The 113,804-nt window shown below is 71.9% G+C and carries 106 protein-coding genes (1 of these 106 running past the window's edge); 80 read left to right on the top strand and 26 right to left on the bottom strand.

Going from position 1 to position 113,804, the window contains the following annotated elements; translation table 11 throughout:
- The 3 genes from AB4Y83_RS13170 to AB4Y83_RS13160 form a co-directional block, all read left to right on the top strand.
- Positions 1–791, top strand: the 3' portion of a protein-coding gene (locus AB4Y83_RS13170) for an ammonium transporter (protein ID WP_442297146.1). It extends 670 nt beyond the left edge of the window; only the last 791 of its 1,461 coding nucleotides appear in the window; the start codon falls outside the window, past its left edge; it ends in the stop codon at positions 789–791.
- Positions 788–1,126 carry a P-II family nitrogen regulator gene (locus AB4Y83_RS13165; protein WP_020142775.1) on the top strand — a complete coding sequence of 113 codons (339 nt, stop codon included), beginning with the start codon at positions 788–790 and terminating at the stop codon, positions 1,124–1,126. The genes AB4Y83_RS13170 and AB4Y83_RS13165 overlap by 4 nt, the downstream gene beginning before the upstream one ends.
- A 68-nt stretch (positions 1,127–1,194) precedes the next feature.
- Entirely contained in the window at positions 1,195–3,558 is a 2,364-nt protein-coding gene (locus AB4Y83_RS13160) for a [protein-PII] uridylyltransferase (RefSeq protein WP_056770079.1), read from the top strand.
- An 85-nt stretch (positions 3,559–3,643) separates the two neighbouring features.
- Here AB4Y83_RS13160 and AB4Y83_RS13155 read toward each other — a convergent pair whose 3' ends face one another.
- A complete protein-coding gene (locus tag AB4Y83_RS13155; RefSeq protein ID WP_442274848.1) occupies positions 3,644–4,075 on the bottom strand; it encodes an NUDIX hydrolase in 432 nt (143 codons plus the stop codon).
- Positions 4,076–4,163: 88 nt separating this feature from the next.
- On the opposite strand from AB4Y83_RS13155, the gene ffh reads away from it, so the two are divergent.
- From ffh to trmD, 8 genes are all read left to right on the top strand, one after another.
- Positions 4,164–5,795: a signal recognition particle protein gene (ffh, locus tag AB4Y83_RS13150; RefSeq protein ID WP_442274847.1), complete on the top strand. Its 1,632-nt coding sequence runs from the start codon at positions 4,164–4,166 to the stop codon at positions 5,793–5,795.
- Positions 5,796–6,110: 315 nt separating this feature from the next.
- Positions 6,111–6,962, top strand: a complete 852-nt coding sequence (locus tag AB4Y83_RS13145) for an alpha/beta fold hydrolase (RefSeq protein ID WP_442297145.1) — start codon at positions 6,111–6,113, stop codon at positions 6,960–6,962.
- 10 nt (positions 6,963–6,972) lie between these two features.
- Positions 6,973–8,061 (top strand): amidohydrolase family protein, encoded by a 1,089-nt coding sequence (locus AB4Y83_RS13140; RefSeq protein WP_442297144.1) that lies wholly within the window; start codon positions 6,973–6,975, stop codon positions 8,059–8,061.
- Complete coding sequence (locus AB4Y83_RS13135; RefSeq protein ID WP_442297143.1) at positions 8,051–8,998, top strand: GNAT family N-acetyltransferase; 948 nt, start codon at positions 8,051–8,053, stop codon at positions 8,996–8,998. The genes AB4Y83_RS13140 and AB4Y83_RS13135 overlap by 11 nt, the downstream gene beginning before the upstream one ends.
- A 214-nt stretch (positions 8,999–9,212) precedes the next feature.
- A complete protein-coding gene (gene rpsP / locus AB4Y83_RS13130; protein ID WP_442274843.1) occupies positions 9,213–9,698 on the top strand; it encodes a 30S ribosomal protein S16 in 486 nt (161 codons plus the stop codon).
- Positions 9,699–9,700: 2 nt separating this feature from the next.
- A complete protein-coding gene (locus tag AB4Y83_RS13125; protein WP_020142764.1) occupies positions 9,701–9,943 on the top strand; it encodes an RNA-binding protein in 243 nt (80 codons plus the stop codon).
- A 125-nt stretch (positions 9,944–10,068) separates the two neighbouring features.
- Complete coding sequence (gene rimM / locus AB4Y83_RS13120; protein ID WP_056770063.1) at positions 10,069–10,596, top strand: ribosome maturation factor RimM; 528 nt, start codon at positions 10,069–10,071, stop codon at positions 10,594–10,596.
- A gap of 35 nt (positions 10,597–10,631) precedes the next feature.
- The gene (gene trmD, locus AB4Y83_RS13115) at positions 10,632–11,822 is read left to right on the top strand and encodes a tRNA (guanosine(37)-N1)-methyltransferase TrmD (protein ID WP_442274842.1); all 1,191 of its coding nucleotides are present in this window, start codon (positions 10,632–10,634) and stop codon (positions 11,820–11,822) included.
- Positions 11,823–11,873: 51 nt separating this feature from the next.
- Here trmD and AB4Y83_RS13110 read toward each other — a convergent pair whose 3' ends face one another.
- On the bottom strand, positions 11,874–12,632 hold the full coding sequence (locus AB4Y83_RS13110) for an ABC transporter permease (RefSeq protein ID WP_442274841.1): 759 nt from the start codon (positions 12,630–12,632) through the stop codon (positions 11,874–11,876).
- A 229-nt stretch (positions 12,633–12,861) separates the two neighbouring features.
- Between AB4Y83_RS13110 and rplS the strand changes: the two genes are divergently transcribed.
- From rplS to AB4Y83_RS13060, 10 genes are all read left to right on the top strand, one after another.
- Positions 12,862–13,236 (top strand): 50S ribosomal protein L19, encoded by a 375-nt coding sequence (gene rplS / locus AB4Y83_RS13105; RefSeq protein ID WP_442274840.1) that lies wholly within the window; start codon positions 12,862–12,864, stop codon positions 13,234–13,236.
- Positions 13,237–13,278: 42 nt separating this feature from the next.
- Positions 13,279–14,061 (top strand): signal peptidase I, encoded by a 783-nt coding sequence (lepB, locus tag AB4Y83_RS13100; RefSeq protein WP_442274839.1) that lies wholly within the window; start codon positions 13,279–13,281, stop codon positions 14,059–14,061.
- Positions 14,061–14,957: a signal peptidase I gene (gene lepB, locus AB4Y83_RS13095; RefSeq protein ID WP_442274838.1), complete on the top strand. Its 897-nt coding sequence runs from the start codon at positions 14,061–14,063 to the stop codon at positions 14,955–14,957. The genes lepB (AB4Y83_RS13100) and lepB (AB4Y83_RS13095) overlap by 1 nt, the downstream gene beginning before the upstream one ends.
- Before the next feature lie 17 nt (positions 14,958–14,974).
- The gene (locus tag AB4Y83_RS13090; protein ID WP_442274837.1) at positions 14,975–15,745 is read left to right on the top strand and encodes a ribonuclease HII; all 771 of its coding nucleotides are present in this window, start codon (positions 14,975–14,977) and stop codon (positions 15,743–15,745) included.
- Positions 15,742–16,062, top strand: a complete 321-nt coding sequence (locus AB4Y83_RS13085; RefSeq protein ID WP_028785386.1) for a DUF2469 domain-containing protein — start codon at positions 15,742–15,744, stop codon at positions 16,060–16,062. Before AB4Y83_RS13090 ends, AB4Y83_RS13085 begins: the two co-directional genes overlap by 4 nt.
- A gap of 102 nt (positions 16,063–16,164) precedes the next feature.
- The gene (locus AB4Y83_RS13080) at positions 16,165–16,530 is read left to right on the top strand and encodes a YraN family protein (protein WP_442274836.1); all 366 of its coding nucleotides are present in this window, start codon (positions 16,165–16,167) and stop codon (positions 16,528–16,530) included.
- Complete coding sequence (locus tag AB4Y83_RS13075; RefSeq protein ID WP_442297142.1) at positions 16,530–18,092, top strand: YifB family Mg chelatase-like AAA ATPase; 1,563 nt, start codon at positions 16,530–16,532, stop codon at positions 18,090–18,092. The genes AB4Y83_RS13080 and AB4Y83_RS13075 overlap by 1 nt, the downstream gene beginning before the upstream one ends.
- A gap of 63 nt (positions 18,093–18,155) precedes the next feature.
- A complete protein-coding gene (gene dprA / locus AB4Y83_RS13070; protein ID WP_442297141.1) occupies positions 18,156–18,920 on the top strand; it encodes a DNA-processing protein DprA in 765 nt (254 codons plus the stop codon).
- Positions 18,917–19,261, top strand: a complete 345-nt coding sequence (locus tag AB4Y83_RS13065; protein WP_442297140.1) for a hypothetical protein — start codon at positions 18,917–18,919, stop codon at positions 19,259–19,261. Before dprA ends, AB4Y83_RS13065 begins: the two co-directional genes overlap by 4 nt.
- 440 nt (positions 19,262–19,701) lie before the next feature.
- A complete protein-coding gene (locus AB4Y83_RS13060; protein WP_442297164.1) occupies positions 19,702–20,631 on the top strand; it encodes a tyrosine recombinase XerC in 930 nt (309 codons plus the stop codon).
- Positions 20,632–20,648: 17 nt separating this feature from the next.
- Here the strand turns inward: AB4Y83_RS13060 and AB4Y83_RS13055 are convergent, their stop codons facing one another.
- The 3 genes from AB4Y83_RS13055 to AB4Y83_RS13045 all read right to left on the bottom strand — a co-directional run bounded on the left by AB4Y83_RS13055 (position 20,649) and on the right by AB4Y83_RS13045 (position 24,777).
- The gene (locus AB4Y83_RS13055; RefSeq protein ID WP_442297139.1) at positions 20,649–21,194 is read right to left on the bottom strand and encodes a murein hydrolase activator EnvC family protein; all 546 of its coding nucleotides are present in this window, start codon (positions 21,192–21,194) and stop codon (positions 20,649–20,651) included.
- Between the two features lie 253 nt (positions 21,195–21,447).
- Positions 21,448–22,617, bottom strand: a complete 1,170-nt coding sequence (locus AB4Y83_RS13050) for a pyridoxal phosphate-dependent aminotransferase (RefSeq protein ID WP_442297138.1) — start codon at positions 22,615–22,617, stop codon at positions 21,448–21,450.
- Positions 22,618–22,860: 243 nt separating this feature from the next.
- Positions 22,861–24,777 (bottom strand): DUF6541 family protein, encoded by a 1,917-nt coding sequence (locus tag AB4Y83_RS13045; protein ID WP_442297137.1) that lies wholly within the window; start codon positions 24,775–24,777, stop codon positions 22,861–22,863.
- Positions 24,778–25,062: 285 nt separating this feature from the next.
- Here AB4Y83_RS13045 and rpsB point away from each other — a divergent pair, with 285 nt between their 5' ends.
- From rpsB to AB4Y83_RS12970, 15 genes are all read left to right on the top strand, one after another.
- The gene (gene rpsB / locus AB4Y83_RS13040) at positions 25,063–26,010 is read left to right on the top strand and encodes a 30S ribosomal protein S2 (protein WP_442274830.1); all 948 of its coding nucleotides are present in this window, start codon (positions 25,063–25,065) and stop codon (positions 26,008–26,010) included.
- A gap of 64 nt (positions 26,011–26,074) precedes the next feature.
- The gene (tsf, locus tag AB4Y83_RS13035; protein ID WP_442274829.1) at positions 26,075–26,905 is read left to right on the top strand and encodes a translation elongation factor Ts; all 831 of its coding nucleotides are present in this window, start codon (positions 26,075–26,077) and stop codon (positions 26,903–26,905) included.
- Positions 26,906–27,056: 151 nt separating this feature from the next.
- Positions 27,057–27,656: an antibiotic biosynthesis monooxygenase gene (locus AB4Y83_RS13030; protein WP_442274828.1), complete on the top strand. Its 600-nt coding sequence runs from the start codon at positions 27,057–27,059 to the stop codon at positions 27,654–27,656.
- Positions 27,657–27,784: 128 nt separating this feature from the next.
- Positions 27,785–29,032, top strand: coding sequence for a type III sulfide quinone reductase, selenoprotein subtype (gene sqr / locus AB4Y83_RS13025; protein ID WP_442297136.1), 1,248 nt, complete (start codon positions 27,785–27,787; stop codon positions 29,030–29,032).
- Positions 29,033–29,063: 31 nt separating this feature from the next.
- Positions 29,064–29,378: a TusE/DsrC/DsvC family sulfur relay protein gene (locus tag AB4Y83_RS13020; RefSeq protein WP_442274826.1), complete on the top strand. Its 315-nt coding sequence runs from the start codon at positions 29,064–29,066 to the stop codon at positions 29,376–29,378.
- Complete coding sequence (locus AB4Y83_RS13015) at positions 29,378–29,896, top strand: DsrE/DsrF/DrsH-like family protein (protein WP_442297135.1); 519 nt, start codon at positions 29,378–29,380, stop codon at positions 29,894–29,896. Before AB4Y83_RS13020 ends, AB4Y83_RS13015 begins: the two co-directional genes overlap by 1 nt.
- A gap of 115 nt (positions 29,897–30,011) precedes the next feature.
- Entirely contained in the window at positions 30,012–30,788 is a 777-nt protein-coding gene (locus tag AB4Y83_RS13010; RefSeq protein WP_442297134.1) for a response regulator, read from the top strand.
- Positions 30,785–33,508, top strand: coding sequence for a DUF4153 domain-containing protein (locus tag AB4Y83_RS13005; protein WP_442297133.1), 2,724 nt, complete (start codon positions 30,785–30,787; stop codon positions 33,506–33,508). The genes AB4Y83_RS13010 and AB4Y83_RS13005 overlap by 4 nt, the downstream gene beginning before the upstream one ends.
- 14 nt (positions 33,509–33,522) lie before the next feature.
- Entirely contained in the window at positions 33,523–34,662 is a 1,140-nt protein-coding gene (locus tag AB4Y83_RS13000) for an aminotransferase class V-fold PLP-dependent enzyme (RefSeq protein ID WP_442297132.1), read from the top strand.
- A gap of 79 nt (positions 34,663–34,741) precedes the next feature.
- The gene (gene pyrH / locus AB4Y83_RS12995) at positions 34,742–35,470 is read left to right on the top strand and encodes a UMP kinase (RefSeq protein ID WP_056770006.1); all 729 of its coding nucleotides are present in this window, start codon (positions 34,742–34,744) and stop codon (positions 35,468–35,470) included.
- 114 nt (positions 35,471–35,584) lie between these two features.
- Positions 35,585–36,142 (top strand): ribosome recycling factor, encoded by a 558-nt coding sequence (gene frr / locus AB4Y83_RS12990; RefSeq protein WP_442297131.1) that lies wholly within the window; start codon positions 35,585–35,587, stop codon positions 36,140–36,142.
- Between the two features lie 16 nt (positions 36,143–36,158).
- The gene (locus AB4Y83_RS12985) at positions 36,159–37,127 is read left to right on the top strand and encodes a phosphatidate cytidylyltransferase (RefSeq protein WP_442297130.1); all 969 of its coding nucleotides are present in this window, start codon (positions 36,159–36,161) and stop codon (positions 37,125–37,127) included.
- A gap of 4 nt (positions 37,128–37,131) precedes the next feature.
- Positions 37,132–37,962 carry an SDR family NAD(P)-dependent oxidoreductase gene (locus tag AB4Y83_RS12980; RefSeq protein ID WP_442297129.1) on the top strand — a complete coding sequence of 277 codons (831 nt, stop codon included), beginning with the start codon at positions 37,132–37,134 and terminating at the stop codon, positions 37,960–37,962.
- Positions 37,963–38,111: 149 nt separating this feature from the next.
- On the top strand, positions 38,112–39,347 hold the full coding sequence (gene rlmN, locus AB4Y83_RS12975; protein WP_442274820.1) for a 23S rRNA (adenine(2503)-C(2))-methyltransferase RlmN: 1,236 nt from the start codon (positions 38,112–38,114) through the stop codon (positions 39,345–39,347).
- Between the two features lie 140 nt (positions 39,348–39,487).
- Positions 39,488–40,636: a N(5)-(carboxyethyl)ornithine synthase gene (locus tag AB4Y83_RS12970; RefSeq protein WP_442274819.1), complete on the top strand. Its 1,149-nt coding sequence runs from the start codon at positions 39,488–39,490 to the stop codon at positions 40,634–40,636.
- 61 nt (positions 40,637–40,697) lie between these two features.
- Here AB4Y83_RS12970 and AB4Y83_RS12965 read toward each other — a convergent pair whose 3' ends face one another.
- Positions 40,698–41,705 (bottom strand): GlxA family transcriptional regulator, encoded by a 1,008-nt coding sequence (locus tag AB4Y83_RS12965; RefSeq protein ID WP_442297128.1) that lies wholly within the window; start codon positions 41,703–41,705, stop codon positions 40,698–40,700.
- A 71-nt stretch (positions 41,706–41,776) separates the two neighbouring features.
- Here AB4Y83_RS12965 and AB4Y83_RS12960 point away from each other — a divergent pair, with 71 nt between their 5' ends.
- Together AB4Y83_RS12960 and AB4Y83_RS12955 are read left to right on the top strand one after the other, a co-directional pair.
- Complete coding sequence (locus AB4Y83_RS12960) at positions 41,777–43,150, top strand: MFS transporter (protein ID WP_442297127.1); 1,374 nt, start codon at positions 41,777–41,779, stop codon at positions 43,148–43,150.
- 4 nt (positions 43,151–43,154) lie between these two features.
- Positions 43,155–45,062 (top strand): propionyl-CoA synthetase, encoded by a 1,908-nt coding sequence (locus AB4Y83_RS12955; protein ID WP_442297126.1) that lies wholly within the window; start codon positions 43,155–43,157, stop codon positions 45,060–45,062.
- A 167-nt stretch (positions 45,063–45,229) separates the two neighbouring features.
- On the opposite strand, the gene AB4Y83_RS12950 is transcribed toward AB4Y83_RS12955, so the two are convergent.
- Positions 45,230–46,345, bottom strand: a complete 1,116-nt coding sequence (locus tag AB4Y83_RS12950; RefSeq protein WP_442297125.1) for an LOG family protein — start codon at positions 46,343–46,345, stop codon at positions 45,230–45,232.
- 82 nt (positions 46,346–46,427) lie between these two features.
- On the opposite strand from AB4Y83_RS12950, the gene AB4Y83_RS12945 reads away from it, so the two are divergent.
- Complete coding sequence (locus AB4Y83_RS12945) at positions 46,428–47,366, top strand: AEC family transporter (protein WP_442297124.1); 939 nt, start codon at positions 46,428–46,430, stop codon at positions 47,364–47,366.
- Positions 47,367–47,533: 167 nt separating this feature from the next.
- On the opposite strand, the gene AB4Y83_RS12940 is transcribed toward AB4Y83_RS12945, so the two are convergent.
- The 4 genes from AB4Y83_RS12940 to AB4Y83_RS12925 form a co-directional block, all read right to left on the bottom strand.
- Positions 47,534–47,905, bottom strand: a complete 372-nt coding sequence (locus AB4Y83_RS12940) for a VOC family protein (RefSeq protein WP_056769984.1) — start codon at positions 47,903–47,905, stop codon at positions 47,534–47,536.
- Between the two features lie 185 nt (positions 47,906–48,090).
- Complete coding sequence (locus AB4Y83_RS12935; protein ID WP_442297123.1) at positions 48,091–48,798, bottom strand: hypothetical protein; 708 nt, start codon at positions 48,796–48,798, stop codon at positions 48,091–48,093.
- Between the two features lie 179 nt (positions 48,799–48,977).
- On the bottom strand, positions 48,978–50,417 hold the full coding sequence (locus AB4Y83_RS12930; RefSeq protein WP_442274813.1) for an aspartate aminotransferase family protein: 1,440 nt from the start codon (positions 50,415–50,417) through the stop codon (positions 48,978–48,980).
- Positions 50,414–50,917, bottom strand: a complete 504-nt coding sequence (locus AB4Y83_RS12925; protein ID WP_020142725.1) for an Lrp/AsnC family transcriptional regulator — start codon at positions 50,915–50,917, stop codon at positions 50,414–50,416. The genes AB4Y83_RS12930 and AB4Y83_RS12925 overlap by 4 nt, the downstream gene beginning before the upstream one ends.
- A 113-nt stretch (positions 50,918–51,030) precedes the next feature.
- Between AB4Y83_RS12925 and AB4Y83_RS12920 the strand changes: the two genes are divergently transcribed.
- From AB4Y83_RS12920 to AB4Y83_RS12885, 8 genes are all read left to right on the top strand, one after another.
- Positions 51,031–52,479, top strand: coding sequence for a gamma-aminobutyraldehyde dehydrogenase (locus AB4Y83_RS12920; protein WP_442297122.1), 1,449 nt, complete (start codon positions 51,031–51,033; stop codon positions 52,477–52,479).
- Between the two features lie 111 nt (positions 52,480–52,590).
- Positions 52,591–53,829 carry a polyamine ABC transporter substrate-binding protein gene (locus tag AB4Y83_RS12915; RefSeq protein WP_442297121.1) on the top strand — a complete coding sequence of 413 codons (1,239 nt, stop codon included), beginning with the start codon at positions 52,591–52,593 and terminating at the stop codon, positions 53,827–53,829.
- Positions 53,829–54,965, top strand: a complete 1,137-nt coding sequence (locus AB4Y83_RS12910; RefSeq protein WP_442274810.1) for an ABC transporter ATP-binding protein — start codon at positions 53,829–53,831, stop codon at positions 54,963–54,965. The genes AB4Y83_RS12915 and AB4Y83_RS12910 overlap by 1 nt, the downstream gene beginning before the upstream one ends.
- Positions 54,962–55,882: an ABC transporter permease gene (locus AB4Y83_RS12905; RefSeq protein ID WP_442297120.1), complete on the top strand. Its 921-nt coding sequence runs from the start codon at positions 54,962–54,964 to the stop codon at positions 55,880–55,882. The genes AB4Y83_RS12910 and AB4Y83_RS12905 overlap by 4 nt, the downstream gene beginning before the upstream one ends.
- Positions 55,883–55,917: 35 nt before the next feature.
- Positions 55,918–56,691, top strand: a complete 774-nt coding sequence (locus AB4Y83_RS12900; protein WP_442274881.1) for an ABC transporter permease — start codon at positions 55,918–55,920, stop codon at positions 56,689–56,691.
- Between the two features lie 19 nt (positions 56,692–56,710).
- Positions 56,711–57,958, top strand: a complete 1,248-nt coding sequence (locus AB4Y83_RS12895) for a saccharopine dehydrogenase family protein (protein ID WP_442297119.1) — start codon at positions 56,711–56,713, stop codon at positions 57,956–57,958.
- A 61-nt stretch (positions 57,959–58,019) separates the two neighbouring features.
- A complete protein-coding gene (locus tag AB4Y83_RS12890; RefSeq protein ID WP_442297118.1) occupies positions 58,020–59,489 on the top strand; it encodes an NAD-dependent succinate-semialdehyde dehydrogenase in 1,470 nt (489 codons plus the stop codon).
- Between the two features lie 85 nt (positions 59,490–59,574).
- Entirely contained in the window at positions 59,575–60,591 is a 1,017-nt protein-coding gene (locus AB4Y83_RS12885; RefSeq protein ID WP_442274806.1) for a DnaB-like helicase C-terminal domain-containing protein, read from the top strand.
- A gap of 102 nt (positions 60,592–60,693) precedes the next feature.
- Here the strand turns inward: AB4Y83_RS12885 and AB4Y83_RS12880 are convergent, their stop codons facing one another.
- Both AB4Y83_RS12880 and AB4Y83_RS12875 read right to left on the bottom strand, forming a co-directional pair.
- Positions 60,694–61,041: a barstar family protein gene (locus tag AB4Y83_RS12880; RefSeq protein WP_442297117.1), complete on the bottom strand. Its 348-nt coding sequence runs from the start codon at positions 61,039–61,041 to the stop codon at positions 60,694–60,696.
- Complete coding sequence (locus AB4Y83_RS12875; protein WP_442297116.1) at positions 61,038–61,514, bottom strand: ribonuclease domain-containing protein; 477 nt, start codon at positions 61,512–61,514, stop codon at positions 61,038–61,040. The genes AB4Y83_RS12880 and AB4Y83_RS12875 overlap by 4 nt, the downstream gene beginning before the upstream one ends.
- Positions 61,515–61,588: 74 nt before the next feature.
- On the opposite strand from AB4Y83_RS12875, the gene AB4Y83_RS12870 reads away from it, so the two are divergent.
- From AB4Y83_RS12870 to AB4Y83_RS12835, 8 genes are all read left to right on the top strand, one after another.
- Positions 61,589–62,899 (top strand): hypothetical protein, encoded by a 1,311-nt coding sequence (locus tag AB4Y83_RS12870; RefSeq protein WP_442297115.1) that lies wholly within the window; start codon positions 61,589–61,591, stop codon positions 62,897–62,899.
- A 66-nt stretch (positions 62,900–62,965) separates the two neighbouring features.
- A complete protein-coding gene (locus tag AB4Y83_RS12865) occupies positions 62,966–63,487 on the top strand; it encodes a pyridoxamine 5'-phosphate oxidase family protein (protein ID WP_442297114.1) in 522 nt (173 codons plus the stop codon).
- A 33-nt stretch (positions 63,488–63,520) separates the two neighbouring features.
- The gene (dxr, locus tag AB4Y83_RS12860; protein WP_442297113.1) at positions 63,521–64,723 is read left to right on the top strand and encodes a 1-deoxy-D-xylulose-5-phosphate reductoisomerase; all 1,203 of its coding nucleotides are present in this window, start codon (positions 63,521–63,523) and stop codon (positions 64,721–64,723) included.
- An 87-nt stretch (positions 64,724–64,810) separates the two neighbouring features.
- On the top strand, positions 64,811–66,157 hold the full coding sequence (locus AB4Y83_RS12855; RefSeq protein WP_442297112.1) for a M50 family metallopeptidase: 1,347 nt from the start codon (positions 64,811–64,813) through the stop codon (positions 66,155–66,157).
- Between the two features lie 56 nt (positions 66,158–66,213).
- On the top strand, positions 66,214–67,374 hold the full coding sequence (gene ispG, locus AB4Y83_RS12850; RefSeq protein ID WP_056769951.1) for a flavodoxin-dependent (E)-4-hydroxy-3-methylbut-2-enyl-diphosphate synthase: 1,161 nt from the start codon (positions 66,214–66,216) through the stop codon (positions 67,372–67,374).
- Position 67,375: 1 nt separating this feature from the next.
- Positions 67,376–68,053 carry a uridine kinase gene (locus tag AB4Y83_RS12845; RefSeq protein WP_442297111.1) on the top strand — a complete coding sequence of 226 codons (678 nt, stop codon included), beginning with the start codon at positions 67,376–67,378 and terminating at the stop codon, positions 68,051–68,053.
- A gap of 116 nt (positions 68,054–68,169) precedes the next feature.
- Entirely contained in the window at positions 68,170–69,015 is an 846-nt protein-coding gene (locus tag AB4Y83_RS12840) for a GNAT family N-acetyltransferase (protein WP_235508605.1), read from the top strand.
- A 31-nt stretch (positions 69,016–69,046) separates the two neighbouring features.
- Positions 69,047–69,457 (top strand): DoxX family protein, encoded by a 411-nt coding sequence (locus AB4Y83_RS12835; RefSeq protein ID WP_442274798.1) that lies wholly within the window; start codon positions 69,047–69,049, stop codon positions 69,455–69,457.
- A 4-nt stretch (positions 69,458–69,461) separates the two neighbouring features.
- Here AB4Y83_RS12835 and AB4Y83_RS12830 read toward each other — a convergent pair whose 3' ends face one another.
- From AB4Y83_RS12830 to mmsA, 5 genes are all read right to left on the bottom strand, one after another.
- Positions 69,462–70,316, bottom strand: a complete 855-nt coding sequence (locus tag AB4Y83_RS12830) for a GNAT family N-acetyltransferase (protein ID WP_442297110.1) — start codon at positions 70,314–70,316, stop codon at positions 69,462–69,464.
- Between the two features lie 267 nt (positions 70,317–70,583).
- On the bottom strand, positions 70,584–71,387 hold the full coding sequence (locus AB4Y83_RS12825; RefSeq protein ID WP_442297109.1) for a methyltransferase domain-containing protein: 804 nt from the start codon (positions 71,385–71,387) through the stop codon (positions 70,584–70,586).
- Between the two features lie 113 nt (positions 71,388–71,500).
- Complete coding sequence (locus tag AB4Y83_RS12820) at positions 71,501–72,604, bottom strand: substrate-binding domain-containing protein (RefSeq protein WP_442274795.1); 1,104 nt, start codon at positions 72,602–72,604, stop codon at positions 71,501–71,503.
- Between the two features lie 127 nt (positions 72,605–72,731).
- On the bottom strand, positions 72,732–74,030 hold the full coding sequence (mmsB, locus tag AB4Y83_RS12815; protein ID WP_056769927.1) for a multiple monosaccharide ABC transporter permease: 1,299 nt from the start codon (positions 74,028–74,030) through the stop codon (positions 72,732–72,734).
- A 65-nt stretch (positions 74,031–74,095) separates the two neighbouring features.
- Positions 74,096–75,637: a multiple monosaccharide ABC transporter ATP-binding protein gene (mmsA, locus tag AB4Y83_RS12810; protein ID WP_442274880.1), complete on the bottom strand. Its 1,542-nt coding sequence runs from the start codon at positions 75,635–75,637 to the stop codon at positions 74,096–74,098.
- 441 nt (positions 75,638–76,078) lie between these two features.
- Between mmsA and AB4Y83_RS12805 the strand changes: the two genes are divergently transcribed.
- The 12 genes from AB4Y83_RS12805 to AB4Y83_RS12750 all read left to right on the top strand — a co-directional run bounded on the left by AB4Y83_RS12805 (position 76,079) and on the right by AB4Y83_RS12750 (position 89,055).
- A complete protein-coding gene (locus AB4Y83_RS12805; protein ID WP_442297108.1) occupies positions 76,079–77,857 on the top strand; it encodes a proline--tRNA ligase in 1,779 nt (592 codons plus the stop codon).
- The gene (locus AB4Y83_RS12800; RefSeq protein ID WP_442297107.1) at positions 77,854–78,603 is read left to right on the top strand and encodes an HAD family hydrolase; all 750 of its coding nucleotides are present in this window, start codon (positions 77,854–77,856) and stop codon (positions 78,601–78,603) included. Before AB4Y83_RS12805 ends, AB4Y83_RS12800 begins: the two co-directional genes overlap by 4 nt.
- Positions 78,600–79,382, top strand: a complete 783-nt coding sequence (locus AB4Y83_RS12795; RefSeq protein WP_442274792.1) for a TSUP family transporter — start codon at positions 78,600–78,602, stop codon at positions 79,380–79,382. The genes AB4Y83_RS12800 and AB4Y83_RS12795 overlap by 4 nt, the downstream gene beginning before the upstream one ends.
- 224 nt (positions 79,383–79,606) lie before the next feature.
- Complete coding sequence (locus AB4Y83_RS12790) at positions 79,607–80,629, top strand: 3-oxoacyl-ACP synthase III family protein (RefSeq protein ID WP_442297106.1); 1,023 nt, start codon at positions 79,607–79,609, stop codon at positions 80,627–80,629.
- Entirely contained in the window at positions 80,626–81,417 is a 792-nt protein-coding gene (locus tag AB4Y83_RS12785; protein WP_442297105.1) for a glycosyltransferase family 2 protein, read from the top strand. Before AB4Y83_RS12790 ends, AB4Y83_RS12785 begins: the two co-directional genes overlap by 4 nt.
- Complete coding sequence (locus tag AB4Y83_RS12780; RefSeq protein ID WP_442297104.1) at positions 81,414–82,667, top strand: cytochrome P450; 1,254 nt, start codon at positions 81,414–81,416, stop codon at positions 82,665–82,667. The genes AB4Y83_RS12785 and AB4Y83_RS12780 overlap by 4 nt, the downstream gene beginning before the upstream one ends.
- Positions 82,664–84,238, top strand: coding sequence for a class I adenylate-forming enzyme family protein (locus AB4Y83_RS12775; RefSeq protein WP_442297103.1), 1,575 nt, complete (start codon positions 82,664–82,666; stop codon positions 84,236–84,238). Before AB4Y83_RS12780 ends, AB4Y83_RS12775 begins: the two co-directional genes overlap by 4 nt.
- Positions 84,235–85,197: an NAD-dependent epimerase/dehydratase family protein gene (locus tag AB4Y83_RS12770; RefSeq protein WP_442297102.1), complete on the top strand. Its 963-nt coding sequence runs from the start codon at positions 84,235–84,237 to the stop codon at positions 85,195–85,197. Before AB4Y83_RS12775 ends, AB4Y83_RS12770 begins: the two co-directional genes overlap by 4 nt.
- A gap of 50 nt (positions 85,198–85,247) precedes the next feature.
- Complete coding sequence (locus AB4Y83_RS12765; RefSeq protein ID WP_442297101.1) at positions 85,248–86,669, top strand: ferredoxin reductase family protein; 1,422 nt, start codon at positions 85,248–85,250, stop codon at positions 86,667–86,669.
- A 66-nt stretch (positions 86,670–86,735) separates the two neighbouring features.
- Positions 86,736–87,323 (top strand): FMN-binding protein, encoded by a 588-nt coding sequence (locus AB4Y83_RS12760; protein WP_442297100.1) that lies wholly within the window; start codon positions 86,736–86,738, stop codon positions 87,321–87,323.
- A gap of 34 nt (positions 87,324–87,357) precedes the next feature.
- Positions 87,358–88,158: an FAD:protein FMN transferase gene (locus AB4Y83_RS12755; protein ID WP_442297099.1), complete on the top strand. Its 801-nt coding sequence runs from the start codon at positions 87,358–87,360 to the stop codon at positions 88,156–88,158.
- 486 nt (positions 88,159–88,644) lie between these two features.
- Positions 88,645–89,055 carry a hypothetical protein gene (locus tag AB4Y83_RS12750; protein WP_442297098.1) on the top strand — a complete coding sequence of 137 codons (411 nt, stop codon included), beginning with the start codon at positions 88,645–88,647 and terminating at the stop codon, positions 89,053–89,055.
- A gap of 64 nt (positions 89,056–89,119) precedes the next feature.
- Here the strand turns inward: AB4Y83_RS12750 and AB4Y83_RS12745 are convergent, their stop codons facing one another.
- Together AB4Y83_RS12745 and AB4Y83_RS12740 are read right to left on the bottom strand one after the other, a co-directional pair.
- Complete coding sequence (locus AB4Y83_RS12745) at positions 89,120–89,917, bottom strand: response regulator transcription factor (RefSeq protein WP_442297097.1); 798 nt, start codon at positions 89,915–89,917, stop codon at positions 89,120–89,122.
- Between the two features lie 65 nt (positions 89,918–89,982).
- Positions 89,983–91,989, bottom strand: coding sequence for a thioredoxin domain-containing protein (locus tag AB4Y83_RS12740; protein WP_442297096.1), 2,007 nt, complete (start codon positions 91,987–91,989; stop codon positions 89,983–89,985).
- Positions 91,990–92,199: 210 nt separating this feature from the next.
- Between AB4Y83_RS12740 and AB4Y83_RS12735 the strand changes: the two genes are divergently transcribed.
- Positions 92,200–92,694, top strand: coding sequence for a sulfocyanin-like copper-binding protein (locus AB4Y83_RS12735; RefSeq protein ID WP_442297095.1), 495 nt, complete (start codon positions 92,200–92,202; stop codon positions 92,692–92,694).
- A gap of 23 nt (positions 92,695–92,717) precedes the next feature.
- Here the strand turns inward: AB4Y83_RS12735 and AB4Y83_RS12730 are convergent, their stop codons facing one another.
- The 3 genes from AB4Y83_RS12730 to AB4Y83_RS12720 form a co-directional block, all read right to left on the bottom strand.
- Complete coding sequence (locus tag AB4Y83_RS12730; protein ID WP_442297094.1) at positions 92,718–94,118, bottom strand: MATE family efflux transporter; 1,401 nt, start codon at positions 94,116–94,118, stop codon at positions 92,718–92,720.
- Positions 94,119–94,275: 157 nt separating this feature from the next.
- A complete protein-coding gene (locus AB4Y83_RS12725; RefSeq protein ID WP_442297093.1) occupies positions 94,276–95,244 on the bottom strand; it encodes an aminoglycoside phosphotransferase family protein in 969 nt (322 codons plus the stop codon).
- Positions 95,241–96,245 (bottom strand): hypothetical protein, encoded by a 1,005-nt coding sequence (locus AB4Y83_RS12720; protein WP_442297092.1) that lies wholly within the window; start codon positions 96,243–96,245, stop codon positions 95,241–95,243. Before AB4Y83_RS12720 ends, AB4Y83_RS12725 begins: the two co-directional genes overlap by 4 nt.
- Before the next feature lie 133 nt (positions 96,246–96,378).
- Between AB4Y83_RS12720 and rimP the strand changes: the two genes are divergently transcribed.
- Together rimP and nusA are read left to right on the top strand one after the other, a co-directional pair.
- A complete protein-coding gene (gene rimP, locus AB4Y83_RS12715; protein ID WP_442297091.1) occupies positions 96,379–96,993 on the top strand; it encodes a ribosome maturation factor RimP in 615 nt (204 codons plus the stop codon).
- The gene (nusA, locus tag AB4Y83_RS12710; protein WP_442274775.1) at positions 96,993–98,036 is read left to right on the top strand and encodes a transcription termination factor NusA; all 1,044 of its coding nucleotides are present in this window, start codon (positions 96,993–96,995) and stop codon (positions 98,034–98,036) included. The genes rimP and nusA overlap by 1 nt, the downstream gene beginning before the upstream one ends.
- Positions 98,037–98,057: 21 nt before the next feature.
- Here the strand turns inward: nusA and AB4Y83_RS12705 are convergent, their stop codons facing one another.
- Complete coding sequence (locus AB4Y83_RS12705; protein ID WP_442297090.1) at positions 98,058–98,750, bottom strand: hypothetical protein; 693 nt, start codon at positions 98,748–98,750, stop codon at positions 98,058–98,060.
- 80 nt (positions 98,751–98,830) lie between these two features.
- Between AB4Y83_RS12705 and AB4Y83_RS12700 the strand changes: the two genes are divergently transcribed.
- From AB4Y83_RS12700 to AB4Y83_RS12660, 9 genes are all read left to right on the top strand, one after another.
- Complete coding sequence (locus tag AB4Y83_RS12700; protein WP_442274773.1) at positions 98,831–99,520, top strand: response regulator transcription factor; 690 nt, start codon at positions 98,831–98,833, stop codon at positions 99,518–99,520.
- Entirely contained in the window at positions 99,520–100,821 is a 1,302-nt protein-coding gene (locus AB4Y83_RS12695) for an ATP-binding protein (protein ID WP_442297089.1), read from the top strand. Before AB4Y83_RS12700 ends, AB4Y83_RS12695 begins: the two co-directional genes overlap by 1 nt.
- Before the next feature lie 162 nt (positions 100,822–100,983).
- A complete protein-coding gene (locus AB4Y83_RS12690) occupies positions 100,984–101,370 on the top strand; it encodes a YlxR family protein (protein ID WP_442297088.1) in 387 nt (128 codons plus the stop codon).
- 92 nt (positions 101,371–101,462) lie between these two features.
- Positions 101,463–104,387 (top strand): translation initiation factor IF-2, encoded by a 2,925-nt coding sequence (gene infB, locus AB4Y83_RS12685; RefSeq protein WP_442274770.1) that lies wholly within the window; start codon positions 101,463–101,465, stop codon positions 104,385–104,387.
- A gap of 183 nt (positions 104,388–104,570) precedes the next feature.
- The gene (gene rbfA, locus AB4Y83_RS12680; RefSeq protein WP_442274769.1) at positions 104,571–105,059 is read left to right on the top strand and encodes a 30S ribosome-binding factor RbfA; all 489 of its coding nucleotides are present in this window, start codon (positions 104,571–104,573) and stop codon (positions 105,057–105,059) included.
- A complete protein-coding gene (gene truB / locus AB4Y83_RS12675; RefSeq protein WP_442274768.1) occupies positions 105,056–106,006 on the top strand; it encodes a tRNA pseudouridine(55) synthase TruB in 951 nt (316 codons plus the stop codon). The genes rbfA and truB overlap by 4 nt, the downstream gene beginning before the upstream one ends.
- 56 nt (positions 106,007–106,062) lie before the next feature.
- Entirely contained in the window at positions 106,063–107,034 is a 972-nt protein-coding gene (locus AB4Y83_RS12670; protein ID WP_442297087.1) for a bifunctional riboflavin kinase/FAD synthetase, read from the top strand.
- Positions 106,998–108,230, top strand: a complete 1,233-nt coding sequence (gene rodA, locus AB4Y83_RS12665; RefSeq protein ID WP_442297086.1) for a rod shape-determining protein RodA — start codon at positions 106,998–107,000, stop codon at positions 108,228–108,230. The genes AB4Y83_RS12670 and rodA overlap by 37 nt, the downstream gene beginning before the upstream one ends.
- Before the next feature lie 145 nt (positions 108,231–108,375).
- Complete coding sequence (locus AB4Y83_RS12660) at positions 108,376–110,238, top strand: AMP-dependent synthetase/ligase (RefSeq protein ID WP_442297085.1); 1,863 nt, start codon at positions 108,376–108,378, stop codon at positions 110,236–110,238.
- Between the two features lie 9 nt (positions 110,239–110,247).
- On the opposite strand, the gene AB4Y83_RS12655 is transcribed toward AB4Y83_RS12660, so the two are convergent.
- Entirely contained in the window at positions 110,248–111,387 is a 1,140-nt protein-coding gene (locus AB4Y83_RS12655; protein WP_442297084.1) for an MBL fold metallo-hydrolase, read from the bottom strand.
- A gap of 117 nt (positions 111,388–111,504) precedes the next feature.
- Here AB4Y83_RS12655 and AB4Y83_RS12650 point away from each other — a divergent pair, with 117 nt between their 5' ends.
- Positions 111,505–113,496 (top strand): TIGR03960 family B12-binding radical SAM protein, encoded by a 1,992-nt coding sequence (locus tag AB4Y83_RS12650; RefSeq protein WP_442297083.1) that lies wholly within the window; start codon positions 111,505–111,507, stop codon positions 113,494–113,496.
- 196 nt (positions 113,497–113,692) lie between these two features.
- On the opposite strand, the gene AB4Y83_RS12645 is transcribed toward AB4Y83_RS12650, so the two are convergent.
- A partial coding sequence (locus AB4Y83_RS12645) for a DUF4916 domain-containing protein (RefSeq protein WP_442297163.1) occupies positions 113,693–113,804 on the bottom strand: 112 nt, incomplete at its 5' end.

The following is a 113,804-nucleotide window of genomic DNA, read 5'->3' as shown; positions in this document are numbered from 1 at the left end:
GCAAGCGCATCGGTTTCAAGCGTGACCCGATGCGTCCCCACAACCTGACGCTCGTCATGATCGGCGCGGGCATCCTCTGGTTCGGCTGGTTCGGCTTCAACGCCGGCTCGGCGCTCGGCGCCGGTGTCCAGGCTGCCGGCGTCTGGGTCAACACCCTCGCCGCGACCGCGACCGCCATGCTCGGCTGGCTCCTCACGGAGAAGCTCCGCGACGGTCACGCGACCTCGCTCGGCGCGGCCTCCGGTGTCGTCGCCGGCCTCGTCGCCATCACCCCGGCCTGCGCCACGGTCTCGCCCATCGGTGCCCTCATCGTGGGTCTCGTCGCCGGTGTCGGCTGTGCGCTGGCGGTCGGCCTGAAGTTCAAGCTCGGCTTCGACGACAGCCTCGACGTCGTCGGCGTCCACCTCGTCGGTGGTCTCATCGGCACCCTGCTCATCGGCTTCCTCGCCACCACGGGCAGCCCCACCGGTGCTGCCGGGCTCGACGTCAACGAGGGACTCTTGTACGGCGGTGGCGGCTCGCAGCTCGTCGCCCAGCTCGAGGGTGCGCTGGCCGTCCTGGTGTTCTCCTTCGTGGTCACCTACCTCATCGGTCTCGCCCTCCACAAGACGATCGGCTTCCGCGTGACGCCGGAGGAGGAGACCAGCGGTATCGACCTCGCCCAGCACGCCGAGACCGGGTACGACTTCGGTTCCTTCGGTGGATCCCGGACCGGTGTCGTCGCCGGCCACACCGCCACCGCACCCGCCCCGTCCGCCGAGAAGGCGCCCAAGGAAGAGGCCTCCGCATGAAGCTCATCACCGCCATCATCAAGCCCCACCAGCTCGACGAGGTGAAGGAGGCACTGGAGGCCTTCGGGGTGGCCGGCATGACCATCAGCGAGGCCAGCGGCTACGGCCGCCAGCGCGGCCACAGCGAGGTCTACCGCGGCGCCGAGTACACCGTCGACTTCGTGCCGAAGGTGCGCCTCGAGGTCCTCGTCGACGACGTCGACTCCGCGGACGTCCTCGAGGTCATCCTCAAGGCGGCCCAGACCGGTCGCATCGGTGACGGCAAGATCTGGTCCGTCCCGGTCGAGGAGGTCGTGCGGGTCCGCACCGGCGAGCGGGGCGTCGACGCTCTCTGAGCGTCGACGGTCCACCCGCAGCACCGAAGAAACACCACACGCGACTCAAGGGGACGGCGAGACCTGACATGACGGATGTGACCTCACGACGTCTGGACCTCGCCGGCACCCGAACCTTCGCGACGCCCGGCGCGGGCCAGACCCGCCGCCGGGCGCTCGCGGAGTTCGGGTTCGGGTGGCTCCAGGAGCTCTGGCGCGAGGCGTGCGCGGGGCGTCGGCACGAAGGTGTCGCCCTCGCAGCGGTCGGCTCGCTCGCCCGCGGCGACGGCGGACCGCTCAGCGACTACGACCTGGTCCTCGTCCACCACCCACGAGGCTTGTCGGGCAAGGAGGTCGGCGCCTTCGCCGACAAGCTCTGGTACCCGATCTGGGACGCCGGGGTGCGGCTCGACCACAGTGTCCGCACCGTGGCCGACTGCCGGGCCGTCGCGTCCGACGACCTCTCCGCGGCGGTCGGGCTGCTCGACCTCACCCACGTGGCCGGGGACGCCGACGTCGTCAACGCGGCCCGGTCCACGGTGGCGCACGACTGGCGGGCCAACGCCCGCACCCGGCTCGGTGAGATGCAGGAGTCGGTGATCCAGCGCCACGCCCGCCAGGGCGACCTCGCCCACCTCATCGAGCCGGACCTCAAGGAGGCCCACGGCGGCCTCCGCGACATGTCGGTGCTGCGGGCCCTCACGGCCGCCTGGCTGACCGATCGACCGCACGGCGAGGTCGACGAGGCCTACGAGCGCATCCTCGACGTGCGTGACGCCATCCACGTCGTCACGGGGCGCGGGAGGGACCGGCTGACCCGCGACGACCAGGACGCGTGCGCCGCGCTGCTCGGCTACACCGACGCCGACGACCTCCTCACCGACCTCTCGACGTCCGCACGCACCATCGCGTATGCCGTCGACGGCACCCTGCGCCGCGCCATGCAGTCCCAGCGCGCCCGCACCCTGCGGGTCGGCCCCCGCCGTCCGCAGCTGGCGCCCCTCGGCTACGGCCTCTACCGGCACGACGGCGAGGCCGTCCTCGGGCCGTCCGCCGACCTGTCGTCCGACCCGATCACCCCGCTGCGCGCCGCCGTCGTGGCTGCACGCGGCGGCATACCCCTCTCGCCGACGACGCTGAAGAACCTCGCCGCCACCGCTCCGGTCCTGCCGGAGCCCTGGCCCGAGGTCGCCCGCAACCTCTTCGCCGACCTGCTCGCGTCGGGCCCCGGGCTCGTCACCGTGTGGGAGGGCCTCGACCTCGCGGGCGTCGTCGAGCGGTGGATCCCGGAGTGGAAGGCCGTGCGCAGCCGCCCGCAGCGCAACGCCGTGCACCGGCACACGGTCGACCGCCACCTCATCGAGACCGTCGTGGCGGCGAGCGGCATGGTCCGCGACGTCGCCCGGCCCGACCTGCTCATGCTCGCCGCGGTGCTCCACGACATCGGCAAGGTGCCGGGGTCGCAGGACCACAGCGTCACCGGCGCCGAGCTCGCCGACACGGTGCTGCAGCGGATGGGCGTCACCGACGCCGATCGCCGGACCATCGTGCGGCTCGTGCGCGAGCACCTCACCCTCGTCGACCTCGCCACCCGCCGCGACCCCGAGGACCCGGCCACCATCGCCGCCCTCTCGGAGGCCGTCGACGGGTCGGCCATGACCCTCGACCTCCTGCGCGCCCTCACCGAGGCGGACGCGTCGGCCGCCGGCCCCAAGGCCTGGAGCGACTGGCGCGCCGGACTCGTCCAGCGCCTCTACCAGGCCTGCCGCACCGCCCTGACCACCCAGACCCAAGGAGAGGGGCCTCTCGTCGTGGAACCGATCGAGACCCTGCCGCTCGGGGGCGACGCGCTCGACCGCATCGCGTCCGGAGAGCCCTACGTCACCGTGTCGTCCCTCGGTGGCGCCCACCGCATCGACATCATCGACCGCGACCGTGCCGGCCTCTTCGCCGACACGGCCGGGCTGCTCGCCGCGCACGGCTTCGTCGTGCGCTCGGCCATCGTCCGCACGATCGACGGCCTCGCCGTCAACGAGTGGTGGGTCGACTCACCGGGCAGCGAGACCCCGCTGCCCGAGGTCATCTCGCGCGACCTCGTCCGCGTCGCGAAGGGGGACCGATCACCGCTCGGCAAGCTCCAGCGGCGCAAGTCGAGCGGGGTGCGCAGCCCCGGCTCGGGCTCCGTCGACTCGACGCGCGCCATGGTCATCAGCAGCGCGTCCGACAGCGCGACCGTGGTCGAGGTCCGCGCGACCGACCGTCCCGGACTGCTCCAGGACATCGGGATCACGCTCGCCCGGGCGTCGCTGTCGGTGCGCTCCGCACACATCGCGACGTATGCCGGCCAGACGCTCGACACGTTCTACGTGACCGAGTTCGGCGGGGGCCAGCTCGCGCCCGCCCGGGCCGCCCAGGCCGTCGCGATGATCATCGACACCTGCGACGCCGACTGACCCCTCGGGTCAACCAACCGGAACGCCGGCGTCTCCGGCGGCCGACGGAGCGTGGCCGCGGGCGAGCGTCCTGTTGGTTGACCCGTCAGTCGAGCAGGCCGGCGTCGTGGAGGTGGACGAGGACGAGCCGGTCGACAGCCGACACCCGGTCGCCGTCGCCGGCCGTCAGCCAGGCGATCTCGTCGATCTCCCGAGACGGCACGAGCGCGCCGGTGTGCGTCGCCGTGTAGCAGGTGAGGCGCACGACGAGCCCGTCCGTGCGGGCGTCGGCGAGCGCCTCGAACGTGCCGACGTGGGCCGCGGTCGCCGGGTCGACGGACACCGCGAGCTCCTCGTCGAGCTCGCGGACCAGCGTCTCGAGGTCGCTCTCGCCCGGCTCTCGCTTGCCACCCGGCAGGTAGAAGCGGTCCCGGCCGGCGTTGCGGGCCGTGAGGAGCCGGCGCTCCTCGAGGTGGATCCATGCGATCTTGTCGATGAACGGCGGGGTCGTGGACGGCAGGGCACTGGGGTCACTCACCTGCGCGACCCTACGCGGCGGCCTACGCCGTCGCCCCCAGGGAGGCCACCGAGTCGGAAGTGGTCGGCGGAGCGGATAACCTTGCCGGGTGTTTGCATCCCTGTCTGACCGCCTGACCGCGACGTTCAAGAACCTCCGCGGCAAGGGCCGACTCACGGAGTCCGACGTCAACGCGACGATCCGCGACATCCGCCTCGCCCTGCTCGACGCCGACGTCGCCCTGCCCGTCGTCAAGCGGTTCACCGGGTCGGTGCGCGAGCGCGCCCTCGGTGCCGAGGTCAGCCAGGCGCTCAACCCGGCCCAGCAGGTCGTCAAGATCGTGCAGGAGGAGCTTGTCGCCATCCTCGGCGGGCAGACGCGCACGATCCGCTTCGCCAAGCAGCCGCCGACGGTCATCATGCTCGCCGGCCTCCAGGGCTCGGGCAAGACGACCTTCGCCGGCAAGCTCGGCAAGTGGCTCAAGGACCAGGGCCACACGCCCCTCCTCGTCGCCGCCGACCTCCAGCGGCCCAACGCCGTGACCCAGCTCGAGGTCGTCGGCGAGCGCGCCGGTGTCCCCGTCTTCGCGCCCGAGCGCGGCAACATGGGCGGACACGACGCCGTCCTCGACTCCGGCGAGGGCACCCAGTCGTTCGGCGACCCGGTCACCGTGTCGCGGATGGGCATCGAGCAGGCCCGCGCCAAGCAGTACGACGTCGTCATCGTCGACACCGCCGGCCGTCTCGCGGTCGACGCCAACCTCATGCAGCAGGCGTCCGACATCCGCGCGGCGATCTCGCCCGACGAGGTCCTCTTCGTCATCGACGCGATGATCGGCCAGGCCGCCGTCGAGACGGCCCAGGCCTTCCACGAGGGCGTCGCCTTCACCGGTGTCGTCCTGTCCAAGCTCGACGGCGACGCCCGTGGTGGCGCCGCCCTGTCGGTCGCCGAGATCACCGGCGAGCCGATCATGTTCGCCTCGACCGGTGAGAAGGTCACCGACGTCGAGGTCTTCCACCCCGACCGCATGGCGAGCCGCATCCTCGACATGGGTGACGTGCTGACGCTCATCGAGCAGGCCGAGCGCGCGTTCGACAAGCGCGAGGCCGACGAGATGGCCCGCAAGTTCCTCGCCGAGGAGGACTTCACCTTCGAGGACTTCCTCTCGCAGATGAACGCCATCAAGAAGATGGGCTCGCTCAAGTCGATGCTCAAGATGATGCCGGGCATGCAGGGGATGCGTGACCAGCTCGACGCCTTCGACGACCGCGAGTTCGACCGCGTCGAGGCGATGGTCCGCTCGATGACGCCCTTCGAGCGCACCCACCCCAAGCAGATCAACGGGTCGCGCCGCGCCCGCATCGCCAAGGGCTCCGGCGTCACCGTCACCGAGGTCAACCAGCTCCTCGAGCGCTTCGGCCAGGCTCAGAAGATGATGAAGTCGATGGCCCGCGGCGGCGGGGGCGGCCTGCCGGGCATGCCCGGCATCCCCGGCACGGGCAAGCGCGGCAAGCAGCAGCAGCCGCAGCGCAAGAAGAGCAAGAGCGGCAACCCCGCCAAGCGCGCCGCCGAGGAGCGGGCCGCCGCGGAGAAGGCCGCCTCCGGGCGCGCCGCGTCGGCGGCCGGCGCCTTCGGAGCCCCCGCCGCCAACGGTGCGGACGGCGCCGACGAGGACCCGCTGGCCGGCTTCGACCCGTCGAACCTGCCCAAGGGCTTCGAGAAGTTCCTCGGCGGTCGCTGACCGGTCACGAACGGCCCGACGAGGCCGCGGGTGACCGCGGGCGTCGGCCGGCTGGCCGACCCCGCAAGATTCTGGACTGGCCGAGGGATCCGACGACGCCCGCGCGGCGTCGGAGGCGCGTCCTGACGAGTCGTCACGACGACCCCATGGCCGAGCTCGTGACGCAGCGTGACTTCCACCCGGCCTCGATCGTGGCCGCGGCCGTGCAGCTCGCCGTGTCGCTCGTCGTCGTCGCCTCGATCGCCTGAGCGGTCCCCGGCCGGAGCGCGACCCGACGCCCGTGACGGTGCCAGCCGGGCGGCATACGCTCGATGCGTGGTCACCACCGACGGACGCTCGCGGGTGCGGCTGCCCGACGGGCGGCGTCTCGACGTGTGGCTCGGAGGTGACCCGCAGGGCACCCCGCTCGTCTTCTTCCACGGCACCCCGGGCGGCCGGCTGCAGGCCGCGCTCGGCGACGGCGCGGCCTCCCGCGCCGGCGTCCGGCTGGTGGCGTTCTCCCGTCCGGGCTACGGCGGTTCCACGGATGGACCCACGTCGCTGACCTCCGTCGGGACGGACGCCGGCTCGGTCGCGGACGCGCTCGGGATCGACGCCTTCGCCGTGCTCGGCGTCTCCGGGGGAGGGCCGTATGCCGTCGCGGCCGCAGCCGTCCTGCCCGAGCGCGTGCGCGTGGTCGGCATCGTCGCCGGGGTCGGGCCGCTGCTCGAGCTCGACCCGTCCGCGGCGGCCGACCCCGCGGTCCGCGCGGCGCTCGCCGGGAACCTCGACGAGGCGGTGGCGCTCCAGGACGGCGCGATGACCGACGGCGGGCGGGGGAGCGGACCGGGTGCTCGGGCGAAGGTCCGGGTGGGCGGCTTCGTCTCGCCCGAGATCCTCGAGCCGTGGACCGGCAGCGGTCGCCCCGGCGTGCCGTCCTACCGCGGGGTGTCGCGGGACGCGCTCGCCTTCACGGTCGGCTGGGACGTCGACCTCGGAGACGTCCGCGCCCCGGTCCACCTCTGGTACGGCGACCGTGACCGGACGGTCGGGCTCGAGCACGGGCAGTGGCTGCACGCCCACCTGCCGACGTCGCGGCTCGTCGTCCGGGAGGGCGCCGGACACCTCGCGACGCTCCTGGCGCACTGGGCGGACGTCCTCACGGATCTGGCGCGCGACGGAGGTTAGGGTCGGTGCCATGAGTGCACCGGTGCTCCACGTCCGCGGTCGGGTGCTCGTCGGTCCCGACGACGTCGTCGACGAGCTGTGGGTCATCGGAGGGCGTGTCTCGTTCACGCCGCCGAGCGACGGAAGCGACGTGCAGACGCTCGAGGGCTGGGTGCTGCCGGGTCTCGTCGACGCCCACTGCCACGTCGGTCTGGGACCGCACGGTGGCGTGCCGCGCGAGGAGGCCGAGCAGCAGGCGATCACCGACCGTGACCGCGGCACGCTGCTCATCCGCGACGCGGGGCAGCCCGGCGACACGCACTGGGTCGACGAGCGCGACGACCTGCCCAAGATCATCCGCGCCGGCCGCCACATCGCCCGGACCCGGCGCTACATCCGCAACTACGCCCACGAGGTCGAGGAGGACGAGCTCGTCCGGCACGTCCGGCTCGAGGCGCACCGTGGCGACGGGTGGGTCAAGCTCGTCGGCGACTGGATCGACCGCGACGTCGGCGACCTCGCGCCGAGCTGGTCGCGGCAGGCCGTCGCCGACGCCATCGCGGCTGCGCACGAGGAGGGGGTCCGGGTCACGGCGCACTGCTTCGGCGAGGAGTCCCTGCGCGACCTCGCCGCCGCCGGCATCGACTGCATCGAGCACGCGACCGGCCTGCGCGAGGACTCCATCGACACCTTCGCCGCCCAGGGCATCGCCATCGTGCCGACCCTCGTCAACATCGCGCAGTTCCCCGACCTCGCCGAGCCGGCGAAGGAGAAGTTCCCCGACTACCACCGCCACATGCTCGACCTGCACGAGCGGCGCTTCGCCACGGTCGGCGCGGCGCACGAGGCCGGCGTGCCGATCTACGTCGGCACCGACGCCGGCGGCAGCCTCCCGCACGGTCTCGTCGCGCAGGAGATGGTCGAGCTGACCAAGGCCGGCCTGACGAACGCCGAGGTCGTCGCGGCCGCGACGTGGGGCGCGCGCGAGTGGCTCGGACGCCCCGGCATCGTCGAGGGAGAGGACGCCGACCTCGTCGTCTACGCCGCCGACCCGATCGCCGACGTCACCGTCGTCGGCGACCCGCGAGGTGTCGTGCTGCGAGGTCGCGTTGTCGCCTGAGCACCTGCCCGGGCCCGCCGCCGACGAGGCGCCGCTCACCGCCGTGGGCGAGCGGGTCGAGGTGCGTCCCCCGTCGACGGCCGACATCGAGTCGTATGCCGCAGCCGTGACCCTCTCGGAGCGGCGCCTCGCGGACTTCGCCATGCCCAACCCGCACAACCTGCCGGTCGTCCTCGACAACCAGTCGCCGACCTACCGCACCTTCATGGTGCACGCGCTCGACCCGGAGGGCTCGCACGGCCTCGTCGGGCGCATCAACGTCGCGAACGTCGTCGAGGGAGCCTTCCGCAGCGCGACCGTCGGCTACGACTCCTACGACCCGTATGCCGGCCGCGGACTCTTCGTCGAAGGGCTGCGCCTCACGCTCGACCTCGTCTTCGCCGACCAGCCGCACGGGATGGGCCTGCACCGCGTCGAGGCGAACATCCAGCCGGCCAACCACCGCTCCGCCGGGCTCGTGCGCTCGCTCGGCTTCGTCCACGAGGGCTTCTCGCGCGACTTCCTGCACCTGCCCGGCATCGACGGCCGCCGGGACTGGCGCGACCACGACCGTTTCACCCTGCTGTCCACCGACTGGCCGGCCGTGCCCTACCGGTCGCACGGCCACCGCCGCATCGCCTGCGTCGTGAACGGTTCGGGGTCCACGGCCTTCGGCGCCTACGGCGGCACGAGCCTGGCCTCGGCCCTGGCAGCCGAGCTCGGCATCCCGCTCTACACCGCGTCCATCGTCGAGCGCCCGGCCACGCTCTTCGAGCTGCTCCGCGTCTCACCCGTCGGCGGTGTCGTCGAGTGCCGGCTCGGCGGGCCGGAGCTGCGGATGGGCCTGGCCCGCGCGGGCTTCGAGCCCTCCGGGGTGCCGGTCCTCGAGGGCGCCACCGACGTGTCCCGGCGTGAGGTCGTGCGCCACGCCCTCGCGGTCCGCGCCGCCCACGCCTGAGGGCGCGGACGGCATACGCCATCGGGGTGGACGGGTCGCGCGCTGCTCTCTGCGGGGTGCGTGTCCGGAGCACCCCTTCGGGTCTGGCAGAATGGAGGGCTGTACCCGTCCGGCCGCTTCCGGCTGGACCGGACGCCTACACACCGAGCGTCGGCACCCCGGCTGAACCCAGCCGGTCTCGCCGCGCTCACTACTGGTTGAGGAGACCGCCACCATGGCAGTCAAGATCCGTCTGAAGCGCATGGGCAAGATCCGTGCACCGTTCTACCGCGTCGTCGTCATGGACTCGCGCACCAAGCGCGACGGCCGTGCCATCGAGGAGATCGGCAAGTACCACCCCACCGAGCAGCCGTCGCTCATCGACATCGACATCGAGCGCGCGCACTACTGGCTCGGCCAGGGCGCGCAGCCGACCGAGGCCGTCGCGGCGCTCATCAAGATCGTCGACGAGGGCAAGCTCCAGACCAAGGAGCCGAAGACCCCGAAGAAGGACCTCTACGAGGCTGCGATCGCCGCTGCCGGCGGCAAGACCGACGCCGGCACCGACGGCCCGACGCCGCGCAAGAAGGCCGCCAAGAAGGCCGAGCCCAAGGCTGAGGCCAAGGCCGACGAGGCCAAGGCCGACGAGCCCAAGGCCGACGAGGCGACCGAGGCTCCGGCCGAGGCTGCCGGCGACGACGCCGCGAAGGCCGAGGCCTGAGCATGCTCGAGGAGGCGCTCGAGCACCTCGTCAAGGGCATCGTCGACCACGACGAGGACGTCGTCGTGGTCCGCAAGGAGCTGCGCCGCGGTGAGCTGCTCGAGGTCCGGGTCCACCCCGACGACCTCGGCCGCGTCATCGGCCGCTCCGGCCGCACGGCGAGCGCGCTGCGCACCGTCGTCGGCGCCCTCGCGGGCAACAACAACGTGCGCGTCGACATCGTCGACACCGACCGCGTGCGCTGAGCGCCGACTCCGACAGAGTCACCGAGAGGGGCGTCCCGGACCACCGGGGCGCCCCTCTCGCGTCCCCGCGCCCGACCTTCGCGCACCGGTCTCCGACCGCCCCCAAACCTGAGAGGATTCGGCCCATGAACGTCGTCCTCGCCCGCATCGGCAAGCCCCACGGTCTGCGTGGAGAGGTGACCGTCCAGCTGCACACGGACGACCCCGAGACCCGCTTCGCGGTCGGCACCGTCATCGAGACCGAGGCCGAACCGGGGTCCGGAGTGCCCACCACGCTGACCATCGCGTCGACGCGCGTGCACCGCGGCATCTGGCTCATCACCTTCGAGGAGATCCCCGACCGTGTCGGCGCCGAGAGCCTGCGCGGGACCCGCCTCGTCCTGCCGGAGTCCAACCCTCAGGTCGAGGACGACGCCTTCTACGAGGAGGACCTCGTCGGGCTCGAGGCCCGCGACCCGAGCGGCGAGAAGGTCGGCACCGTGAGCGGCCTCGAGATCGGTCCCGCCCAGGATCGGCTCGTCCTCACCCTGACCGACGGCGTCACGGCCTACGTCCCGTTCGTCAAGCGCATCGTGCCCGTCGTCGCCGAGGACCACGTCGTCGTCGACCCGCCGCCCGGCCTCTTCGACCTCTATCGCGAGGGCACCGAGTGACCGTGCTCGACCCGCGTCCGCCCAGGCGTCCGGCCATGCGCGTCGACGTCGTCTCGATCTTCCCCGACTACCTCGCCCCGCTCGACCTGTCGCTCATCGGCAAGGCGCGCGAGGACGGCCTCCTCGACGTCCGCGTCCACGACCTGCGCGACTTCACGCACGACCGGCACCGCACCGTCGACGACACCCCGTACGGCGGGGGAGCCGGCATGGTCATGAAGGCCCAGCCGTGGTCCGAGGCGCTCGACCACGTTCTCGCACAGGACAACCCGTCGCAGGCGAAGCCCCGGCTGATCGTCCCCGGGCCCGGCGGCCAGCCGTTCACGCAGGCGCTCGCGCGCGAGCTCGCCGACGAGCCGTGGCTCGCGTTCGCGTGCGGACGCTACGAGGGTATCGACGAGCGCGTCTACGACCACGCCCGCGAGGACCTCGGGCTCGAGGTGTCGGTCGTGAGCCTGGGGGACTACGTCCTCAACGGCGGCGAGGTGGCCGTCCTCGCCATGGTCGAGGCCGTCGGCCGGCTCGTGCCCGGCGTCATCGGCAACGCCGAGTCGCTCGTCGAGGAGTCGCACGAGGACGGCCTGCTCGAGTACCCCATCTACACCAAGCCCGCCTCGTGGAGCGGCCGCGACGTCCCGCCGGTCCTCCTCTCGGGCAACCACGGCGCCATCGCGGCCTGGCGGCACGAGCAGCGGCTCGCACGCACCGCGGAGCGGCGGCCCGACCTGCTCCACGCCTCGCACGCCGCCCCCGACGGCGGTGACGTCGTCATCAGTGCTGCGGCGCCGGGCGACGTGCCCGAGCTCGCCGTGCTCATGCGCGCGTGCTGGGTCCAGGAGGCCGTCGCCAACGACACGCTCGACATCCCGGCCCTGCACGAGAGCCTCGACGACGTCCGGGCGAGCCTCGACACGACGCAGACGTGGGTGGCACGCAGCGGCGGCCGCCTCGTCGGAGCCGTCCGCACGAGCGCGGGCGCGTCCGACGACGACTGGTTCGTCGGGCGCCTCTGCGTCGCCCCGGACCTCCAGGGTCGTGGGCTCGGCCGACGCCTCCTCGAGCACGCCGAGTCGACGGCGCCGGACGGCATACGCACGTTGACGCTGCACACGGGCGCGCGGAGCACCGACAACCTGCGGATGTACAAGAAGGCCGGCTACCGCCTCGTCGACGCGGTCGCGCCGATCCCGGGCGCGGTCACCCTCGTCAAGCGCCGCCGTCGCTGACGGTGGGGGCGTGCCTCAGGACTGGGCCTGCCTCAGGACGGGGGGCCTGCCTCAGGAGACGAGGGCCATGCCGAGGTCGGCGGGCAGCAGGAGGCGCCGGCGGATCAGCGCCGCCTGCACGCCGGCCGTGATCGACTGCGTTGCCATGATGGCGAAGAGGACGAGCACCTGTGCCGTGGCCGCCTGCACGGCGCTGCCGCCACCGAGCATGACGCCGATGAAGGCGCCGGGCAGCGTGACGATGCCGGAGGTGCGCACCTGGTCCAGGCTCGGCAGGATGCCCTCGGGCACCCGTCGGGCGATGATCTCGTCGATGGCCTGGCTCGACGTGAGTCCCAGGGACAACGACGCCTCGTACTGCCCGTGCTCCTCGCGCAGCGCCGCGAAGGTGCGCCTCCCGACGAGCGTGTGCACCGTCATCGTGTTGCCGATGACGATGCCGGCGACCGGGATCACGGCGATCCCCGTCAGCGGGACCGCGCCGGTGGCGAGCACGATGGCGACGACGGGGACGACGCCACAGGCCATCGCGGCCGCGGCCCACGGCCACGTGCGTGGCGCACCGACCCGTTTGGACGTCGTCGCCACCGCCGTCGCGAACATGGCGCCCACGGCGAGGAACGACAGCCCCAGCGACCCGACCACCGCCGTGATGACGAGCGCCACGAGGGAGAGCTGGACGACAGCCCGGGCTCCGGCGATCGCCGACTGGCGTCCCAGACCCACGCCGCTCAGCCGGTTGGCGAGCAGCGTCACGACGAGCAGGACGGCGAGACAGAGGTACACGGGCCAGCCGGGGGAGACGTCCACGGGCCCACGCTAGGGCACCGAGGGCCGGCGTCCACCGCCGCCGATTTCTGGTATGCCGTGTGCTCTGGCAGACTTGCTCCTTGTGTCCGGCACACGACGGCCCCTGCCACAGGGGGAGTCGGGTCACCACCAGCTCGACCAGATCCACCGGTGACTCGACGCGGCCCGACGGACGCGACCCACACCTTTGTGACGAGGTGGCCTGTGGCACCCAGGAAAGCGAAGCATCATGCACACGTTTGACGACATCAACGCGGCATCGCTGCGCTCGGACGTTCCCGACTTCCGCGCCGGCGACACCCTCAAGGTCCACGTCAAGGTCATCGAGGGCACGCGCTCGCGTGTCCAGGTGTTCCAGGGCATCGTCATCCGTCGCCACGGCGGCGGCATCGGCGAGACCTTCACGGTCCGCAAGATCTCCTTCGGTGTCGGCGTCGAGCGCACCTTCCCGGTGCACACCCCGGTCATCGACAAGATCGAGGTCATGACCCGCGGTGACGTCCGTCGCGCGAAGCTGTACTACCTGCGCGGTCTGCGCGGCAAGGCTGCCAAGATCCGCGAGAAGCGCGACAGCATCCCGGCCAAGGCCGGCGCCAAGAGCTGACGACCTGCTGACGCAGACGTCCGTCCAGTAACGCGAGGCGCGGTGGACCCCGAGCGGGCCGTTCCGGAACGATCCGGTACGTCCCAGCAGGCGGGGTCCGCCGCGCCTTCGTCGCGTCCGGGGGACGTCGCGACGTCGACGTCAGGGCGCGGCGGTGGCCGGGCCACCCACGCGGCGTATGCCGCCGCGCGACGTCACCGGTGGCTGCTCGGACCCGCTCTGCTCCTCCTCGCGATCGTCGTCGTCCGGGCCCTCCTCGTGACGCCCTTCGGCATCCCGAGCGAGTCGATGCAGGACACGCTCCTCATCGGCGACCGGATCCTCGTCAGCCGCACCACCGCGCCGGCCGACCTCCAGCGCGGCGACATCATCGTCTTCGACGCCTCCCAGGCGTTCAACCTGCGGGTGCCCGAGCGCGGTATCGTGCAGACCCTCGTCGAGGCCGTCGAGAGCCTGGCCGGCAAGGGCCAGCCCACCGACTACGTCAAACGGATCATCGGTCTGCCGGGCGACCGCGTCAGGTGCTGTTCGGCCGACGGACGGCTCGAGGTCAACGGCGTCGCCGTCAGCGAGCCCTACGTCGCTCCGGGCCAGAAACCGAGCGCCCTGACCTTCGACGTGACGGTGCCCGCCGACCGGTTCTGGGTCATGGGCGACAACCGCGGCTCGTCCGCGGACTCCCGTGCGCACCTCGGAGATCCGGGGGGCGGCATGGTGCCGGGGGACGACATCATCGGCAAGGTTTGGGTGCGATACTGGCCGCTCGGTCGGCTCGGATCGGTCGACCAAGGACAAATTGCCTCCGTCCCACGAAATGGTGAGTGATGTCGCAGTACACCGGACGCCCCGAAGACCCGACGCGCGGGCGCAGTGCTGACGACATCGACGGTGACCTCGACGACGACGACCTCGACGACGACTACGACGACGAGCCCCGCGGTTTCGGCGCGACCCTTTTCGCCGGCGTCAAGGAGCTCGTCATCGTCGTCGTCCTCGCGATGGCGCTCTCCTTCGTCGTCAAGACGTGGCTCTTCCAGGCCTTCTACATCCCGTCCGGGTCGATGGAGAACACCCTCGTCAAGGACGACCGCGTCATCGTCAGCAAGCTGACACCCGGACCGCTCGACCTCAAGCGCGGCGACGTCGTCGTCTTCGAGGACCCAGGCGTGCCCACCCCGTGGCTCGGCGACCTCGGTGAGCAGCACAGCACCGTCGGTGGCCCCTTCCACGACGCCCTCGTCTTCGTCGGCCTGCTGCCCGAGGACTCCGAGAACCACCTCATCAAGCGCGTCATCGGCCTGCCGGGCGACCACGTCCAGGCCGACGGCGACACGGGCAAGCTCAAGGTCAACGGCGTCGAGATCACCGAGCCCTACGTCAAGCCCGGCGACTACCCGAGTGAGGGCAAGAAGTTCGACATCACGGTCCCCGCCGGGCGCGTCTGGGTCATGGGCGACCACCGGAGCGACTCCTCCGACAGCCGCTGGCACGACGACGGCACCGGGGCCACCGGCTCCGTGCCGATGGACAAGATCGTCGGTCGCGCCCTCTTCGTCGTCTGGCCGATCGACCACGTGACGTGGCTCGGCGTCCCCGAGCGCACCTTCTCGCAGGTCCCGACGCCCACGACGCCGTCGACGACCCCGACGAAGAAGGCCACGGTCAACCCCAGCCAGAGCGGCAAGCCGAGCGCCACGACGACGAAGGCCGCGGCGGGCTGATCCGCTCGAGCTACGCCATGGCACGCCCCGCTCCCTCCAAGAAACCGTCGCTGCGCGTCGAGCGCGCCCTGCAGCGATCCGGTCACCGACTCCTCGCCGGCATGGACGAGGTGGGCCGCGGCGCGCTCGCCGGGCCGGTCAGCGTCGGCATCGTCGTCATCGACGAGACGGTGCGCTCGGCGCCCATCGGCGTCAAGGACTCCAAGCTCCTGACCGAGCGTGCTCGAACGGTGCTCGTGCCGCGCATCCAGCGCTGGGCCGTGGCCCACGCCGTCGGGCACGCGAGCCCTGACGAGATCGACGAGATCGGCATCATGGGTGCTTTGCGCCTGGCCGGGATGCGGGCCCTGGCGGGCCTCGGCGTCGTGCCGGACCTCGTCATCCTCGACGGCAACCACGACTGGCTGACGGCGCCGACCGAGGTGGGGCTCTTCGCCTTCGCCGACGACTCCGCACCGACCACGCCGCCGGTGACGACGATGATCAAGGCCGACATGAAGTGTTCCTCGGTCGCGGCCGCGAGCGTGCTGGCCAAGGTCGAGCGCGACGACATGATGGTGGCCCTCTCGGCCGACCACCCGGCATACGGCTGGTCGCTCAACAAGGGCTACTCCGCGCCCGAGCACATGGACGCGCTGGCGCGTCTGGGGCCCTGCGAGCTGCACCGGCGCTCGTGGCGCCTGCCCGGCGTGTACGTGGGCGGGCCGGTCGAGGTGTTGAATGAGGGGACGGAGTCGTTCGCTCCGGCGCCCATCACGGCAGAGCAGACAGGGACGGCGATCAGGTGAGTTCGGAAGATCTCGAGAAGTACGAGACCGAGATGGAGCTCCAGCTCTACAAGGAGTACCGCGACGTCGTCGGCCTCTTCACCCACGTCGTCGAGACCGAGCGCCGCTTCTACCTCGCCAACTCGGTCGACGTGAAGGTGCGCTCCGACGGTGGAGAGGTCTTCTTCGACGTCACGATGGCCGACGCGTGGGTCTGGGACATCTACCGGCCGGCGCGGTTCGTCAAGAACGTGCGCGTCGTGACGTTCAAGGACGTCAACGTCGAGGAGCTGCCCAAGCCCGACATCAAGCTCCCGGAGAACGGCGACTTCAGCTGAGCCGTCGGGCTTCGTCCACACCCCCTCGCCGATCGTGTATGCCGTCCACAGCCTGGCGCTGACGGGTGTCCTCGCCGGGTGGGCGCCGGGAGGGTGGTCGTCATGGACCTCTCCACCCGTGCCCTCGGCGACTACGGCGAACGACTCGCGTGCCGCTACCTGCTCGCTGAGGGCCTGACGGTCATCGACCGCAACTGGCGCTGCGCGCGCGGCGAGATCGACGTCGTCGCCGTCGACGGCCGCGAGCTCGTCGTCTGCGAGGTCAAGACCCGCACGAGCGAGGCTTTCGGCGCGCCGTTCGAGGCCGTGACGTGGCGCAAGCAGCGTCGGCTGCGGCGGCTGGCCGGGCTCTGGCGCGACGACCACGACGAGCTCGCGCGGGGACTTGCCCTGCGCATCGACGTCATCTCGATCCTGCGGCCGCGCTCGGGACGGGCCAGCCTCCAGCACCTGCGCGGGGTGTGCTGATGGGCACCGGCCTCGGCCGCACGCGGTCGGTCGGGCTGCGTGGGGTGCACGGGTTCGTCGTCGACGTCGAGGCGCACGTGACGCCCGGCCTGCCCGGCTTCGCGATCAGCGGGCTCGGGGACTCGGCGGTCAAGCAGTCGTCCGACCGGATCAGGGCCGCCGCCGCCCGCATCGACGACATGCCGGTCAGCCAACGTCGCGTCACCGTCAACCTCTCGCCCGCGGGGGAGCGCAAGATCGGCACCGGCTTCGACCTGGCCATCTTCGTCGCGGTCGCCGCCGCGATGCGGCTGGTGCCACCCACGGTGGTGCGCGACCTCGTGCACATCGGAGAGGTGGGTCTCGACGGCACGGTGCGACCCGTCCCCGGCGTGCTGCCCCTGGTCCGGGCGGCCGCGATGACCGGGGTGCGTCATGTCGTCGTCCCCGTCGGCAACGCCGGCGAGGCCCGTCTCGTCTCGGGCGTCCGCGTCCACCCCGTGGCCGACGTGACCGAGCTCGTCCGGCGCTATGACGCGCTGGGCAAGGGCCGTGGCGTCGACGAGGTCCCGGTGCCGCTCGTCGTGCCGCCGCCTCCCGAGGCGGTGCGCGACCTCAGCGACGTCGTCGGGCAGGCCGACGCCAAGCTGGCGCTCGAGATCGCGGCGGCCGGCGGTCACCACCTGCTGCTCGCCGGTCCACCCGGTGCGGGCAAGACGATGCTCGCCGAACGGCTGCCGGGACTGCTGCCGGCCCTCGACGAGGCCGAGGCGATGGAGGTCACGGCGATCCACTCCGTCCTGGGTGCCCTCGGCGCCGGTGAGGACGTGCGACTCATCTCGAGACCCCCGTTCGTCGCGCCGCACCACGGCGCGTCACAGGCCGCGGTCATCGGTGGCGGCAGCGGACACATCCGGCCCGGCGCCATCACCCAGGCCCACCGAGGAGTCCTCTTCCTCGACGAGACCCCCGAGTTCGACAAGGGGGTCCTGCAGTCGCTGCGCACGCCGCTCGAGCGCGGGTCCGTCTCCATCGCCCGCGCGCACGAGACCGTGACGTTCCCGTCGCGCTTCCAGCTCGTCCTCGCCGCCAACCCGTGTCCGTGCGGCAACGGGTGGGGCAAGGGTCTCGACTGCACGTGCACGCCGCTCATGCGCCGCTCCTACTTCGGCAAGCTGAGCGGGCCGCTCCTCGACCGGGTCGACCTGCAGGTCCATGTCCAGCCTCCGGGCCTGTCGATGGCGGGGGCACCCGCGGGTGAGTCGACGACGTCGGTGGCCGCACGGGTGGCCGGGGCGCGTGAGGCACAGAGTGAGCGCTGGCGCGAGGTGCTCGAGCGTCGTCGCGGGGTCAACGCCGACGTCCCGGGCTCGGTCCTGCGCGGTCGGCCGTGGCGGCTCCCGACCTCGGCCACGACGACCCTCGACTGCGCCCTCGAGAGCGGCTCGCTCAGCCTCCGCGGCTACGACCGCACCTTGCGCTGCGCCTGGACCATCGCCGACGTCATGGGTCTCCAACGCCCCGGGCGCGAGGAGGTCGACCTCGCACTGTCACTGCGCCACCGGGCCGGGGTGGCCGCATGAACGTGCAAGGCCGGCGCCGTTGGGCGCCTCACGGTCGCGTGGTCTCGACGGCGGGGGTGCGCCGTGGACGCTGAGCGGTTCGCCCGAGCGGCGCTGTCGCGTCTCGCGGAGCCGTGCGACCAGGAGGTGCCCGGTCTCGTCGAAGAGCTCGGGGCCGTCGGGACGTTCGAGCGCATCCGCGCCGGCCGGGGCACCTTGACCCGGTTCCGCGCCCGGCTGGCCACCCTCGACACCGAGCGCGACCTCGACATCGCGGCGAAGGTCGGCGCGCGGGTCGTCGTGCCCGGCGACGACGAGTGGCCGGAGCGGCTCGCGCAGATCCCCGTACCGCCCTACTGCCTCTGGGTCCGCGGACCACTCGACCTTGCCGAGACGGTGGAGCGCTCCGTCGCGATCGTCGGCTCCCGGACCGCCACCGGCTACGGCGAGCAGGTCGCTGCTGACCTCGCGGCCGGCGTCGCGCGGAGGGGATGGAGCGTCGTGTCCGGCGCCGCGTTCGGCATCGACGGCAGTGCCCACCGCGGTGCCCTGGCCGTCGACGGAGCGACCATCGCCGTCCTTGCCGGAGGGGTCGAGCGGCCCTACCCCTCGGCGCATGCCACCCTCATCTCACGGATCGCCCGCGACGGACTCGTCGTGTCGGAGGTGGCCCCCGGCTCGGCCCCGATGAAGTCACGGTTCCTCGCCCGCAACCGGCTCATCGCCGGGATGACGCGCGGCACGATCGTCGTCGAGGCCGACCTGCGCTCCGGCTCGCGGAACACCGTCAAGCACGCGATCGAGGCCGGCCGCCACGTCGGCGCCGTGCCGGTCCGACGACGTCGATGACGTCGGCCGGTTGTCACCAGGAGATCCGCGACGGCCGGGCGGTCCTCGTCACGAGTGCCGACGAGGTCATCGACCTCGTGGGCGACCTCGGCGACGACGCGTGCGAGCCGGTCCGCGGGCCGGTCCGCCCGGAGGACGACCTGCCACCTCTCGATGCCTCGGTCCTCGAGGTCGTGCCCTTCCGTTCCGGCCTGACCCTCGACGCCGTCGTCCGCCAGGTCGCCCTCGCGCCGCTCACGGTCCGCGCGGCGCTCGGACGCCTCGAGCGGCAGGGCCTCGTGACCGAGTCGGCCGGCACCTGGCGCAAACGCCCCCAGCCCCGCCCAGCCAAGCCCGACTGAGCGCCAAGTCCCACTCGAGTGAGCGCGCAGTCCCACTCGAGTGGCCGCTCCGCCAGGCGGTCCCGAGGCGGTCAGTGGCGGGTGGGGTCACGCGGCCACTCGAGTGAGCGCTCCGTCCCACTCGAGTGAGCGCGCAATCCCACTCGAGTGAACGCTCCGCCACACGGGTCCCGAGGCGGTCAGTGACGGGTGGGGTCAGGCGGCCACTCGAGTGAGCGCTCCGTCCCACTCGAGTGAGCGCCCGGTCCCACTCGAGTGGCCGCTCCGCCACACGGGTCCCGAGGCGGTCAGTGACGGGTCGGGTCACGCGGCCACTCGAGTGAACGCCCGGTCTCACTCGAGGAGGGCGCGCCTCGGACTCGAGCCCGGGACGTCGCTCCCGACGCGGTGCGGTACTTGCCTAACCACCGGCGCTTTGCGATGGTGCGGGAGTGACGGATGTGGTCAAGGCGGTGCCGGACGTGCTCGAGCAGCACGCCGAGCTGCTCCACGCATACGCCCGTCACCTCGGCGCCGAGCGGGGTCGCTCGGTCCACACGCGGCGTGCCTACCTCGGCGACGTCCGGCACCTGATGACGTTCGCGGCGACGCGCGGGATCGACGAGATCGGTGACCTGCGCATCGGGGACCTGCGAGCGTGGCTGGGGGTCCAGGCCGACGCCGGCGCTGCCCGAGCGACGATCGCGCGCCGCGCTGCGTCCGCGCGCACCTTCCTCCGGTGGGCCGAACACACCGGTCGCATCCCCACCGACCCGTCCCTGCGCCTCGTCGCACCCAAGCGGCACGCCACGCTCCCCGCCGTCCTTCGTCAGGGCGAGGCCAGCGAGATGCTCGACCTCGCCGCCACCCGAGCCGACGACGAGGATCCGATCCACGTGCGCGACCGCGCGGTGCTCGAGCTGTTGTACGCCAGCGGCATCCGCGTGGGGGAGCTCGCAGCGCTCGACATCGACGACCTCGACCTGGCACAGGGCGTCGTGCGGGTCATGGGCAAGGGCGCCAAGGAGCGGATCGTGCCGTTCGGTGCCCCGGCAGCGCGTGCCATAGAGGCGTGGCTGGCGGTCAGGTCCAGGCTCGTCGGTGAGCACTCCGGACCTGCGCTCTTCCTCGGACGCCGGGGCCGGCGCGTCGACGCACGGCAGGTCCGATCCGCCGTGCACGAACTGCTCTCGCACCTGCCCGATGCGCCGAACCTCGGTCCGCACGGCCTGCGTCACAGCGCCGCCACCCACCTGCTGGAGGGCGGCGCGGACCTCCGGATGGTCCAGGAGATCCTCGGCCACGCGAGCCTCGCGACGACGCAGATCTACACACACGTCTCCGTCGACCGGCTCCGCCGCAGCTACGAGCAGGCCCATCCTCGAGCGTGACCGGGGGCCGGTGGCTCCTAGGTGAGCGGGAGCAGGACGACCGGCGCCCGGCCCACGAACGACAGCGGGTCGAGGTAGGTCTCGCCCCGGAGGACGCCCCAGTGCAGACAGGTGCCAGGGGCGCAGTGACCCGGGGTTCCCGTCAGGACGCCGACGGTGTCACCGCGGCCCACCGCGGTGCCGACGGGTGCGACCGCGGCGACCGGCTCGAAGGTGCTCCTCAGGCCGCTGTCGTGCGCGACGACGACGACGGCACGTCCGGCGATGACGCCGCTCCAGGAGACGCGCCCCGCGGCCGGAGCCCGGACGGGCTGACCCACCGTGGCGGCGAGGTCGACGCCGCGGTGGCCGGGCAGCCACGGCTGGTCGGGCGGGTCGAAGCGCCGCACCACCTCGGGCTCGGGGTCGAACGGCCACCCCCACCGAGCAGCCGAGGGGCTCGACGCGACCTGAGTGGCCGGCCGGGCACCCGCCATGCCCACGGGGGCGAACGGCGCCGCACTCGCCCCGGCCACAGACGCAACGGCAAGCACGGCGCTGAGCAGTGCTGACCCGATGGACATCCCGTCATGCTCGTCCCGCAACCGCAGTCGTGCGACGTGTCCTCGTCTGCCTGTGGATGACCAGCCCATTCGCCCGGTGGCTGTGGAAAGGCCGTCACGTGAGGGTCAGGTGTGACGGCGGGGCCACTCGAGTGGAGTAGGACCGGCCGCTGACTCCACTGGGTCAGGTGTGACGGCGGGGCCACTCGAGTGTGATTGCGCGCTCACTCGTGTGGGACGGGGCGCTCACTCGACTGGGCGGGCGTTGGGGCGGTCAGGCGGTTCGGGTGCCGGCGGCGGCGAGGCGGCGGCTGGCCTCGAGCAGCACCTCGTCCTTCTTGCAGAAGGCGAACCGCACCAACGTGCGCGCCGCCTCCTGGTCGTCGTGGAAGACGGACACCGGCACCCCGACGACCCCGGCGAGGTCCGGCAGTCGGCGGGCGAACTCCAGCCCGTCGACGGCACCGAGCGGAGCGGCGTCGGCGATGACGAAGTACGTGCCCGACGGGCGGGCGACCTGCAGGCCCGACGCCTCGAGCGCCGAGCACAGCAGGTCGCGCTTGGCCTGGAGCGAGTCCCGCAGGCCGGCATACACCTCGTCGCCGAGCCCGAGGGCGAGGGCGACGGCCGGCTGGAACGGTCCGGACGCGACGTAGGTGAGGAACTGCTTGACGGTGCGCGCCGCCGCGACCGCCTCGGCGGGACCCGAGAGCCAGCCGACCTTCCAGCCGGTGGCCGAGAACGTCTTGCCGCCCGAGCTGATCGTGATGGTGCGGTCGGCCATGCCCGGCAGGGTCGCCATCGGCACGTGCTCGGCGTCGTCGAAGACGAGGTGCTCGTAGACCTCGTCGGTGACGACCCAGGCGTCGTGCTCGCGCGCGAGCGACGCGATGAGATCGAGCTCGGCCCGCGTGAAGACCTTGCCGGTCGGGTTGTGCGGCGTGTTGAGCAGCACGAGACGGGTCCGGGGGGAGAAGGCTGCCCGCAGCGACACCTCATCGACCGCGAAGTCGGGGAAGCGGAGCACCGACGTGCGACGGGTCGCTCCCGCGAGAGCGATCGTGGCGGCATACGAGTCGTAGTAGGGCTCGAAGGTGACGACCTCGTCGCCCGGCTCGCAGAGGGCGAGGACGACCGACGCGATCGCCTCGGTCGCACCGGCGGTGACGAGCACCTGCGACGCGGGGTCGAGCGAGATCCCGTAGAAGCGCTGCTGGTGCGCGGCGACGGCCTCGAGGAGCTCCGGGACCCCCGGCCCCGGCGGGTACTGGTTGCGGCCGCCGTCGATCGCAGCCTTCGCCGCCTCGAGCATCTCGCGGGGCCCGTCCGTGTCGGGGAAGCCCTGCCCGAGGTTGATGGCGCCGGTCCGGGTCGCGAGCGCCGACATCTCGGCGAAGATCGTCGTCCCGAAGGGCTGCATGCGCGAGATCAGCGGCGAGCTCATGGCTCCGAGCGTAGCCACGACCGACCCGAGGACGGGGGAGAGCCCCCGCCGGGGCACCGGGCGGGGGCTCTGCGCCCTGCGGCGGCTGTGGAGGGGTCCTTTGCCGCGGACGTGAGTGGAGATCCCACCCGGTCAGGGGGTCCGTGTGGGATCTCCACCCCCACCATCGCGGGCGGGCCGAGAGTGTTACGCGCCGTCCACGAGTCGGCGAGGCAGACCCGAGGCGTATGCCGTCCGGCCGGCTCAGGAGGCCGCCGCGGCGCCCAGCCCGCACCCGGTGACGCGGTAGAGCGTGTAGTCGCCGTCGGTCCGCACGGGCTCGACGCCGTCCACGTGTGCGAGGTCCTTGAGCCCGGACGAGCGCTCCGGGCGGTCGAGCCAGTAGACGTGCGTCGAGTCGATGGCCCAGCGGATGTCGTGGCGCGCCATGGCGGCGCAGACGTCCGGCCGGTTCGCCATGTCGTCGAAGCCGGTGCCGATGACGATCTCGTCGCCGGTCGTGGGGATCGGGATCGAGCGGTAGAGGGTGTTGGTCCCGAAGAGCGGCCACATGAGCGGCGAGCCGTTCTCGGGGCGCCCGACGACGCCCTCGCCGGGAGGGATGAGGGCGTTGAGCCGGCGCAGCGAGTCCTGCGCCTCGAACGACAGGATGACCTTCTTCGGTTCGTCCGGCTGGAAGAAGCCGGTGAGCATCCGTTCGCGGGTGGCGCCGTTGAGCCCGAGCGTGAGGACCGGGATGACGAGCACCGCGACGAGCCCGACGACGACGGGCCGCGACCCGAGGCCGGGCACCTTGCGCAGCAGCTCGCGCAGGGCCGGGGCGGCCGCGGCGACGAGGACGACGCCGGGGACGGCGGCGAGCGAGGCGAGCCGGACCTTGTCGTTGTACCAGTAGCCCGTGATGAGGGAGGTCCACGACATCGTCGACGATGCGGCCATGACGTAGAGGACGACGACGGCGCTCCACATGGCCACGACCGGCAGGGCGGCCCTGGCGCGCAGTGCGATCCAGCCGATCCCGAGGGCGATGAGCAGGACGAGACCCCAGAGCACGTCGGGGATCTGCAGCCGGCCGCCGACGACCTCGACGAGGGCGGTCCAGACCGAGACCCGGTCCTTCCACTCGTAGGACTGGGTCGAGGCCAGCTGGGCCGACACGACGGGAGCCGCCACGAGCCCGGCCACACCGACGACGGCGACGATCGCGAGGTCGCGCGCGACGACCCACCACGAGACGTGGTGCAGCAGTCCGGCCCGCACCCTCGCGGTGACGAACCAGACGAGCGCGAAGAGCACGAGGGCCACGAGCGCGTTGGGCTGGATCAGGGCGAGGCCCGGCAGGGCGGCGCCGAAGGCGAGCCACTGCCCGATGCGCCCGGACCGCGCGGCCTGGAGCATCAGGGCGAGCGCGCCGGGGGTCAGCGCCGTCGCCATGAGGTTGGGCCAGAGGACGCCCCAGCCGAGGAGGATCGTCGGGAAGGCGATGAAGGCTGCGGAGGCGAACCCGGCGGCATACGTCACGAGGCGGGAGGTGCCGAGCGCGTGGCGCACGAGGGCCACGCAGCCGACCGGCCACACGAGGGCCGCCAGCACGATCGTCGCGACGTTGGTGCCGGGCAGCACGTCGGCGACCCCGGGCAGGAGGCTGGTCGCGATCCAGGAGTGGAAGCCGTTGGGGTAGAAGGTCGGGTTGGCGATCGAGAAGTTGCCGGTCTCGAGGAAGGTCTTGATGCGCCCGAGGTGGTAGACGGCGTCGGGGGAGTCGACGAGCTCGTCGGGTCGCCCGATCGCCGGGAGGATCGTGGCGAGCGCGAGGACGGCCCCGATGGCGATGGCGACGACCGCGTCGGGCCGCGGCCGGCCGAGGAGACGGCGGGCCGCGCCGAGCTCCGGGTCGTGGCGGCCGAAGAGCCGCATCCCGAGCCAGGCGACGGCCACGGCGATCGCCGTGACGACGACGAGCGGCAGCAGCCCCCAGCGCACCCCGACCCGCTGCGCGAGCGTCGCGCAGACGGCGATGATGCCGACGGAGACCGCCGGGGAGACGGCGAGAGCCTCGAGACCCCGCGCGCCCAGGGCGCGCACGACGAGCCAGCCGGGCAGGAAGAGCACCACCGAGAGGACGACGAAGGCCGGGATCGTCTCCACCCAGTGCGCCATGCGGGCCATTCTGTCGGGTCGCCACGATTTCTCCACAACCCGGGTCAGGACGTACGATGGTCGGCGGTCCCGTGTGCTCGTCGCACGGACCGTAATTCGCGCGTCTTCTGCCGGTCCGCCGGACCGGGTCACACCACGGCAGTCCCCACCGTTCGCGGCGGGGCGGGGTGCGTCAGGCGCCAGGAGTGAGGTCGTATGCCGCCTGCCGGGCCACGTCTGTGACGTGACCGCCGGGCGTCGGCGCCCACGCACAACTGACAACATCGAACCAAGGGAGAACACGGCATGGCCGTCGTCACCATGCGCCAGCTCCTCGAGAGCGGCGTCCACTTCGGGCACCAGACCCGTCGCTGGAACCCCAAGATGAAGCGCTTCATCATGACCGAGCGCAACGGCATCTACATCATCGACCTGCAGCAGTCGCTGACGTACATCAACAACGCGTACGACTTCGTCAAGGAGACGGTCGCCCACGGTGGCACCATCCTCTTCGTCGGCACGAAGAAGCAGGCCCAGGAGCCCATCGCCGAGCAGGCGACGCGCGTCGGCATGCCGTACGTCAACCACCGCTGGCTCGGTGGCATGCTCACCAACTTCCAGACGATCTCCAAGCGCCTCACGCGCCTCAAGGAGCTCGAGGAGCTGAACTTCGACGACGTGGCCGGCTCGGGCTACACGAAGAAGGAGCTGCTCATCCTCAAGCGCGAGATGATCAAGCTCGAGCGCACCCTGGGCGGCATCCGCACCATGGCCAAGGTCCCCTCGGCCGTGTGGATCGTCGACACCAAGAAGGAGCACCTCGCCGTTGACGAGGCGCGCAAGCTCGGCCTCCCGGTCATCGCGATCCTCGACACGAACTGCGACCCCGACGAGGTCGACTACAAGATCCCCGGCAACGACGACGCGATCCGCTCCGTCACGCTGCTGACGCGGGTCATCGCCGACGCCGTCGCCGACGGTCTCGTCCAGCGCTCGTCCGGCAAGTCCGGTGGCGACGCGCAGGCCGAGGAGCCGCTGGCCGAGTGGGAGCGCGAGCTCTACGCCGACGCCGCCGCCGGCACGGAGACCACCGAGGCCCCCGCCGCCGAGGCGACCGAGGCGACCGAGGCGACCGAGGCTCCGGCCGCTGACGCCACGGAGGCTCCGGCCGCTGAGGCTCCGGCTGCTGAGGCTCCGGCCGCTGAGGCCACCGAGGCCCCCGCCGAGGCGACGGCCGGTGCCGAGAAGGCCTGACGGTCTTCCGCACCAGCCGCACCACACGAGTCAATCTCCACTGACGAAAAGAGCGATACAGAGCATGGCGAACTACACCGCCGCTGACATCAAGGCGCTGCGCGAGCAGACGGGCGCCGGCATGATGGACGTCAAGAAGGCCCTCGACGAGGCCGAGGGCGACCGCGCCAAGGCCATCGAGATCCTTCGCGTCAAGGGCCTCAAGGGCGTCACGAAGCGTGAGGGCCGCTCGGCCTCCAACGGTCTCGTGGCGGCCTCGGCCACCGACGGCGTCGGCACCCTGGTCGAGGTCAACTGCGAGACCGACTTCGTCGCGAAGGGCGAGAAGTTCATCGCCCTGGCCGACCAGGTCCTCACGCAGGCCGTCGCCGCCGGCGCCACCGACGCCGACTCGCTCCTCGCCAGCACGCTCGAGGACGGCAAGACCGTCCAGGAGCTGCTCGACGAGGCCAACGCCACCATCGGCGAGAAGATCGAGGTCCGCCGCGTGGCGCGCCTCGAGGGCGACAAGGTCGTGTCCTACCTCCACAAGACGAGCCCCGACCTGCCCGCGCAGATCGGTGTCCTCGTCGCGCTCGAGGGTGGCGACGAGACGGTCGGTCGCGACGTCGCGATGCACATCGCCGCGTTCAGCCCCACGGTGCTGACGCGCGAGGAGGTCCCGGCCGAGACGGTCGAGAACGAGCGTCGCGTCGCCGAGGCCACGGCCAAGGAGGAGGGCAAGCCCGAGGCTGCCCTTCCCCGCATCATCGAGGGTCGCGTCAACGGCTTCTTCAAGGAGAACGTCCTGCTCGAGCAGGCCTTCGCCAAGGACGCCAAGAAGACCGTCGGCAAGGTGCTCGAGGAGGGCGGCGCCACGGCGACGTCCTTCGCGCGCTTCCGCGTCGGCCAGTGAGGTCCTGACCCCACTCGTGCCCTCGCGGCACGCGTAGCGCAGAACCCGCGCATCACGACGACGTATGCCGGTCGCCCCCTCCGGGGCGGCCGGCATCGTCGCGTTCCGGGGCCGTCACCGGCCGCTCCGGACCCACCCCAGGAGGAGTCCCATGAGCACGAGCACCGACACGCCGGCCGCTGCCGAGGTCGACGGCCCCCTGACCGTCTCGATCACCCGTCGCGTGGCCCCCGAGGACGAGCTGCTCATGCAGGCCTGGGTCCACGCCGGGACCTCGATGGCCGAGCACTTCGAGGGCTTCCTCGGCGCCGGATGGGTGCGGTCCGGCACCGAGGACTGGCACATGCTCTACCGCTTCGACTCGCGCGCCCACCTCGACACGTGGGAGCGGTCGCCCGAGCGGCTGCGGTGGCTGCGCTCGGCGGCCGACCTCGTCGAGCACCGCCGCACGGAGTACCGGACCGGCATCGAGGGCTGGTTCGACGAGCCGGCGTCGTCGTCGGTGCACGAGGCCGGGGCGACCGGACCGGTGGGACCGCCTGCGCCGCCGCGCTGGAAGCAGGCGAGCGTCATCTGGATCGCCTTCTTCCCGACCAGTCTGGCGCTGTCGTACCTCCTCTCGTCGTGGAGCGGGGACTGGCCCGTCGTCCTGCGCGTCCTCGTGACGACCCTGCTCGCGACGCCGTGGATGACCTACGTCTTCCTCCCGTTCGTGACCCGGCTCTTCGGTCGGTGGCTCAAGACCGACTGACGACTGGGGTCCGGCTGACAGCGATGTCGGCGAAATCGCTTGTGAGGCAAGCCTTTGTCTCGCACCTCACAGTCCTTCTGTCTGGTGGCTCACAGCGCTCCTGATACCCGCGGGGGTACTTTTGGAGCATGACCACCACCATGAGAACCCTCGTGGTCCTGGGAGCGGGCACGGCCGGCACCATGGTCGTGAACAAGCTGAGGCACCGCCTCCCCACCAGCGAGTGGCGCATCACCGTCGTCGACAAGGACGACCTGCACGACTACCAGCCGGGCTACCTCTTCCTGCCCTTCGGGCTCATCGAGCCGGAGCAGGTCAGAAGGACCCGTCACGGGCTCATCACCGAGGGGGTCGAGCTCGTGCTCGGCGACGTCGACCGCGTCGACCAGCAGGCCCGTGAGGTGTCGCTCCTCGACGGGCGCACCCTCGTCTACGACGAGCTCGTCATCGCCTCCGGCACGAGCCCCCGTCCCGACCAGACGCCGGGGATGCTCGGGGCCGAGTGGCACCGCAGCGTCGGCGAGTTCTACACCTACGACGGCGCCCTGGCGCTCCGCGAGTCGCTAGCCGGCTTCTCGGGCGGCCGGCTCGTCGTGCACGTCACCGAGATGCCGATCAAGTGCCCGGTGGCGCCCCTCGAGTTCGCCTTCCTCGCCGACGACTTCCTGCGCCGCCGGGGTCTGCGCGACCGCTCCGAGATCGTCTACGTGACCCCGCTCGACGGCGCCTTCACCAAGCCGGTCGCGAGCCGCGAGCTCGGCCACCTGCTCGCCGACAAGGGGATCACCCTCGAGACCGACTTCATGGTCGAGCACGTGGACCAGGAGCGGCGCGTCATCGTGTCCTACGACGAGCGCGAGGTCGCCTACGACCAGCTCGTGACGATCCCGCTCAACATGGGCGCCGACTTCGTCGCCCGGTCGGGACTCGGCGACGAGCTCAACTACGTCCCGGTCGACAAGCACACGATGCGCTCGACCGAGCACCCGGCGATCTGGGTCCTCGGCGACGCGAGCACCATCCCGACCTCCAAGGCCGGCTCCGTCGCGCACTTCTCCGTCGAGGTGTTCGTCGACAACTTCGTCGAGCACGCTCGCGGGCAGGCCATGACGCACTCCTTCGACGGGCACGCCAACTGCTTCGTCGAGTCCGGTGGCGGCAAGGCGATGCTCCTCGACTTCAACTACGACACCGAGCCGCTGACCGGCACGTTCCCGCTGCCACACCTGGGTCCGATGACCCTGCTCAAGGAGTCGCGGGCCAACCACGTCGGCAAGCTCGCCTTCCGCCACATCTACTGGAACCTCCTGCTCCCCGGACGACCTCTCGGCCTGCCCGCGCAGATGTCGATGGCGGGGAAGGTCCCCGCCGCCTGAGCTCGACCAGACACACACAAGGAGCGTCACCATGCCCACCACGACGATCGCCGGCCAAGCCGTCGAGGTCAACGACGAGGGCTTCCTCACCCGTCCCGACCAGTGGTCCGACGACCTCGGCACCGAGCTCGCCCGGCTCATCGGGATCGAGCTGACGGCCGACCACTGGAAGCTCGTCCGCTTCCTCCGCGACGACTTCGCCCACCAGGGCGAGACCGCGACCCTCCGCCGCGTCAGCACGCAGACCGGCACCCCGATCAAGTCCCTCTTCGACCTCTTCCCCGGCAAGCCGGCCAAGAAGATGGCCTACGTCGCGGGGCTCCCCAAGCCGAAGGGATGTGTGTGATGACCACGCACGCCGACCAGACCACCCCGTTCGTGCCGAGGTTCGACGCGCCCGAGTCGCAGGGCCGCAAACTGGCGATCATCTGCAGCAAGGGCAACCTCGACATGGCCTACCCGGGCCTCATCCTCGCCAACGCGGCCCTGGGCGAGGGCGTCGAGACGCACCTCTTCTTCACCTTCTGGGGCTTCGACATGATCAACAAGAAGACCTCGGGTGACCTGAAGTTCACGATGCTCGGCAACACCGCGACGCACCTGCCGCAGGGACTCGGCGGGATCCCCGGGATGACGCACCTCGCCACGTCGCAGATGAAGAAGGCCATCGCCGACCTCGACGTGCCCGACGTCCCGGAGTTCCTCGACCAGATCGTCGGCTCGGGCGGGCACCTGTGGGCCTGCCGGATGTCGGCGGACATGCAGCACCTGACCGAGGGCGACCTCCGGGACGACGTCGAGGGGATCATCTCGGCCTCGGACTTCATCGAGCTGACGGAGGGCGCGCAGCTGCTCTTCATCTGAGCCACCGTGGTGGGTGGGTGCGGCCGGTCGGGCCGGTGTGGGCCCGGCCGGCCTTCACACGATCTCCACACGTCGCACCCTCGCCCCCCGTGCGCCCGCTCCTAGGCTCAGGGGCATGAACCAGGGGTATGCCACACCGTCCTCGAGCGCCAGCGCTCCCATGCTGCTCGTCGTCGAGGACGACCCGACGATCAACCAGGCCGTCACGGATCGACTTGTGGCAGAAGGCTTCCGGGTCATCCAGGCCTTCGACGGGCCGGGCGCCGTCGCCGCCCACGCGGAGCACGCCCCCGACCTCGTCGTCCTCGACCTCATGCTGCCCGGCTTCGACGGGCTCGAGGTGTGCCGACGCATCCAGGGGGAGCGCCCGGTGCCGGTCCTCATGCTCACGGCGCGCGCGGACGAGACCGACCTGCTCGTCGGTCTCGGCGTCGGCGCCGACGACTACGTCACCAAGCCGTTCCGCATGCGTGAGGTCGTCGCCCGCATCCGCGCCCTGCTGCGTCGCGTCGAGCGGGCGCGCGAGCTGGCCGCCGAGCAGCCGCCGGTGCTGACCGTCGGCGACCTGACCGTCGACCGCGGGTCGCGCCGCGTCTCGGCACGGGGGAGCGAGGTGCACCTGACGCCGCTCGAGTTCGACCTCCTGCTGGCCCTCGCGGCCGAGCCGGGGGCGGTGCGCGAGCGCGACGGGCTGATGCGCGAGGTCTGGGGCTGGGCGGACGCCGGCGGCACCCGCACCCTCGACAGTCACGTCAAGTCCCTCCGCGCCAAGATCGGGGCCGACCGCGTCCGCACCGTCCACGGCGTCGGCTACGCGCTCGAGGCCGGCGAGGCCGGCAAGGCCGTCGACCACGACGACACCCCCGAGGCGCCCGACGAGGCGCGGCCGTGAACGCCGACCGGCCCCTCGACGGCATCCGCTCGATCAAGGCCAAGCTCGGTCTGCTCGTCGCGGCCAGCATCGTGGCCGCGTCGCTCGTGTCCGTCATCGGTGACCGGGCCGGTGTGCCTGGCTGGCTCACCCTCCCGGTGACGGTCGCCGCCGCCCTGGGGGTCACCCAGTGGCTGGCTCGCGGGATGACCTCACCGCTGCGCGAGATGACGACGGCGGCGTCGCGGATGGCGACGGGGGACTACTCGCAGCGCGTCACGGCGACGTCCGCCGACGAGGTGGGGGTGCTCGCCGACGCCTTCAACACCATGGCGGCCGACCTCGCCGGCGCCGACCAGCAGCGACGCCAGCTCGTCGCCACCGTCTCCCACGAGCTGCGCACACCGCTCGCCGCCCAGCAGGCCCTGCTCGAGAACCTCGTCGACGGTGTCGTGCGCCCCGACGACGCCGTCCTGCGCACCGCGCTGGCCCAGGCCGAGCGGCTCGGCACGCTCGTCGGCGACCTGCTCGACCTCAGCCGCGTCGACGGCGGTCGCGCTCCGCTCGCACTCGCGGACGTCGACGTCCGCGAGCTCGTCGAGGGCGCCGTGGCCGAGGCCGGCGTCTCCCGGCGCGGCACGGTTCACGTCGTCGACGTCCCCGCCGACCTTCGCGTCACCGGGGACGCGGCCCGTCTCGCGCAGCTGCTCGCCAACCTGCTCGACAACGCCGACCGGCACAGCCCGGCCGGTGGCCGGGTGACCGTCAGCGCGGGTCCCGACGGCCCGGACCGGTGGTGGCTCATGGTCGCCGACGAGGGACCGGGTATCCCGCCCGAGCACGTGCACCGGATCTTCGACCGTTTCGGGTCGGGCGACGACGCCGGGGGAGGCACGGGCATCGGGCTCGCCATCGCGAGCTGGGTGTGCGAGCTGCACGGCGGGTCGATCTCCGCGGTCTCGCCCCCCGAGGGGGAGCACGGCGCCCGGCTCCGGGCCGTCCTGCCCCGCACCCCTGCCCGCACGTCGCCGTCTGCCACCGAGGGCCTCGCGGAGGTCCCCTCCGGTCCCACGATCCCCACGATCTCCACCGTCACCACCGACGCGACCGCGCCCGCCGTGGCGCCCGACATCCAGGAGCCCACCGTGCCCGCACCCATCCCCGCCGCGGCGGGACCCACCCCGGCCGGAGCGCCGGGCGGCCCGGGCTCCGAGGGGCGCCCGACGGCATACCCCGGCGTTCCGGTGGGGGCGCCCAGGCCCGTTGTCGACTCGCTCTTCGGCGACCTCTGGCCGGAGGCCGGCCTCGGGCCGCAGGTGCGCCTGCTGCTGCTCTGCGTCGGCGTCGGCGTGCTGTCGGCCGTCCTGCTGCCCTACCGCGACATCGGGGTCGCCCTCTTCGGAGTGCTCCTGCTCGGCGGCGTCGTGCTGTGGCGCTCGACGCGCCACCGTGCCAGCCGCTGGACCACGGTGAGCAGCGTGCTCTGCGTCGGACTCGCTTCCTTCTCGGTGCTGCGAGCCGCCGAGTGGCTCACGGTCATCTCCGTCATGCTCGGGGTCGTCGTGCTGACCACGGCCCTCACCGACGCCAGGGGATTCCTCTCCGTCGTCGCCGGCCTCGCCTCCTGGCCCCTCGCCGCCGTGCGCGGACTGCCGCTGCTCGGGCGCACCGTCGCCGCGACGAGCCGCATCAACGTCGTGTGGCCGGTCGTGCGCACGGCCGCCATCTCGCTCGTCGCGCTCGTCGTCTTCGGCGGCCTCTTCGCCTCCGGCGACGCGGTCTTCGGGTCGTGGGCGCAGGCGATCGTGCCGCACTTCGCGTGGGACGGGCTGACCTTCCGCTTCTTCGTCGGCTTCGTCATGGGTGGTGCCCTGCTCGCCGCCGGCTACGTCGCCCTCAACCCGCCGCGCGTCGACCGGGTCACGCTGCCGGAGGGACGCCCTGTGGCCCGACTCTGGGAGTGGGTCGTGCCCGTCGGCCTCGTCGTCGCCCTCTTCGCCGCGTTCGTCGTCGCCCAGGCCGCGGCGCTGTTCGGCGGTCACGACTACGTCCAGCGCACGACCGGGCTGACGTATGCCGAGTACGTCCACCAGGGCTTCGGCCAGCTCACGGCCGCCACGGTGCTCACCCTGGCGACCGTGGCGCTCGCGGTCCGCAAGGCGCCACGCTCCACGTCCCGGGAGCGTCTCGTGCTGCGGGTCGCGCTCGGAGCGCTGTGCGCCCTGACGCTCGTCGTCGTCGCCTCGGCCCTGCACCGGATGGACCTCTACCAGCAGGCCTACGGCTTCACGCTGCTCCGGGTGCTCGTCGACGGTTTCGAGCTCTGGCTCGGCCTGCTCGTCGTGCTCGTCCTCGTCGCCGGGGTGCGTCTCTCGGGCTGGTGGCTGCCGCGGGCCGCACTCGTCTCTGCTGTTGCCATCGTGCTCGTCGGGGGCCTGGCCAACCCCGAGGCGTGGGTCGCACAGCGCAACATCGACCGCTACCAGGCGACGGGCAAGCTCGACGCGGCCTACCTCCGGACGCTGGGAGCGGACGCCACCCCGGCGATCGTCGCCGGCCTGCCGCGCGACGTCTCGGCCTGCATCGTGCTCCCGTCGACGATCTCGGCACGCGCCTCCCGCGAGGACGCCCTGTCGTGGAACCTCGGCCGCTCCCGGGAGGCCTCCGTGGACGTCGCGCCGATGACCCCCGCCGAGGCGGCCCGGTGCCCGGGCCTGATGTTGGGCGGTCTCAACCCCTGAGGCAGGATGTCCGGGTGCGCCGCGACATCGCCGACCTGTTCGAGCTCGACCCGGCCCTGACCCACCTCAACCACGGTGCGTTCGGGGCGGTGCCCCGATCGGTCCGCGAGGCGCAGGACCGCGCCCGGGCCCGCATCGAGGGGGCGCCGATGCGGGCCTTCCGCGACGAGCTCCCAGCGACGCTCTCCGGTGCCCGCGAGGCGGCCGCGACCTTCCTCGGCGTGCCGGCGGGGTCGACCGCCCTCGTGCGCAACGTCACCGAGGCGGTCGGGGTCGTGCTCCAGGGTCTCGGCATCGGCCCCGGTGACGACGTCGTCGTCGGCAACCACGGCTACCTCACGGCCGGCTGGTCCGCCGAGGCGCGCGGTGCGACGCTGCGGACGGCGGTCTTCGGCGTCGACAGCGACCCGGACGACGTCGTGGCGGCCTTCGCGGCCGCCGTGACCGACCGCACCCGCCTCGTCGTCATCGACCAGATCACCTCTCCGACGGCCCTCGTCCTCCCGGTCGCCGAGGTGGCAGCCGCCGTCGCACCCGTCCCGGTTCTCGTCGACGCCGCCCACGTGCCCGGAGCCCTGCCGGACCTCGACGTCGAGGTTCTCGGGGTGGCGTTCTGGGCGGGCAACCTGCACAAGTGGGCCTATACGCCGCGCGCCGCCGCCACGCTCTGGGTGGCTCCCGAGCACCGCGACACGATGCGTCCGCTCGTCACCTCGTGGGGCCACGGGCTGCCCTTCCCCGAGCGCTTCGACCTCCAGGGCACCGTCGACCACTCGTCGTGGGTGGCCGTGCCCGACGGCCTGGCCGCCTGGGCCGCCCTCGGTGGCTGGGAACAGGTCCGATGCAACGCCGACCTGCTCCTGCGCGGGGCCGAGCTCGTGCGGGACGCACTCGGCACGGGCGGCCCGCACGGCGGCATACCCTCCGCCCCGTGCCTGCGCCTCGTCGCGCTGCCCGACGGGGTGGCGACGACGACCGAGGACGCCGAGGCCCTGTGGCAGCGGTTGTATGCCGTCGGGCTCGTCGTGCCGCCCGTGGCCTTCGAGGGGCGCGGCTACGTGCGGCTGGCCGCCGCGCCGTACAACGACGAGGACGACTACGCCCGCCTCGCGGCCGTGTTGCCGGGCCTGCTGTCCGAGGTCCGAACCGCCTGAACCCGATGCGGCCGATGTCCGCCGGATGTGGAAAGATCGACCGACCGCCGGAACGCTGCCCACGAGGAGGCCCTGCGCCATGACCGACGCCCAGACAACCCCCTTCCACCGGGTCCTTCTCAAGCTCTCCGGTGAGGTGTTCGGGGGCGGGAGCATCGGCCTCGACCCGGCCGTCGTCTCCGGCATCGCCAAGCAGATCGCCGACGCCGTGCGCGGGGGCGTCGAGGTCGCCGTCGTCATCGGCGGCGGCAACTTCTTCCGCGGCGCCGAGCTCCAGCAGCGCGGCATGGACCGCACGCGTGCCGACTACATGGGCATGCTCGGCACCGTCATGAACTGCCTCGCCCTGCAGGACTTCCTCGAGAAGGAGGGCATCGAGACGCGGGTGCAGTCCGCGATCGCCATGCAGCAGGTCGCCGAGCCGTACATCCCGCGCCGGGCCATCCGCCACCTCGAGAAGCACCGCGTCGTCATCTTCGGCGCCGGCGCCGGCATGCCGTTCTTCTCGACCGACACGGTCAGCGCCCAGCGCGCCCTCGAGATCAAGTGCGACGCCGTGCTCATCGCCAAGAACGGCGTCGACGGTGTCTACGACGCCGACCCGCGTACCAACCCCGACGCCAAGAAGCTCGAGACGGTCACGTTCCAGGACGCCATCGTCGAGGGGCTCAAGGTCGTCGACGCGGCGGCCTTCAGCCTCTGCATGGAGAACAAGCTGCCCATGGTCGTCTTCGGCATGGAAGGCGCGGGTAACATCACGCGCGCCCTGCTCGGTGAGAAGATCGGCACGCTGGTCACCAACGCCTGAGCGCCGCGGCACCTGCCGCGCGCGAGCACGACCACCGCGAAGCACCCGAACCACCTGTCACCCCTGCACCACCCCCGCAGCACCCCACGAACGAGGGACGAGGAAGCCAGAGCCATGATCGAAGAGACGATGTTCGAGGCCGAGGAGAAGATGGACAAGGCCGTCGAGGTCCTCAAGGAGGACTTCGCGGGCATCCGCACCGGGCGTGCCAACCCGGGCCTGTTCAACAAGCTCACGGTCGAGTACTACGGCGCGCCGACCCCGCTGCAGCAGCTCGCCTCGTTCCAGAACCCCGAGCCCCGCACGATCCTCGTCATCCCGTTCGACAAGTCGGCGATGCACGAGATCGAGCGCGCCATCCGCGACTCCGACCTCGGCGTCAACCCGAGCAGCGACGGCAACCAGATCCGCTGCGTCCTGCCGGAGCTGACCGAGGAGCGCCGCCGCGAGTACATCAAGCTCGCCAACCACAAGGCCGAGGAGGCGCGGGTCTCGGTGCGCAACATCCGTCGCAAGGCCAAGACCGACCTCGACAAGCTCGTCAAGGACGGCGAGGTGGGCGAGGACGACGGGTCGCGTGCCGAGAAGGAGCTCGACGGCCTGACCAAGAAGCACACCGACCTCGTCGAAGGACTCGTCAAGGCCAAGGAGGCCGAGCTGCTCGAGGTGTGACCTCGATGCTCGACCGATGATGACGACTGACTCCCCGTCGGACCCCGTGGACCCCGCACCCGCGGCCCAGGCCGGCGACGGCGGGGCCGGGCCGCTCGAGCCCGTCCCCTACGACCCTGCGCTCGACGAGCTCGCCGGCCTCGCCGCCGAGGAGGTCATCGAGCAGAAGCAGAGCCGCGCGGGACGCAACCTGCCTGCGGCCATCGGGGTGGGTGTCGGCCTCGGAGCGCTCATCGTCGCGACCCTGCTCATCCGCAAGGAGTCGTTCATCGTCCTCGTCGCGCTCGCCGTGGCCGTGGGCATCTGGGAGCTGCGGGCGGCCCTGCGGCACGCCGCGGTCCGGGCTCCGCTCGTCCCACCGGTCGTGGGCATGGTCGTCATGCTGTGGGCGGCCTTCGTCCACGGGCCTGCCGGTCTCGTCGTGGCCTGGTCGCTGACGTGCCTGGCCGTCGTGCTCTGGCGCGGTACCGGACGCCTCGACGGAGCCGGGCGCGACGTCCTCGGCGGCATCTTCATCGCCACCTACCCGACGTTCCTCGTCGGCTTCGCCATCCTCCTGCTCGCCCCGGAGGACGGCGTCGCTCGTCTCTTCGTCTTCCTCATCACGACCGTGTGCAGCGACGTCGGCGGGTATGCCGCGGGCGTCCTCTTCGGCAAGCACCCCATGGCGCCCACCATCAGCCCCAAGAAGTCGTGGGAGGGCTTCGCGGGTTCCGTGCTCCTGTGCATCGTCGCCGGCTCGCTCACCGTCCACTTCCTGCTCGACCACTCGTGGGTCATCGGGATCGCGCTCGGTGTCGGGGTGGCCGTCGCCGCGACGGTCGGCGACCTCATGGAGTCGCTCATCAAGAGGGACCTCGGCATCAAGGACATGTCCAACGTCCTTCCCGGTCACGGCGGTGTCATGGACCGGCTCGACTCGCTCGTCGTCGTGGCCCCCATCGTCTGGGCCGTGCTGACGCTCCTCGCCGCCAAGCCGGGCTGACCGGGTGGTCGCGGAGCGAGTGGCCGCGGACCGGGCGTCCGGCTCCGAGGCCACGCCCTTCGACCAGACCGGCCGGGTCGTGCTCGTGACCGGTGCCGGAAGCGCGAGCGGCATCGGCTTCGCCACCGCACGGATGCTCGGCCGCCTCGGTGCCGCCCTCGTCGTCGCGGCCACGACCGACCGGGTGCACGAGCGCGTCGCCGAGCTCCGTCGCGACGGCGTGACGGCCAGTGGCCACGTCGGCGACCTGACCCGGGAACCCGAGGCCGGCGCGCTCGTGGCCGCCTGCCTCGCGGAGCACGGTCGCCTCGACGTCGTCGTCAACAACGCCGGCATGACGAGCGCCGCCGACCCCGACCCGCTCGGCGGAGACCTGGGGTCCACCGACCCGTCGCGCTGGCGAGGCTCGCTCGCCCGCAACCTCGACACCGCCTATCTCGTGAGCCGGGCCGCCCTGCCGCACCTTCGGGTGTCCGGGGCAGGCCGTCTCGTGCTCGTGAGCAGCGTCACTGGCGGCGTCATGGCGATGCGGGGCGAGGTCGCCTACGCCACGGCCAAGGCCGCGCTCGTCGGGCTCGCCCGGGCCCTCGCGGTCGACGAGGGCCCACACGGCACCACGGTCAACGCCGTCGCCCCGGGCTGGGTCGCCACCGGCTCGCAGACCGACGAGGAGGCGCGCGACGGGCGGGCCACACCGCTCGGTCGCTCAGGCAGCGCCGACGAGGTGGCCGCGGCGATCGCCTTCCTCGCCAGCCGTGAGGCGTCCTACGTCACGGGCCAGGTCCTCGTCGTCGACGGCGGCAACGCGGTCAGCGAGCAGCGCGCACAGGCGTGACCCTTCGAGACCGCCGACGTGACCAGGCGTGACCCCGGGCGTGGGCACCGGGCGTGGGCACCGGCTGCGGGCGGGCGGCATACGGCCTCGGTGCCGGCCACCGCGCCCGGCCGACCCGTTTTGACTCCACCTGAGAGACTGGAGGGGAGATGACCGACACCCCAGCCCCCGCCTCCGAGTCCGCCTCCGAGTCCGCCACCGAGCCCGCGTCCGTGCCGGCGCCCGTCGTGCTGCCCGAGCCGACGACCGCCCGCCCCGTGCCGGGGCAGCTGACCTTCCAGGCGCCCCGTCGCGGCAAGCCACCGCGGCACCTCGCCGACTTCACGCCGGCCGAGCGCAAAGAGGCCGTGGAGTCGTTGGGGCACAAGGGTTTCCGGGCCAAGCAGCTCTCGACCCACTATTTCGAGCGGCTCGAGGACGACCCCGAGCAGATGACCGACCTGCCGAAGGCCGTGCGGTCCGAGCTCGCCGCAGGCCTGCTCCCGACGCTGCTGACGCCGATCGTCCAGCGCGTCGCCGACGACGGTCAGACGATGAAGTACGCGTGGAGGCTGCACGACGGCGCGATCGTCGAGTCCGTGCTCATGCGCTACCCCAAGCGCGTCACCATCTGCATCTCGAGCCAGGCCGGCTGCGGCATGAACTGCCCGTTCTGCGCGACCGGCCAGGCCGGCCTGACCCGCAACATGTCCGCCGGCGAGATCGTCGAGCAGGTCGTCTGGGCGGCCCGGGCGCTGCGACGGGGTGAGCTCGCCGGGGGCGGTGACGACGACCGCGAGGCGCCGCTGCGCGTCAGCAACGTCGTCTTCATGGGCATGGGCGAGGCCCTCGCCAACTACAAGGCGTCCATCGGCGCGATCCGCCGGCTCACGGACCCCGCGCCCGACGGCCTCGGCATGTCGGCCCGCGGCATCACGATGTCGACGGTCGGGCTCGTCCCCGGCATCGACAAGCTGACGGCCGAGGGCATCCCGGTGACCCTCGCGCTCTCCCTGCACGCCCCGGACGACGAGCTGCGCAACGAGCTCGTCCCGATCAACACCCGGTGGTCCGTCGACGAGGCGCTCGACGCCGCCTACCGCTACTTCGAGGCGACCGGCCGTCGCGTGTCCATCGAGTACGCCCTGATCCGCGACATCAACGACCAGGGCTGGCGCGCCGACCTGCTCGGCGAGAAGCTCAACCGGCGGGGCCGCGGGTGGGTGCACGTCAACCCGATCCCGCTCAACCCGACGCCCGGCTCGAAGTGGACCGCGAGCCGGCCCGGCGTCGAGCAGAACTTCGTCGAGCGCCTGCGTGCCCACGGCATCCCGACGACGATCCGCGACACCCGCGGCCAGGACATCGACGGGGCCTGCGGCCAGCTCGCCGCGTCGACCGCCTGACCCGTCGACTCGACGAGGCCTGCGGCCGGCTCAGCGCGTCAACCGGCTCACCCGCGTACGCTGGCGGGGTCGTGCCCGGCTCGGGCACTGGTGACGAGTCGCCGGGCAGAGCACGGGGCGGCCCACCAGGAGGTCCTCGCATGGTCCAGCTCAGCCTCGGCGTCATGGCCCGGTCCCTCAAGGAGAACGAGCACCGGCTGCCACTGCACCCCAAGCACGTCGACCGGATCCCCGAGGAGCTGCGCGGGCGGATCTTCCTCGAGACCGGCTACGGCGAGCGGCACGGCGTGTCCGACGACCAGCTCGAGCGCTACGTCGGCGGGTTCCTCAGTCGCGAGGAGCTCGTCGCGCAGTGCGACGTCATCCTCGCGCCGAAGCCCCTGCTCAGTGACATCTCGGCCCTGCGGGTCGGGCAGGTGCTCTGGGGCTGGCCGCACTGCGTGCAGGACGCCGAGCTGACGCAGGTCGCCATCGACCGGAAGCTGACGCTCATCGCCTTCGAGGCGATGAACCACTGGAACAAGGACGGCTCGTTCAGCCTCCACGTCTTCCACAAGAACAACGAGCTCGCCGGCTACTGCTCGGTGCTCCATGCCCTCCAGATCGCGGGGATCACCGGTGACTACGGCCCCCAGCGCCGCGCGGTCGTCATCGGCTTCGGCGCCACGGCCCGCGGGGCGGTCACCGCGCTCAAGGCGCTCGGGATCGGCGACGTCGACGTGCTGACGCACCGTCAGAAGGCGGCTGTCGCGTCGCCGATCCACTCGGCCAGGATCGTGCACTTCGACACCGACGACACGACGGCGCGCGTGAGCCACGCGGTCACCGAGGACGGCCCGGTGGCCCTCGGGGAGTTCCTCGCCGAGCACGACATCGTCGTCAACTGCGTGCTCCAGGACACCGACGCCCCGATCACGTTCATGACGGACGACGACCTCAAGCGGATGACGCCGGGCAGCATCGTCATCGACGTGTCGTGCGACGAGGGCATGGGTTTCAGCTGGGCGAAGCCGACGACCTTCACCGACCCCACCTTCCTCGTCGGCGACCACGTGCTCTACTACGCCGTCGACCACAGCCCGTCCTACCTCTGGGACGCCGCCACGTGGGAGATCAGCGAGGCGCTGCTGCCCTTCCTGCCGACGGTCATGGGCGGGCCTGAGGCCTGGGACGCGAACTCGACGGTCCGGCGGGCGATCGAGATCCGGGACGGCGAGATCCAGAACCCGGCGATCCTGTCGTTCCAGGGCCGCTCGCCGAAGCACCCGCACCTGCCGCTCGCGACGTGACGAGGGGTCGTATGCCGGGTGCTGCGGCGCGCGCGGGCCTGGCCGGCGCGGACGTGGCCGTTCAGGCCGGCTCCGCCCGGTAGGTGCGACGGTAGGCCAGGGGCGAGAGTCCCACAGCGGCCGCGAGGTGCTGGCGCAGCGAGGCGCTCGTGCCGAAACCGGCCGCGGCGGCCACCCGGTCGACCGGCAGGTCGGTCGTCTCGAGCAGGTGTCGGGCCCGGTCGACGCGAGCCCGCGCGAGCCAGGTGCCCGCCGTCTCGCCGGTCTCCTCCCGGAAGCGGCGGGTGAACGTGCGCACGCTCGTCCCGGCGTGCCGGGCCAGGTCGGCCAGGCCGATCGGCTCGTCGAGGTGCTCGAGGGCCCACGTCCGTGTCGACCCGGTGCCCGCGTCGGACGCGTCGGGCACCGGCCGCTCGATGAACTGGGCCTGCCCGCCCGCCCGCCACGGCGCGACGACGGCGCCACGGGCGACCCGGTTCGCGGCCTCGGTGCCGAGGTCGCTGCGCAGCACGTGGAGCAGCAGGTCGATGCCCGCGGCGGTGCCGGCGGAGGTGAGGACGTCGCCGTGGTCGACGTAGAGCACGTCGGGGTCGAGGTGGACAGTGGGGAAGTGGCGGCGGAAGAGGTCCTCGTAGACCCAGTGGGTCGTCGCCTCGCGGCCGTCGAGCTTGCCGAGGCCCGCGAGGACGAAGGCGCCCGTGCAGATCGAGAGCCACCGCGCGTCGGGACGGGCCCTGCCGGCGAGCGCGACGAGGTCGGCGGGCAGCTCGCCCCGCGTGACGATGGGGGTGTTCGTGATGCCCGGAACGACGACCGTGTCAGCTTGCGCGACAACGGAGTTCGGGTGGGTCGGCAGAGCGGCATAGCCGGCCGACGTCATGACGGGTCCGTCGTCGAGCGTGCACATCGACACCTCATAGGGCGGGGGAGCGCCGGTGAGGCGGCCGGGCCAGCCGGGGTCGAGGGCGCTCGCGCTGAAGAAGCGGTGTGGCAGCCCGAGCTCGAACGCCACGACGCCGTCGAGGGCGAGGACGGCGACGCGGTGCGGTCGCGGGAGCGCAGCGGTCATGGCCAGATCTTTGCACATCATGTCCTTCCGGCCACTCGTCGCGACGGACTCCGATCCTGCACAGTGGGTCCGTGAGCCTGACCGACCGCCGCGCCGACGTCCCCGACGACGCCACACCCGACCCTGCCGTCACTCCGAGCCGATCCGGCCACCGGATCCACCCCGCCTGGTGGGTCGCTGCTGTCACCTTCCTGACGATCATCGGCGCGGCCGGCTTCCGTTCGACGCCGGGCGTGCTCATGACGCCGCTCCACGAGGAGTTCGGCTGGTCGATGGGCGTCATCGGTGGCGCCGTGTCGGTCAACCTCGTCCTCTTCGGGCTCGCGGCACCGTTCTCGGCGGCCCTGATGGAGCGCCTCGGCATCCAGCGGGTCGTTGCCGTCGCCCTCGTGCTCGTCAGCGTCGGCTCCCTCCTGCCGATCTGGATGACGGCCTCGTGGCAGCTCGTCCTGTGCTGGGGGATCGTCGTCGGCCTCGGCACCGGCGCCATGGCGATGAGCCTCGTCGCGACCGTCACGGGGCGCTGGTTCGTCGAGCGGCGGGGCCTCGTCACCGGCGTGCTCACGGCCGCGGGTGCCACGGGTCAGCTCATCTTCCTGCCCGTCCTCGCGTGGCTCGCCGAGAACCACGGCTGGCGCACCGCGGCGGTCGTCACCTCGGCCGCCGCCCTGACCGTCGTCCCGCTCGTGCTCTGGAAGCTGCACGACCACCCGAGCGTCCTCGGCATCACGGCCTACGGCGCCCCGGCCGGCACCCCGGTCGGTCGTCCGCCCCGGCCGACGGGCCACCCGGCGCACCTGGCCCTCGCGACCCTGCGTGACGCGGCCCGCACCAAGGTGTTCTGGCTGCTCGCCGGCAGCTTCGCCGTCTGCGGTGCCTCGACGAACGGCCTCGTCGGCACGCACTTCATCCCGGCCGCCCACGACCACGGCATGCCGACGACGACCGCCGCCGGCCTCCTCGCCCTCGTCGGCGTCTTCGACATCGTCGGCACCGTCTTCTCCGGCTGGCTCACCGACCGGGTCGACCCACGGATCCTGCTCGCGGCCTACTACACGCTGCGCGGCGGCTCGCTCTTCCTGCTGCCGGCGCTCTTCAGCGACTCGATGCACGTCAACATGCTCGCGTTCGTCCTCTTCTACGGCCTCGACTGGGTCGCGACGGTGCCCCCGACGATCGCCCTGTGTCGCAGCGCGTACGGCGAGCGCGCGCCGATCGTCTTCGGCTGGGTCTTCGCCTCGCACCAGATCGGGGCCGCCGCAGCGGCCCTCGGGGCGGGTCTCGTCCGCGACCAGCTCGGCACCTACGACCTCGCCTGGTACGTCGCCGGCGCGCTGTGCCTCGTTGCCGCCGTGATGTGCGTCGCGATCACGACCGCTCGTCTGTCAGATGCGTCACCTCGGCGCACCGACTCTGGCGCGGCGGCGCCACCGGCGGCACAGTGAGGCCATGAGCGACGGCGCTTCGACGGCATACCACCGCATCCACGACGACAGCCTGCGCGACCCGGAAGGGTTCTGGCGTGCGGCCGCGGAGGGCATCGACTGGGTGACGCCGCCGACGCGCATCCTCGACGACTCGAGACCGCCGTTCTACCGGTGGTATCCCGACGCCGAGCTCAACGTCTGCTTCAACGCCGTCGACCGCCATGTCGCCGCCGGGCGCGGCGACCAGCCCGCGATCCACTACGACTCGCCGGTGACGGGCACGAAGAGCACGCTGACGTATGCCGTCCTGCTCGAGCGGGTGCGCGCGGTGGCCGGTGGGCTGCGTGGGCTCGGTGTCGGCAAGGGCGACCGGGTCGTCATCTACATGCCGATGGTCCCCGAGGCCGTCATCGCGATGCTCGCGTGCGCACGCATCGGTGCCATCCACTCCGTCGTCTTCGGCGGCTTCGCCCCGCAGGAGCTCGCCGCGCGCATCGACGACGCCGCGCCGAAGGTCGTGCTGTCGGCGTCGTGCGGCGTCGAGCCGAGCCGCGTCGTGCCCTACAAGCCGTTCCTCGACGAGGCCATCCGCCGCTCTGCACACCAGCCCGAGCGCTGCGTCGTGCTCCAGCGCGAGCAGCTCGTCGCCGAGCTCGGCGAGCGCGACATCGACTGGGCCGACTTCGAGTCCGGCGACGCGGCCAGCGAGGGCAGCGAGTGCGTCACGGTCGCAGCCACCGACCCGCTCTACATCCTCTACACGTCCGGGACGACGGGGAAGCCGAAGGGCATCTACCGCGACTGCGGTGGCTATGCGGTGGCTCTGCGGTGGTCGATGGCCAACCTCTACGACGTGGCCCCGGGCGAGACGATGTTCACCGCGAGCGACGTCGGCTGGGTCGTCGGGCACTCCTACATCGTCTACGCGCCCCTGCTGACGGGCGCCACGACGGTGCTCTACGAGGGCAAGCCCGTGGGGACCCCGGACGCCGGTGCGTTCTGGCGGGTCATCGCGGAGTACGGCGCCGTCTGCATGTTCACCGCGCCGACGGCCTTCCGCGCCATCAAGAAGGACGACTCGACGGCGTCCAAGGTCGCCGAGCACGACCTCTCCCGCTTCCGCGCCCTCTTCCTCGCCGGTGAGCGGCTCGACCCCGACACGTACGAGTGGGCCTCCGCCGCGCTCGGCAAGCCGGTCATCGACAACTGGTGGCAGACCGAGACGGGGTGGCCGATCGCCAGCAACCCCGTGGGGATCGGGCTGCTGCCGGTCAAGGCCGGCTCGCCCACGGTCGCCGTGCCGGGCTACGACGTGCGGGTGCTCGACGCGACGGGCGAGCAGGTCGAGGCCGGCACCGAGGGTGCCATCTGCATCAAGCTGCCGATGCCGCCCGGCACGCTGCCGACGCTGTGGGGCGACGACGACCGCTACGTCAGCTCCTACCTGTCGGCCTACCCCGGCTACTACCTCACCGGGGACGGCGGCTACCTCGACGAGGACGGTTACCTCTACGTCATGGGTCGCACCGACGACGTCCTCAACGTCGCCGGCCACCGCCTCTCGACCGGGTCGCTCGAGGCGGCCCTTGCCGGTCATGAGGCGGTCGCCGAGTGTGCCGTGATCGGCGTCCACGACGACCTCAAGGGACAGGTGCCGCGCGCGCTCGTCGTCCTGAAGTCGGGCGTCGACGCCGAGGCCGACGGTGACCGGATCAAGCGCGAGCTCGTCGCCCGGGTGCGGTCGGAGGTCGGGGCCGTGGCAGCCCTGCACCAGGTCGACATCGTCGCCGGCCTGCCCAAGACTCGGTCGGGCAAGATCCTGCGCAAGACGATGCGTGAGCTGGCCGACGGCAAGGCGCCGGCCGTGCCCGCCACGATCGAGGACGCCTCGGTCCTCGAGACCCTGACCCCCGTCCTGCGCGGTTCCTGACCCTACGACCCACCGCCCTCGCCGGAACTGCGCCATGGCGCACTTCTGGTGGGGATCCTGGTGTCGAAGGCCGCCGGAACTGCGCCGTGGCGCACTTCTGGTGGGGAACCTGGTGTCGAAGGCCCCCGGAACTGCGCCGTGGCGCACCTCTGGTGGGGCCGTCGCGATCAGCCGGGAGGGGCAGGGAGCAGGGGGAGGACCTCGTCGACGGAGTCGACGAGGTGGACCGCCGCCTCCATCGGGCGACCGGCGGCGATGGCGCGCAGGGCCGGCCAGACCGGCACGCGCTCGGTCCAGTGCTCGCGCCCGACGAGGACGAGGGGAGGCAGGGGAGCGCCCTCGGGGGCGTAGTAGAGCGGCGTCACGGCCTGGAAGATCTCCTGCACCGTGCCGGCCGCACCGTCGAGCACGACGATGCCGCCGTTCGACCGGGCGAGCAGCCCCTCCTCGCGGATCGCGTTGGAGAAGTACTTCGCGATGACGTCGCAGAAGACGTTCGGCGGCTCGTGACCGTAGAACCACGTCGGGATGCCGAGCGACCGGGCCGACGGGCCCAGCGTCTCGGACGGCGCCTGGAGCTCGTCCCCGACGATGTCGTGCCGTGCGGCGAGCGCTGTCGTGGCCCACGCCGTCACGTCGGGCCGGAAGCCCGGGACGCTCGCAATGAGACCGACGGCCTCCTCGACGGCGGCTGCGCTCCGGCACAGCGCGCCGAGGTTGGCGGCCTCCATCGCCCCCGGACCGCCACCGGTCGCGACGAGGTGTCCCTCCTCGGCGAGCGCGTGCCCCAGCCCAGCCGCGCCGGCGTATGCCGCTGAGTCCCGTTCCAGCGCATGGCCGCCCATGATCCCCACGACCGATCGCCCCTGGACGAACTCGTCGAGCTCGTCCGTCACCGAGTCGTCGTGGATCGCGCGGACGAGGGTGGCGTACGCGTCGGTGCGCAGCCGCGCGTCGACGAACCACGCGTACGCCTTCGCGTCGGGCGTCGCCGCGTAGCCGTGCTCGAGACCGGCGTAGAGGTCGGTCGGGAAGTAGAGGCCGCGCCACGGGTCGACCGGGGCGTCGGCGATGCCGGGGAAGAGGATCGCGCCCCGGGTCAGCAGCACCTCGGCCACCGGGACCGGCACCGTGCCCCCGAGCACGACGAGGCCGGTCAGGTCTCCGCGGGCCGCGAGTTGGTCGCCGTAGCCGGTGAGGTCGAGGTCCTGGAGCCGCAGTCCGCGCAGCGGTCCGTCGGAGGCGAGGTGGTCGTCCAGCTCGTCGAGCGTCTCGATCTCCATGTGCCCCATCCTGCCCCGGCCGGGTGGCCGAGGAGCGGACCCGGGCGACGTCGCGTCGTCCGCGGCTGACAGGATCGGCGGCATGGTCGGCGTGCTCGAGGGATTCGCGACGATCGCGATCATCGTCGCGGTCGGCTGGCTCCTCGCCGACCGTCGGGTGCTCGACGACTCCGCCCAGGTCAACCTCTCGCGCCTCGCCTTCCACGTCGCGTCGCCGGCGCTGCTGCTCACCGTCATGCAGCGCACCTCGCTGGACGCCGTCCTGTCGGCCAACCTCGTCACGTCGCTCATCAGCTTTGCGATCGTCGTCGGGCTCTACCTGCTCATCGCCCGGTTCCGTTGGGCGGGAGGGACGCTCGGATCACGGCTCATCGGCAGCCTCTCGGCGGCATACGTCAACGCGGGCAACCTCGGCATCCCGATCGCGCTCTACGTCCTCGGCGACGTCGCATGGGTGGCGCCGACGCTGCTCATGCAGCTGCTCATCATCACACCGGTCTACATGGCGCTGTTCGACAGCGACGCCCGTGGCGAGCGCCCGACCCTCGGCCGCAGCCTGCGCCGGATGTTCAGCAACCCGATCACCCTCGGTGCGGTGGCCGGCCTGCTCATCGCCGTCTTCGACATCCACCTCCCCCGCGTCATCGCGGCGCCCATTGACCTGCTCGGCGCCATGGCCGTGCCGTCGATGCTCGTCGCGTTCGGCATCTCGCTGCGGCGCGGACCTCGCCCGGCCACCGGGCGCACCGCCGAGCACGTGTGGACGATCGTCCTCCTCAAGACCCTCCTCATGCCGGCCATCGCGCTCGGCGTCGGCCTGGCGCTGGGACTACGGGGCGAGGCGCTCTTCGCCGTCGTCGTGACGGCGGCCCTCCCGACGGCGCAGAACATCTTCACGTATGCCGTCCGCTACCGACGCGAGGTCAACCTCGCCCGTGACGTCATCTTCGTCAGCACCTTCGCATCGGTCCCGGTGATCCTCGGGATCGCCGCCCTCTTCCACTGGCTCGTCGGCGTCTGACCGCAGCCGGGCGCCACCGGCTCTTGTCGAGTGGCCCCGTCGTCCCAACCTTCTGGCCCGTGCTGCGTACCGCGCAGTGGGTCACGTGGGGCTCGTGTGACGACGGGGCCACTCGAGTGGTGTTGCGTGCTCAGGCGAGTCCTGTCACGCGCTCGGGTGGGGGAAGCTCAGCCCCAGTTGGCGGCCTGGGTGAGGCAGAAGGGGTGACCGCTCGGGTCGAGCAGCACGCGCCACGTCTCTCCCGGCTGCTCGTGGGGCAGCGTCGCGCCGGCCGCCACGCACTCTGCGGCCGCCGCGTCGAGGTCGTCCACGGCGAGGTCGAGGTGGAACTGCTTGGTGCCGCGCTCGTTCGGCCACGCCGGCGGTTCGTGGTCGTCGACGAGTCCGAGGCCCAGGGCGACGCCACCGGGGCCGGTGAGCATGGCGTACTCGTCCTGCGCGTGCGCGACCTCCCAGCCGAGCACGGTCGACCAGAACGTGGCGTCGCGGCGCGCGTCCGAGCTGTCGAGGGTGAGCATCTTGAGGGCGGCGATGGCCATCGGGATCCCTTTCGTCGGTGACGGTGAGAGGTCAGCATCGCTCGTGCCGAGCGTCCCCGTCTTGGACGAACCCGACACCGGGGGCGTGTCGGCGCACAGACGCGCGGCGCCCGGTTCCGTGGCCACGAATGCGTCGGGGACCACGGGAACCGAACGCCGCGCGGCGATCCTGGCTACGGAGTGGGTCAGAAACCCCCGAAGTCCCCACCGCCGCCGAAGTCGCCACCACCGAAGTCGCCACCACCGAAGTCGCCCCCGCCACCGAAGTCGCCGAAGTCCGAGCCGCCGCCGTCGCCGCCCGCGTCACCACCGGCATCGCCCGTGTCGCCGCCCGCGTCTCCTGCATCGCCGCCGTCGCCCGCGTCGGCGGTCGCGTCGCCGGCCTCCTGGGCCTCGGGCGAGGAGTCGTAGCCCCCGAGCATCATGTCGGCGAGCGCCGATCCGACGACGACCCCGGCGATGGTGCCGAGCATCGAGCCGGCGATCATGCCGCCCATGCCCATGCCACCGCCCATGCCGCCTCGACCCCCGCCGAAGGCGCCCTGGAGGTAGCCGGGACGGCTCATCTCGGCGCGGGTCGCGCTGCGGGCGAGGTCAGCCGGCTGGTCGCTGCGCGGGCGCTCACCCTCGGGAAGGTCCTCGTTGAGGCGCTGGAGGACCATCTGGCGCTGCTCGGGGGAGAGCTTGGCGAAGGCCTCGGTGTGCACCCTCTCGATGTCCTCCGGCGGCGCGGTGCGCAGCAGGTACTTGTAGCGGGCGATGGCCCGCTCGTCCTCGGACGACGCGCCTCCGTGCGGCGGCGGGACGGCATACGGCGCTCCCGTGGGCGGCTGCTGGGCCCGCTGCTGCTGCTGGAGGGGCTCACGGCCCAGAAGCTTGTCGAGGAATCCCATGTCTTCTCCTTCGTCGGCGGTGCGTCGGCGTCGCACTCGTCGGATACCTACCCCAACGAACGGCACGGACCAGCGTTCCGGACGGTCCGAGCCACACACGCACGAAGCCACCCGCGAACGGGTGGCTTCGTGGCCGGCGACACCCCCACGGCATACGCACGGAGTCGGGAAGGGTGGGGTCAGAGGTGGTTCTCGGCCTCCGTGAGCACCGAGCGCAGCCGCGACTCGATGTCGTCGAACTGCTCGGGGCCCATGATGAGCGGCGGCGCGAGCTGGATGACGGGGTCGCCGCGGTCGTCGGCACGGCAGTAGAGGCCGGCGTCGAAGAGCGCCTTGGAGAGGAAGCCGCGCAGCAGCCGCTCGGACTCGGCGTCGTTGAACGTCTCCCGGGTCGCCTTGTCCTTGACGAGCTCGATGCCGTAGAAGTAGCCGGCGCCGCGGACGTCACCGACGAGGGGCAGGTCGAGCAGCTTGTCGAGCGTCGCCTTGAAGATCGGGGCGTTCTGCTTGACCCGGTCGTTGAGGCCCTCGCGCTCGAAGATGTCGAGGTTGGCCATCGCGACCGCGGCGGAGACCGGGTGGCCACCGAAGGTGTAGCCGTGCGGGAAGTAGGTCGTGCCCGACTTGAACGGCTCGAAGAGTCGGTCGCTCGCGATCATCGCGCCGATGGGGGAGTAGCCGCTCGTCATGCCCTTGGCGCACGTGATGATGTCGGGCACGTAGCCGAAGTCGTCGCACGCGAACATCGAGCCGATGCGGCCGAAGCTGCAGATGACCTCGTCGGAGACGAGGAGCACGTCGTACTCGTCGCAGATCTCGCGGACCCGCTCGAAGTAGCCGGCGGGCGGCGGGAAGCAGCCACCGGAGTTCTGCACCGGCTCGAGGAAGACGGCTGCCACGGTGTCGGGGCCCTCGAACTCGATGGCCTCGGCGATGCGGTCGGCGGCCCAGCGGCCGAAGGCCTTCTCGTCACCCTGCAGGTGCTCGGGGGCGCGGTAGAGGTTGGTGTTCGGGACCTTGTGCGCGCCGGGCACGAGCGGCTCGAACATCTCCTTGGCCGCGGGGATGCCGGTGATCGACAGGGCGCCCTGGGGGGTGCCGTGGTAGGCGACGGCGCGGGAGATGACCTTGTGCTTCGTCGGCTTGCCGGTCAGCTTGAAGTACTGCTTCGCGAGCTTCCAGGCGGTCTCGACGGCCTCGCCGCCACCCGTCGTGAAGAAGACCCGGTTGAGGTCGCCGGGGGCGTGGCTCGCGAGCCGCTCGGCGAGCTCGATCGCCTTGGGGTGCGCGTAGCTCCACAGCGGGAAGAACGCGAGCTCCTTGGCCTGCTTGGCGGCCGCCTCGGCGAGCTCCTCACGGCCGTGGCCGGCCTGGACGACGAAGAGGCCGGCGAGTCCGTCGATGTACTCGTTGCCGCGGTCGTCCCAGATCTTCCAGCCCTGGCCCTTGGTGATGATCGGCACGGTGTGGCCGAGGCCGCCCTCGGTCCGGTCCTCGAACACCGAGTGGCGCGTGAAGTGCATCCACAGGTGGTCGCGGGCGGCCTCGGAGTGCAGGGTGCCCATCGGCGTGCGGTGGTCCGAGGTGGGTTCCCAGACCTCGTTCGGGTTGATGCTCATCGTGTACCCCAGTTGTAGAGCTGTTTGTTGAGTTTCAGGTAGACGAACGTCTCGGTCGCCGTGACGCCCGGGAGCGGGCGGATGCGGGTCGTGAGCAGCTCGAGCAGGTGGGTGTCGTTCTCGCAGACGACCTCGGCCAGGACGTCGAAGCTCCCCGCCGTCGTGACGACGTAGGAGACCTCTTCCATGTCGGTCAGCGCGTCGGCGACCGACGTCATGTCTCCCGACACCCGCAGCCCGACCATCGCCTGGCGCTGGAAGCCGACCTGCAGCGGGTCCGTCACGGCGACGATCTGCATGACGTCGGCGTCGAGGAGTCGCTGCACACGCTGGCGCACCGCGGCCTCGGAGAGCCCGACCTCCTGGGCGATGGATGCGTAGGACTTGCGTCCGTCGTGCTGGAGGAGCTCGATGATGGTCTTGCTCACGTCGTCGAGATTGACCGAGGGTTTCTTGGCCCCGTTTCCCCCGGTGTTGGCCACACCTCGGATCGTCGTCATGGGGCGATACTGACCTGTGGAACACGCTGTTGGCAAGTCCCCGCACAACTGATTCCGAAGATTTATCTCGACAAGTCTTCACGATTGCGAAGGTCTGCGTCTAGCATTCCCGCATGACTTCGCAGCCGCGCCAGCTCCGCAACTTCATCGGTGGCCAGTACGTCGACCCCGACGGCGACGCGACGACCGACGTCGTCGACCCGTCCACCGCACAGGTCGTGGCCACGGCCCCCGTCAGCTCCCAGGCGGACGTCGACCGGGCGTATGCCGCGGCGGCCACCGCCTTCGAGACGTGGGGCGACACGACCCCCGGCGAGCGGCAGGCCGCCCTGCTGAAGTTCGCCGACGCCATCGAGGCCCAGGCCGACGACTTCATCCGCCTCGAGGGTGAGAACACCGGCAAGCCGCACGCGCTGACGCAGAGCGAGGAGATCCCTCCGATGCTCGACCAGCTGCGCTTCTTCGCCGGTGCCGCGCGGGTGCTCGAGGGCAAGTCGGCGGGGGAGTACATGAAGGGCCACACGTCCTTCGTCCGCCGCGAGCCGATCGGCGTCGTCGGCCAGGTGACGCCGTGGAACTACCCGATGATGATGGCGATGTGGAAGATCGCCCCGGCGCTCGCCGCGGGCAACACCATCGTCCTCAAGCCCTCCGACACGACCCCAGAGACGACCCTGCTCCTCGCCGAGCTCGCCTCGGAGTTCCTGCCCGAGGGCACCTTCAACGTCATCACCGGCGACCGCGAGACCGGCCGCATGCTCGTCGAGCACCGCACGCCTGCCCTCGTCGCCATCACCGGCTCGGTGCGCGCCGGCATGCAGGTCGCCGAGAGCGCGTCGCGCGACCTCAAGCGCGTCCACCTCGAGCTCGGCGGCAAGGCGCCGGTCATCGTCTTCGACGACGCCGACATCGAGGCCGCCGTGGAGGGCATCGCCATCGGTGGCTACTTCAACGCCGGGCAGGACTGCACCGCCGCGACGCGTGTCCTCGCCGGCCCGCGCATCCACGACGACTTCGTCGCCGCGCTCGCCGAGTACGCCAAGGGCTCGGCCAAGGTCGGCATGCCCGACGACCCCGACGCCCTCTTCGGCCCCGTCAACAACCCGAACCAGGTCGCCCACGTCGGCGGCATGATCGACCGCCTGCCCGACCACGCCCGCATCGAGGCCGGCGGCCGCCGCGTCGAGGGCCTCGGCGAGGGCTACTTCTTCGAGCCCACCGTGCTCGCCGGCCTGCGCCAGGACGACGAGCAGATCCAGAACGAGATCTTCGGACCCGTCATCACGGTGCAGCAGTTCAGCGACGAGGCCGAGGCGCTCGCGTGGGCCAACGGCGTGCAGTACGGCCTCGCGTCGTCGGTGTGGACGCGCGACTTCGGCAAGGCCATGCGCATGAGCAAGCGGCTCGACTTCGGGTGCGTCTGGATCAACACCCACATCCCGGTCGTCGCCGAGATGCCGCACGGGGGTTTCAAGCACAGCGGCTACGGCAAGGACCTGTCCATGTACGGGCTCGAGGACTACACCCGCATCAAGCACGTCATGGCCAACATCGAGTCCTGAGCGGGCGCCACGAGTGGCCATCCACGGGGGCAGCAGCACCGACGGACACCGACGTCCGGACGCCCGGTCCACCCGGACCGGGTGCGTTCACCAGCACGTGAAGGAGAAGGCGTGAACAGCCGTCGACCCCATTCGGATCCCGGGATCCGTGCCCTGGCCTCCATGGCCGCCACATCGGGTCTGTCGCGACGCGGACTGCTGGGGGGCGGCGCAGCGGGACTCGCCGCGTTCGGGCTCTCGGCGTGCGCGCCGCCAGAACCCCCGACCTCGACGGGCAGTGCGCCGACACTGACGCTGCCCAAGGACGTCTCCGACACCGAGAAGGTCGTGAAGTTCGCGAACTGGACGGCCTACCTCGACTACGACGACAAGACGAAGACCTACCCGACCCTCGAGGACTTCCAAAAGAAGACCGGCATCACGGCCACCTACTCGGAGGACATCGAGGACAACGAGACGTACGCGACCAAGATCGCGCCCCAACTGCAGGCCAAACAGGACATCGACCGGGACATCTTCGTCTTCACCGACTGGATGGCCAACCGAATGATCCAGCAGGGGTTCGTCCAGCCGCTCGAGCTCATCAGGATGCACAACGCCTCGAACCTGCGGCCCATCCTCCAGGACGTCTCGTTCGACCCGGGTCGCACCAACTCCCTGACGTGGCAGAGCGGCTTCGCGGGCATCGGCTACCACAAGGGCAAGGTCGGTCGTGAGCTGAAGACCCTCGACGACCTCTTCGCTCCCGACCTCAAGGGCAAGATCACGGCCCTGCTGGAGTTCCGCGACACCGTCGGGCTCATCATGCTCTGGCAGGGCGTCGACATCTCCCAGAACTTCACCGAGGCCCAGTTCCAGAAGGGCGTCGACGAGGTCTCGAAGCAGCTGGCCAGTGGGCAGATCCGCCGGATCAAGGGCAACTCCTACCTCCAGGACCTCACGAGCGGCAACGCGATCGCCGGCATCGTCTGGAGCGGCGACATCGCACAGCTCCAGGCCAACACCAAGGACGACAACTGGACGTTCGTGCTGCCCGAGTCCAAGGGCACGCTCTGGAGCGACAACATGATGGTCCCCATCACGTCGCGCCACCGCCGCAACGCCCAGCGGCTCATGGACTACTACTACGACCCGGTCGTGGCCGCGAAGGTAGCCGCCTACGTCGCGTACATCTGCCCGGTGCAGGGAGCCCAGGAGCAGATGAAGAAGATCGACCCAACGCTCGTCGACGACCCGATGATCTTCCCCACCGAGGAGTACCTCAGGTCCCGGACGCGAAGCTTCCGGGCCCTGTCACCGGCCGAGGACCAGAAGTTCTCGCAGATCTGGAACCAGGCGGTGGGCAACTGATGGCCACGAACACGCGCGAGGCGCACGGTGACCTCGTCCTCGAGAACGTCACCAAGGCGTTCTCCGACTTCACGGCGGTCGACGACCTGTCCCTCGTCGTGCCGCGAGGCTCGTTCTTCGCCCTCCTGGGGCCGTCGGGGTGCGGCAAGACGACGACGTTGCGCATGGTCGCCGGACTCGAGCAGCCCACGGGGGGAAGGGTGCTCATCGGGAAGACCGACCTCACCGGCACCCGGCCGCACGAGCGCCCGGTCAACACGGTCTTCCAGAGCTACGCGCTCTTCCCGCACCTGACGGTCCGGGACAACGTCGCTTTCGGACCCAAACGCCGCAAGGCGTCGGACGCGATGCAGCTGGCGGACAACGCGCTCGAGCTCGTCCAGCTGTCCCACCTGGCCGGTCGCAAGCCGGTCCAGCTCTCCGGAGGACAGCAGCAGCGCGTGGCTCTCGCCCGGGCCGTCGTCAACCAGCCGGAGGTGCTGCTGCTGGACGAGCCGCTGGGCGCGCTGGACCTCAAGCTCCGCCGCCAGATGCAGGTGGAGCTCAAGCGGATCCAGAGCGAGGTCGGCCTGACGTTCATCCACGTGACGCACGACCAGGAGGAGGCCATGACGATGGCTGACACCGTCGCCGTGATGAATCGTGGGCGCATCGAGCAGATGGGACCGCCCGAGCGGCTGTACGACCTACCGCGCACGGCGTTCGTGGCCAACTTCGTGGGTCAGTCCAACCTCGGGGTCGGGCGCATCCACGGCAGCGACGGTGACTTCATCATCGCCGAGGTCAGCGACACCAAGGTCAGGATTCCCAAACGGCGCTCCGACATCCAGGACGGCGAGGTGATGTTCGGGGTGCGGCCGGAGAAGGTCCGGATCCACGAGTCCCAGCCCGATGGCAGCGGCAACGACGTGCGCGCCACGGTCACCGACGTGTCGTTCACGGGAGTCGCCACGCAGTACCTCGTCACCGTCCCGAGCGGGGCGCGCTGGACCGTCTACGAGCAGAATCTCGACGTCGACCCGATCAGCCTTCGTCCGGGCGACGACGTCTGGCTCTCCTGGGACCCGACGCACGCCTTCGGCGTGCCTGTCGACGAGGACGGTCGCCAGGCCGCGCTCGTCGAGGACGGAGCATGACCACCGCCATCGCGGCGACGGCTCATGAGGCAGGTGACCCGCAGCTGACGCCGCCACGTCGAGGTGGAACGCGTCGCAGGTGGATGCCCTATCTCCTCCTGGTGCCCGGTCTGCTCTGGCTGACGCTCTTCTTCATCGTCCCCCTCGTGCAGCTCGGTGCGGCGAGCCTCCAGTCGCAGTACCCCGGGGCGCCCGGCTACTACTACCGCGACGTCAACGTCGGAAACTACGTCGACGCACTCAGAAGCTACGGCGTCCACTTCCTGCGCTCGCTGCTCTATGCGGGCCTGGCCACGCTGCTCTGCTTCGTCGTCGCCTTCCCGCTGGCGTACGCGATGGCGTTCAAGGCCGGGCGTTGGCGCAACGTGATGCTCATCCTCGTCATCGCGCCGTTCTTCACCTCGTTCATCCTGCGCACCATTGCCTGGCGTCAGATCCTCGCCGACGAGGGACCGCTCGCACGCACGCTCAACGCCCTGCACCTGCTTCCGGGTGGCCACATCACCGAGACGTGGGTGGCGGTCGTCGCGGGCCTGACCTACAACTTCCTGCCGTTCATGGTGCTCCCGATCTACACCAGCCTCGAGCGGGCCGACCCACGACTCCTCGAGGCGGGTCGCGATCTCTACGCGGACCGGCTCACGAACCTGCGCACCGTGACGATCCCGCTCGCGGCCCCCGGCATCCTCGCCGGCACCCTGCTGACCTTCATCCCCGCTGCCGGCGACTACGTCAACGCCGAGCTGCTCGGGTCCGACACGAGCACCAAGATGGTCGGCAACGTCATCAACAGCCAGTTCTTCACCGTCCTGGGCGGCTTCCCGACGGCCGCCGCCCTGTCGATCAGCCTGATGCTCCTCATCCTCGTGCTCGTCCTCGGGTACGTCCGCCGCTTCGGGACGGAGGAGGTCCTGTGACACGCGCCCGCTCGTGGGTCAGCGAGCACCTGGCGATGATCATCGCGGTCGGTGTGCTGGTCTATCTCTTCTTGCCCGTCCTCTACACGTTCGTGTTCTCGTTCAACAACTACCGTCGGTCCAACCTCACATGGAACCCCGACGGCAGCCCGACGCTCAAGCACTGGGCGAATCCCTGTGGCGCTCCCGGCGTGTGCCCGGCACTCGTGGAGAGCATCAAGATCGGGGCGATCGCGACGCTCGTGGCGACGATCCTGGGCACGCTCATCGCGTTCGCCCTCGTGCGTTACTCGTTCCGTGGGCGCGGCTCGACCAACGTCCTCGTGTTCCTGCCTATGGCCACGCCCGAGGTCGTGCTGGGGGCGAGCCTGCTCACGATCTTCATCCAGGGCTTCCGGATGGATCTCGGCTTCTGGACCGTCGTCATCGCGCACATCATGTTCTGCATCAGCTTCGTCGTCGTCACCGTCAAGGCGCGGCTGCAGAGTCTCGACCCCCGCCTCGAGGAGGCGGCGTCGGACCTCTACGCCAATCCCCGGACGGCGTTCCTGCGGATCACCTTCCCGCTGGCCCTGCCCGGCATCGTCGCTGCTGCGCTGTTGTCCTTCTCGCTGTCCTTCGACGACTTCATCATCACGAACTTCGTCTCCGGCAACGAGACGACCTTCCCCAAGTTCGTCTACGTGTCCTACACCCGTGGCATCCCGGCCCAGGCCAACGTCATCGGGTTCTCGATGTTCCTCATCGCCGTCCTCTGCGTCGTCGCTGCCCAGGTCATCGGCAGTCGGCGGCGTGGAGCCGCGGCCTGACTCTCTGGAGTGAACTGTCTTGCGTGTCCTCATGATCGGCTCCGGCGGGGTCGGTGACGCCGCCGCGCGCATCGCCGCCGAGCGTGGCTTCTTCGAGCGCTGGGTCGTCGCCGACTACGACGTGACGCGCGCCCAGCGCACTGTCGCGGCCGTGGCCGGTCGTCATCCCGGGGAGGCTCGTTTCGTCGCGGCCCAGGTCGACGCCTCGTCGGCCGAGGCGGTGATGGCGCTCGCACGCGAGCACGGGGCGACCCATGTCCTCAACGCCGTCGACCCGAAGTTCAACATGCCGATCTTCACGGGCGCCAAGGCCGCCGGGGCCGACTACCTCGACATGGCGATGAGCCTGTCGCAGCGGCATCCCGAGCAGCCCTATGAGAAGGTCGGCGTCATGCTCGGCGACGAGCAGTTCGCCGTGGCAGGGGAGTGGGAGGCCGACGGTCGCCTCGCGCTCGTCGGCATCGGCGTCGAGCCGGGGCTCTCCGACGTCTTCGCCCGCTACGCCGCCGACCACCTCTTCAGCGAGATCGACGAGCTCGGCACGCGCGACGGCGCCAACCTCGTCGTGCACGACGACGACGGCAATGAGGTCTTCGCCCCGAGCTTCTCGATGTGGACGACGATCGAGGAGTGCCTCAACCCGCCCGTCGTGTGGGAGAAGGACCGGGGCTGGTTCACGACCGCGCCGTTCAGCGAGCCCGAGGTCTTCGACTTCCCAGAGGGCATCGGGCCGGTCGAGTGCGTCAACGTCGAGCACGAGGAGGTGCTCCTCATGCCGCGCTGGGTCGACGCCAGGCGGGTGACCTTCAAGTACGGCCTCGGCGACGAGTTCATCGGCATCCTCAAGGTCCTGAACACCCTCGGCCTCGACCGCACCGAACCGATCACCGTCAAGGGCGTGCAGGTCTCGCCCCGCGACGTCGTCGCGGCGGCGCTGCCCGACCCCGCGACCATCGGGCCCCGGATGACGGGCAAGACGTGCGCCGGCCTCTTCGTGACCGGCACCGGCAAGGACGGTCAGCCCAGGCGCACGTACCTCTACCACGTCGTCGACAACGCCGAGACGATGGCGGCCTACGATGCGCAGTGCGTCGTCTGGCAGACGGCGGTCAACCCCGTCGTCGCCCTCGAGCTGCTGGCCCGGGGCACGTGGAAGGGGGCCGGCGTCCTCGGTCCCGAGGCGTTCGACGCCGTCCCGTTCCTCGACCTGCTCGCGGCAGCCAAGCCCGAGGGCTATGGCTCCCCGTGGGGCATCGACGAACGCTGAGCAGCACTCGCAGGGACAGGGGGCCGACGGTGGACACGACGACAGGAATAGGGTTCCAGGCATGGCAGCGGTGACGCAGAAGTCAGTGATCGACTCGGTGCCCAAGGGCCTGCTCATCGGCGGGAAGTGGCGCGACGGCAGCGACGGGCAGACCATCGCGGTCGACGACCCGTCGAGCGGTCGGGTGCTGACCCATGTCGCGGCCGCCTCGGTCGCCGACGGCCGGGCCGCCCTCGACGCCGCCGTGGCGGCGCAGGCCGACTGGGCCCGCACGGCGCCGCGCGACCGCGGCGAGCTGCTGCGGGCGGCCTACGAGAAGATCACCGAGCGCGCGGAGGAGTTCGCGATGCTCATGACGCTCGAGATGGGCAAGACGCTCGCCGAGAGCCGGGGTGAGGTCGCCTACGGTGCCGAGTTCTTCCGCTGGTTCTCCGAGGAGGCCGTGCGCATCTCGGGGCGCTGGTCGACGGCTCCCAACGGGGCGACCCGGCTCATGACGATGAAGCAGCCCGTCGGCCCGACGCTGATGATCACGCCGTGGAACTTCCCGCTCGCGATGGGCACCCGCAAGATCGGCCCGGCCATCGCGGCCGGCTGCACGATGGTCGTCAAGCCGGCCAGCCAGACGCCGCTGACGATGCTCGCGCTGGCCGAGCTGCTCCGAGAGTGCGGGCTGCCCGACGGCGTGCTCAACGTCGTCATGACGACGCACGCGACGACGGGCGACGTCATGGAGCCGCTCATCCGCGACCCGCGCCTGCGCAAGCTGACCTTCACCGGCTCGACGCCCGTCGGCCGCTCGCTCATGGAGCAGGCCTCGCAGGGCATCCTGCGGGTCTCGATGGAGCTCGGCGGCAACGCCCCGTTCCTCGTCTTCGAGGACGCCGACGTCGACCGGGCCGTCGACGGCGCGATGCTCGCCAAGATGCGCAACATGGGCGAGGCGTGCACCGCGGCCAACCGCTTCTACGTCCACGAGTCGCTCGCCGACGAGTTCAGTTCCAAGCTGGCCCGCCGGATGGGTGCGCTGACGCTCGGCAAGGGCACGAGGAAGGGCGTCGACGTCGGCCCCCTCGTCGACGAGAAGGCCCGCGACAAGGTGTCGGCCCTCGTCGACGACGCCGTCGCCAAGGGCGCGAAGGTCCTGGTCGGCGGCTCGGCCCCGAAGGGTGCCGGCTGGTTCTACGAGCCGACCGTGCTCGCCGACGTGCCGACCGACGCCGACATGGCCCGGGAGGAGATCTTCGGACCGGTCGCGCCCGTCACGACCTTCCGTACCGACGCCGAGGCCATCCGCCTGGCCAACGACACCGAGTACGGCCTCGTCGCCTACCTCTTCACCCAGGACCTCTCGCGGGCCATCACGATGAGCGAGGCGCTCGAGTACGGCATGGTGGGCGTCAACCAGGGCATCGTGTCCAACCCGGCCGCCCCCTTCGGCGGCGTCAAGGCGTCCGGCGTCGGGCGTGAGGGCGGCTTCGAGGGCATCGACGAGTACCTCGAGACGAAGTACGTCGGCATCGCCCTCTGACGACGGCTGGGCCGGCAGCCCACGCGCTTCCGGGACATTCACCGAACCGGCCCGGCACGCTGCCGCCCTGTGGTGCAATCTGCCCATGGTGACACCAGCCGGCTCCCGCGACGCGGGGTCCCTGCGCCCGCTCGGCGCCCTGCTCAGCGAGACCGACGACGTGCTGCGACGCGGGTCGCCGGCCGGTGCGCGCGTGTGGTCGACCGGCTTCCCGGCGCTCGACGCCGTCCTGACCGGTGGCCTGCGCTCCGGTGAGCTCGTCCTGCTCGGCGGGCCGGCCGGCCACGGCAAGACGACGATCGGCCTCCAGCTCGCCCGCAACGTCGTCGCCGCGGGCGCCACCGCCCTCGTCCTGTCCTACGAGCACGAGAGCCACACGCTGCTCGAACGGCTCATCTCGATGGAGGCCGCCGAGGGCGACCCCGGCGAGGTGGCCGGGGTCATCGACGTGCGGCGCGCGCTCGAGACGGCCGACCACGGCGGCTCGCTCGACACCGTGCTGGGCAGCCTGCCCGGCGGCCGACGCGCCCTCGCGGCGCTCGGCAGCTACGGCGACCGGCTCCAGATCCACGAGTCGTCCGGGGCGACGACGACCCTCGACACGATCCGCGCGACCGTCGACCGCGTCACGGAGGCGACGGGCCAGGCGCCCTTCGTGCTGCTCGACTACATCCAGAAGGTGCCCGCCGACCGGGGCGAGGAGGACGAGCGCATCACCGCCGTCGCCGAGGGGCTCAAGGACCTGGCCCTCTCCGCCCGCGTGCCCGTCGTCGCCATCTCGGCCGCCGACAAGGAGGCGCTCGCCGCGGGACACCGGATGCGCACGCACGACCTGCGCGGCTCGTCGGCGCTCGCCTTCGAGGCCGACGTCGTGCTCATCGTCAACGACAAGGTCGATGTCGTCTCGCGAGAGCACCTCGTCTACAACCTCGGCAACATCCAGCGTTTCCGCGGCTGGTCGGTCGTCAGCGTCGAGAAGAACCGCCACGGCAAGGCCCACGTCGAGCTCGAGTTCGCCAAGGACTTCGAGCACGGCCGCTTCCACACGGAGGGCCAGGAGGTCACCGAGCGGCTCATCGACGACCGGGTCTTCGTGTCCTGAGCCGTCCCACCCGATGGCGTATGCCGTCCCGTAGCGTCCGCGCGCCCGCGCCGTCGCGCGCGGGTGGCGTGACGGCATACGCGCGCCCGGCCGTCTCGCCGGCTAGCGGGTGATGACGGTGACGTACAGGTCGTCGCGCTCGTCGGCGACCTGCTCGAGGATCTCGAGGACGGTGTCGTAGGCCCCGCGGTCGTGCTCGCGCAGGGTGGCCGCGTGGTCCCAGACGAGCTCGAGGGGCACGCCCCGGGCGCCGTCGAGGTCGCGCAGCGCGTCGAGCAGGGCGTCCCAGTTGTGCCCGAACCAGTCGGGCAGCTCGAGCCCGGCCGCGAAGGCGTCGAGCACGCCTGCCTTGTCGTCCCCGCCCGAGACGAGGCGCACGTCGTGGCCGAGCCAGGCGAGCTGGGCGATGTGGTCGTCGGCCTCGCTGTGCGGGCCCAGGAACGTCGTCACGTGCCCTCCCTGATCCGGCTGAACGACGCGTAGTGGTCGTCGGTCCAGTATCGCTCGCCGCTGCTGCCGGTGATGATGCGCCTGGCCCCGCGGTCGGCGGATCCCGGTGTCACGACGGTGAACTCGCGGTAGTAGCCGCTCGTGTGCGGCGGCAGGATGCGCTCGCGGTTGTCGAAGGTCCGGTTGTCGCTGCGGGGGTAGGGGAACGGGCCGCCGGCGCGGATCAGGGCCATCGTCTCGCGGGCCTGCGCGGGCAGGGCCGACTCGGCGACCCACGGCAGGCCCGAGACGGGGTCGGTGTCGTCGGTCGCAGGGGTGCCGCTGACGACCGGACCCCCGGCCGTGGTGCCGCGGGCCGAGGGCGCGGCCGGGGACGACGGACCCTGCGCGGCGCGCACGACGACCCAGGCCAGCACGACGAGGGCCACGGCGAGCACGCCGAGGAGGACCTGGCGCGAGCCGAGCGTCTTCACGTCGTCATCATGCCCGAGGAGGCAATGGTCCGAATCCTCTGACGGCGCCGCGCCGCTGGGGGAGACTGCGGCACGTGAGCCTTCTACGCGGCCTCTTCGGAGACCGGGGCGGCCGGCGTGACGAGCCGGCACCCGCGGTCGTGGCGCGCGACGTCGGTCACCGGGTCTTCGTCGAGCGCCCACCCGAGCAGGTCTGGCCACACCTCGTCGCCCCCGGGCCGGGGGCCGAGCTCGGTGTCGACTGCGTGCGGGTGCTCGCCCTGCCGGCCGCGGGCCCGGCGGGACTGCCCGAGTTCGCCGGGGTCTGGCGGCGGTCCAACGGTCGGCTCTGGGTCGGGCTCAGCACCGTCGTCGCGGTCGAGCACGGGGTCCAGGTCGTGTCCCGGTCGGCCGACGGTGCGACGGCGCTCACCCTGACGACGACGGTGGAGCCGCTCGACGGCGGCTGCGTCGTCGCCCAGCGGCTCGACGGCCTCGCACCCTCAGACCCCGTGGCGGAGTTCGCCCGGGCCTGGGTGGCGCGGGCGCTGCTCGGGCTCAAGGCGGACGTCGAGGGGAGCCCGCGCAGCCGGACGGCGGACCCGACGGCCGACGGACCGGTCGAAGAGGCGATGGCGAGCGGCTTCGTCGGACACGGCGTCGCCACGGCCGGCGGCCCCGGGGTCCTGCCCGTGCACGAGACGGCCTCGGTCGAGGTCGCCGTCGCCCCTGACCGGCTCCGCGAGCTGCTCGAGCAGCCGTCGTCCGAGCAGCTGCTCAAGCCGTCTCTCGTGCAGCTCGTGCGCCTCGAGCTCGCCGACGAGCCCGGCCGCGAGCACGTGCTCGCGGTGCACCGCCACGACGACGGGCGCCGGGCCGCCTCGGTCTCGCTCGTCGCCCCGGCGTCGGAGCCCGGCCGGACCGTCGAGCGGGACCTCACCTCCTCCCACGAGGCCGACGTCGTCACGACGGTCGAGCCGTGCGCGGTCGGCGCCCGCCTCACCGAGACCTTCACCGGCTGGCTCCCCGCCGGGCCCGGTCGCGTCGTCGACGGCTCCGGGATCGCCGCGCTCATGGCCACCCGTCTCGCCGTCGTCAAGAACCTCGCCGAGGCCGGCGTCGTCCCGCAGCGTGACCCGAGCACCGGCTTCCTGCCGCCGGGCCAGGTGCCGGACCTCCCGCCCCCGTCGGGCCCGCCGACGAGCGGGGCGCCACTGCCACCGGTGGCCTCCGACCCGTCCGCACCGGGCGCCGCCCACGCCGTCGGCGCCCGCCCGTCCGTCCCCTCGAGCGTCCTGCTCCTGCCACCGCACGTCGCGGCACCTGCGGCCGGCTACGACGTCGGGCCGTGGCGGATGTGGACCGACGACGGCTTCTATGCCGCGAGCGAGGCCATGTGGTGGTGAGGTGGCCCGCCGAGATCAGCAAGGACGATCAGGTCCGTCGTCGGTGCTCAGCGCTAGCGTCGGAGGATGCTCGAGACACCTGACGAGACGGCCGCGCTCCAGGCCCTGCTCGACGCCTCGCACGCCAAGGCGTCGGGCCACCTGCGGAGCATCATCGACGACGACCGCACCCTGACCGCCGAGCAGCTCGTCGCGCTGCTCACCGGCATGAAGGTGCTCTCCGTGGCCACCGTCACCGCGGCGGGCGAGCCACGCATCAGCGCCCTCGACGGCCACTTCCTCCACGGCACGTGGACGTTCGGCACCTCCGGCACGTCGGCCAAGGCGAAGCACCTCGCGGCGCGGCCTGCGGTGAGCGTCGCGCACGTCGACGGCGAGGAGCTCGCGCTCTTCAGCCACGGCAGGGCCGAGCTGATCGAGCCGGAGCCCGACCGCGACGAGGTCGACGCGCACTGGACCGCCCACTACGGCAGCAGCCCGTACTCGTGGGGCGACGACATCCGGATGTACCGCCTGCGCATGACCTGGGCCGTCGCCTACGCCTTCAAACGCGACGAGCTGCTCCGGTCGAGGGGAGTGACCGCCTGACCGCAGTGCCAAGGCCTGCGGGAGAATGCCGGGGTGACTGACACCTCGGCGCGCCCCCGCCGCATCGTCCTGCTCGGCTCGACCGGCTCGATCGGCACGCAGGCCATCGACCTCGTCCAGCGCAACCGCGACCGCTTCGAGGTCGTCGGGCTCTCCGCCGGCTCCAACCTCGACCTCGTCGCCGAGCAGGCCGTCGCGCTCCGCACCCCCGTCGTGGCCGTGGCGAGCGGGACGTCGGACGACCTCGCCGCAGCGCTCGCGCGCGCTTCCGACACGGCCGGGGTGACGGCATACGACCCCGAGCTGCTCGTCGGCCCCGAGGCGAGCACGACGCTCGCCGAGCGGGAGGCCGACGTCGTCGTCAACGGCATCACCGGGGCCATCGGCCTCGAGCCCACCCTCGCCGCGCTGCGCGCCGGCACGACGCTCGCCCTCGCCAACAAGGAGTCGCTCATCATCGGCGGCCCGCTCGTCAAGGCGCTCGCGGCCCCCGGCCAGATCGTCCCCGTCGACAGCGAGCACTCGGCGATCGCCCAGTGCCTGCGCGGCGGCCGCGCCGAGGAGGTGCGCCGGCTCGTCGTCACGGCGAGTGGCGGCCCGTTCCGCGGTCGGTCGCGCGCCGAGCTCGCCGACGTCACCCCCGAGGAGGCCCTCGCGCACCCCAACTTCTCGATGGGCCGCGTCATCACGACGAACTCCGCCACGCTCGTCAACAAGGGCCTCGAGGTCATCGAGGCGCACCTGCTCTTCGACATCCCCTTCGAGCGCATCGACGTCGTCGTGCACCCGCAGCAGATGATCCACTCGATGGTCGAGTTCGTCGACGGCTCGACGATCGCCCAGGCCGGTCCGCCGCGGATGCTCGTGCCGATCGCTCTCGGGATGTCCTGGCCCGAGCGCCTCGCCGACGCCGACGTGCCCGTCGACTGGACCCGGGCGCAGTCGTGGGAGTTCGAGCCGCTCGACGGCGACGCGTTTCCGGCGGTCGCGCTCGCCCGTCGGGTGGGAGAGGCTGGTGGCACGTGGCCGGCCGTCTACAACGCCGCCAACGAGGTCGCGGTCGACGCCTTCCACGAGGGCCGCATCGGCTTCGTCGACATCGTCGACACCGTCGCGCACGTCGTCGACGCGTATGCCGTCGAGCCGGCCTCCCAGGTCACCGACCTCGCGCTCGACGACGTCCTCGCTGCCGACGCCTGGGCCCGCCACGCCGCCCGGAGCACCATCGCCGGGTAGGCCACGGTTCGAGGTGTTCCACGGTCACCGGTGACCGTGGACCACATCGACGCGGGAATCACAGGGAGTCGATGTGACAATGGAGGGGTGCTGTTCTTCCTAGGGGTCCTGGTCGTCGTCGTCGGTGTGGCGCTCAGCATCGCGCTGCACGAGATCGGCCACCTCGTGCCGGCCAAGAAGTTCGGGGTCAAGGTGACCCAGTACATGGTCGGCTTCGGCCCGACGGTCTGGTCGCGCAAGCGTGGCGAGACCGAGTACGGCCTCAAGGCGATCCCGCTCGGCGGCTACGTCCGGATGATCGGGATGCTCCCGCCCCGCCCCGGTGACAAGCCCGGCGAGCTGCGCACCCTCTCGACCGGCCGCTTCAGCCAGATGGTCGACCAGGCCCGGGCCGACTCGATGGAGGAGGTCAGGCCCGGCGACGAGGACCGCGTCTTCTACAAGCTGAGCCCCGGCAAGAAGATCGTCATCATGCTCGGCGGGCCGGTCATGAACCTCATCATCGCGTTCGTCCTCATCACGGGCGTCATCACGCTCTACGGCCTGCCGCAGGTGGCCCCCAAGGTCGGGCTCCTCTCGGCGTGCGTGCCGACGACGGCCCCGACGCTGCAGGTGCCGCAGCCCGCGTGCAAGCCCGGCGACCCCGTCGCGCCGGCCAAGGCCGCGGGCCTGCAGGAGCGCGACCGCATCCTCTCCGTCGACGGCCAGCCGGTCAGCACGTGGGACCAGGTCACCGCGGCCATCCGCGACAGCAAGGGCGCCACTATGGCGTGGGTCGTCGAGCGCGGCGGTCAGCAGGTCACGATCGCGATCACGCCCGCCGTCCTCGAGCGCGCCACGTACGACGACCAGGGCAACCCCGTCGCCAAGGACGGCAAGCCCGTCCTCGCCTCGATGGGCTTCGCGGGCATCACGCCCGGCCAGGAGCTCGTCCGCACCCCCATCGGGCAGGCGCCCGGCTTCGTCTGGGATCGGATCGTCGACACCGCCTCGATCATCGTCAAGATCCCCGAGAAGATGACCGGCGTCGTCCAGGCCGCGTTCGGGTCCGAGGCCCGAGACCCCAACGGCCCCATCTCCGTCGTCGGCGTCGGTCGCATCGGCGGCGAGGTCGCGGCGCTCGACATCCCGGCCGACGAGGGTGGCAACTGGGTCAAGCTCGCCCAGCTCATTCTGCTCATCGCCTCGCTCAACCTCGCCCTCTTCGTCTTCAACCTCATCCCGCTGCTCCCGCTCGACGGCGGTCACGTCGCGGGGGCACTCTGGGAGGCCGTCAAGCGGGGCTGGGCGCGCCTGCGGCACCGTCCCGATCCCGGCTTCGTCGACGTCGCCAAGGGGCTGCCCATCGCCTACGGCATGAGCCTCGTCCTCATCACCATGTCGGTGCTGCTCATCTACGCCGACATCGTCAAGCCGATCAAGCTCTTCGGCTGAGCCGGCCATCCCACCTCCCCGGCTCCCGCTTCGGCGGGGCGCGACATAATGGCGGCATGAGCGTCTCCCTCGGTATGCCGCCCCTGCCCCCGCCGGTCCTCGCCCCGCGGCGACAGACCCGCCAGATCCAGGTCGGCAAGGTCGGTGTCGGGAGCGACTTCCCGGTCTCGGTGCAGTCGATGACGACGACGCCCACGACCGACATCAACGCGACGCTCCAGCAGATCGCCGAGCTGACGGCCTCCGGCTGCGACATCGTGCGCGTGGCCTGCCCGAGCCAGGACGACGCCGACGCCCTGCCGGCGATCGCGCGCAAGAGCCAGATCCCGGTCATCGCCGACATCCACTTCCAGCCGAAGTACGTCTACGCGGCCATCGACGCCGGCTGCGCGGCCGTGCGCGTCAACCCGGGCAACATCCGCCAGTTCGACGACCAGGTCAAGGAGATCGCCAAGGCGGCCAAGGACGCCGGCGTCTCCATCCGCATCGGCGTCAACGCCGGCAGCCTCGACAAGCGGATCATGGAGAAGTACGGCAAGGCGACGCCCGAGGCGCTCGTCGAGTCGGCGGTCTGGGAGGCGGGCCTCTTCGAGGAGCACGACTTCCACGACTTCAAGATCTCGGTCAAGCACAACGACCCGGTCATCATGGTGCGCGCCTACGAGCTGCTCGCCGAGCGCGGCGACTGGCCCCTCCACCTCGGTGTCACCGAGGCCGGCCCCGCCTTCCAGGGCACCATCAAGTCGGCGACGGCCTTCGGCGCCCTCCTCTCGCGCGGCATCGGCGACACGATCCGCGTCTCCCTCTCGGCGCCGCCGGTCGAGGAGGTCAAGGTCGGCATCCAGATCCTCCAGAGCCTCAACCTGCGCCCGCGCAAGCTCGAGATCGTCTCGTGCCCCTCGTGCGGCCGCGCCCAGGTCGACGTCTACACGCTCGCCGACCAGGTCACCGCCGGCCTCGAGGGCATGACGGTCCCGTTGCGCGTCGCCGTCATGGGCTGCGTCGTCAACGGCCCGGGGGAGGCCCGCGAGGCCGACCTCGGGGTCGCGTCCGGCAACGGCAAGGGCCAGATCTTCGTCAAGGGCGAGGTCATCAAGACCGTCCCCGAGGCGCAGATCGTCGAGACGCTCATCGAGGAGGCCATGCGTCTCGCCGAGGAGATGGGCGAGCCGGTCGACGAGGAGTCGGCCGGGGCCCCGAGCGTCTCCGTCAGCTGAGGTGCGTGCCCCCGTCCGCTCGACCGAGCGGTATGCCGTCCTGCGCGACCTCGCCGAGCGTGTCGTCGCGCTCCGGCCGGGTGAGCGCGTGGCCGTGGCGGTCGACGGGTTCGACGGCGCCGGCAAGACGGTCCTCGCCGACCAGCTGGCCGAGGTGATCGGCGGTCTCGACGCCGCGCGTGACGTGCTGCGCGTCTCCATCGACGGCTTCCACCGGCCCAGGGCCCAGCGCATCGCGCGGGGTCGCGGGCCGGAGACCTTCTACGAGGACTCCTACGACTACGACGCGTTCCGGCGCGCCGTCGTCGAGCCCTTCCGCCGCGGCGAGCCGGTCACCCCGGCTGTCAACGACGTCGAGGCCGACGAGCCGGCGCGGGCCGCCCCCGTCGCCGTCGGACCCGACACGGTGCTGCTCGTCGACGGGATCTTCCTCCAGCGCCCCGAGCTCACCGACGTCTGGGACGCCGCCGTCTGGGTCGACGTCCCTTTCAGCGTCTCGGTGCCCCGGGGCAACGCCCGCTTCGGGGACGGCCACGACCCCGACCCGGCGGCGGAGGCGAACCGCCGCTACGTCGAGGGCCAGCGGCTCTACCTCGCGGCCACCAACCCGCGGGCCCGTGCGACGTGGGTGCTCGACAACACCGACCTCGAGCGGCCCGTCCTCGTCGCGCCACGCTGAGACCCAGCCCCGGCAGCTGCCCGGCAGCTGCCCGGCACCTGTCTGCACGGTGGTCGTGACGGGTTCGTGAGGCGCGCCGGGGTGACACCCGGCCCGCGGGCAGGCACTCTTGGGTGGTGCTCCGCCAACGCCTCCCCGTGCGACCGCTGTCGGTGGTCGACCACGACGCCGCGCTCGAGGTGTGCGCGCGTGACCGGGTGGCCAACGCCTTCGTCGCCGCCCGCATCGTCGAGGGATCGCTGCGCACGTCCCCGGGCGCGCTCCTCGGGCACTGGGGGGACGGTGAGCTGCGCGGCCTCGCCTGGGTCAGCGCCAACGTCGTGCCGGTGGAGCTCGACGACGACGGCGTCGCGGCCGTCGCGTCGCGGATCAGCAGGATGCGCCGTCAGTGCGCCTCGATCTTCGGCCCGAGCGGGCAGGTCGGCGGTCTGTGGGACCGGCTCGGCCCGACGTGGGGCCCTGTTCGCGCGATCCGCACCCAGCAGCCGCTGCTGACGACGCGCACGCGCCCGTCGGCTCTCGGCCTGAGCCTCGACGCCGGGGTGCGCCCGGCGCGGATGGACGAGGTCGACCTCGTGCTGCCGGCTGCGGCGCACATGTTCACCGAGGAGATCGGCTACCCGCCCTACTTCGGCTCCGACCGCGGCTACCGGGCGAGCATCGCCGCGCTGATCCGCGCCGGCCACACCTTCGTCAAGATCGAGGACGGCGAGGTCGTCTTCAAGGCCGACGTCGGCTCGCTCGCCCTCGGCTGCGCCCAGGTCCAGGGGGTCTGGCTGCACCCTCGGCTACGCGGACAGGGTCTCTCGGTGCCGGCCATGGCGAGCGTCGTCGAGCAGGTCCTGTCGGGCCTGGCCGACGAGGTGTCGCTCTACGTCAACGACTTCAACGTCGCGGCCCGGGCGACCTACGAGCGGTGCGGTTTCCGCGAGGTCGGCTCGTTCACGACGGTGCTGCTCTAGCGTCCTCGGGAGCCCGGCCTAGGGTGGGCTCATGAAGACCGCGACGAACGCCCCGCTCGGCAAGGACGTCATCGCCCTGGCCGGCCTCTTCCTCACCTCGGGCACGATGCACTTCGTCAAGCCTGAGCCCTTCGAGGCGATGGTGCCGAAGCAGCTGCCGTCTCGTCGCGCACTCGTGTATGCCTCCGGCGCGCTCGAGATCGCCTGCGCCGTAGGGCTGTTCATCCCTCGCACGCGTCGCGTGGCCGGTCTCGCGTCGGCGGCCCTTCTCGTCGCGGTCTTCCCGGCGAACGTCACGATGACGGGCCACGCCAAGCGTCGCCTCGACCGGAAGCCGGACGACGCGAAGCGGCAGGGCTACCTCGCCGCGACCGTCGCGCGGTTGCCGCTCCAGTGGCCGATGATCCGCACGGCGCTGCGCGCCGGGGGAGTGATGCGCTGAGGCGTCAGGCCTGCTCGCCGAACGCGATGCTGATGCTGTCACCGACACGGCGGTAGCCCATCGCCGTGTAGATGGCGTTCGACGTCGGGTTGGCGAGGTCGGTGTAGAGCATGCAGGCCTCGCCCGCGTCGAGGCGGGCGCTGCTGAGGGCGGCGACGACACCGCTCGCGTAGCCGTGTCCGCGCAGCTCCGGTGGGGTCCACACCCCTGAGATGCGGGTGACACCGCCGCTGGCGGGGGAGGCGTAGGCCATCGACACGGTGCGCCCGGCGTCCTCCCAGAGGCCCACCCGTCCGTCGGCGACGTGCCGGTCGAGCGATGGGACGACCCGGCCCTGGCCCTCGATCGCGTCGACGAACTGCTGGTGCCAGCCGTCGACGAGCGCCGTGTCGGCGTCCGTCGCGAGCCGGAAGGAGCCGCTCACCTCGAAGGGCACGTGCGGCGGCGTCGGGAGGTCGAAGCGGCCCACCTCCATGGCGACCCTCGACGTCGCTCCCGTGCGCGCGACCCACTCCGTGGCGAAGGCCTCGGCCGGTCTGCGCTGGCCGCCGACGCCGGGCAGCACGTCGCACCGGTCCGCGAGCAGGGCCGCGAGGTCGCGGGCCTCGTCGGCGCTGGCGAGCCCGATGTGCAGCGGATGGGGCGGCGTGTGCATGAACGCGCCCACGACCGCACCCGACGCGTCGGTGGCGGCCCACCACCGGGCCCCGACGTAGCGGCTCCGGTCGACGACGAGACCGTCCGTCACGTTCGCGACGACGCTCAGTGCCTCCGGCTCGCGCGCCACGAGGCCCGCGAACCGAGCCTGTGCCTCGGCGGCGTCGGTGACGAGCGTGAACGTGCTGGAGGAGCGCGACATACGGCAACTCTCGCAAAGGTCGTGGGGACGTCGCGACCGGATTCCGGGCCCGACCGCGGGATCGGCGTGTCGGTCTCCTGCGCAGGCCGTGGGCGCGGTGGCTGTGGGCTCGGTGTCCCGACACCGCGGTCTTCGTGCCGGGGCTCGTCGACTACCGGCAGACCCTACCGGTGACCGGCGTGGTGACGACGGTCACCGGTCTCGTGCTCTGCCTGTCGACGGTCACCTCGGACACCGACCCGCGCCGTGGCGCTCGTGCGCCTGGTGTCAGACGTGGGCGACGAGCTCGGCGTGGGTCATCGCGAACCACGCGTCGGGGTGCCTCGACCAGTCCTGCCACGCGGCGCTGATCTCCGCGAGCTCGTCGGCCGTGACGAGACCGCGCTCGAGCGCCTGCGCCGCGAAGGTCGACTCGAGCGTGCGCCGTGCCCACGTGCCGCCCCACCACGCGCACTGCTCGGGCGTCGCGTACGTCCACAGCGAGGCCGACGGCGTGAGCCGGGAGAGACCGGCCGCGTGCGCCCAGGCGACGAGGTGGCGGCCGGCGTCCGGCTCGGCGTGGTTGAGGCGCGCGAGGTGGCGGTACAGCTCGAGCCAGCGGGTCATCCCCTGCGACGCCGGGTGCCACACCATCGAGGCGTAGTCGACGTCGCGCACCGCGACGACGCCACCGGGGCGCGTGACCCGCGCCATCTCGCGCAGGGCTCCCACGGGGTCGGGGAGGTGCTGGAGCACCTGGTGCGCGTGGACGACGTCGAAGGACCCGGCGGCATACGGAAGGGCCATGACGTCGGCGCGCTCGAAGCGGGTGCGCTCGTCACCTCGCGCGGCGGCGTGGCTGCGGGCCTGCTCGAGGGGGCCGTCGACGTTCTCGACCCCGACCACGACGCCCGAGGGGCCGACGGCCGCGGCGAGGTCGAGGGTGATCGTGCCGGGCCCGCAGCCGACGTCGAGGACCCGCAGGCCGTCGTGCAGGTGGGGGAGCAGGTAGGCCGCCGAGTCGGCGGCCGTCCGCGCGCCGTGCGACGCGAGGACGCTCGCGTGGTGACCGTGGAGGTAGACGTCCGCCATGGCGCGACGCTACGCCTCGTCCGCGGCACGAGGTGGGGCCGTCCACGCACGACGAAGGCCCGCCCCAGGACGGGGCGGGCCTCCACCGAGTGCCGTGACCGGGTGGTCTCAGCTCACTTGGTGAGCGGGGCCAGCGTCGGGTCGTTCGCGTAGGCCTCGGCTGCGTTCTCCTTGGTCACGATGACCGGGGGGAGCAGGTTGGCCGGGACGACCTTGACACCGTTGTTGTAGGACTTGGTGTCGTTGACCGTCGGGGCCTGGCCCTTCTGGAGGGCGGTGACCATGGCGATGGTCTCCTTGACGAGGTTGCGGGTGTCCTTGTTGATCGTGGAGTACTGCTCACCCGCCATGATCGACTTGACCGACTCGACCTCGGAGTCCTGGCCGGTCACGATCGGCACGGGCTTGCCGGCCGCCTTGACCGAGGTGATGATCGCGCGGGCCAGGGTGTCGTTGGGCGACAGGACGCCGTCGAGCGCTGCGCTCGTGTAGTTGGCCGCGAGGAGCGTGTCCATGCGCTTCTGGGCGTTCTCGGCCTTCCAGCCCTGGGTGACGACCTGGTTGAAGTCCTTCTGGCCGGAGACGACCTTGAGGGTGCCGTCGTCGATCTTCGGCTGGAGCACCTTCATGGCGCCGTCGAAGAAGACCTGGGCGTTCGCGTCGTCGGGCGAGCCGGCGAAGAGCTCGATGTTGTACGGGCCGTTCGGCTTCTTCTTGGCCATGCCGTCGAGCAGGGCCTGACCCTGCAGCTCGCCGACCTTGAAGTTGTCGTAGGCCACGTAGTAGTCCACGGCCGCGGTGTTCTTCACGAGACGGTCGTAGGCGATGACTGTCGCGCCGGCGTCCTTGGCGGCCTTGAGCTGGGTGCCCAGCTGCGAGCCGTCGATGGCACCGACGACGATGACCTTGGCGCCCTTGGTGACCATGGCGGAGATCTGGTTCTGCTGCTCGGACACGCCGCCGTTGGCGAACTGGACGTCGCCCTGGAATCCGGCTGCCGACAGTCCGTCCTTGAACAGCTGCTCGGCGAGCACCCAGTTCTCCGACGTCTTCTGCGGCAGGGCGACGCCGATGACGGCGTTGGCGGGGAATCCCGCCGCAGCGGATCCGCCGTTCGATGCGCCCGGCGTCGTGCCGGTGTCGCTGCTCCGACCGCAACCGGTCAGAACAAGGGCGGCCACAGCCGTGACGCCCAGCACCTTGGTAAAGGTACGCATGTGCTCTCTTTCCTCTCATCGCGTCCGGGCGGAGCGCGGATCCCTCTCGGTCGCGGGCGGGCGCCCTGACCGGGTCTCTGGTGGTTCTTGGGTGGGTCTGGGGGGTTCGTCGGGCCGAGCCGGCGGCTCAGCTGGACTGGCGGATGGTCTCGGAGACGGGAGTCGTCTCGGTGGCCGCGGACGGCGACGGTGGGGCGGATGAGTCGTCGTCGCTTCCGCCGCGTCGGAAGTTGCGGGTCAGCATGCCGAGGAGCGACACGCGGCCCTGCGACTTGTTGTAGACGTCGAAGGCGACGGCGACGAGGAGCACGAGGCCCTTGATCATCTGCGTCGCGTCGGCGCCGATTCCCTTGAGCTGCAGGCCGTTGTTGAGCACGGCCATGACGAGGCCTCCGACGATGGAGCCGACGACGGTGCCGACACCGCCGGTGACGGCGGCGCCACCGATGAAGACGGCGGCGATGGCGTCGAGCTCCCAGCCGACACCGTCGGACGGACCGGAGGCGGTCGAGCGCGCCACGAAGATCATGCCGGCGAGGGCCGCCAGGATCGACATGTTCATCATGACGAGGAAGTTGACCTTCTTGCTCTTCACACCGGACAGCTCGGCCGCGTGGCGGTTGCCGCCGACGGCGTAGATGTGGCGGCCGATGACGGTGCGGTTGGAGATGAAGCCGTAGAGCAGGACGAGCACGGCCAGGATGATCCCGGAGATGGGGAAGGACGTGCCGGGGCGGCCGGAGCCGAAGAGCAGCGTCGCACCGATGATGGCGGCGCAGATCAGGCCGAGCCGCACCCACATGACCCACGCCTCCTCGACGTCGGCTCCGAGCTTGACGAGGGCGCGACGGCTGCGGAGGCTGCCGACGACGATCCCGACGGCGAGCAGCAGCCCGATGAGGACGGTGAGGTTGTTGTAGCCGGTGTCAGGCCCGACCTCGGGGAGGTAGCCGCCGCCGATGACCTGGAAGTCCTCGGAGACCGGCACCGAGTTGGACTTGCCGACGTACTGGTTCGCGCCGCGGAAGAGCAGCATGCCCGAGAGCGTCACGATGAACGCCGGGATGCCGACGTAGGCGGTCCACATCCCCTGCCACGCCCCGACGAGGGCGCCGATCGCGAGGCCGAGGAGGATGCCCATCCACCAGCTGAGGTTCCAGTCACGCATCGCGATGGCCACGCAGATGCCGACGAACGCCGCGACGGAGCCGACGGACAGGTCGATGTGGCCGGCGATGATGACGAGCACCATGCCGATGGCGAGCACGAGGATGTAGGAGTTCTGCTGGAAGATGTTGATGACGTTGTCCGGCGTGAGCGTCAGCCCGCCGGTCCAGATCTGGAAGAAGATGATCAGCGCCACGAGGGCGAAGATCATGCCGAGCTGACGGGTGTCGCCACCGAAGATCTTCTTGACCTTGTCCATGGGTGCAGTCCTGGCTGTGTCGGGTGTGGATGGGGGAGGTGTCGGGTCCGGCGTCTCGGCGCCGGTCACGCGCTCTCGCGCGTGGTCGCCTCGGAGCCGCCGTGGGTGCGCCGGGTCATGAGGCGCATCAGGGACTCCTGGTCGGCCTCCTCACGGGACAGCACGCCGGTGACCGCGCCCTCGGCGATCGTGTAGATGCGGTCGGACAGGCCGATCAGCTCGGGGAGCTCGGACGAGACGAGGATGACGCCCTTGCCCTCCGAGGCCATCCTCTGGATGATCCCGTAGATCTCGAACTTGGCGCCGACGTCGATGCCGCGCGTGGGCTCGTCGAGGATGAGCAGGTCCGGCTCGGTGAAGAGCCACTTCGCGAGGACGACCTTCTGCTGGTTGCCGCCGGAGAGCTTCGAGACCCCCTCGTCGACGTTGGGAGCCTTGGTGCGCAGGGACTTCCGATAGGACTCGGCGAAGTTGTACTCCTCGCGCTCGTCGACGACGAAGCCGTGGGTGATGCGCGAGAGCCGCGCCGAGACCGTGGTGCGCTTGATGTCGTCGAGGAGGTTGAGACCCAACGTCTTGCGGTCCTCGGTGACGTAGGCGAGGCCGGCGTCGATGGCGTCGGAGACGGACCGCAGTCGCACCTCCTTGCCGTCCTTGAGGATGGTGCCCTCGACGTAGGTGCCGTAGGAGCGGCCGAAGAGGCTGCGCATGAGCTCGGTGCGCCCGGCGCCCATGAGGCCGGCGAAGCCGACGATCTCGCCGCGGCGGACGAAGAAGTCGCTGTGCTTGGCCACGAGCCGGTCGGCCACGCTGGGGTGGCGCACCGTCCAGTTGCGCACCTCGAAGAAGACCTCGCCGATGTCGGGGGTGTGGTCGGGGAAGCGCGACTCGAGGTCACGGCCGACCATGCCGCGGATGATGCGGTTCTCGTCGACGCCGTCCTCCTTCACGCGGAGGGTCTCGATCGACTTGCCGTCGCGGATGATGGTGATGGAGTCGGCGATCTGCTCGATCTCGTTGAGCTTGTGGCTGATCATGATGCAGGTGACGCCCTTGGAGCGCAGCCCCGCGATGAGGTCGAGCAGGTGCTGGGAGTCGCCCTCGTTCAGCGCGGCGGTCGGCTCGTCGAGGATGAGCAGCTTGACGTCCTTGGAGAGCGCCTTGGCGATCTCGACGAGCTGTTGCTTGCCGACGCCGATGTCACGGATCTTGGTGTCGGGCTCCTCGTCGAGGCCGACGCGGGCGAGCAGCTCGCGCGCCTTGACGCGGGTCGAGAGCCAGTTGATGACGCCGCTCCTGGCCGTCTCGTTGCCGAGGAAGATGTTCTCGGCGATCGACATCTCCGGGATGAGCGCGAGCTCCTGGTGGATGATGACGATGCCGGCGTGCTCGCTGTCGCGGATGTTGTTGAACTCGCACAGCTGACCCTCGAAGTGGATCTCGCCGTCGTAGGTGCCCGCGGGGTGCACCCCTGAGAGCACCTTCATGAGGGTGGACTTGCCGGCGCCGTTCTCCCCGCAGATCGCGTGGACCTCTCCGCGGCGCACGGCCATGGAGACGTTCGAGAGCGCCTTGACGCCGGGGAACTCCTTGGTGATGTCCCGCATCTCGAGGATGACGCTGCCGGGCGGGTTCGCGGCGGGGGCCGCGGCGCCGGTGCTGTCCGCACCCGAGGATCCAGGAGCCGGGATGGAGGGGTCGCTCATCTGGTCGTCAGCACTCCTTTGTGGTGTTTCGTGAGGCGCGAACGCCCTCCCCGATTGTTGCTCACCGTTCACCCGTGCGTGGCCGAACACCCCGTCGTGTTGTCACAAGGACGTCACGATGTCTGGACGAGTTCGACCGCACCTGCCGATCCGGCAGGCTCACTGAACACGCGGGGCTACTCGCCGGTCAAGCCCGTGACCGGTTCCTGTCCGGTCAGGACGGGAAGTGGACAGGACACGGGCCAACGGGGCATCCCGGGCGGCCGATATCCTGCCGGGGTTCCGCACCCGCGCGCACGAGTCACGCCGCGCCGTGCACCCTGCACCACTCGAGGAGTCCCGGTGGCCCTGCACATGTCGTCCCTGTTCCTGCGAACCCTTCGCGAGGACCCGGCGGACGCAGAGGTCCCGAGCCACCGGCTGCTCGTCCGCGCCGGCTACGTGCGGCGGGTCAGCCCCGGTGTCTACACGTGGCTGCCCCTCGGCCTGCGCGTCCTGCGCAACGTCGAGAAGATCGTCCGCGAGGAGATGGACGCCATCGGCGCCCAGGAGCTGCTCTTCCCGGCGCTGCTGCCCAAGGAGCCCTTCGAGGCCACCGGTCGCTGGACCGAGTACGGCGACAACATCTTCCGCCTCCAGGACCGCAAGGGCGCCGACCACCTCCTCGGCCCGACCCATGAGGAGATGTTCACCCTCACGGTCAAGGACCTCTACAGCTCCTACAAGGACCTGCCGCTCTCGATCTACCAGATCCAGACGAAGTACCGCGACGAGGCGCGACCCCGTGCCGGCGTGCTGCGCGGCCGCGAGTTCGTCATGAAGGACAGCTACTCCTTCGACGTCGACGCCGCCGGCCTCGAGAAGAGCTACCAGCTGCACCGCGAGGCCTACGTCCGCATCTTCGACCGCCTCGGCTTCCACTACGTCATCGTCGAGGCGATGGCGGGCGCCATGGGCGGCAGCAAGAGCGAGGAGTTCCTCGCGACGGCCGAGGTCGGCGAGGACACCTACGTGCGGTGCACGAGCTGCGGGTATGCCGCCAACGTCGAGGCCGTGCGTGTGCCCACCCCCGACCCCGTCGGCTGGGACGGCGTGCCCACCGCGCACGCCGAGGACACGCCTGACACCCCGACCATCGACACGCTCGTCGCACACCTCAACGAGCGCTTCCCGCGCGAGGACCGCCCGTGGGCCGCTGGCGACACGTTGAAGAACGTCGTCGTGACGCTCGTCCAGCCCGACGGCACCCGCGAGCCGCTCGCCATCGGCGTCCCCGGTGACCGCGAGGTCGACGAGAAGCGCCTTGGCGCGCAGGTCGAGCCGGCGGAGGTGGAGGCCTTCACCGAGGCCGACTTCGCGGCCAACCCGGCGCTCGTCAAGGGCTACATCGGCCCGGGTGCGCTCGGGCTCGAGGGCACGACCGGCATCCGCTACCTCCTCGACCCCCGGATCGCAGAGGGCAGCCGCTGGGTCACCGGCGCCAACGTCGCCGGCCAGCACGTCATCGACCTCGTCGCCGGTCGCGACTTCGCGGCTGACGGCACCATCGAGGCCGCCGAGGTCCGCGCCGGTGACGCCTGCCCGAACTGCGACCACACGCTCTCGACGGCCCGCGGCATCGAGATGGGCCACGTCTTCCAGCTCGGCACGAAGTACGCCGAGGCGCTCGATCTCAAGGTGCTCGACCAGAACGGCAAGCTCGTCACGGTCGTCATGGGCTCCTACGGGGTCGGTGTCTCGCGCGCCGTGGCGTGCGTCGTCGAGGGCAACCACGACGAGTCGGGGATCATCTGGCCGCGCGAGCTCGCACCCGCCGACGTCCACGTCGTCGTGGCCGGCAAGGACGAGGCCCTCTTCGTCAAGGCCGAGGAGATCGCCCGCGAGCTCGAGATCCAGGGCCTCACCGTCCTCGTCGACGACCGCAAGGGCGTCAGCCCCGGCGTGAAGTTCAAGGACTCCGAGCTCGTCGGCATCCCGACGATCCTCGTCATCGGCCGCGGCCTCGCCGACGGGACGGTCGAGATCAAGGACCGTCGCACGGGCGAGCGCCGGGAGGTCGCCGTCGACGACGCCGTGGCCGCCCTGACCGCCGAGGTCACCGCGGAGGTCGAGCGCTCGTGACGGCGGCCGTCCCGCCCGTGCGGGCCGTCCTCTTCGACTGGGGCGGCACCATCACGCCCTGGCACGAGGTGGACTTCCACGCGACGTGGGGGGCGTATGCCGCCGGGCTCGGTCACACGGGCGACGCGCACGCCGCGTTCGTCGCGGCCATCTGCGCGGCCGAGGACGCCGCGTGGCGCCGTGGGCGCAGCGGCGGCGGCAGCGCACGCCTGCACGAGCTGCTCGAGTCGGTCGGCGTCACGGACGGCCACCCGGGCGCCGAGGAGGCGCTCACGGCATACCGCACCTTGTGGGAGCCGCACACGATCACGGCGCCGGAGATCCGCCCGCTGTGGGAAAGCCTGCGCGAGAAGGGGATTCGTGTCGGTGTGCTGTCCAACACGCTGTGGGACCGCGACTACCACCGGTCGATCTTCGAGCGGGACGGCGTCCTTGACCTCGTCGACGTCGACGTCTACTCCAGCGAGACCCCGTGGGTGAAGCCGCAGCCCGAGATCTTCGCCCACGCCGCCCGTGCGGCCGGTGTCGAGCCCGCTGAGTGCGCCTACGTCGGCGACCGGTCCTACGAGGACGTGCACGGTCCGCAGCAGGTCGGCATGCGCGCCATCTGGGTGCCGCACTCGAGCATCCCGCTCGATCAGCAGGTCTCGCACGACGCGACGCCCGACGCCGTGGCTCACGAGATCACCGACGTGCTGACGATCGTCGAGTCCTGGAACGCCCGCGCCGACGGTGCGGACGCGTGAGCGACCCGACCCTCACGACCCTCGCGTTCCTCGCGGCCGCGGCGTTCGTCGCGGGCTGGATCGACGCCGTCGTCGGTGGCGGCGGCCTCGTGCAGCTGCCGGCGCTGCTCATCGGCCTCCCCGGCGCGTCGCCGGCGCAGCTGCTCGCGACGAACAAGTTCGGCTCGATCTTCGGCACGGCGACGAGCTCGGTCACCTTCTACCGTCGCGTGCGCCCCGACCTGCGCACGGCGCTGCCGATGGCGGCCGTCGCCTACGTCGGGTCGATCGGCGGGGCGCTCATCGGGCTGCACATCCCCAAGTCGGCCTTCAACCCGATCATCCTCGTGCTCCTCGTCCTCGTCGGTGCGTACACGCTCTTCAAGCCGGACCTCGGCTCGGAGTCGATCCGCCGCTTCCACGGCGCCAAGCACACCGTGCTCGCGATGCTGACCGGCTTCAGCATCGGGGTCTACGACGGCGCGCTGGGCCCGGGCACCGGCAGCTTCCTCGTCTTCGCCCTCGTGGGCCTGCTCGGCTACAACTTCCTCGAGGCGAGCGCCAAGGCCAAGATCGCGAACTTCGCGACGAACCTCGGTGCGCTGACCGTCTTCCTGCCGATGGGTCTCGTCATCTTCAAGGTCGGGGTCGTCATCGCCGGGGCCAACCTGCTCGGCGGCTACGTCGGGGCGCGCACGGCCGTGGCGAAGGGGAGCGGCTTCGTGCGCGTCGTCTTCGTCCTCGTCGTCAGCGCCTTCATCGTCAAAATAGGCGGGAGCCTGCTCGGCTGGTGGCCCTGACGGGTCGGACCGGTCGAGTCGGACCCGTCGGGTCGGGTCTCAGGCACGGGCCACGACGAAGCGTCGGTAGGTGGGGATGAGCACCCGACGAGCCGGCTCGCGGTCGGAGCGGACGCCACGGGCCTGAGTACGTCGGCTCAGCGCGGGTGGTATCCGCTCACCGTAAACTGCCCGCACGGCTCCGGAGGGGGCCACGACGCCGAGTCAGGGAGGGCCGCGTTCGCATGTCCAGTCGCCCGTCCAGCCGGATCGTCGGGGTCAGCGCGCACGTCGCCGAGCACGTCCTCACCATCGAGGAGGTCGAGGCCCGCGTCGTCGGCGCGAGCGACGGCTTCGTGCCTGAGCCCGGGGTCCTTGGACGTCTCACGGGAGTGCGGCGCATCCACCACGCCGGTCCCGACACGCAGGCGTCCGACCTGGCCGCAGAGGCGGCGCGCACGTCACTGGCCTTGCTGGGCCTCGAGGTCGCCGACGTCGACCTCCTCGTCTTCGCCTCGGCGTCGCAGGACCTCGTCGAGCCCGCCACCGCGCACATCGTGGCCGACCTGCTCGGTGCCCGGTGCCCCGTCATGGACGTCAAGAACGCGTGCAACTCCTGGCTCAACGGCGTCCAGGTCGCTGAGGCCCTCATCGCCACGGGGCAGTACGAACGCGTGCTCGTCGTCACCGGTGAGATGCCGTCGCGCGCGGCGCGCTGGCGCGTGCGCGACGCCCGGCAGTTCGTCGAGTCGGTGCCCGGCTACACCATGAGTGACGCGGGGGCCGCAGCGCTCGTCGAGCGAGCCTCTCCCGGCGCGCGCGGGGAGATCCTGCACCGCTGGTTCACCGCGGAGTCGCGGCACTGGTCCGTGGGCCAGCTCCCCGCCGGCGGCACCCGCCATCCCCGCGACGTCGACAAGGGCTACTTCGTCATGGACGGCGCGCGCCTGCGTCAGGCCTTCGACAGCGTCGACGTGGAGGAGATCCACCGAGCCCTCAAGGCCGACGGTCTCGGGGTCGAGGACTTCGCGGCCGTCGCCGTCCACCAGGTCGCGATGCCCTACCTCGACGTCTTCGCCGCACGCCTCGGCCTGCGTCGCGACCTCGTCGTCGAGACGCTGCCCGACCACGGCAACTGCGCCTCCGCCACCCTGCCCCTCCAGTGGCAGCAGATCGAGCGGCTCGACCTGGCCCGCCCGGGTGAGCCCGTCCTGCTCGTGGGCCTGGCCGGAGGCATCAGCGTGGGCACGATGGCGGTGCGGTGGTGAACGCTCCCGCGCCCCTGGGTGCCGGGGGAGTCCGCCTCTGGGTCGTCGTCCCGGCCTTCAACGAGCAGGAGGGCATCGGGCGGACCATCGCCGCGATCGCAGCGCAGCGTGACCGCGACTTCACGCTCGTCGTCGTCGACAACGCCAGCACGGACGGGACCGCGGACGAGGTCGAAAGGGTCTGTGCGGCATACGATCTCGGCGTCTCGATCGTCACCGAGCCGCGCAAGGGCACGGGCGCGGCCTCCGACACGGGTGTGCGCCACGCCATCGCGCACGGAGCGACGCACGTGCTGCGCACCGACGCCGACACGGTGCCGGTCCGCGAGTGGACCGCCGTCGGTCGGCGTGCCTTCGCCGGCGGCGCCGACCTCGTGACCGGGCCGATGCGGGCGCGCACCGACGAGGTGCGCCTGCAGCCGTGGGAACGGGTCGTGCTGCCCGGGGTCATCGGCCTGTGCCAGACGTTCGGCCGCTTCCGTCCGAGCAACCGGTCTCCCGAGCTGCACGGGCCCTACCGGATGAGCCCCGGGTGCAACATCGGTGTCAGCGCCGCGGCCTACGAGGCGAGCGGTGGCTTTCCGCGCACCGCCATCGAGGAGGTCCACGAGGACCGGGAGCTCGTCAACCGGGTGCGCCGGGTCAGCTCCCGCATCGAGTACCACCGTGGCCTCGTCGTGCACGCGTCGGTTCGACGCCTCCGGGCCTACGGCCTGCGCAACACCCTGCGGTGGTACCTCGACCACGGCCACCACCCCGACGTCGTCGACGTTCGGGGCGTCGCGTGAGGGCGCTCGCGCGCACCGACCCGGGGAGCCGCTGGGAGTCACGGCTGATCCGCTCGGCACACCCCGTCGTGGCCCGCGTCGTCGACGTGGCCGTGTCGCGGCGCGGAGTGGTACGCGTGCCCGGCGTCGGCGTGCTCGTGGCGGACCCGCGGTCGGCACGGCGGGTGCTCACCGACACCGACGCCTTCGCCAAGAACGGCCCGGGGTCGTCCGGAGCACTCTGGACCCCGGTGCTCGGCGACCGGGTGCTGCTCAACATGGAGGGCGACGACCACCGCGGCCTGCGGCACACCCTCGCCGACCTCTTCTCGCCCCGGGTCGTGCGCGAGGTCTGCGACGCGGCGGCCCGTCCCATCGTCGCGGGGGCCGCGGCGCGGCTGCGCGTGGGGGAGGAGGTCGACGTCGTCCGGCTCGCCCGTGAGGTGTCCGCCGCCGTGATCGGGGCGGTCGTCGGGCTCGACCCCGAGACCCCGCCGTCGGTGCTCCTGGAGGCGAGCGACGCCATCGAGTCGATGGTCACGTGGCGCACCCGCACCTTCGACGACGCCGCGGCACAGCGGGCGCGCGCGGCGCTCGCCGTGGTGCAGGACGCCGCCGAGTCCGCCCATGCCGCCGCCTCGTCCGCCACGGTCATGGGTCGGCTGGCAGAGCGGGGCGCCGCGCTCGACGACGCGCGGTCGCTGGCCGCCGCGCTCTTCCTCACCGGCACGGGCACGGTCAGCAGTGCGTTGCCGCGGATCGTCGGCCAGCTGGCCGACGCGGGCCTGCTCGAGCCTCGCGCGGCGACGGCGTGCCGGCTCGACGACGTGGTCGCCGAGGGTCTGCGCATGACGACGCCGAGCCTCGCGACCCTGCGACGGGTCGTTCGCCCGACCGAGATCGACGGGGTCCGGCTTCGCGCCGACGAGCGCGTCGTCGTGCTCCTGTGGTGGGCGACGCGGCGCGACGGGGGCTTCGAGCCGGGACGACCCGCCACGGGCGACCTGCGCCACCTGTGGTTCGGAGCCGGCTCGCACTTCTGCCTCGGCGCCCCCCTCGCGCTCGCCGAGCTGCAGGCCATGACCGGCATGCTCCTGGAGCTCGCGGGAGAGCACGGGCTCGTCGTGACGTCGCGTCGGGCCGCCCGACGCGTTCTCGTGCCGAGATACGCCGAGCTCACGGTCCGCTGCCCGGCCGCCAACCGTGCGAGGGCGAGGGCGGGCTCGGGGGCGGGCGCGACCGGCGCCAGGAGCGCGGGCCGGGCGGCATGACCGACGGGGCCGACCTCGTCACGGCGCTCCTCGCCCGGGCGGCCACCGAGCCGCACCGGGTGGCGATCCGGGACCACCGGGCCCGGTCGGTCACCTACGGCGAGCTCGGCTGCGACGTCCGTGCCGTGGCGGCCCACCTCACCGCCCACGGGGTCGGGCCGGGTGACGGGGTGCTGCTCGCCGTCCGGCCCTCGCCGCGCGCCGTGGCGGCTGCACTCGGTGTCGTGCTGGCCGGGGGTGTCGTCGTCGTGGCCGACCCCGGCGCGGGGCAGGCGCTGCTCGACGTGCGGCGTCGCGTCGTGCCCGTGCACGCGGCGGTCGCGGACACCCTCGTGCACGCCGCCGGTCACCGGCCGCTCTCGGCACTGCTCGCGCGCCTGCCGGCCACGTCGGGCCTGCAGCTGCCCGACCTGTCTACGGCCGGGCTCGTCCACGTCGTCACCGGTCCACGGCTCCCCGGGGTGCCGCGCTCCGCCACCCGGTGGGAGCACCTGCCGCCGGCGCATTCGGCACCCGTCGTCGGGGACCCCGTGCGCGACGCACTCGTCGTCTTCACGTCGGGCTCGACCGCCGCGCCCCGTGCGGTCGTGCACACCCTCGCGTCGCTCTCGGCGGGGGTCGGCGCCGCCGTCTCGGCACTCGGCCTCGACACCGACGACACCATGCACACCGACCAGCTGATGATCGGCCTGCCGACCCTCGTGGCCGGTGCGGTCTGGTCGCTGCCGCCGGTCACGGCGTCACCGGACGCGTGGCTGCGGCAGGCGGCACGCGAGTCAGCCACCCACGCGTACGCCGTCCCGGCCAAGGTGCTCGCAGCGGCCAGCCGAGGACTGCCACCGACCGTGCGGCACGTCGCCATGGGTGGGGCCCCCGTGCTGCCGGCCACGGTGCGACGTCTCGAGGTGCTGGCCCCGGGCGTGGACGTGCGCGCCGTCTACGGACTCACCGAAGCGCTGCCGGTCGCCGTCGCCACCGGGGCCGACGTGCTGGCGTCACCCTCCGGGCGCACGAGCCTCGGGCGGCCACTACCCGGCGTCGCGGTGCGCATCGACGAGCCGGGGACTGACGGGGTGGGCGAGGTCGTCGTGCGGGCGGCGCAGGCGCGGCACCGTCTCGCGGGGGAGCCGCCGAGTCAGGAGGTGCGCACCGGCGACCTCGGCGAGCTGGCCGCCGACGGCACGCTCCTGCTCGCCGGTCGGGCCAAGAACATGATCATCCGCGGACAGGCCAACATCTACCCGGAGCTCGTCGAGCCGCTCCTCCTCGACCGGCTCGGCGACGTCGTCCGCGACTGTGCCCTCGTCGGGCTGCCCGACGCGGTCTCGGGCGACGAGCACGTCGTCCTCGCCGTCGTCCCGGTCGGCGGCCTCGGCAGAGCCCACCCGTCGACGGCGTCACGGGTGAGCCGTCTCGTCCACGGCGCCTGGGCGGCGCTCGCCGACGAGGCCTGGCGTCCCGACGACGTCGTCCTCGTCGACGCGCTGCCGCGGCGGGGCCGCTCCGGCGTGGTCGACCTCGATGCGCTGCGGGCCGTCGTCTCCCACGACCGGGCGGGTGCGGTCCGATGAGGGTCGCCGTGACCGGAGCCAGCGGCTTCGTGGGCGCCGCTGTCGTCGACCGGCTGCTCGACCGTGGCCACGAGGTGCTCGCACTGTCCCGGCGACCGGTTCGGGCGCGCCCCGGGCTCGTGCACCGTCCGTGGGACCTCACGACCGGTGTCCTGCCCGACCCGTCGCCTGTCGACGTCGTCGTCCATGCCGCCGCGCACGTCGACGAGTGGGCACCCCGGGCCGTCCACGACGCCGTCACCGTGGGCGGCACGCGTGCGGTCCTCGCGACGTGGCCCCGCGCCAGAGTCGTGCTCGTCTCGTCGTGCAGCGTCTACCCCCTTCGGCCCCCCGCCGGCTCCGGGCACGTCTTCACCGAGGACGTGCCGGTGACGACGCACCACCTGTCCTCCTACTCGCGCGCCAAGGCCGACCAGGAGCGGCTCGTCCTCGGGCGCGCGGGCAGCGTCGTGCTCCGACCCCACGCCGTCCACGGTCCCGGCGACCCGACCCTCCTCCCGCGGCTCGAGCGCGCCCGACGCCGTGGCCGGCTGCTGTGCCCCGGCAGCGCTGACACGCTCGTCCACCTCACGGACGTGCGGCTGGTCGCAGATGCCGCCGTCGCCGCCAGCGAATCCGTTTGCGGCAGAGCGGTGCTCAACGTCGCCGATGATCACGCTCTGCCGCTCGCCGTGGTCGCGGCCGGTGTCGCCAAGGCCAACGGATGGCCCGAGCGCCCGCTCCTCCCCGGAGCGGGCGTCGCCTGGGCCGCTGCGCTGGCCCTCGAGGCCACCGCCCGGATGACCCGGGCGTCCACGCCTCCGCTGCTCACGGCATACGTCGTCTCGCACCTCGCGGTCACGCGCGTCTTCGACACGACCAGGCTGCGCGAGCAGCTCGGCGTCCTGCCGGCTGCGACAGACCTGTCCCGATGGCGCCACGAGAGCACGGGCCACGGGGACGGCGACTCATACGACTGACACCCCGTCGACACAGCGCACGCACAGGGTCCGCCACAAATGTGTGTGACATGACCTCTCTCGCCCTCCCCGAGAGCCGCGACCTCTCGGTGCCGGCCGCGTCACGACGCCAGGCCCTTGCTCCGACGCCCCGCTGGTGGCGCGACGCCTCCGCCGTCTTCGCCTGGGGGGTCACGCTCTTCGTCGTGGCGCTCTGGGTCGCGGGGGGAGGGCTGGCCGCCTTCGGCTCGCTGGGTGAGAGCCTCACCAACATCGGCCGCCTCGCCGGGCTCGTCGCCTCGGTGCTGATGCTCCTGCAGGTGCTGCTCATGGCGCGCATCCCGCTCGTCGAGCAGGCCTGGGGACAGGACGAGCTCGCCCGCGTGCACCGGCTCGTCGGCTTCACCTCGTTCAACCTCATGATCGCCCACATCGCCCTCGTCACCGTCGGCTACAGCGCCGGCACCGACCTCGGCGTCGTCGCCACCTTCGTCGACCAGGTCCTGCACTCCCCGGGCATGCTGCTCGCCCTCGCCGGCACGATCGCGCTCGTCATGGTCGTCGTCACCTCCGTGAAGAAGGCTCGGGCCAGGCTTCGCTACGAGTCGTGGCACCTGCTGCACCTCTACGCCTACCTCGGGGCCGGCCTCGCGCTGCCGCACCAGCTCTGGACGGGGGCGGACTTCAACGCGAACGTCACCGCGACGGTGTTCTGGTGGGGTCTGTACGCCTTTGCACTGGTCGCCGTCCTCGTCTACCGGGTGGGTCTGCCGCTCATCCGCTCGCGCCGCCACCGTCTGGTCGTCTCCGCGGTCGTCGCCGAGTCCCCGACCGTGACCTCCGTCGTCATGACGGGCCGCCGCCTCGACCGTCTGCCCGTCCGTGCCGGCCAGTTCTTCCAGTGGCGCTTCCTCGACGGCGCGGGCTGGACCCGAGGCAACCCGTACTCGCTGTCCGCCGCGCCCGACGGTCGCTCGCTCCGGATCACGGCCGAGGCCGTCGGTGGCTCGAGCGCACGCCTCGCGACCCTCCGCCGGGGCACCAAGGTCCTCGTCGAGGGTCCGTACGGCCGCCTGCACGCCGGGGTCCGCACGAGGGAGAAGGCCGTGCTCATCGGAGCCGGCATCGGCATCACGCCGCTGCGCGCCATCCTCGAGGAGCTTCCCGCGTCGCCGGACGGTGTCGTCGTCATCTATCGCGTCGGAAGCCAGTCCGACATCGTCCTCGGCGACGAGCTGCTCGACCTCGCCCGCGCCAAGGGCGGCCGCGTCGTCGCCGTCGTCGGCCACCGCAACCGCGAGCGCGACAGCTGGCTCCCCGTCGACTCACGACACCTCAGCGACGTCGAGGCCTTGACCCGGATCGTCCCCGACATCGCCGAGCGCGACGTCTACGTGTGCGGCAACCCCGCCTGGATGGACACCGTCATCACCGCCGCCCACGAGGCAGGCGTACCCCAGGACGCCGTCCACCACGAGCGCTTCGCCTACTGAGACCTCGCAGCCGTCGCGCCCGACTCCGTGACGTGCGAACCGAACCGAACCGAATCGAGCCCCCCAATGCGTCGCATCGTCCTCTGGGCCATGAGCACCCTGACCGTGCTCGTCCTCCTCTTCAGCTACAGCACGTCCCGCAGCTCGTCCGCCGTCGTGGCCGCCCAGACCCGGCCGGTGACGGCGAGCGGCAAGACCTCCGACAGCACCGGCTCCACGTCCGGGTCGTCGTCCGCGTCCTCGACCGACTCCTCCGGTCAGGAGCCGGCCGACGACACGACCACCGACGACACGACCACCTCGGGCACGACTTCGTCGGGCTCGAGCTCGTCGGGCTCGTCCTCGGGCTCGTCCGGCTCGACGAGCACCTCGTCCGCGGCCAAGACGTATGCCGGTGACGCCGTCATGACCCGCTACGGCAACGTCCAGGTCCAGATCACCGTCACGAGCGGCAAGATCACGGCCGCCGAGGTGCTCCAGGTCCCCTGGAACGACCGGCACGACCAGATGATCAACTCGGCCGCCGTCCCGGTCTACAACCAGGAGGCCGTCAGCGCCCAGTCGGCGCAGATCGACGTCGTGTCCGGTGCCACGTACACGTGGGACGGCTACACGCAGTCCCTTCAGTCCGCCATCGACCAGGCCAACCTCTGAGGCACTCTTGAGACAGGCGACCAAGGAGCGAACCATGAGCCGACCCGTCACCCGACCGCGCCAGCCCGGCGTCCCCGACCCCGCCCCGGCCCCGGCACGGCGCGCATGGGTCGAGCAGATCATGGGCATGCCGATCTCCATCCACCTGCGGGGCGCCGACGTCGACGGTCTCGCCGCCCACGAGGCGGTGGCGTCGGCCTTCCGGATCCTGCGCGAGATGGACTCGATCTTCTCGACCTACCGCGAGGACTCCGACCTCATGCGGCTGCGCCGCGAGGAGGTGCAGGTCTCGCAGTGCAGTCCCCTCGTCGAGGAGGCGCTGCGCATCGGGCAGGAGGCCGAGGTGCTGACCCGGGGGGCGTTCACGACCCTGCTGCCCACGGGCGACGGTGACCTCGCGTTCGACCCGACCGGCCTCGTCAAGGGGTGGGCCGTCGACCGTGCGTCCGTGCCCCTGTCCGACCTGGAGCGGATCTCCTTCTGCATCAACGCCGGTGGCGACATCCTGATCGGCGCCCACGCCGACATGCCCGCTGACGGACCCGAGGCCATCGCCTGGCGGATCGGCGTCGAGGATCCTCTCGACCGGCAGCGGATCGCGAACACCCTGGCGCTGACGCGCGGGGCCGTGGCGACCTCGGGGACCGCGGCCCGGGGCGCCCACCTCTACGACCCGGCCACCGGTGAGCTCGTCGGACGTCCCGGATCGGTGACGGTGACCGGACCGACCCTCCTCTGGGCCGACATCTGGGCCACGGCACTCTTCGTCGGCTCGGAGCGCACGAGCGAAGCCTTCGCCACGAACGCGACGGACTACCTCTCGACGGCCCTCTGAGCCGACCTGGCCCGCCCGGGCGGCGGGGCGCTCGGCCGCCCGGGCGCCGGCCGCTCGGCCGCTCGGGGGATGCTCCGCGAGGACAAAGGGCGCACGGCTGCCCGAACCGGGAAGGCCTTGAGGCTTTCTTGCGGAAACCATGCGTGCCCGGGGGTTCGCACCTTGCAGTCGGCGCGGAAGAGTCGTCCTCATCAGCAGCAACGGTCGGGGGACCGGCTCGCTGACTCAGAGACCTTCGGGCGAGTGCCCGCCGATCCGGGGAGGAGAGCGCCATGACCATCAGCACCGACACTGACCCTGCAGTGACGGTGCGCGGTCGCGGCGCCCTCCCCGGTCGGGGGGCCCACTCGGAGCTCTCGGTGGGGGGAGTGGACCGGAGCGGGACGGGCCAGTTGGTGGGAGGCCGGCCCGTCCCGACCCGGAACATCGCCCGACGTCCGCGGCGCCGCGGGACGGCTCTGGCCCCGGACGCCTTCGGCGCCGGCCGTGGCCGCTGAGCAGGTCGTGAGCCCGGCCTGTCCCGGACTCACGGTCGACGAGCTCGACCCGAGGGCACTGACCCGTCTCGCATCGGAGCTCGAGAGCGACGACCTCGCTCGCTCCATCGCCCAGACCTACCTGCGGATGCTTGATGCCCGGCTGGCCCGCGCCGCGTCCGCGCTCGACCGCCGCGACGAGGTCGCGGCGATGGACGTCCTGCTGAGCCTGCGCGTCTCGTCGGCCACCGTCGGACTCGTCCGGCTCGAGTCGGCCGTGCTCTGCGTCATCGAGGCGGTCAGTCGCGGTGAGACCGAGCTGGCCCGCGAACGCGGGACGTCGATGCTCGGTCTGGCCCCGGGTGCTCGCGTCGCGCTGCGGTCGCACCTCGACCACTCGGCACCGCCCGTCGGCGCCTGACCTCCGACGCGTCGACACGAGCGGGCGGCCCAGCGGCCCAGCCACAGTCACAGCGCCGTCGGCGTCAGAACGCGTCGGGCTCCTCCATGCGGTAGCCGACGCCCCGCACGGTCCGGATCGGGGCACGCGTGCCGTCGGGGCCGAGACGGCTCAGCTTGCGGCGGAGGTTGCCCACGTGCACCTCGACGAGGTGCTCCTCGGACCACCCGGGGCCCCACAGGCTGTCGAGGAGGACGGCGCGCGACCACACGCGGCGCGGTGCGCTGATCAGGGTCGAGAGCAGGTCGAACTCGGTGCGGGTCAGGTCGACCTCCTGGTCGTCGACCGTGGCGACGCGGCCCTCCGGGTCGACGGCGATGCGGCCGTGACGCACGAGCTCGGGTGCCGGCTCGTCCGGTGTCGCGCCGTCGGTGGTCGGGCCGCCGGCCGAGGCGGCCGAGACGGTGCCGGCCGGACCCGTCGCGTCGTCGGAGCCGTTGGGTCCGCCGGTGCGCGGCCGCCGGAACATCGCGTTGACGCGGGCCTGCAGCTCGCGAGGGCTGAACGGCTTGGTGAGGTAGTCGTCGGCGCCGATCTCGAGGCCCATGAGGCGGTCGATCTCGTCGGTGCGCGCGCTGATCATGACGACGTAGGCCTGGCTCACGTCGCGCACCCGGCGGCACACCTCGATCCCGTCGAGGTCGGGCAGGCCCAGGTCGAGGGTGACGAGGTCGGGGTCGGTCGCGACGACGAGCTCGAGGCCCGCCTGTCCCGAGGACGCCGCCGACACCTCGAAGCCCTGCATGGTCAGGCTGTGCGTGATGAGCTCACGGATGTCGTCGTCGTCCTCGACGACGACCGCGGTGCGCGCTGAGCCCATCATGCGGTGATTGTTGCAGAATGCGGGGGTTTGGCCCGCCAGATGCGAATGTCGGGCGGTTCGTCGCCTCAGCCGACCACTCCGCCGAGCCCCTCGCCAGCCACCGCACCCAGCTGCGCAGCCAGCTGCTCGGGGTCGGTCGTGGGCAGCTCGCAGACCATGCCGCGGCAGACGTAGGCCGCAGCGCGTCCGCCGACGAGTGGGCGGTCGGCCAGCACCGGGACGCCGGGCGCGTCCGGCTCGCCGCGCACGACGACGAGTCCAGGGCTCGGGGACCGGCGCGCCACCACCTCGAGCGCGTCGGCCTCGCGACCGGACCCGACGACGGCGACCTGCAGCGGTCCGCTGACGAGGGACTCGGCGACCGCGAGCGACCACCCGCCGAACCGCGGCTCGCGGACGGCGAGCCCCATCCCCGCAGCGGTGGAGGTGGCCCCCGCCGCGAGGGCGGCCGGGTCACCGGTCACCGCGCCGAGGGTGACGAGCGCTCCCGCCAGAGCGGACTGCCCCGCCGGCTCGGCGTTGTCCGCGGCGCTGCGAGGGCGCAGGTAGAGCGGCTCGGCGTCCGAGGCGGTGTCGTGGAACCCGCCGTCGTCGGCCGCGAAGTCGCTCGCGGCGTCCAGGACCTGTCGGGCGGCGTCCAGCCAGCGTCGCTCACCCGACACCTGGTGCAGCACGAGCAGGCCGTCCGCGAGGTTGCCGTGGTCGTCCGCGACGGCACGCGCCGTCCCGACCGTGCCGACGCGTGACGCACGCCGCAGCTCCCCGTCGACGACGTGGACGTCGAGGACGTGTGCGGCGCACCGGGCCGCGGCGGCCACCCAGTCCGGCCGCTCGAGCGCGGCGCCGGCACCCGCGAGCGCGGCGATCGCGAGGCCGTTCCACGACGTCACGACCTTGTCGTCACGACCGGGCTGAGGTCGACCGGCGCGGGCTGCCAGCAGTCGTGCTCGCACGTCGTCGAACCAGTCGCGGTCACCCGGCTCTGACGGCAGCTGCAACGTCGAGGCGCCGTGCTCGAACGTGCCCTCGGTCGTCACGCCGAGCAGGTCGGCCGCGACGGGGCCGTCGTCGTCCCCGAGGACCTCTCGCAGCTCCTCCGGTGTCCACGCGTACGTCAGCCCCTCGACGCCGGCAGCGTCGGCGTCGAGCGACGACGCGAAACCTCCCGTCTCGGTGCCGAGGTCGCGCACGACGAAGTCGGCCGTCTCACGGACGATGCGCTCGGCCAGCGGGTCGCGGGTCACCTTCCACCACGTCGTGTAGGCGCGCAGCAGCAGGGCGTTGTCGTAGAGCATCTTCTCGAAGTGCGGCACGACCCAGCCCGCGTCGACGGCGTAGCGCGCGAAGCCACCGGCGAGCTGGTCGTAGAGGCCGCTGCGCGCCATCGCCTCGAGCGTGCGGGACGCCATCGCGAGGGCGTCCCGGTCCCCGGTCCGGGCGTGGTGGCGCAGCAGGAACTCGAGCACCATCGACGGCGGGAACTTCGGGGCGCCGCCGAAACCGCCTGCCACGTGGTCGAACTGGCGGGCCAGCAGCCCGACCGCGGACGACAGCGCTGCCGGCTCGACGGCATACGGCGTCGGCGGCTGGAGGGCCTCGGCGAGGCTGGTGGCGATGTGCGAGCCCGACGCGCGCACCTCGTCCTCGCGGGTGCGCCAGGCCTCGTCGAGGGCCGCCAGGACGCGGAGGAAGTGGTCGCGCGGGAAGTAGGTGCCGCAGAAGAACGGCTCGCCCTCGGGGGTGAGGAAGACCGTCATCGGCCAGCCGCCGTGGCCGGTCGTCGCCGTGACCGCCGACATGTAGACGGCGTCGATGTCGGGTCGCTCCTCGCGGTCGACCTTGACCGGGACGAAGCGGGCGTTGAGCGCGGCGGCGACGGCCTCGTCCTCGAACGACTCGTGGGCCATGACGTGGCACCAGTGGCAGGCCGCGTAGCCGACCGACAGGAGCACGGGGACGTTGCGCTCGCGCGCCTCCGCGAACGCGGCCTCGCCCCACTCCTGCCAGTGCACCGGGTTGTCACGGTGCTGGAGCAGGTAGGGGCTCGTCGCTCGGTCGAGTCGGTTGGGCATGGCTCCACTCTGGCGCACGCCGGTCGCCGGCTGGGGACTGGTGCGTCACACACCCGGCGCACGCATACCCCCCGGGGTTAGTGTCGAGGTATGGCCAGAGGCTGGAGCATCCGTCGCTCGTGCACGGGCGGGGCTGCGTTCGCAGCTGTCGCCCTGATCCTCGCGGGCTGTTCGGCAGTACCCGCGGCGACGACCCCGATGGGTGGCGCCATGGGTGGCGTGCGCGCAGGGTCGAGCAGGGGCGTCCCGATGGCGGCGCCGCTGGCGTGTGCGGCCCCGACCGACCTTCCCGGGTCGCGGGTGACCGTCAGCCTCGTCGACATGGGCCTGTCGCGGATGATGGGCGGCGTCGCCCCGATGGGGGCCCGGATGCTGCTCGTCGCGCGGCCCGCTGCCGTCCACTCCGGACCGGTGAGCGTCGTCGTGGAGAACTCCGGGTGGCGCACCCACGAGCTCGTCGTCCTGCCGCTCGTCGCCGACGCCGTCGCCGGACAGCGCGTGCCGGGCCGGGACGGCACGGTCGACGAGTCGGGCAGCATCGGGGAGGCCTCGGCGTCCTGCGCCGCGGGCCACGGTGACGGCATCGTCTCCGGCGCCGTCGGCTGGGTGACGGTGACCCTGGCGCCGGGCCACTACGAGCTCGTCTGCAACCTCGAGAACCACTACGCCGACGGGATGCGCCAAGGGCTCGTCGTCACCGGCTGAGGCCGGGGCGACCGGCCGGGCGGTCAGGCGGCGACGGCCTCGCGCGGCGCGACGAGGCGCTCCCAGCGGATGCGACGCGCACGCCACGTGAAGATGGCGAGCTTGGCCAGCTCCTCGAGGATGCGGGCCACGAAGATGCCGACGTAGCCGAGCGGCGTGTGCAGGCCGAGGAGGACGGCGAGCGGCAGCCCGACCAGGAAGGCACCGACGACGTCGCCCATGATGACTCCGCGCACGTCGTTGGCGCTGGGCAGCACGCCCGCCCCGACGATCATGTTGCGCACCTTGACCACCTGGAACGCCGCGTTGATGAGGATGCCGACGCCGGCCATGGTGCGCACGTCGCGACCCGCCTCCCCGAAGAGGACGTCGAGCAGCATCACCGAGGCGGCGAAGAGGACCCCGAAGACGGCGGCGGTCCCGACGCCGGCGCGGGTCAGCCGCCGCACCCAGGCCATCGCGTCGTCGACGTCCCCGCGACCGACGGAGCGGCCCACGAGGGTGGTCGTGGCGCTCATCAGCCCGATGCTGCCGACGACGAAGACACCCTCCAGCGTCGTGACGATCTGCGCGGCGGCCAGCGCCTCGTCGCCGAGCTGCTGGAACACGACGTTGTAGAGGAAGGTCCCCACCGTCCAGAAGAGCTCGGTGACGCCGAGGGGGAGCGCAAGGACGAAGAGGGGCACGATGACGGCACGCCACTGCCGGACGCTGTCGGGCAGGCTCCAGCCGACGACGGCGCGCCGGCCATAGGCCATCCACAGCAGGATGAGCGCCTTGACGACGGCGGTCACGAGCGTGGCCCAGCCGGCGCCGGCGACGCCGAGCGAGGGCAGCGGGCCGAGCCCGACGACGAGGGAGTACGCGATCGCCGAGTTCGCGACGACGGTGACCATCGTCGCGATCATCGGGCTCGTCGGCCGGCCGGCCGAGCGGAGGACACCCGAGAGGATCGCGCTGAGCATGACCGGCAGCGTCGCGAGGACGGTGAGGCGGAAGTAGTCGGTGCCCGCCGCCGCGACCGACGGGGAGGCCCCGACGAGCGACATGAGGTGGTCGGCGAAGAACCACGGCACGAGCGAGACGACGACGCCGAGCCCGACGGCGACGAGCAGCGCCGCCGTGACCGTGTGGTCGAGGGCGTCCCGGCGACCGGCGCCGTGCGCCCGCGCCACGAGGATGCTCACCGACGTGCCGAGACAGCCGAGCGTCACCGCGAGGATGAAGGTGAGGCTGTTGGAGAAGCCCACGGCGGCGATCGCGGTGGCCCCAATGCTCCCGACGACGATCTGGTTGACGAAGTTGAGCACGAGCATGAGGACGAACTCCGTGCTCACCGGCACGGCGATGCGCGCGATCTCGCGAGCAGGGGTCGGCGTGGCCGAGCGCTGGTCGCGGGAGGTGGGCATGGCAAGGCGAGGCATGCGAGTGCCTTTCGACAACGAAGGTGGGGGAGCGCGACAACGTTAAGGCTTCAAGCACCCCGGAGTCGAAACGATTTGATCGACGACGTCGAGCGCGTGTTGTCGACGGGTGGTGAGGCTGTCGCGAGCGTCTCTCGGCGCTCGAGAGCCCGCCGGCTCAGTCGTTCATCGCCTTGATGATCGTCACCGCGAGGCTGATCCGATCATGTGCCCAGGCGTCGTCGGCGGGGCCCTTCGCCAGCGCCTCGGCGGCGTCGAGGGCGTTGTCGGCCTCACGGACGATCGTCCACGCACGGGCCCGCCCCTCGTCGAGGCCGGCGCGCTCGCAGATGATCTCGAGCCGCCGGCGCAGCGACCACCGGACCTCGGACCCGGTCCCGAGCTCGTCGGCCCGGTTCCACAAGGCGGGGGCCACCTCGAACGCCGGGTCGCCGGCCATCGGCTTGGGGTCGATGGCGAGCCACGGGGAGCGGTAGGCGGCGAGCACGTTGGTGTAGTGCAGGTCGGTGTGCAGCAGCCGGTCCTCGGCGGGGGCCCGCTCGACGAGCTCGCGGGCCAGCGTCGAGGCCTGGTCGAGGTAGCGCCGCGGCAGCACCGCGGGTGCGGCCGCCAGCTCCTCGGCCTGACGGAGGGCGTATGCCGTGAGGCTGGGCACGCGCGGGTGCGGGGGCCGGCGCAGCACCCGGAGCAGGTCGCCGATGACGCCGCACGCCTCGTCGATGTCGACGCGGGTCAGGTCGCGGGTGTGCAGCCGCTCGAGGAGCAGGGCGAAGCGCGCGGGGTCGGCCCGCACGAGGCGCGCCGCTCCGTGCCCGTTCCACGTCTGGAGCGCGAGGTGCTCGGTCGCGGCCTCAGGGTGCGGCCAGGTGATCTTGAGGACGCCCTCGCCGCTCACCCCGACGACGTCGCGGCCCGAGCCCAGCAGGCGCACCGGGATGGCCACCGCGCACACGCCGTTGGTGGCTCGCCCGATGGGCTCGAGCTCCCAGTCGGCGAGCAGGTCGGTGATGAGCCCCGGCAGTGCGTCGATCCAGTCCTCGCCGGAGACGTAGCCGTCGGGCTCGTAGCCGCTCACCTCGTGGGCGAAGAGGGCGGGGATGAGGTCGTACATCGGGTCGTAGCTCACGCGGTGGCTCCCGGGAAGGCGGTCAGGGGCACGTCCCAGTCGACGGCGAGTGCCTGGAGGTCGGCGCTCCAGCGCGCGACGTCCTCGAGGGAGTCGGCGCTCGGGTCCGGGCCGGCCACCTCGGTGCCCGCGTCCACGGCGGACGACAGGGTCTCGGTCGCGAGGCGTCCGGCCGCCTCGGGTGTCGTGACGGGGTAGGGCAGCGCCCACCCGGCAGGCGTCGTCGAGCTCGCGCCGGACACGGCGATGTCGAGGCGCACCAGGGCGGCGAGCGTGTCCTCGGCCCGCGACCGCTGGTCGCCAGAGCTCTGGGCCGCGACGACCTCGAAGGCGTACACGAGGGGGGAGGTCCGGGACACGATCTCGGGTCGCACGGGGCTGGGCGGCGACGTGGCGACGTCCCGTCCGAGGAGCACCGCGCCGGCGAGGCGTTGTCCGTAGGCGGCCGCGAGCAGCTCGCGGGTGTCCACGGTCGCCGTCGTGAGCGCGGACCAGTCCTCGGGCCCGAGCGAGTCGAGCAGGACGGCGAGCTCCCGGCGGGTGCGGACCGGCCGCTGGCTCGTCGGCGGGGCGGCCGAGGGTGTGGGGGTGCCCGTGGAGCCGGTCCGCGACGACGGCGCCGGCCCGGCGGACACGGCGGCGTCGATCACGGCCGTAGGCACGCCGGCGTTCGTGAGCCGGCCGCGCAGGACGCGCAGCTGCTCCCGGTTGACGGTGCGGAGCCGACGGACCAGGCCGCCACCCTCGCCGCCCGCGAGGACCGACGTCTCGGCCGCCACGATGTGTTCGAGGTCGGCCACGGCCGAGAGCAGGAGGGCCTCGTCCGGGGCCGGACGGCGCGTGGGCACCGGCGGGGGAGGCGGCGGCACGTCGAGGCGCAGGCCGCGGTCGACGAGCAGCGCGAGGGCGGCGGCACCGCCGCCGAGCACGAGAAGGCGGCGCGGGGGACGGCCGAGACCGTCCATCACCCGTGACCCGAGCCCACGGGTGTCGCCGTCCATGCCGAGATCTTCGCACGCGGGCGGCGGTCTGCGACGACCCCCCGGCGCCGATAGAGTGGTGGGCACGCGGTGCCCGTCGCGTCCTTCGGGGCGTCGGCGCCGGACATTCGAGAAGAGCAGGAGGCGTCGACTGATGAGCACGGCCCAGGAGATCAGAGCGACGCTCGAGCCGGTGCTCGCGCCCCTCGGGCTCGTCGTCGAGGACGTCTCCGTGTCTCCCGCCGGCAAGCGGCGGCTGGTTCGCGTGCTCGTCGACGCCGACATCGCCGGTCTCGACGCAGCCGACACGACGAGTGCCGTCCCGCCGCTCTCTCTCGACGCCGTCGCCGAGGCGACTCGTGCCGTGAGCGACGAGCTGGACGCGAGCGACGTGATGGGTCAGGCCCCCTACGTCCTCGAGGTGTCCTCACCCGGGGTCGGCCGGCCGCTCGCCTCCCGCGACCAGCTTCGGCGTCAGGTGGGGCGGCTCGTCGAGGTCGTCCACCAGGACGGCACCGACACCGGGCGGCTCACCGAGGTCGGCACGGACTCGCTCACCCTCGAGGTCCAGGCCACGAAGAAGACTCCGGCGCACCACGTGACCCTCGACCTCGACACCGTCCAGCGCGGCACCGTGCAGGTCGAGTTCACGCGCGCCGGGACCACGAACGACGCCGCCGTCGACGACGCGGGAGACGACACCTCCGACGACGCACACGACGACACCCACGACCCGGACGAGACGTCCGCCCTGGAAGGGGACCACTGATGGACATCGACCTCGCAGCCCTGCGCGCCCTGGAACGGGAGCGCGACATCAGCCTCGACGTGCTCATCCCCGCCATCGAGCAGGCGCTCCTCGTCGCCTACCACCGCACCGACGGCAGCCAGCGCATCGCGCGGGTCGAGCTGGACCGCAAGACCGGCCACGTCATCGTCTGGGCCCGTGAGGAGGGTGACCTGCTCCCGGTCACCGAGGAGGGCGAGCGTCCGCAGCGCGCCGAGCCCGGACCCGAGTTCGACGACACCCCGGTCGGCTTCGGCCGCATCGCCGCGTCGACGGCGCGGCAGGTCATCGTCCAGCGCCTGCGCGACCTCGAGGACGAGGCGATCCTCGGCGACTTCAAGGGCCGCGAGGGTGACGTCATCTCCGGCATCATCCAGCAGAGCCAGGACCCCCGGAACGTCCTCGTCGACTTCGGCACGGTCGAGGGCATCCTGCCGCTGGCCGAGCAGGTGCCGGGCGAGCGCTACGTCCACGGCGAGCGCCTGCGCTGCTTCGTCGTCAGCGTCAAGCGTGGGCCCAAGGGCCCCCAGGTGGGCCTGAGCCGCACCCACCCCAACCTCGTGCGCACGCTCTTCAAGTTCGAGGTGCCCGAGATCGCCGACGGCACGGTCGAGATCGCCGCGCTGGCCCGCGAGGCCGGTCACCGCACGAAGATCGCGGTGCACAGCCGGGTCGCCGGCGTCAACGCCAAGGGCGCGTGCATCGGCCCGATGGGCGCCCGCGTCCGTGCCGTCATGACCGAGCTGCGCGGCGAGAAGATCGACATCGTCGACTATGCCGACGACCCCGCCACCTTCGTCGCGGCCGCCCTGTCGCCCGCCCGGGTGCAGTCCGTCGAGATCGTCGACGCCGCGGCCCGCGCCGCGCGGGTCGTCGTGCCCGACTACCAGCTGAGCCTCGCGATCGGCAAGGAAGGCCAGAACGCCCGCCTCGCCGCCAAGCTCACCGGATGGCGCATCGACATCCGTCCCGACACCGAGGCCGCCGACGCGGCAGCGGAGCGCGGGGCGACCGACGGCTCCTGAGGTCGGCTCGCGCCGACGGGCTCAGGAGCCCTTGAGGACGAGGACCGGCTGGCCGGAGCGGCAGGTCACGAGGAGGCTGACCTCGCGAGAGTCGCTCTTGAACGTCGCCCGCACGCCGCCGTCCTCGCGCTCCACCTCGTAGCGGTAGCCGTTGCTCGGGGTGACCGACCGCAGCTGCACCTGACCGTCCGGGCAACGCGCCGTCAGGGAGCCGCCCGTCGTCGAGAAGCTCGCGGTGGGACTCGTGGAAGCCCGCAGGTCAGGCTGGGCGGTGGTGCGGGACCCGGCGGGTGCGTCCGAGGTGGACGACGGACCCTCGGGTCCCGGCGCTCCGGCGCCGGTGTCACCGTCGGCGGGTGGACCGTCGGTCCGGCCGGCGACGACGGGGCCGATCGGCGCGACGGAGGCCGCGCTGCGGGTGGACGCCTCATGGGGTGCCTGGGTCGCTGTGGCTCCCGGCTCCGCAGGCGGGAGCAGGGTGGGGTCCGGCGACGGCCCCGTGGTCGTGGGGCCCGGCACGAGCGTGCCGCCGGCCGTGGACGTGACGGTGGCGCTCGGCAGGGTCGCCGTCGCGGAGGGGAGTGGCTGCTCGAGCTCGCCCGCGACGTCCTGACCCACGCGCGTCACGACGGTCGTCGTCACCGTGGCGGTGACCGCAACGACGGTCAGCCAACCGAGCGCGAGGCGCACCGGACCCGCGCGTCCCGACGTCATCGCGGACCCCCGTCCCGCGAGTTGGGCGGATGCGTCACGACCGGGTCTGCGCAGGTCGGCCCGGGCGTACCGTGAGGCGTGTGACCCACGTGCTCGTCATCGAGGACGACGCCGGGATCCGGGGATCGCTCGTACGGGCCCTGACCGGCCGTGGGCACGCCGTGTCGAGCGCCGCCAGCGGGCTCGGCGGGCTCGAGCAGGTGCTCAACGAGCACCCGGACGTCGTCCTGCTCGACCTGGGCCTGCCCGACGTCGACGGCCACACGGTGCTGACCATGCTGCGCTCGGTCACCGCGACCCCGGTCATCGTCGTCACGGCGCGTGACGACGACGTCTCGATCGTCCGCGCCCTCGACTCGGGGGCCGACGACTACGTGCCGAAGCCCTTCACCGTCGACCAGCTCGAGGCCCGGATGCGGGCGGTGCTGCGGCGCAGCGAACCGGCTCACGCCGACGAGCGGATCACCGTCGGTGGTCTCGTCATCGACCCGTCCCGCAGGGGCGTGACCCTCGACGACGTGCCCGTCGACCTCTCGCGACGTGAGTTCGACCTCCTCCTCATGCTCGCCGGTCGCGTCGGTGAGGTCGTGACCAAGCGCGAGATCATCGTGGAGGTGTGGCAGCAGGTCTACGGAGGCGGCGAGCGCACCGTGGACGTGCACCTGTCGTGGCTGCGTCGCAAGCTCGGCGAGTCGGCGGCTCATCCGCGGTACCTCCACAGCGTCCGAGGGGTGGGGGTTCGGCTGGCGGCCCCGGAGGACGTGCCCTGATGCGTCGTCAGATCACGTGGCTCGTGGCCGCGACGACGTCTGCGGTCGTCGTCGCCTTCATCATCCCCCTCTGCCTGCTCGTGTCGAACGTCGCCGAGGACCGTGCCGTGAACCGGGCCCGTCAGCAGGCGCACAGCGTCGCCACCGTCGTCGCCAGCGTCGACAGCGAGCAGGTGCTGTCCGAGGCCGTCGGGCTCTTCACGGCGCAGGGCATGGTCGTTGCCGTGCACACGCCGTCCGGCCGGGTCATCGGTCGTGACACCTCGGTGGGAGACGACGACGCCGAGGTCGCCCAGGCGAGGTCGACCCGGACGGCGTTCACCCATCGCACCGACACGGGTCTCGACGTCATCATCCCGGTGCAGACCGAGAGCGGGGTCACGGTCGTCGAGTCCACCGTGAGCAACGACGAGCTGCGTCAGGGGGTCGCGGCCGCCTGGGCCACGATCATCGGTCTGGGGCTGCTCCTCGTCGGGGTGGCGGCCCTGATCGCCCTCCGTCTGGGCCGCCGCGTGAGCGTGCCCGTGACCCGGCTGGCGGCGGTCGCCCACCGCATCCGCGAGGGCGAGCTCGGCACCCGTGCCGTCCCCGAAGGGCCACCGGAGACGGTCGAGCTCGCGGGGGCGCTCAACCAGCTCGCCGACCGCATCGACGTGCTCGTGACGTCCGAGCGTGCGGCCGTCGCCGACCTCGGTCACCGACTGCGCACACCGGTCACCGCCCTGCGGCTCGACAGCGACCTCGTGACGGATCCGGAGGTCTCCAGGCGGCTGCGCCACCATGTCGACGAGCTCCAGCGCAGCGTCGACGCCATCGTCCACGAGGCCCGCCGCCCGTTGCGGCGTGCGATGCCGAGCGGGTGTGACCTCGGGGTCGTCGTCCGCCGACGAGCCGCCTTCTGGGAGCCCCTCGCGCAGGACCAGGAACGGGCCTTCGCCGTGACGGGCCCCGACGGTCCGTGTGCCGTCGACGTCCCGGAGGAGGACGTGAGCGACGTCGTGGACGTGCTGCTCGACAACGTCTTCGCGCACACGCCCGAGGGGGCGGGCGTCGAGGTCGCCGTGCGCGTCGACGGGGGTCGGGCCCACCTCACCGTGGCCGACGGCGGGCCGGGCGCCGCCGAGTCCGCCCTCGACCGGGGCCGCAGCGGCAGTGGGTCGACGGGTCTCGGGCTCGACATCACCCGTCGGGTCGCGGAGGCCGCCGGGGGCTCGGTCGCCCTGGCCCGCTCCGACCTGGGCGGCCTTCTGGTGGAGGTCTCCCTACCCCTGCGACCCGGGAGCGGTACGCGCCCCGGGTGAGAGCGACCCGGGCGGAGTCGCGCGACGACGGACGAGCACGGATCGTGCGTCGCGCCCGCACCCCACGCATACGATGGACAGGACAGCACGTGTTCGGCCCCTCTTCCAGGCGGGGGAGGATGCCGATGCGCGGTCTCGCGCTGCGGCGCGGTAGACTTACCTGTGGCCGACCGGACTGGACTCCGTGCTGAGCCGTCCCGCACCTGTGTGGGATGTCGAGGAATGGATAGCTGGTCGGCTCTGCTGCGAGTGGTCGCGGCGACGGACAGAGACGCCGGGGACACCTCCCCGGTCACGCTCCGTCCCGACCCGAGACACCGGATGCCGGGACGTGGTGCATGGCTGCACCCGACGCCCTACTGTTTCGAGCTGGCAGTGCGCCGCAAGGCGTTCGGACGTGCCCTGCGCCTGCAGGTCGCCCTCGACGTCAGCGCGGTGGCACGACATCTCGGAGTCCAGGACACGCAGCAACGCTCCGGTGCCCCACACGGGTCGCACCGATCAGTCAGAGATCAGTCAACGAACCAAGGCGGGTTGAAAACGCTATGAGCACCCGATGAGTACTCAGCGATGAGCAAGCCCCAGCAATAACCCACGGTTCGGCCACTTCCTGTTCAGGCCGGACCAGGAACAGGAGAGATGTGGCTAAGGTCCGGGTCTACGAGCTCGCAAAGGAGCTCGGAGTCGAGAGCAAGACACTGCTCGCACACTTGAAGAGCCAGGGAGAGTTCGTCCGGTCGGCATCGTCGACCATCGAGCCCCCCGTCGTCCGCAAGATCATCGAGACCTTCCCCCGGGAAGGCTCGTCCAGCGGCGACAAGAAGCCGGCGGCCCCCAAGGCCGCCCCCACGAGCGCGGTCCCCGCCGCGCCCCAGAAGGCTGCTCCGGCGCCGTCGGCCCCCGCGCCGGCCGCTCCCGCAGCCGCAGCACCGGCGGCTCCCGCCCCGGCTGCTCCCGCAGCACCTGCTGCCCGCGAGTCCGCTCCGGCCCCCGCCAAGGCAGCTCCCGCACCCGCCGCCCCGGCACCGAAGGCTCCGGCCCCGGCTGCTCCGGCCCCCGCCGCTCCTGCGGCGTCGGCTCCCGCTCGGGTGCAGTCCAGCCGTGACGGTGGTCAGCAGACCTCCGGCGTCCCGGCCTCCCCGCGTCCGGCCCCCCGTCCGGGTCAGCCGCGTCCGGGGAACAACCCGTTCGCCCCGAGCCAGGGCATGGGCCAGTCCCGCGCCCCGCGTCCCGGTGGCGACACCGCGCCGCGTCCGGGCAACAACCCGTTCAGCCCGAGCCAGGGCATGCCGCGTCCGCAGCAGCGCCAGGGCGGTCAGGGCGGTCAGGGTGGCCAGCGTCCGGGTGCTCCCGGTGGCGCCCCGCGTCCCGGTGCTCCCGCCGCAGGCGGTCGTCCGGGTGCTCCCGGCGGCGCCCCGCGTCCCGGTGGTCCGCGTCCCAGCCCGGGCATGATGCCCGAGCGCAGCACCGTCGGCCGTCCCGGCCAGCGCCCGGCCGGCGGCCCCGGCCGTGGCGGCCCGGGTGGCGCCGGTGGCCGTGGTGGCTTCGGTGGTGGCCCCGGCGGCGCCCCCGGTGGCGGTCGCCCCGGTGGCTTCGGCGGTCCTCGCGGTGGCGGTGGCGGTCGTGGCTCGACGGCTGGTGCCTTCGGTCGCGGCGGCGGTCGTCCGGTCCGAGGCCGCAAGTCCAAGCGCGCGAAGCGCCAGGAGTTCGAGCAGATGCAGGCGCCGAGCCTGGGTGGCGTCAGCGTCCCCCGTGGCGACGGCAAGACGACCATCCGCGTTCGTCGTGGTGCCTCGCTGACCGACTTCGCCGACAAGATCAACGCCAACCCGGCGTCGCTCGTCACCGTGCTGTTCCACCTCGGCGAGATGGCCACGGCCACGCAGTCCCTCGACGAGGAGACCTTCAAGGTGCTCGGCGCCGAGCTCGGCTACGAGATCGAGGTCGTGTCGCCCGAGGACGAGGAGCGCGAGCTGCTCGGCTCGTTCAACATCGACCTCGACGCCGAGCTCGAGGCCGAGGAGGACGAGGACCTCGAGGCGCGTCCGCCGGTCGTGACCGTCATGGGCCACGTCGACCACGGAAAGACGAAGCTCCTCGACGCGATCCGCTCCGAGGAGGTCGCCGAGGGCGAGGCCGGTGGCATCACCCAGCACATCGGTGCCTACCAGGTCGCCACGACGCACGAGGGCGAGAAGCGCGCCATCACGTTCATCGACACCCCCGGTCACGAGGCCTTCACGGCCATGCGTGCCCGTGGTGCGTCGGTGACGGACATCGCGATCCTCGTCGTCGCCGCCGACGACGGCGTCATGCCGCAGACCATCGAGGCGCTCAACCACGCCCAGGCGGCCAACGTGCCGATCGTCGTGGCCGTCAACAAGGTCGACAAGCCAGACGCCAACCCGGCCAAGATCCGCCAGCAGCTGACCGAGTACAACCTCATCGCTGAGGAGTACGGCGGCGACACGATGTTCGTCGACGTCTCGGCCAAGAACGGCACGAACATCGACGGGCTCCTCGAGGCCGTCCTGCTCACCGCCGACGCGGCTCTCGACCTGCGGGCCAACCCCGACAAGGACGCCCGTGGTGTCGCCATCGAGGCGCACCTCGACAAGGGCCGCGGCCCGGTCGCGACCGTCCTCGTCCAGTCGGGAACCCTCAGCGTCGGTGACTCGATCGTGGCCGGCAGCGGTCACGGCCGCGTGCGTGCCATGCTCGACGAGCACGGCAACAACGTCGAGCAGGCCGGTCCTTCGCGTCCGGTCATGGTGCTCGGTCTGACGTCGGTGCCCGGCGCCGGTGACACGTTCCTCGTGGCACCTGACGACCGCACCGCGCGCCAGATCGCCGAGCGTCGTGAGGCCGCGTCGCGTGCGGCGAGCCTCGCCAAGCGCCGCAAGCGCATCTCGCTCGAGGACCTCAACGAGGCCCTCGCCGCGGGCAAGGTCGACACCCTCAACCTCATCCTCAAGGGTGACGTGTCGGGTTCGGTCGAGGCGCTCGAGGACGCGCTGCTCAAGATCGACGTGGGCGACGAGGTCGACCTGCGGATCATCCACCGCGGTGTCGGTGCGATCACGCAGAACGACGTCAACCTCGCGACGGTCGACAACGCGATCATCATCGGCTTCAACGTCCGCCCCGCGGAGCGTGTCGCCGAGCTGGCCGACCGGGAGGGCGTCGACATGCGCTTCTACTCGGTCATCTACCAGGCGATCGACGACGTCGAGGCAGCGCTCAAGGGCATGCTCAAGCCGGAGTACGAAGAGGTCCAGCTGGGCACGGCCGAGGTCCGCGAGGTCTTCAAGTCGAGCAAGTTCGGCAACGTCGCGGGTTCGCTCGTGCGCTCCGGCGAGATCAAGCGCGGGACCCGTGCGCGGATCATCCGCGACGGCACCGTCATCGGCGAGGGCATCGAGATCACCGGTCTGCGTCGCTTCAAGGACGACGTCACCGAGGTCCGCGAGGGCTTCGAGTGCGGTATCAACCTCGGCAACTTCAACAACATCGAGATCGACGACGTCATCGAGACGTTCGAGATGCGCGAGAAGCCGCGCGCCTGAGCTCGACCGGTCCGACGGCGCCGGCCCCCACGGGGGTCGGCGCCGTCGCCGTCCGCGGTGGTCCCCACCCGCCCCGCGGACGCCCGGGTGGGAATGCGCGGGGCCCCCGGCCCGCTACTAGGGTGAACACCACGTCGGCCCGGCTGTCACGGCCCGACCGCACAGCACACGAAAGAGGTAGCCATGGCTGACCCCGCCCGCGCCCGCAAGATCGCCGACCGGATCAAGGTCATCGTCGCCGAGTACCTCGAGTTCCGGCTCAAGGACGAGCGCCTCGGTTTCGTCACCATCACCGACGCCCGCGTGACCGGTGACCTCCAGCAGGCCTCCGTCTTCTACACCGTCTTCGGCAGCAACGAGGACCGCCAGGCCACGGCCGAGGTGCTCGAGGCCAACAAGGGCCGCATCCGCTCGGCCGTCGGCAAGGGCATCGGCATCCGTCTGACGCCGTCGATCGAGTTCATCGCCGACGCGCTGCCCGAGGGCGCCGCCCACCTCGAGGACCTCGTGGCCCAGACGCGGGCCCGGGACGAGGAGCTGGCCCGCGCCGCGGCCAACGCCAAGCCCGCCGGCGACGCCGACCCCTACCGCAAGCCGGTCGACCGCTCGGCGGACGACGAGGACGGCGACGACGTGGACGCCGAGGTGGACGCGGACGTCGACGCCCGATGACCGACCGCTCGGGTGGTCTGCTCGTCGTCGACAAGCCGGCCGGATGGACGAGCCATGACGTCGTCGCGCGCGCCCGTCGTCTCTGTGGCACGCGCCGGGTCGGCCACGCCGGCACGCTCGACCCCATGGCGACCGGCGTCCTCGTGCTCGGCGTCGAGCGCGGCACGAAGCTGCTGACCTTCCTCGTCGGCTGCGACAAGTCGTATGCCGCCACGATCCGTCTCGGGATGGCGACCCTCACCGACGACGCCGAGGGAGAGACGACCCAGGCGCTCGGGGTCGACGACGTGCCCGCGCTCGAGGCGGCCCTGCCCGCGGCCGTCGCGGCCCTGACGGGCGACCTCCAGCAGGTGCCGAGCTCGGTCAGCGCCATCAAGGTCAAGGGTGTGCGCAGCTACACGCGCGTCCGGCAGGGCGACTCGGTCGACCTGCCGGCCCGCCCGGTCACGGTGAGCCGTTTCGACGTGCTCTCGGTGCGCCCCGGCACCGCGACGGTCGAGGTCGGCCCCCCGATCGACGTCGTCGACGTCGAGGTCGAGGTCGACGTGTCGTCCGGCACCTACGTCCGCGCGCTCGCCCGCGACCTCGGCGAGGCGCTCGGCGTCGGCGGCCACCTGACGGCGCTCCGGCGCACGCGGGTCGGCCGCTTCGGGCTCGACGCCGCGGTCTCGCTCGACGACCTGACGGCCACGTCGGAGACCGACGGGCCGGACGGCATACCCCTGCTCCCGATCGCCGACGCGGCCCGGGCGCAGCTGCCCGTCCACGAGGTGACGGCCGAGGAGGCCGTCGCCCTCGGCTACGGCCAGCGCATCCAGAGCGCGGTGGACGGTGCCGACGCGGTGGCCGCGATCGACCCCGACGGGCGACTCGTCGCCGTGCTCGACGAGACGCGTGCGACGGCCCGGGCCAAGGTGGTCTTCGCCGCGTCCGGGGCGGGGGCCTGAGCCTCGTGCCCGAGCCCTCGGACGTCCGCTCCGACGGGGCCACTACAGTGGTCGCCGTGCAGCGCTGGTACGGACTCGACGACATCCCGGCCAACCTCGGGCCCACCGTCGTCACCCTCGGCAACTTCGACGGGGTGCACCGCGGGCACCGCGAGGTCCTGACGCGCGTCGTGCGCGAGGCGGCCGACCGCGAGGCCCTTCCCGTGGCCGTCACCTTCGAGCCGCACCCGATCGCCGTGCTCTACCCCGACCGCGCCCCGGCTGCCGTCATGTCGCTCGAGCAGCGACTGGACGCGCTCGCGTCGGTGGGCGTCGGCGCGGTGCTCGTCATCGAGTTCACGCGTGACTTCGCCCAGCAGACCCCCGAGGAGTTCGTCCGCGGCACGTTCGTGGACGCCCTCGGTGCCTGCGCCGTCGTCGTCGGCAAGGACACCCGCTTCGGCGTGCGCAACTCCGGCGACGTCGGCACGCTGCGCGACCTCGGCGCCGCGCACGGCTTCGAGGTCATCGCCCTCGACGACATCGGCGAGGGGGCCGACGAGGGCGCGCGCTGGAGCTCGACGCAGCTGCGCGCCGAGCTGCTCGCCGGCAACGTCGATCACGCCGCCCAGATCATCGGCCGTCCGCACCGGGTCACCGGCACCGTCGTGCACGGCGACCACCGGGGCCGCGAGCTCGGCTACCCGACGGCCAACCTCTCGCAGGACCACGAGGGCCTCGTGCCGGCCGACGGGGTGTATGCCGGGTGGCTCGTCCGTTTCGGCCTCGACGGGGGTGCCCCCGACCGCACCCTCCCGGCGGCCGTCTCCGTGGGCACCAACCCGACGTTCGACGGTCACCAGCGCAGGGTCGAGGCCTACGTCCTCGACCGCACCGACCTCGACCTCTACGGCGAGCGCGTCGCGGTGGAGTTCGTCTCGCACCTGCGTCCCACCCTGAAGTTCGAGTCGATCGACACCCTCGTCGAGCAGATGGCCCAGGACGTGGTCCGGTGTCGCGAGATCCTCTCGGCGATCGTCCCGTCGTAGCCGGGCCGCTCCTCCCGTCGACGCAGCCTGCCGGCGGCGTCCGTCGGGCGGCACGGGGCCCCGCCGGGCCGTCGTGGCTGCGGGTCGACCTCGGACTGCTCATCGGCGCCTTCGGCCTGTCGGTCGTCGGCGTCGTCCTCGTCTGGTCGGCCACCCGCGCGTCGGTCGGCGGGACCGCGGCGCTCAAGCAGCTCGTCGCGCTGGGCGTCGGCATCGCGTGCGCCGCCGTGGTGACGCGGCTCGACGTGCGCGTGGTGCGGGCGGTCGCTCCCGTCGTCTACGTCCTCGCCGTCCTCGGGCTCGCGGCCGTCGTCTCGCCGCTCGGGTCGACCGTCAACGGGTCGCGCTCCTGGATCCGGCTACCGGGCGGCATGAGCCTGCAGCCGTCGGAGCTGATGAAGGTGGCCCTGGCGATCGGTCTCGCGATGCTCCTCGCGGAGCGGGCCGAGCGCGGGCTGCCCCAACGCCACCGGGACGTGGCGCTCGCGTGGGTCGTGGCCGGCATACCCGTGGTCCTCGTGCTCGCCCAGCCCGACCTCGGCTCGGCCCTCGTGCTCGTCGCCATGGCTGTCGTCATCATCGCGGCGGCCGGTGCCCCGGCCCTGTGGACGCTCGGCGTCCTGGTCGTCGGTGCGGCGGCCGTGGCTGCTGCCTTCCTGACGCCGGTCCTGTCGGCCTACCAGCGCAACCGGCTGCGCGCCTTCCTCGATCCCTCGCTGGACCCGCAGGGCATCGGCTACCAGACCCGGCAGGTGCGCATCGCCATCGGCTCGGGCGGGCTCGGCGGCCAGGGGCTCTTCGAGGGTCGCCAGACCCAGGGCGGGTTCATCCCCTTCCAGGAGACGGACTTCGTCTTCTCCGTCGCGGGGGAGGAGCTCGGCTTCCTCGGGGCGGCAGGGCTCGTCGTGCTCATCGGGTTCATCGTCGTGCGGTGCGTCGTCGTGGCGCGCCGCGCCGACGCGTTCGGTCGCCTCGTCGCGATCGGTGTCGCCGTCTGGCTCGGGGTGCAGGCCTTCGAGAACATCGGGATGAACCTCGGGCTCATGCCCGTCACGGGCCTGCCGCTGCCGTTCGTGTCGAGCGGTGGCTCCTCGCTCATCGCCTCGTGGATCGCCGTCGGCCTCGTCGGCAACGTCGCCGCGGCGTCGCAGCAGCGAGGCGGACGACCCGTCGCAGGTCGCCTCCGACGGGGTTGAGCCCCACCTCCGGTTACCGAGGGGTCACGTTTCGACGTGGACGCCGACGGATGCGTGACTGGCACGACGATTGTTGACATCATCCCGGCATGGCGGTCGCCCGCAGACGCCGATGACGCGCAACCGCAGTGACAAAGGAGTCCACATGCCCCTCCAGGCCCTTGCCGACCGGGACGTCGACCAGAACGTCCTCGACGGACGCGCTCCCAGCGTGGGCGCGCTCTTCCGCAGCCGGGTCCGGGCCACGCCCGACGCGCCGGCCTACCTCTACTTCGCGGAGGGGTCGAGCGAGCTCACCACGCTGACGTGGCGGCAGACGCACGAGGTCGTGGAGCAGTGGGCCGCCGGGCTCGTCAGCCTCGGGGTGGCGCTGGAGGACCGCGTCGCCATCGCGTCGACGACCCGCGTGGAGTGGATCCTCGCCGACCTCGCCGTCATCTGCGCCGGCGGTGCGACGACGACCGTCTACCCGACGACGATCGCCGAGGACGTCGCCTACATCCTCACCGACTCCGGCAGCGGCATCGTCTTCGCCGAGAACGCCGAGCAGGTCGCCAAGCTCCAGCACGTGCGCTCGGAGGTCCCGGGCGTCCGGCAGGTCATCGCCCTCACCGGACCGGGCAGCGACGACGGCTGGGTCATCACTACCGACGAGCTCGCCGAGCGCGGCCGCGAGTGGCTGGCCGCGACGCCCGACCTCATCGACTCGCGCATCGACCAGCTCACCCCCGAGTCCCTCGCCGTCGTCATCTACACGTCCGGCACGACCGGGCGGCCCAAGGGCGTGCGCCTCGTCCAGGACAGCGTCGTCTACGAGGGCGCCGTCATCGACGCCATCGGCACCTTCACCAAGGACGACCTCCAGTTCCTCTGGCTGCCGCTGTCGCACGTGTTCGGCAAGATGCTCGTCGCGACCGGGCTCCAGATCGGCTTCCCGACCGCCGTCGACGGCCGGGTCGACAAGATCGTCGAGAACATGGCCGTCATCAAGCCGACCTTCATGGCCGGCCCGCCGCGCATCTTCGAGAAGGCGCACGGGCGCATCGCCCTGATGTTCGCCGGCGAGAAGGGCGTCAAGAAGAAGCTCATCGACTGGGCGCTCAAGGTGGGCGGCGAGCTGCGCGACGTGCAGGCCCGCGGTGAGCAGCCCTCGTCGGGCCTCCAGCGCCGGCACGCGCTCGCGACGAAGCTCGTGCTGCACAAGGTGCAGGAGCGATTCGGCGGGCGGGTCCGCTTCATGATCAGCGGATCCGCGCCGCTCAACGCGGACGTCGCGCGCTGGTTCGGGTCGGTCGGCCTGCTCGTCCAAGAGGGCTACGGCCTGACCGAGACGTCCTCGGGCACGACGGTCAACGCTCCCGAGCACGGCTCGTACCAGTACGGCTCGGTGGGCTGGCCGCTGCCGGGCACGGAGGTCCGCATCTCCGACGAGGACGGTGAGATCCTCGTCAAGGGCCCCGGTGTCATGCGCGGCTACCACAACAACCCCGAGGCGACCGCCGAGGTGCTGACCGAGGACGGCTGGTTCCACACCGGCGACATCGGGCGCATCGACGAGCGCGGCTTCCTCTACGTCACCGACCGCAAGAAGGACGTCTTCAAGACCTCGGGCGGCAAGTACATCGCCCCGGCCGAGATCGAGGCGCGCTTCAAGGGCCTGTGCCCGTTCGTCAGCCAGTTCCTCGTGCACGGTGCGGGCCACAACTACGCGACGGCGCTCGTGACGCTCGACCCCGACGCGGTGGCCGGATGGGCCCCGACCGTCGGGCTCGACGGCAAGACGTACGCCGAGGTGGTGGCCTCGCCGCAGGCGCACGCCCTCGTCCAGCGCTATCTCGACCAGCTCAACGACGGCCTCAACCGCTGGGAGACGATCAAGAAGTTCACCATCCTCGACAAGGACCTCACCGTCGAGGAGGGCGACCTCACCCCGAGCATGAAGCTGCGCCGCAAGGCCGTCACCGAGAAGCACCGCGCCGAGCTCGACGCGATGTACGACGGCTCCTGACGCCGAGGCTCAAGGCCGCGCCGGGAGGTCGATGACGGCCCCGGCGTCGGCGCGCCCCGGGTCGGGGAACGCGACGTGGTGCCCGTGGCTCGCGACGAGTCGCGGGTCGCCCCAGCGCTCGGTGCGTGGCGTGCGGTAGTTGAACCACAGGGTCGGTCCGGCCGGGGCGTCGAGCACGACCCGGGCCACGGCCGCGTCGTCGGGGTGGTGGAAGACGTCGCCGTTCGTCGAGACGAGATAGTGCCGGGCCGGTGCCGCCCGGAGCAGCGCTGCGACGACGTTGGCCTCGCTGCCGTGGTGGGGCAGCTTGAACGCGTCGACGCTGAGGGTCTCGCCCCCACGGGCCCGGGCCACGCCCTGCAGGGCCGCCGCGAGCACGCCGCCATAGGCGTCGGCGCCGAGCACGACGCTCGCCCCGCGGTGCTCGACGAGCAGGGCGATGCTGCTCCCGTTGGGCACCGAGGAGTCCTGGGGCGTCCGCGTGTCGGCGAGGTGCTCCAGGTCGTCGAGGGGCCCGAGCACGTCGAGACCCACGTCGCGGTCGGGTGCGCCCAGGGCAGCGCGCAGGCTCTTCGACCACGTGTCGGCCAGCCGGGTGAGCCGCTTCGTCGTCGGGGAGAGCACGGTCACCGTCGGCCCACCCGGCACCGTGACCTCGACGAAGCCGCCCGCCGCGCCGGTGTCGACCGGCCCCCCACCGAACGCGGCATTCCACGGCAGGGCGTGAGCGCGCGACGCCAGCGCGGCGGGCCCGCCGGCCAGGGGGTCTCCATCGGAGCCGCGGAGCGCCGCGACGAGGCTCTCGCCCTGGTCGACGCTGCGGGGCCGGTCGGGCCCCGTGACCGGGAGGTGCGGGCGCCCGTTGAACCAGAAGTCCCCGACGTCGGCGGCCAGGTCGCTCGCGAGGAACGGCAGCATGCCGCCGATGTGGTCGTTGTCGATGTGCGTGATGACGGCGACGTCGATGTGCCGGTCACCCGGGTCGAGGCGGCGCAGCCGCGCCTCGAGGAGGGGCCACGTGTCCGGGGGGCCGCCGTCCACGAGCATCCGCCACGTCGTGCCGTCGGGGCGTGGACACTCGACGAGGAGGCAGTCGCCCAGTCGCGCGGGCAGCACCTCCACGTGGATCGCCGTCGGCACCGTCGCCACCTCTCCACCTCCGCCCACCTAGACTAGGTCCGGGTCCTCGGCGTGTCCGGGCCTTGGTCGAGGGTGGGCGGTTCGCCGTGTTTTCGGTGCAGCGGCAGACCCACGTACCATGGCGGGATGCCCGGAGAGTCACTGTTCAACGCCCTCGAGCCCCTGCTGGAGCGGGTCAACAAGCCCATCCAGTACGTCGGCGGCGAGCTCAACTCCACGGTCAAGGACTGGCACGTCGGCGGTCACGGCCCCGACGGCGAGGAGCTGACCACGCGGTGGGCGCTGATGTACCCCGACGCGTACGAGGTCGGCGTCCCCAACCAGGGCGTCATGATCCTCTACGAGGTCCTCAACGAGCGCGCTGACGCCCTCGCCGAGCGCACGTATGCCGTGTGGCCCGACATGGAGGCGCAGCTGCGGGAGGCGGGCCTGCCGCAGTTCACCGTCGACGGGCACCGTTCGGTGCGTGACTTCGACCTCTTCGGCCTCAGCTTCTCGACGGAGCTCGGCTACACCAACATGCTGACGGCGCTCGACCTCGCCGGGATCCCGCTGCACGCGGTCGACCGCGACGTCGAGGACCCGATCGTCATCGCAGGCGGTCACGCGGCCTTCAACCCCGAGCCGGTCGCCTCGTTCATCGATGCCGCCATCGTCGGCGACGGCGAGCAGGCCGTGCTCACCGTCACCGACATCGTGGGGGAGTGGAAGGCCCAGGGCCGGCCCGGCGGTCGCCGCGAGGTGCTGCTGCGCCTCGCCCGCACCGGTGGCGTCTACGTCCCCGCCTTCTACGACGTCTCCTACCTGCCCGACGGGCGGATCCAGCGGGTCGCGCCGGCTGCCGACGCGACCGGCGTGCCGTGGCGCGTGTCCAAGCACACCGTCATGGACCTCGACGCGTGGCCGTACCCCAAGCAGCCTCTCGTGCCGCTCGCCGAGTCGGTCCACGAGCGCATGTCCGTCGAGATCTTCCGCGGCTGCACGCGCGGCTGCCGCTTCTGCCAGGCCGGCATGATCACCCGCCCGGTGCGCGAGCGGTCGATCACCGGCATCGGCGAGATGGTCGAGCGTGGCCTGGCCGCCACGGGATTCGAGGAGGTGGGCCTGCTCTCGCTGAGCTCGGCCGACCACTCGGAGATCGCCGACCTCACCAAGGGGCTCGCCGACCGCTACGAGGGCACCCAGACCGGCCTGTCGCTCCCGTCGACCCGCGTCGACGCCTTCAACATCGACCTCGCCAACGAGCTGACCCGCAACGGTCGCCGCTCGGGCCTGACGTTCGCGCCCGAGGGCGGGTCCGAGCGCATCCGCAAGGTGATCAACAAGATGGTGTCCGAGGAGGACCTCATCAACACCGTCGCCGCGGCCTACGGCGCCGGCTGGCGGCAGGTCAAGCTCTACTTCATGTGCGGCCTGCCCACCGAGACCGACGAGGACGTGCTCCAGATCGCCGAGCTCGCCAAGAAGGTCATCGAGACCGGCCGACAGGTCTCGGGTCGCCGCGACATCCGCTGCACCGTCTCGATCGGCGGCTTCGTGCCGAAGCCGCACACGCCGTTCCAGTGGGCCTCGCAGCTCGGGGTCGAGGAGACCGACGCGCGCCTGGCCAAGCTCCGCGAGGCGATCCGCGCCGACAAGCGCTACGGGTCGTCCATCGGGTTCCGCTACCACGACGGCCAGCCCGGCATCGTCGAGGGGCTGCTCTCCCGCGGTGACCGCCGCGTCGGCAAGGTCATCGAGGCTGTGTGGCGCGACGGCGGCCGCTTCGACGGGTGGAGCGAGCACTTCTCCTACGAGCGCTGGATGCGCTGCGCCGACGAGGCCTTCGCCGACGTGCCGGTCGACCTGGCCTGGTACACCACGCGCGAGCGCGGCGAGTCCGAGGTGCTGCCCTGGGACCACCTCGACTCCGGTCTCGACAAGGACTGGCTGTGGGAGGACTGGCAGGACTCGCTCGACGAGACCGAGGTCGACGACTGCCGCTGGACCCCGTGCTTCGACTGTGGCGTCTGCCCCCAGATGGGCACCGAGATCGAGATCGGGCCCACCGGCAAGACCCTGCTGCCGCTCACGGTCCTCGGCTCCGGCCGGCAGGACCTCCTCGAGCACCAGCACTGAGCCCACGACGTCAGGACCGTATGCCGCGGCGAGGGGGCCACGCGGCATACGGCGTCGTTCTCCGGACCGCACGACCCACTGATCGGCAGGTGGTTCGCGTCATCGGCGTAGGTGACGAGCCACCTGTGGTTCGGCGCGCTCGCCGAGGCGATGTCGAACGTGGTGTCGGCCGTGATGGCCGTCCCGGCGTCGCGTCCTAGACCGGGAAACCCACGTGCGCCAGGGCCTGCCGGACGAGGACGCCGTGCGAGCCGGGCATCTCACCGCGCACGGCGAGAGACGCGGCCTCCTCCGGTGTGACCCAGGAG

It is taken from the genome of Terrabacter sp. RAF57 (assembly GCF_052113925.1).
Taxonomy (GTDB): Bacteria; Actinomycetota; Actinomycetes; order Actinomycetales; family Dermatophilaceae; genus Terrabacter.
The sequence above is the reverse complement of the archived record's forward strand: the minus strand, read 5'-3'. Positions and strand labels throughout refer to the sequence as shown.

What these genes read in the sequence shown, in the direction of transcription:
- AB4Y83_RS13165 (WP_020142775.1), top strand. Translation starts at nt 788, where the DNA reads ATGAAGCTCATCACCGCCATCATCAAGCCCCACCAGCTCGACGAGGTG.
- AB4Y83_RS13160 (WP_056770079.1), top strand. Translation starts at nt 1,195, where the DNA reads ATGACGGATGTGACCTCACGACGTCTGGACCTCGCCGGCACCCGAACC.
- AB4Y83_RS13140 (WP_442297144.1), top strand. Translation starts at nt 6,973, where the DNA reads ATGAGTGCACCGGTGCTCCACGTCCGCGGTCGGGTGCTCGTCGGTCCC.
- rpsP (WP_442274843.1), top strand. Translation starts at nt 9,213, where the DNA reads ATGGCAGTCAAGATCCGTCTGAAGCGCATGGGCAAGATCCGTGCACCG.
- AB4Y83_RS13125 (WP_020142764.1), top strand. Translation starts at nt 9,701, where the DNA reads ATGCTCGAGGAGGCGCTCGAGCACCTCGTCAAGGGCATCGTCGACCAC.
- rimM (WP_056770063.1), top strand. Translation starts at nt 10,069, where the DNA reads ATGAACGTCGTCCTCGCCCGCATCGGCAAGCCCCACGGTCTGCGTGGA.
- trmD (WP_442274842.1), top strand. Translation starts at nt 10,632, where the DNA reads ATGCGCGTCGACGTCGTCTCGATCTTCCCCGACTACCTCGCCCCGCTC.
- rplS (WP_442274840.1), top strand. Translation starts at nt 12,862, where the DNA reads ATGCACACGTTTGACGACATCAACGCGGCATCGCTGCGCTCGGACGTT.
- lepB (WP_442274838.1), top strand. Translation starts at nt 14,061, where the DNA reads ATGTCGCAGTACACCGGACGCCCCGAAGACCCGACGCGCGGGCGCAGT.
- AB4Y83_RS13090 (WP_442274837.1), top strand. Translation starts at nt 14,975, where the DNA reads ATGGCACGCCCCGCTCCCTCCAAGAAACCGTCGCTGCGCGTCGAGCGC.
- AB4Y83_RS13080 (WP_442274836.1), top strand. Translation starts at nt 16,165, where the DNA reads ATGGACCTCTCCACCCGTGCCCTCGGCGACTACGGCGAACGACTCGCG.
- AB4Y83_RS13075 (WP_442297142.1), top strand. Translation starts at nt 16,530, where the DNA reads ATGGGCACCGGCCTCGGCCGCACGCGGTCGGTCGGGCTGCGTGGGGTG.
- AB4Y83_RS13065 (WP_442297140.1), top strand. Translation starts at nt 18,917, where the DNA reads ATGACGTCGGCCGGTTGTCACCAGGAGATCCGCGACGGCCGGGCGGTC.
- AB4Y83_RS13055 (WP_442297139.1), bottom strand. Translation starts at nt 21,194, where the DNA reads ATGTCCATCGGGTCAGCACTGCTCAGCGCCGTGCTTGCCGTTGCGTCT.
- AB4Y83_RS13050 (WP_442297138.1), bottom strand. Translation starts at nt 22,617, where the DNA reads ATGAGCTCGCCGCTGATCTCGCGCATGCAGCCCTTCGGGACGACGATC.
- AB4Y83_RS13045 (WP_442297137.1), bottom strand. Translation starts at nt 24,777, where the DNA reads ATGGCGCACTGGGTGGAGACGATCCCGGCCTTCGTCGTCCTCTCGGTG.
- rpsB (WP_442274830.1), top strand. Translation starts at nt 25,063, where the DNA reads ATGGCCGTCGTCACCATGCGCCAGCTCCTCGAGAGCGGCGTCCACTTC.
- tsf (WP_442274829.1), top strand. Translation starts at nt 26,075, where the DNA reads ATGGCGAACTACACCGCCGCTGACATCAAGGCGCTGCGCGAGCAGACG.
- AB4Y83_RS13030 (WP_442274828.1), top strand. Translation starts at nt 27,057, where the DNA reads ATGAGCACGAGCACCGACACGCCGGCCGCTGCCGAGGTCGACGGCCCC.
- sqr (WP_442297136.1), top strand. Translation starts at nt 27,785, where the DNA reads ATGACCACCACCATGAGAACCCTCGTGGTCCTGGGAGCGGGCACGGCC.
- AB4Y83_RS13020 (WP_442274826.1), top strand. Translation starts at nt 29,064, where the DNA reads ATGCCCACCACGACGATCGCCGGCCAAGCCGTCGAGGTCAACGACGAG.
- AB4Y83_RS13015 (WP_442297135.1), top strand. Translation starts at nt 29,378, where the DNA reads ATGACCACGCACGCCGACCAGACCACCCCGTTCGTGCCGAGGTTCGAC.
- AB4Y83_RS13010 (WP_442297134.1), top strand. Translation starts at nt 30,012, where the DNA reads ATGAACCAGGGGTATGCCACACCGTCCTCGAGCGCCAGCGCTCCCATG.
- pyrH (WP_056770006.1), top strand. Translation starts at nt 34,742, where the DNA reads ATGACCGACGCCCAGACAACCCCCTTCCACCGGGTCCTTCTCAAGCTC.
- frr (WP_442297131.1), top strand. Translation starts at nt 35,585, where the DNA reads ATGATCGAAGAGACGATGTTCGAGGCCGAGGAGAAGATGGACAAGGCC.
- AB4Y83_RS12985 (WP_442297130.1), top strand. Translation starts at nt 36,159, where the DNA reads ATGATGACGACTGACTCCCCGTCGGACCCCGTGGACCCCGCACCCGCG.
- rlmN (WP_442274820.1), top strand. Translation starts at nt 38,112, where the DNA reads ATGACCGACACCCCAGCCCCCGCCTCCGAGTCCGCCTCCGAGTCCGCC.
- AB4Y83_RS12970 (WP_442274819.1), top strand. Translation starts at nt 39,488, where the DNA reads ATGGTCCAGCTCAGCCTCGGCGTCATGGCCCGGTCCCTCAAGGAGAAC.
- AB4Y83_RS12965 (WP_442297128.1), bottom strand. Translation starts at nt 41,705, where the DNA reads ATGACCGCTGCGCTCCCGCGACCGCACCGCGTCGCCGTCCTCGCCCTC.
- AB4Y83_RS12955 (WP_442297126.1), top strand. Translation starts at nt 43,155, where the DNA reads ATGAGCGACGGCGCTTCGACGGCATACCACCGCATCCACGACGACAGC.
- AB4Y83_RS12950 (WP_442297125.1), bottom strand. Translation starts at nt 46,345, where the DNA reads ATGGAGATCGAGACGCTCGACGAGCTGGACGACCACCTCGCCTCCGAC.
- AB4Y83_RS12945 (WP_442297124.1), top strand. Translation starts at nt 46,428, where the DNA reads ATGGTCGGCGTGCTCGAGGGATTCGCGACGATCGCGATCATCGTCGCG.
- AB4Y83_RS12940 (WP_056769984.1), bottom strand. Translation starts at nt 47,905, where the DNA reads ATGGCCATCGCCGCCCTCAAGATGCTCACCCTCGACAGCTCGGACGCG.
- AB4Y83_RS12935 (WP_442297123.1), bottom strand. Translation starts at nt 48,798, where the DNA reads ATGGGATTCCTCGACAAGCTTCTGGGCCGTGAGCCCCTCCAGCAGCAG.
- AB4Y83_RS12930 (WP_442274813.1), bottom strand. Translation starts at nt 50,417, where the DNA reads ATGAGCATCAACCCGAACGAGGTCTGGGAACCCACCTCGGACCACCGC.
- AB4Y83_RS12925 (WP_020142725.1), bottom strand. Translation starts at nt 50,917, where the DNA reads ATGACGACGATCCGAGGTGTGGCCAACACCGGGGGAAACGGGGCCAAG.
- AB4Y83_RS12920 (WP_442297122.1), top strand. Translation starts at nt 51,031, where the DNA reads ATGACTTCGCAGCCGCGCCAGCTCCGCAACTTCATCGGTGGCCAGTAC.
- AB4Y83_RS12910 (WP_442274810.1), top strand. Translation starts at nt 53,829, where the DNA reads ATGGCCACGAACACGCGCGAGGCGCACGGTGACCTCGTCCTCGAGAAC.
- AB4Y83_RS12905 (WP_442297120.1), top strand. Translation starts at nt 54,962, where the DNA reads ATGACCACCGCCATCGCGGCGACGGCTCATGAGGCAGGTGACCCGCAG.
- AB4Y83_RS12900 (WP_442274881.1), top strand. Translation starts at nt 55,918, where the DNA reads ATGATCATCGCGGTCGGTGTGCTGGTCTATCTCTTCTTGCCCGTCCTC.
- AB4Y83_RS12890 (WP_442297118.1), top strand. Translation starts at nt 58,020, where the DNA reads ATGGCAGCGGTGACGCAGAAGTCAGTGATCGACTCGGTGCCCAAGGGC.
- AB4Y83_RS12885 (WP_442274806.1), top strand. Translation starts at nt 59,575, where the DNA reads ATGGTGACACCAGCCGGCTCCCGCGACGCGGGGTCCCTGCGCCCGCTC.
- AB4Y83_RS12865 (WP_442297114.1), top strand. Translation starts at nt 62,966, where the DNA reads ATGCTCGAGACACCTGACGAGACGGCCGCGCTCCAGGCCCTGCTCGAC.
- ispG (WP_056769951.1), top strand. Translation starts at nt 66,214, where the DNA reads ATGAGCGTCTCCCTCGGTATGCCGCCCCTGCCCCCGCCGGTCCTCGCC.
- AB4Y83_RS12835 (WP_442274798.1), top strand. Translation starts at nt 69,047, where the DNA reads ATGAAGACCGCGACGAACGCCCCGCTCGGCAAGGACGTCATCGCCCTG.
- AB4Y83_RS12830 (WP_442297110.1), bottom strand. Translation starts at nt 70,316, where the DNA reads ATGTCGCGCTCCTCCAGCACGTTCACGCTCGTCACCGACGCCGCCGAG.
- AB4Y83_RS12825 (WP_442297109.1), bottom strand. Translation starts at nt 71,387, where the DNA reads ATGGCGGACGTCTACCTCCACGGTCACCACGCGAGCGTCCTCGCGTCG.
- AB4Y83_RS12820 (WP_442274795.1), bottom strand. Translation starts at nt 72,604, where the DNA reads ATGCGTACCTTTACCAAGGTGCTGGGCGTCACGGCTGTGGCCGCCCTT.
- mmsB (WP_056769927.1), bottom strand. Translation starts at nt 74,030, where the DNA reads ATGGACAAGGTCAAGAAGATCTTCGGTGGCGACACCCGTCAGCTCGGC.
- mmsA (WP_442274880.1), bottom strand. Translation starts at nt 75,637, where the DNA reads ATGCGGGACATCACCAAGGAGTTCCCCGGCGTCAAGGCGCTCTCGAAC.
- AB4Y83_RS12790 (WP_442297106.1), top strand. Translation starts at nt 79,607, where the DNA reads ATGTCCAGTCGCCCGTCCAGCCGGATCGTCGGGGTCAGCGCGCACGTC.
- AB4Y83_RS12775 (WP_442297103.1), top strand. Translation starts at nt 82,664, where the DNA reads ATGACCGACGGGGCCGACCTCGTCACGGCGCTCCTCGCCCGGGCGGCC.
- AB4Y83_RS12770 (WP_442297102.1), top strand. Translation starts at nt 84,235, where the DNA reads ATGAGGGTCGCCGTGACCGGAGCCAGCGGCTTCGTGGGCGCCGCTGTC.
- AB4Y83_RS12765 (WP_442297101.1), top strand. Translation starts at nt 85,248, where the DNA reads ATGACCTCTCTCGCCCTCCCCGAGAGCCGCGACCTCTCGGTGCCGGCC.
- AB4Y83_RS12760 (WP_442297100.1), top strand. Translation starts at nt 86,736, where the DNA reads ATGCGTCGCATCGTCCTCTGGGCCATGAGCACCCTGACCGTGCTCGTC.
- AB4Y83_RS12755 (WP_442297099.1), top strand. Translation starts at nt 87,358, where the DNA reads ATGAGCCGACCCGTCACCCGACCGCGCCAGCCCGGCGTCCCCGACCCC.
- AB4Y83_RS12745 (WP_442297097.1), bottom strand. Translation starts at nt 89,917, where the DNA reads ATGATGGGCTCAGCGCGCACCGCGGTCGTCGTCGAGGACGACGACGAC.
- AB4Y83_RS12740 (WP_442297096.1), bottom strand. Translation starts at nt 91,989, where the DNA reads ATGCCCAACCGACTCGACCGAGCGACGAGCCCCTACCTGCTCCAGCAC.
- AB4Y83_RS12735 (WP_442297095.1), top strand. Translation starts at nt 92,200, where the DNA reads ATGGGTGGCGTGCGCGCAGGGTCGAGCAGGGGCGTCCCGATGGCGGCG.
- AB4Y83_RS12730 (WP_442297094.1), bottom strand. Translation starts at nt 94,118, where the DNA reads ATGCCTCGCCTTGCCATGCCCACCTCCCGCGACCAGCGCTCGGCCACG.
- AB4Y83_RS12720 (WP_442297092.1), bottom strand. Translation starts at nt 96,245, where the DNA reads ATGGACGGCGACACCCGTGGGCTCGGGTCACGGGTGATGGACGGTCTC.
- rimP (WP_442297091.1), top strand. Translation starts at nt 96,379, where the DNA reads ATGAGCACGGCCCAGGAGATCAGAGCGACGCTCGAGCCGGTGCTCGCG.
- nusA (WP_442274775.1), top strand. Translation starts at nt 96,993, where the DNA reads ATGGACATCGACCTCGCAGCCCTGCGCGCCCTGGAACGGGAGCGCGAC.
- AB4Y83_RS12705 (WP_442297090.1), bottom strand. Translation starts at nt 98,750, where the DNA reads ATGACGTCGGGACGCGCGGGTCCGGTGCGCCTCGCGCTCGGTTGGCTG.
- AB4Y83_RS12695 (WP_442297089.1), top strand. Translation starts at nt 99,520, where the DNA reads ATGCGTCGTCAGATCACGTGGCTCGTGGCCGCGACGACGTCTGCGGTC.
- rbfA (WP_442274769.1), top strand. Translation starts at nt 104,571, where the DNA reads ATGGCTGACCCCGCCCGCGCCCGCAAGATCGCCGACCGGATCAAGGTC.
- truB (WP_442274768.1), top strand. Translation starts at nt 105,056, where the DNA reads ATGACCGACCGCTCGGGTGGTCTGCTCGTCGTCGACAAGCCGGCCGGA.
- AB4Y83_RS12660 (WP_442297085.1), top strand. Translation starts at nt 108,376, where the DNA reads ATGCCCCTCCAGGCCCTTGCCGACCGGGACGTCGACCAGAACGTCCTC.
- AB4Y83_RS12650 (WP_442297083.1), top strand. Translation starts at nt 111,505, where the DNA reads ATGCCCGGAGAGTCACTGTTCAACGCCCTCGAGCCCCTGCTGGAGCGG.